The 92,394-nt window shown below is 37.8% G+C and carries 74 protein-coding genes and 8 tRNA genes (1 of these 82 only partly in view); 35 read left to right on the top strand and 47 right to left on the bottom strand.

Features of this window, described 5'->3' with window-relative positions; all coding sequences use genetic code 11:
- From CZ809_RS11470 to CZ809_RS11425, 10 genes are all read right to left on the bottom strand, one after another.
- The coding region (locus CZ809_RS11470; RefSeq protein ID WP_159447941.1) for an alcohol dehydrogenase catalytic domain-containing protein at positions 1 to 226 on the bottom strand (226 nt) is incomplete at its 3' end.
- Between the two features lie 372 nt (positions 227 to 598).
- Positions 599 to 1,168 (bottom strand): S-(hydroxymethyl)glutathione synthase, encoded by a 570-nt coding sequence (gene gfa, locus CZ809_RS11465; protein WP_080157758.1) that lies wholly within the window; start codon positions 1,166 to 1,168, stop codon positions 599 to 601.
- A gap of 284 nt (positions 1,169 to 1,452) precedes the next feature.
- Positions 1,453 to 2,067 carry an S-(hydroxymethyl)glutathione synthase gene (gene gfa, locus CZ809_RS11460; protein ID WP_080157757.1) on the bottom strand — a complete coding sequence of 205 codons (615 nt, stop codon included), beginning with the start codon at positions 2,065 to 2,067 and terminating at the stop codon, positions 1,453 to 1,455.
- Positions 2,068 to 2,271: 204 nt separating this feature from the next.
- Positions 2,272 to 3,501, bottom strand: a complete 1,230-nt coding sequence (locus CZ809_RS11455) for an NAD(P)/FAD-dependent oxidoreductase (RefSeq protein WP_080157756.1) — start codon at positions 3,499 to 3,501, stop codon at positions 2,272 to 2,274.
- Positions 3,502 to 4,043: 542 nt separating this feature from the next.
- The gene (locus tag CZ809_RS11450) at positions 4,044 to 4,937 is read right to left on the bottom strand and encodes a LysR family transcriptional regulator (RefSeq protein ID WP_080157755.1); all 894 of its coding nucleotides are present in this window, start codon (positions 4,935 to 4,937) and stop codon (positions 4,044 to 4,046) included.
- 251 nt (positions 4,938 to 5,188) lie between these two features.
- The gene (locus CZ809_RS11445) at positions 5,189 to 6,415 is read right to left on the bottom strand and encodes an NRAMP family divalent metal transporter (protein WP_080157754.1); all 1,227 of its coding nucleotides are present in this window, start codon (positions 6,413 to 6,415) and stop codon (positions 5,189 to 5,191) included.
- 237 nt (positions 6,416 to 6,652) lie between these two features.
- Entirely contained in the window at positions 6,653 to 7,372 is a 720-nt protein-coding gene (gene budA / locus CZ809_RS11440) for an acetolactate decarboxylase (protein WP_045038424.1), read from the bottom strand.
- Positions 7,373 to 7,384: 12 nt separating this feature from the next.
- Positions 7,385 to 9,049 carry an acetolactate synthase AlsS gene (gene alsS / locus CZ809_RS11435; protein WP_080157753.1) on the bottom strand — a complete coding sequence of 555 codons (1,665 nt, stop codon included), beginning with the start codon at positions 9,047 to 9,049 and terminating at the stop codon, positions 7,385 to 7,387.
- 273 nt (positions 9,050 to 9,322) lie between these two features.
- On the bottom strand, positions 9,323 to 10,513 hold the full coding sequence (locus tag CZ809_RS11430; protein ID WP_080157752.1) for a NupC/NupG family nucleoside CNT transporter: 1,191 nt from the start codon (positions 10,511 to 10,513) through the stop codon (positions 9,323 to 9,325).
- A gap of 623 nt (positions 10,514 to 11,136) precedes the next feature.
- The gene (locus CZ809_RS11425; RefSeq protein WP_080157751.1) at positions 11,137 to 12,606 is read right to left on the bottom strand and encodes an MltF family protein; all 1,470 of its coding nucleotides are present in this window, start codon (positions 12,604 to 12,606) and stop codon (positions 11,137 to 11,139) included.
- 182 nt (positions 12,607 to 12,788) lie between these two features.
- On the opposite strand from CZ809_RS11425, the gene CZ809_RS11420 reads away from it, so the two are divergent.
- The 3 genes from CZ809_RS11420 to CZ809_RS11410 all read left to right on the top strand — a co-directional run bounded on the left by CZ809_RS11420 (position 12,789) and on the right by CZ809_RS11410 (position 15,570).
- Positions 12,789 to 13,694, top strand: a complete 906-nt coding sequence (locus tag CZ809_RS11420; protein WP_080157750.1) for a hypothetical protein — start codon at positions 12,789 to 12,791, stop codon at positions 13,692 to 13,694.
- Positions 13,695 to 13,771: 77 nt separating this feature from the next.
- Complete coding sequence (locus CZ809_RS11415; RefSeq protein WP_080157749.1) at positions 13,772 to 14,263, top strand: YehS family protein; 492 nt, start codon at positions 13,772 to 13,774, stop codon at positions 14,261 to 14,263.
- 224 nt (positions 14,264 to 14,487) lie between these two features.
- Positions 14,488 to 15,570, top strand: coding sequence for an aspartate/glutamate racemase family protein (locus tag CZ809_RS11410; RefSeq protein ID WP_080157748.1), 1,083 nt, complete (start codon positions 14,488 to 14,490; stop codon positions 15,568 to 15,570).
- 64 nt (positions 15,571 to 15,634) lie between these two features.
- Here the strand turns inward: CZ809_RS11410 and copI are convergent, their stop codons facing one another.
- The 5 genes from copI to CZ809_RS11385 form a co-directional block, all read right to left on the bottom strand.
- Positions 15,635 to 16,165, bottom strand: a complete 531-nt coding sequence (copI, locus tag CZ809_RS11405; protein ID WP_080157747.1) for a copper-resistant cuproprotein CopI — start codon at positions 16,163 to 16,165, stop codon at positions 15,635 to 15,637.
- A 3-nt stretch (positions 16,166 to 16,168) separates the two neighbouring features.
- On the bottom strand, positions 16,169 to 19,333 hold the full coding sequence (locus CZ809_RS11400) for an efflux RND transporter permease subunit (protein ID WP_080157746.1): 3,165 nt from the start codon (positions 19,331 to 19,333) through the stop codon (positions 16,169 to 16,171).
- Positions 19,333 to 21,051, bottom strand: coding sequence for an efflux RND transporter periplasmic adaptor subunit (locus CZ809_RS11395; RefSeq protein ID WP_080157745.1), 1,719 nt, complete (start codon positions 21,049 to 21,051; stop codon positions 19,333 to 19,335). Before CZ809_RS11395 ends, CZ809_RS11400 begins: the two co-directional genes overlap by 1 nt.
- A gap of 12 nt (positions 21,052 to 21,063) precedes the next feature.
- Positions 21,064 to 22,446: a TolC family protein gene (locus CZ809_RS11390; RefSeq protein ID WP_080157744.1), complete on the bottom strand. Its 1,383-nt coding sequence runs from the start codon at positions 22,444 to 22,446 to the stop codon at positions 21,064 to 21,066.
- Positions 22,447 to 22,669: 223 nt separating this feature from the next.
- Positions 22,670 to 23,062, bottom strand: a complete 393-nt coding sequence (locus CZ809_RS11385; RefSeq protein ID WP_080157743.1) for a hypothetical protein — start codon at positions 23,060 to 23,062, stop codon at positions 22,670 to 22,672.
- 296 nt (positions 23,063 to 23,358) lie between these two features.
- On the opposite strand from CZ809_RS11385, the gene lgt reads away from it, so the two are divergent.
- A complete protein-coding gene (gene lgt / locus CZ809_RS11380) occupies positions 23,359 to 24,159 on the top strand; it encodes a prolipoprotein diacylglyceryl transferase (protein WP_080157742.1) in 801 nt (266 codons plus the stop codon).
- A gap of 56 nt (positions 24,160 to 24,215) precedes the next feature.
- Here lgt and CZ809_RS11375 read toward each other — a convergent pair whose 3' ends face one another.
- The 5 genes from CZ809_RS11375 to CZ809_RS11355 all read right to left on the bottom strand — a co-directional run bounded on the left by CZ809_RS11375 (position 24,216) and on the right by CZ809_RS11355 (position 31,374).
- Entirely contained in the window at positions 24,216 to 26,819 is a 2,604-nt protein-coding gene (locus CZ809_RS11375; protein WP_199190739.1) for a TRAP transporter permease, read from the bottom strand.
- A 127-nt stretch (positions 26,820 to 26,946) separates the two neighbouring features.
- Positions 26,947 to 27,906, bottom strand: a complete 960-nt coding sequence (locus CZ809_RS11370) for a TAXI family TRAP transporter solute-binding subunit (protein ID WP_080157741.1) — start codon at positions 27,904 to 27,906, stop codon at positions 26,947 to 26,949.
- A 374-nt stretch (positions 27,907 to 28,280) separates the two neighbouring features.
- Entirely contained in the window at positions 28,281 to 29,123 is an 843-nt protein-coding gene (locus tag CZ809_RS11365; RefSeq protein ID WP_080157740.1) for an energy-coupling factor transporter transmembrane component T family protein, read from the bottom strand.
- Between the two features lie 2 nt (positions 29,124 to 29,125).
- Entirely contained in the window at positions 29,126 to 30,820 is a 1,695-nt protein-coding gene (locus CZ809_RS11360) for an ABC transporter ATP-binding protein (RefSeq protein WP_080157739.1), read from the bottom strand.
- 2 nt (positions 30,821 to 30,822) lie between these two features.
- Entirely contained in the window at positions 30,823 to 31,374 is a 552-nt protein-coding gene (locus CZ809_RS11355) for an ECF-type riboflavin transporter substrate-binding protein (RefSeq protein ID WP_080157738.1), read from the bottom strand.
- A 655-nt stretch (positions 31,375 to 32,029) separates the two neighbouring features.
- On the opposite strand from CZ809_RS11355, the gene uvrY reads away from it, so the two are divergent.
- The 3 genes from uvrY (at position 32,030) to pgsA (ending at position 35,214) form a co-directional block, all read left to right on the top strand.
- The gene (gene uvrY, locus CZ809_RS11350; protein WP_080157737.1) at positions 32,030 to 32,674 is read left to right on the top strand and encodes a UvrY/SirA/GacA family response regulator transcription factor; all 645 of its coding nucleotides are present in this window, start codon (positions 32,030 to 32,032) and stop codon (positions 32,672 to 32,674) included.
- Positions 32,674 to 34,524 carry an excinuclease ABC subunit UvrC gene (gene uvrC / locus CZ809_RS11345; RefSeq protein WP_080157736.1) on the top strand — a complete coding sequence of 617 codons (1,851 nt, stop codon included), beginning with the start codon at positions 32,674 to 32,676 and terminating at the stop codon, positions 34,522 to 34,524. The genes uvrY and uvrC overlap by 1 nt, the downstream gene beginning before the upstream one ends.
- A gap of 132 nt (positions 34,525 to 34,656) precedes the next feature.
- Positions 34,657 to 35,214, top strand: a complete 558-nt coding sequence (gene pgsA, locus CZ809_RS11340; RefSeq protein ID WP_080157780.1) for a CDP-diacylglycerol--glycerol-3-phosphate 3-phosphatidyltransferase — start codon at positions 34,657 to 34,659, stop codon at positions 35,212 to 35,214.
- A gap of 85 nt (positions 35,215 to 35,299) precedes the next feature.
- On the opposite strand, the gene cobA is transcribed toward pgsA, so the two are convergent.
- The 4 genes from cobA to nirB all read right to left on the bottom strand — a co-directional run bounded on the left by cobA (position 35,300) and on the right by nirB (position 39,983).
- A complete protein-coding gene (cobA, locus tag CZ809_RS11335) occupies positions 35,300 to 36,124 on the bottom strand; it encodes a uroporphyrinogen-III C-methyltransferase (RefSeq protein ID WP_080157735.1) in 825 nt (274 codons plus the stop codon).
- Between the two features lie 38 nt (positions 36,125 to 36,162).
- Positions 36,163 to 36,978, bottom strand: coding sequence for a nitrite transporter NirC (nirC, locus tag CZ809_RS11330; protein WP_080157734.1), 816 nt, complete (start codon positions 36,976 to 36,978; stop codon positions 36,163 to 36,165).
- A gap of 114 nt (positions 36,979 to 37,092) precedes the next feature.
- Positions 37,093 to 37,419 (bottom strand): nitrite reductase small subunit NirD, encoded by a 327-nt coding sequence (gene nirD, locus CZ809_RS11325; protein ID WP_080157733.1) that lies wholly within the window; start codon positions 37,417 to 37,419, stop codon positions 37,093 to 37,095.
- The gene (gene nirB / locus CZ809_RS11320) at positions 37,416 to 39,983 is read right to left on the bottom strand and encodes a nitrite reductase large subunit NirB (RefSeq protein WP_080157732.1); all 2,568 of its coding nucleotides are present in this window, start codon (positions 39,981 to 39,983) and stop codon (positions 37,416 to 37,418) included. Before nirB ends, nirD begins: the two co-directional genes overlap by 4 nt.
- Before the next feature lie 489 nt (positions 39,984 to 40,472).
- Here nirB and CZ809_RS11315 point away from each other — a divergent pair.
- The 8 genes from CZ809_RS11315 (at position 40,473) to CZ809_RS11280 (ending at position 41,608) form a co-directional block, all read left to right on the top strand.
- Positions 40,473 to 40,546 (top strand) — tRNA-Cys (locus CZ809_RS11315).
- A gap of 16 nt (positions 40,547 to 40,562) precedes the next feature.
- A tRNA-Gly gene (locus CZ809_RS11310) sits at positions 40,563 to 40,638 on the top strand.
- A 170-nt stretch (positions 40,639 to 40,808) separates the two neighbouring features.
- Positions 40,809 to 40,895 (top strand) — tRNA-Leu (locus CZ809_RS11305).
- A 54-nt stretch (positions 40,896 to 40,949) separates the two neighbouring features.
- Positions 40,950 to 41,023, top strand: a tRNA-Cys gene (locus tag CZ809_RS11300).
- Between the two features lie 16 nt (positions 41,024 to 41,039).
- Positions 41,040 to 41,115: transfer RNA gene (locus CZ809_RS11295), tRNA-Gly, on the top strand.
- Positions 41,116 to 41,289: 174 nt separating this feature from the next.
- Positions 41,290 to 41,376 (top strand) — tRNA-Leu (locus CZ809_RS11290).
- Between the two features lie 54 nt (positions 41,377 to 41,430).
- Positions 41,431 to 41,504: transfer RNA gene (locus CZ809_RS11285), tRNA-Cys, on the top strand.
- Positions 41,505 to 41,523: 19 nt separating this feature from the next.
- Positions 41,524 to 41,608: transfer RNA gene (locus CZ809_RS11280), tRNA-Leu, on the top strand.
- A gap of 119 nt (positions 41,609 to 41,727) precedes the next feature.
- On the opposite strand, the gene CZ809_RS11275 is transcribed toward CZ809_RS11280, so the two are convergent.
- Positions 41,728 to 42,630 carry a LysR family transcriptional regulator gene (locus CZ809_RS11275; protein WP_080157731.1) on the bottom strand — a complete coding sequence of 301 codons (903 nt, stop codon included), beginning with the start codon at positions 42,628 to 42,630 and terminating at the stop codon, positions 41,728 to 41,730.
- Positions 42,631 to 42,765: 135 nt separating this feature from the next.
- Between CZ809_RS11275 and CZ809_RS11270 the strand changes: the two genes are divergently transcribed.
- The 6 genes from CZ809_RS11270 (at position 42,766) to CZ809_RS11245 (ending at position 48,574) form a co-directional block, all read left to right on the top strand.
- Positions 42,766 to 44,394: an MFS transporter gene (locus CZ809_RS11270; RefSeq protein WP_080157730.1), complete on the top strand. Its 1,629-nt coding sequence runs from the start codon at positions 42,766 to 42,768 to the stop codon at positions 44,392 to 44,394.
- Positions 44,395 to 44,408: 14 nt separating this feature from the next.
- Positions 44,409 to 45,530 carry a linear amide C-N hydrolase gene (locus CZ809_RS11265; protein WP_080157729.1) on the top strand — a complete coding sequence of 374 codons (1,122 nt, stop codon included), beginning with the start codon at positions 44,409 to 44,411 and terminating at the stop codon, positions 45,528 to 45,530.
- 143 nt (positions 45,531 to 45,673) lie between these two features.
- Positions 45,674 to 46,015 carry an ArsR/SmtB family transcription factor gene (locus CZ809_RS11260; protein ID WP_107276969.1) on the top strand — a complete coding sequence of 114 codons (342 nt, stop codon included), beginning with the start codon at positions 45,674 to 45,676 and terminating at the stop codon, positions 46,013 to 46,015.
- 108 nt (positions 46,016 to 46,123) lie between these two features.
- Entirely contained in the window at positions 46,124 to 47,179 is a 1,056-nt protein-coding gene (gene arsB / locus CZ809_RS11255; RefSeq protein ID WP_080157727.1) for an ACR3 family arsenite efflux transporter, read from the top strand.
- A 160-nt stretch (positions 47,180 to 47,339) separates the two neighbouring features.
- Positions 47,340 to 47,837 carry a hypothetical protein gene (locus CZ809_RS11250; RefSeq protein WP_080157726.1) on the top strand — a complete coding sequence of 166 codons (498 nt, stop codon included), beginning with the start codon at positions 47,340 to 47,342 and terminating at the stop codon, positions 47,835 to 47,837.
- Positions 47,838 to 48,061: 224 nt separating this feature from the next.
- A complete protein-coding gene (locus CZ809_RS11245; RefSeq protein ID WP_080157725.1) occupies positions 48,062 to 48,574 on the top strand; it encodes an RNA methyltransferase in 513 nt (170 codons plus the stop codon).
- 74 nt (positions 48,575 to 48,648) lie between these two features.
- Here the strand turns inward: CZ809_RS11245 and CZ809_RS11240 are convergent, their stop codons facing one another.
- Positions 48,649 to 49,506, bottom strand: a complete 858-nt coding sequence (locus CZ809_RS11240; protein WP_080157724.1) for a DMT family transporter — start codon at positions 49,504 to 49,506, stop codon at positions 48,649 to 48,651.
- Between the two features lie 262 nt (positions 49,507 to 49,768).
- On the opposite strand from CZ809_RS11240, the gene CZ809_RS11235 reads away from it, so the two are divergent.
- The 9 genes from CZ809_RS11235 to ald all read left to right on the top strand — a co-directional run bounded on the left by CZ809_RS11235 (position 49,769) and on the right by ald (position 59,789).
- Complete coding sequence (locus CZ809_RS11235) at positions 49,769 to 50,377, top strand: 2OG-Fe(II) oxygenase (protein WP_080157723.1); 609 nt, start codon at positions 49,769 to 49,771, stop codon at positions 50,375 to 50,377.
- 114 nt (positions 50,378 to 50,491) lie between these two features.
- The gene (locus tag CZ809_RS11230; protein WP_080157722.1) at positions 50,492 to 51,277 is read left to right on the top strand and encodes a metalloregulator ArsR/SmtB family transcription factor; all 786 of its coding nucleotides are present in this window, start codon (positions 50,492 to 50,494) and stop codon (positions 51,275 to 51,277) included.
- A gap of 13 nt (positions 51,278 to 51,290) precedes the next feature.
- Positions 51,291 to 51,812 carry a phosphatase domain-containing putative toxin gene (locus CZ809_RS11225; protein WP_080157721.1) on the top strand — a complete coding sequence of 174 codons (522 nt, stop codon included), beginning with the start codon at positions 51,291 to 51,293 and terminating at the stop codon, positions 51,810 to 51,812.
- Positions 51,813 to 51,988: 176 nt separating this feature from the next.
- Positions 51,989 to 52,987, top strand: coding sequence for an ArsJ-associated glyceraldehyde-3-phosphate dehydrogenase (locus CZ809_RS11220; protein ID WP_080157720.1), 999 nt, complete (start codon positions 51,989 to 51,991; stop codon positions 52,985 to 52,987).
- 40 nt (positions 52,988 to 53,027) lie between these two features.
- Positions 53,028 to 54,260, top strand: coding sequence for an organoarsenical effux MFS transporter ArsJ (arsJ, locus tag CZ809_RS11215; RefSeq protein WP_080157719.1), 1,233 nt, complete (start codon positions 53,028 to 53,030; stop codon positions 54,258 to 54,260).
- A gap of 184 nt (positions 54,261 to 54,444) precedes the next feature.
- The gene (locus CZ809_RS11210) at positions 54,445 to 57,375 is read left to right on the top strand and encodes a bifunctional diguanylate cyclase/phosphodiesterase (protein WP_080157718.1); all 2,931 of its coding nucleotides are present in this window, start codon (positions 54,445 to 54,447) and stop codon (positions 57,373 to 57,375) included.
- 97 nt (positions 57,376 to 57,472) lie between these two features.
- Positions 57,473 to 58,141 carry an HAD family hydrolase gene (locus CZ809_RS11205; protein ID WP_080157717.1) on the top strand — a complete coding sequence of 223 codons (669 nt, stop codon included), beginning with the start codon at positions 57,473 to 57,475 and terminating at the stop codon, positions 58,139 to 58,141.
- A gap of 75 nt (positions 58,142 to 58,216) precedes the next feature.
- Complete coding sequence (locus CZ809_RS11200) at positions 58,217 to 58,483, top strand: hypothetical protein (protein WP_080157716.1); 267 nt, start codon at positions 58,217 to 58,219, stop codon at positions 58,481 to 58,483.
- A gap of 196 nt (positions 58,484 to 58,679) precedes the next feature.
- Positions 58,680 to 59,789 (top strand): alanine dehydrogenase, encoded by a 1,110-nt coding sequence (gene ald / locus CZ809_RS11195; protein WP_080157715.1) that lies wholly within the window; start codon positions 58,680 to 58,682, stop codon positions 59,787 to 59,789.
- On the opposite strand, the gene CZ809_RS11190 is transcribed toward ald, so the two are convergent.
- The 5 genes from CZ809_RS11190 to CZ809_RS11170 all read right to left on the bottom strand — a co-directional run bounded on the left by CZ809_RS11190 (position 59,765) and on the right by CZ809_RS11170 (position 67,189).
- Positions 59,765 to 60,334 carry a cysteine hydrolase family protein gene (locus CZ809_RS11190; RefSeq protein ID WP_080157714.1) on the bottom strand — a complete coding sequence of 190 codons (570 nt, stop codon included), beginning with the start codon at positions 60,332 to 60,334 and terminating at the stop codon, positions 59,765 to 59,767. The genes ald and CZ809_RS11190 overlap by 25 nt on opposite strands.
- Positions 60,335 to 60,479: 145 nt before the next feature.
- Complete coding sequence (locus CZ809_RS11185) at positions 60,480 to 61,118, bottom strand: murein L,D-transpeptidase catalytic domain family protein (protein ID WP_080157713.1); 639 nt, start codon at positions 61,116 to 61,118, stop codon at positions 60,480 to 60,482.
- 501 nt (positions 61,119 to 61,619) lie between these two features.
- On the bottom strand, positions 61,620 to 64,775 hold the full coding sequence (locus tag CZ809_RS11180; RefSeq protein ID WP_080157712.1) for a chitinase C-terminal domain-containing protein: 3,156 nt from the start codon (positions 64,773 to 64,775) through the stop codon (positions 61,620 to 61,622).
- Positions 64,776 to 65,189: 414 nt separating this feature from the next.
- Positions 65,190 to 65,819: a YccT family protein gene (locus CZ809_RS11175; protein ID WP_080157711.1), complete on the bottom strand. Its 630-nt coding sequence runs from the start codon at positions 65,817 to 65,819 to the stop codon at positions 65,190 to 65,192.
- A 179-nt stretch (positions 65,820 to 65,998) separates the two neighbouring features.
- Positions 65,999 to 67,189 (bottom strand): class I SAM-dependent methyltransferase, encoded by a 1,191-nt coding sequence (locus tag CZ809_RS11170; protein ID WP_080157710.1) that lies wholly within the window; start codon positions 67,187 to 67,189, stop codon positions 65,999 to 66,001.
- A 211-nt stretch (positions 67,190 to 67,400) separates the two neighbouring features.
- Here CZ809_RS11170 and yccX point away from each other — a divergent pair, with 211 nt between their 5' ends.
- Entirely contained in the window at positions 67,401 to 67,673 is a 273-nt protein-coding gene (gene yccX / locus CZ809_RS11165) for an acylphosphatase (protein WP_080157709.1), read from the top strand.
- A gap of 80 nt (positions 67,674 to 67,753) precedes the next feature.
- Here the strand turns inward: yccX and tusE are convergent, their stop codons facing one another.
- The 14 genes from tusE to ebgR form a co-directional block, all read right to left on the bottom strand.
- Positions 67,754 to 68,083: a sulfurtransferase TusE gene (tusE, locus tag CZ809_RS11160; RefSeq protein WP_080157708.1), complete on the bottom strand. Its 330-nt coding sequence runs from the start codon at positions 68,081 to 68,083 to the stop codon at positions 67,754 to 67,756.
- Between the two features lie 147 nt (positions 68,084 to 68,230).
- Positions 68,231 to 68,899: a Bax inhibitor-1/YccA family protein gene (locus CZ809_RS11155; protein ID WP_080157707.1), complete on the bottom strand. Its 669-nt coding sequence runs from the start codon at positions 68,897 to 68,899 to the stop codon at positions 68,231 to 68,233.
- A 227-nt stretch (positions 68,900 to 69,126) separates the two neighbouring features.
- The gene (locus tag CZ809_RS11150; RefSeq protein WP_080157706.1) at positions 69,127 to 69,900 is read right to left on the bottom strand and encodes an amino acid ABC transporter ATP-binding protein; all 774 of its coding nucleotides are present in this window, start codon (positions 69,898 to 69,900) and stop codon (positions 69,127 to 69,129) included.
- 13 nt (positions 69,901 to 69,913) lie between these two features.
- Complete coding sequence (locus CZ809_RS11145; RefSeq protein WP_080157705.1) at positions 69,914 to 71,011, bottom strand: amino acid ABC transporter permease; 1,098 nt, start codon at positions 71,009 to 71,011, stop codon at positions 69,914 to 69,916.
- A 2-nt stretch (positions 71,012 to 71,013) separates the two neighbouring features.
- Positions 71,014 to 72,213 carry an amino acid ABC transporter permease gene (locus CZ809_RS11140; RefSeq protein ID WP_080157704.1) on the bottom strand — a complete coding sequence of 400 codons (1,200 nt, stop codon included), beginning with the start codon at positions 72,211 to 72,213 and terminating at the stop codon, positions 71,014 to 71,016.
- Between the two features lie 83 nt (positions 72,214 to 72,296).
- Entirely contained in the window at positions 72,297 to 73,328 is a 1,032-nt protein-coding gene (locus CZ809_RS11135; RefSeq protein WP_080157703.1) for an amino acid ABC transporter substrate-binding protein, read from the bottom strand.
- A gap of 203 nt (positions 73,329 to 73,531) precedes the next feature.
- Entirely contained in the window at positions 73,532 to 74,755 is a 1,224-nt protein-coding gene (locus CZ809_RS11130; RefSeq protein ID WP_080157702.1) for an L-lactate MFS transporter, read from the bottom strand.
- Between the two features lie 274 nt (positions 74,756 to 75,029).
- Positions 75,030 to 76,256, bottom strand: coding sequence for a sodium/glutamate symporter (gene gltS, locus CZ809_RS11125; RefSeq protein ID WP_080157701.1), 1,227 nt, complete (start codon positions 76,254 to 76,256; stop codon positions 75,030 to 75,032).
- Between the two features lie 845 nt (positions 76,257 to 77,101).
- Positions 77,102 to 77,443: a hypothetical protein gene (locus CZ809_RS11120; RefSeq protein ID WP_080157700.1), complete on the bottom strand. Its 342-nt coding sequence runs from the start codon at positions 77,441 to 77,443 to the stop codon at positions 77,102 to 77,104.
- Between the two features lie 102 nt (positions 77,444 to 77,545).
- Entirely contained in the window at positions 77,546 to 80,629 is a 3,084-nt protein-coding gene (locus tag CZ809_RS11115; protein WP_159447949.1) for an EAL domain-containing protein, read from the bottom strand.
- A gap of 196 nt (positions 80,630 to 80,825) precedes the next feature.
- Positions 80,826 to 82,256: an amino acid permease gene (locus tag CZ809_RS11110; protein ID WP_080157698.1), complete on the bottom strand. Its 1,431-nt coding sequence runs from the start codon at positions 82,254 to 82,256 to the stop codon at positions 80,826 to 80,828.
- A 149-nt stretch (positions 82,257 to 82,405) separates the two neighbouring features.
- Positions 82,406 to 82,858 carry a beta-galactosidase subunit beta gene (locus CZ809_RS11105; RefSeq protein ID WP_080157697.1) on the bottom strand — a complete coding sequence of 151 codons (453 nt, stop codon included), beginning with the start codon at positions 82,856 to 82,858 and terminating at the stop codon, positions 82,406 to 82,408.
- The gene (gene ebgA, locus CZ809_RS11100) at positions 82,858 to 85,935 is read right to left on the bottom strand and encodes a beta-galactosidase subunit alpha (RefSeq protein WP_080157696.1); all 3,078 of its coding nucleotides are present in this window, start codon (positions 85,933 to 85,935) and stop codon (positions 82,858 to 82,860) included. Before ebgA ends, CZ809_RS11105 begins: the two co-directional genes overlap by 1 nt.
- 250 nt (positions 85,936 to 86,185) lie before the next feature.
- The gene (gene ebgR, locus CZ809_RS11095; protein WP_080157695.1) at positions 86,186 to 87,163 is read right to left on the bottom strand and encodes a transcriptional regulator EbgR; all 978 of its coding nucleotides are present in this window, start codon (positions 87,161 to 87,163) and stop codon (positions 86,186 to 86,188) included.
- 345 nt (positions 87,164 to 87,508) lie between these two features.
- Between ebgR and CZ809_RS11090 the strand changes: the two genes are divergently transcribed.
- The 3 genes from CZ809_RS11090 (at position 87,509) to galM (ending at position 90,929) form a co-directional block, all read left to right on the top strand.
- Positions 87,509 to 88,570 carry a UDP-glucose--hexose-1-phosphate uridylyltransferase gene (locus CZ809_RS11090; protein WP_080157694.1) on the top strand — a complete coding sequence of 354 codons (1,062 nt, stop codon included), beginning with the start codon at positions 87,509 to 87,511 and terminating at the stop codon, positions 88,568 to 88,570.
- A gap of 63 nt (positions 88,571 to 88,633) precedes the next feature.
- Positions 88,634 to 89,824 carry a galactokinase gene (gene galK / locus CZ809_RS11085; RefSeq protein ID WP_080157693.1) on the top strand — a complete coding sequence of 397 codons (1,191 nt, stop codon included), beginning with the start codon at positions 88,634 to 88,636 and terminating at the stop codon, positions 89,822 to 89,824.
- Positions 89,825 to 89,840: 16 nt separating this feature from the next.
- Positions 89,841 to 90,929, top strand: coding sequence for a galactose-1-epimerase (gene galM / locus CZ809_RS11080; protein WP_080157692.1), 1,089 nt, complete (start codon positions 89,841 to 89,843; stop codon positions 90,927 to 90,929).
- Between the two features lie 76 nt (positions 90,930 to 91,005).
- Here the strand turns inward: galM and CZ809_RS11075 are convergent, their stop codons facing one another.
- Positions 91,006 to 91,524: a shikimate kinase gene (locus CZ809_RS11075; RefSeq protein WP_080157691.1), complete on the bottom strand. Its 519-nt coding sequence runs from the start codon at positions 91,522 to 91,524 to the stop codon at positions 91,006 to 91,008.
- A gap of 234 nt (positions 91,525 to 91,758) precedes the next feature.
- Between CZ809_RS11075 and CZ809_RS11070 the strand changes: the two genes are divergently transcribed.
- Positions 91,759 to 92,115, top strand: coding sequence for a DsrE/DsrF/TusD sulfur relay family protein (locus CZ809_RS11070; RefSeq protein WP_080157690.1), 357 nt, complete (start codon positions 91,759 to 91,761; stop codon positions 92,113 to 92,115).
- A gap of 88 nt (positions 92,116 to 92,203) precedes the next feature.
- On the opposite strand, the gene CZ809_RS11065 is transcribed toward CZ809_RS11070, so the two are convergent.
- On the bottom strand, positions 92,204 to 92,394 hold the end of the coding sequence (locus CZ809_RS11065) for a substrate-binding domain-containing protein (protein WP_080157689.1). It continues 838 nt past the right edge of the window; only the last 191 of its 1,029 coding nucleotides appear in the window; the start codon falls outside the window, past its right edge — the gene reads right to left on this strand; it ends in the stop codon at positions 92,204 to 92,206.

Here is a 92,394-nt window from a genome sequence, read left to right as displayed (position 1 = left end):
TCATTTCAACGATACCGCCACCTTCGTGACCAAGGATCGCAGGGAAGATACCTTCTGGATCGTCGCCAGATAATGTGAATGCATCAGTGTGACATACGCCAGTTGCAACGATGCGAACTAATACTTCACCAGCACGGGGTAACATTACATCAATTTCTTCAACAGAAAGAGGCTGTTTAGGACCCCATGCGATAGCCGCTTTTGATTTGATAAATTTGTCAGTCATCGTTCACTCTCTTAAAATATAGGTGACCCATGTTCAAGCATGGTGTTCGTTGTTAATTATAGTCACTGATCTAATGTCATCATGGTGACTTGATGCAGCTATTATATTTGTTTCTTAAATATTGATAATCCCTAAATATGGAAAATCATTATTACCAAGGTGTAATAATGTGACTGTTTTTAAGTATAATTATCATTTAGAACGTTAATTAAAAGCGTTATCTAGAATAGTCTATTCTTGATACGCATGGGGAGATTGTTATCTAAGTGTGATATCACTCATATTTGTTTACTTAGGGATACAAATCTGACAAAAAAAAGCAATATCTCAGAAAGATATTGCTTCTTATTTTGTCAGGTGTTGCTATGTATATTACGCTTGTGGGTGATTTTGAGCGTAAACGTGTGCTGCAATTGCATCCATTAGTGCAGGAGAAAGGCAATCGTAGGTATTAAGACCAAGTTCGTTAAGACGAGCACGGATAGCTGTCATATCTTTAGGATCAGTGCCTGTTTCAATGATAGATGAAACAAATGCAGCAAACTCAGGAGCAGACCAACCTTTGTCAGTTGATAGTTCTGTGTGAACAAAATCTAAACCGAAGAATGGGTGATTAGCATTCTCGATACGACCGTACATGTGAACGCCACATTCTTTACAAGCATGACGTTGAATTGCTGCAGATTCATCGATAATAACTAGCTTTTCTGCGTTAGCAATGACTTCAACATTGTCACGAGAAATAACCGCGATTTGTGAAAAAACGGCACCTTCAGGTTTCCAACACTTAGAACAACCACAAGCATGGTTGTGTGCAGTTTGGCCTGATAGTTTTACGCGAACTGTATTTGATTCACAGTTACAGTTTAATACGCCACCTTGGAAGTTTTCTTTAGTTGCAGCAAAACCGTTATCAATTGCAGGGTGTAGAGATATAGACATAATGTTTCTCTTTTAATTGTTATAGAATAATAATTATAAATTCGAGGTGCTGAATTAAATAAAACTATTATTGTTTATTTAATAAGGAATAATAATTTTATATTTAATTTAGATAATCAACAGTGGGTGAGTTGATAAAACATATTCTATGCTTAATTAATTATTACACAATGTTGAATATAGTAATTGATTATTACTGAATGGAAACAATAAAAATGGACAAAAAAAAGCCCTATTAAAGCGAAATGCTTAATAGGGCTTATTGCTACTAGTATATAGCAATATTAATGGCTATGTTTACTGATGTGGATTGCAATAGCATCCATTAAGTCAGGTGATAAGCAATCATAAGTTTCTAAACCTAATGATTCAAAACGTTCACGAATTGCTGGCATTGATTTAGGATCAGTACCTGTTTCAATAATGGATGAAACAAATGCAGCAAACGCAGGAGCAGACCAGCCTTGCTCGCTTGATAGTTCAGTGTGAACGAAGTCTAAGCCGTAAAATGGGTGGTTGGTGTCTTCAATCCGACCATACATATGAACACCACAATCTTTACAAGCATGACGTTGAATGGTTGCTGTTTTATCAACGATGATTAATTTTTTAGCATTTGCTATTACTTCAACATTATTTTTTGGAATAACGGCAACTTGTGAAAATAATGCGCCTTTAGGTTTCCAGCATTTAGAACAGCCACAAGCATGGTTATGAGCCGTTTGACCATTTAATTTAACAGTGACTTTATTTCTTCGGCATTGACAGCTAATTAAGCCACCTTTAAATGTATTTTTAGTTGGTTTAATTCCATTATCTATTGCTGGGTGTAATTTAATAAAAGGTGTCGTTGAACCTTCGGTATTATTACCGAATAACTTAGCAAAGAATTTTTTCATTATATTAATCTTAATATGTAGAGTAGGGTAAAGTATTAAAGGTATTATGATAAAAAGAATTTTACCGATAAAATATTAGGTATTAGGTATTAGGTATTAGGTATTAGGTATTAGGTATTAGGTATTAGGTATTAGGTATTAGGTATTAGGTATTAGGTATTATATTCGGCTAATAATGATTAGCCGAATATTTATTATGCTGGTTTATAGCATACCACTAGGCTGGAACAATGCCTTTAAGCGTTTGGTAATGATTAAACGTGATACAGTAAATAAGCCTTCAACAGTACGTTGGTGAAGACGGAAAATCGTATCGTAAAGACGACGAATAATACGACCTTTAAAGACTAATTTATTTGCCATTTTTGATTGTGGGGCAAATGAGCCAACAGCAAAGTGGTGACCAACCGCGACAACCATACCGCCATCTTTGAATTCAAAATCAGTTAGTTCTTTACCACGTAATAAATTGGTTAAGCTTTTCGTTAAGTGAACTGCTGCGCGGTTTGCTGCTTGAGCTTTAGGTGGTACAAAACTACCATCAGCTTGTGGAATTGATGCACAATCGCCTAAAGAGAAGATACTGCTATCAATCGTGGTGGTTAGGTTCGGGTTAACCAAAATCTGGTTCATGCGATTATATTCTAAACCACCAAGACCGTTTAACCAATCTGGTGCTTTCACACCAGCAGCCCAAAATTGAATATCAGCGTCTAATGCTTGATTGTCAGCCGTAACCATACCGTGATCAGAAACTTCACTGATACGAGTATTAAGTAGTACATTAATATTAGTACGTTTAAGTTCTTTTAATACTTTTTCTGACATCTTTAGTGGGCTATTTGGTAGCACACGATCTGCTGCTTCAATTAAGTTAATTGTCAGTTTGGCAGCATTATAACGTTGTAGCTTATGACTTACTCGCGCAAGCTCTGCTGCAAGTTCAACACCTGTTGCACCAGCGCCTACAATATTGACAGTACGATCATTACCTTCGCGTAATAATTGACTGATTTTGTGCCATGCATGACGTGCTTGGCTAGCTGAATCAAGGAAAATACAGTTATCGCGAGCGCCTGTTGTATTAAAATCATTACTTACTGCGCCAACAGCAACAACTAGGTAATCGTATTTAACCATTGCTTCTGTACCATCATTACGGCGAACAGCTAGCATTTTATTTTCACGATCTATATCAGTCATCGCTGCTTGATAATGTTGGTAGCCATTGATTGCACCATGAGTGAAATAACACACAGCATCTAGTTCACGATCAAAAGTACCCGCTGCAATTTCATGCAGACGTGGCTTCCAATAGTGATCTGTTTCTGGTTCAACCAAAATGATTTCATGTTCTTTACGATTAGCTTTGGCTAACAATGTAGATAGTTCTATACCGGCAGCACCGCCACCTACAATAACGATTCGTGACATAACGAATACCTCAAAAAGTGAACCCTAGATATCATTCTCAGGGGATGGTCTTTCCATCATTAAAGCTATGAGCTGATCCGTTGCTACAAAATGACTTTTTATTAGCCACAACACGCAGGGCGGCTACCTGATATCTTATATGTGATGAATTTCTTTGATATAAGACAATTAAATCAGTCAAAATTCAAGTTCTGTGAACTAAACACGGGTATTTTTTTTAAAATATCTCTGTTGAGCCAATAGTGACTATTATATTACTAGTTTATTTAATAACAATGCCAATAAAAACAAATAACCTTTACTGTATGGTAATAATTAACTGTGATAATAGATCATGGTAAAGAATGGTGGCGTTAAATTACTCATATAATAAAGCTATTTATGTCTGCAATTTATATGCATAACTATACAATTTGTAGAGTAGAGAAGAGGGGGGGAAGAGATTTAATTAATGGTGATGATTCTTATGGTGTGAGAATTCAAGAAGAGCAATTTATAAAAAAATAGCATGAGCGAAGAAGCTCATGCTAAATGGTAATAATTTAAAATGATTCAATCTCAGTAAATTGCCCCTGAAGCCAGTGGATAGCTGGGCTTAATTGAGAGCCAATAGGATAAATTAGAGATGCTGACCATACATTGCTGGTGATTTTACTAAATGAAAGGTTAAGTTTCTTCACTAGTTCATTCTTAAGATCATGTTGTAATACAAAATCCGGTAAACAACAAATACCAATATCTTCACGGCATAGTGATAAAATTGTATGGATATCTTCAACATGCCACAATTGTAATGCTGCTTTAGCTTCTTCAAATGGTAATGAATCTAAAGATGCTGGAATTAACAGACGCTGCTGACAGAAGTCTTGGTAACTTAATGTTGTTGCTCCGTCATTAAATTTATCAAGGTAAGATTGAGTTGCGACCCAGCTTACATTGATATTAAATGCTTGCGTATACTCTAGGTTAATTTTATTTTCATGGTCAAAGATACCTAGTGCAATATCGAGATTTTTAGCTTTGATCTCTTCTGCTAAACGCTTACTATTTTGTTGCATAATAAACAATTCAATATTAGGTAGATCAGATGATAATCTTTTGATTATTGATAGAATTTTGTCATTGCAAACCAGTGGGTCGATACCGACCTTTATTTTTACATCATTCATATGATATATAGATAAAGAACGCTCAAGAAATGTTTGATATTGCGCCATCATTATTTTTGCATTCTTGAGTACATGCTCTCCTTTTTCAGTAAGGCGAGGGCATTTACTTGAACGGTCAAATACTTGAAATCCTAAGTCAATTTCAAAATTTTGGATAGTGAGGCTAACTGCAGCTTGAGTTTTATTTAGCTGTCGTGCAGCAGCACTAAACGAACCATATTCGGCAGCAGCAATAAATGAGCTAAGAGTTTCAATCTTTATATTCATTATTTAACGATTCATCTTAATTTATTATTATGGATATAAGCCATATCTTATCTATCTCCATAAGAATGACTGCAATGGTGTACCTCTAATATAACTAAAACCTATACCTAATGACAACCATTAGTGCGTTTTATATTGATATTTATTATATTTATAATAGATCTATCACTAGATTAGTGCGTAATATTGTGAATACCAACCATTAATTAATTGATAAACTTAGATACCCATAAGAGCGTGTGTGGCACATGTTACCCTATGAATTTATTAATAAAACCACTGATATTGGATAAGCTAGCTAAGCCCATGACAATTACAATAGTGATACCAATTGCGGTCAGATAAAGTGGGTGTTTGTAATCGCCAACAATTTTTTTCTGTCGTGTTGCTGCCAGCATGGTGGCGAGTACGATTGGTAGAATAACGCTGTTAACAAGACCAGCTAACATCAGTAACAAAATTGGCATATTCATCAATACAGTTCCTACCGTTGTCAGGATAATAAATCCAACACACCATGTTTTTTCATTACGAGCAACAATAGGAAAAAGAGTTTTTATAAGGGATATTGCCATGTATGAATTACCAACGACCGAGGTAATTGATGCAACAAATAACACGAGTCCAAAGATAAAGTAACCAATATCACCTGCTCCGTGGCGGAATGCATCTGCTGCAGGGTTGGCTGGATCTAATGTGACACCCGTTGTGATGATACCTAACACCGCACAAAATAATAAAATACGAATAATTACGGCAATTGATATCCCTGCCCATGCAGCTTTAGTAACGATTTTCGTATTTTCTATACCTTGTAACTTAACATCAATTAAACGTTGAGCACCGGTGTAATAACCGCCAACAGCACCGCCAACGATGGTTAATGTTGGTAACAGTAAATTAGAAAAATCAGATGGAGCGACTGCCGCTAAGACTGTTGGCGCGAGAGGGGGTAAATTAGTCAGGGCGACATAGGCAATGAGTACAATCATTAATAGCCCTAAGTAACGCGCCATTTGATCCATTCGTTTTGATGCATTATGGACAATAAATAGCAGGCTACCGATAACACCAGTGAAAATAGCGCCCCACGTGGTGTCTAGTCCCATTAGAACATTCATGCCTAGTGCTGAGCCACTTACATTACCAAAGTTGAATGCAACGGCTCCAAGCGCCAATAAAATACCAATGACGTATCCCATGCCTGGTGCAACTTTATTGGCAATATCTTGAATACGTAAACCTGAAACACCAACGATACGCCATAGGTTCATTACTATACCAAAGGTAATAAACATAGAAGCAAAAACAGGGAAAGCCATATCTATATTATAAATATTGGTAAATACCGCGGTTTGCGTTAAGAAGCCAGGCCCTACAGAGGTTGTTGCCATTAAAAAAGCAACGCTTAAAATGGCTTTATTTTGCCAATCAGTGTGGCGAGGGGAGGTGTTGGTTGTTTGTGTGTTCGTGTGCATAATCAATCCCAAAATCAAAGTCTCTCATATTTATAAAAATAGAAAGACAACTGATGGGGATCAGCTGTACGATTGTGGTGTATTTTTTGGCAAAAAAGCAATCTAATGTAATCGTTTGCTTTAGTTGGCGCGGATGATAGAGAGTGTCTTAGGTATTGTCAATCATGTTTTTAAAATGGATAAAAAAAAGCCCCATTATTTTAAATAATAAGGCTTAAGGGAATATTAACTTAGAAATTATTTTTCTGTGGTATGAATAGCCGCTTTTAGATCATCAGGATTTAAATCTGCACGATCAAATTCTTGAGATGCAGGCATACGTAAATGGAAATCTTTGAAGATTTCAACTTCAGCTGTACCTTCTGTCAAAATGAAGTCACTCACATGACCACCTTGAGTACGGTCATCGCTAATGAAATGGAAGTGGAATCCTGGAACATTAATACCGATCATGTATTCAGGAATCTTAAAGCCGATCATTACACCAGAGACATGGGTCATTTCTGCAATAGGTTGATGTTTTACGACTTCTACCATTGGCGGATAAGGGCGATGTTGTGCTGGTACGGTACGTGTTTTAACGTATGAAAATTTACCCGTTAAGCGAATCGCATTAATAGCATTATTGGCAACAAAATCATTTTCTAAGCACGTTTCAAACTCAGCTTTAGTTTGTTCAATAAGACTTACTTTTTCAGTTGGTTCAAAATTAACCACTGAAGCAAAGGGCGTAGTAATATCATGATTAACTAGATGTACTTCACCAGTACTGGTTAGTTGATATACTTCATCACCTAAAACAATCATTTCACCGTCAAGGTCATTAAAGGTACCAATGCCAAAGTTACCATGGTCAAGTAGTTGACCAATTGTAAAATCGCCTTGGTATAAACCTGCAATTAAAGCACTCATCATTGAGGTTTGGTAAAATGTCTTTTCGTTAGGTTGCTGACTCATGATGTTGTCCTATTAATCTTGTTGGCAAGGGTGAAGTTGATCAAGTAGACGGCTATTATCACGGTAGTCAATATTAACGTTAACTAATACAGGACCGCTTAATGCCATTGCTTTTCGTAGTACTGGTTCAATATCATCAGCAGTATTAATCGCTAAACCATAAGCACCAAAACTTTCGGCATACTTAACAATATCTGGGCCCATAAAGCTCACTGCACTTTCACGACCATATTTTTTAAGCTGCTGAATTTTAACCATGTCATAGCTGTGATCTGTCCAAACAAAGTGAACAATATTACATTTATGACGAACTGCGGTTGCCAATTCCATCGATGAAAATAAGAAGCCCCCATCACCAGACATTGAAATAACTTTTTCATTTGGTGTCAGTAGTGATGCAGCGATAGCCCAAGGTAAAGCAACACCTAATGTTTGTTGACCGTTGCTGAACAACAAGCGGCGTGGTTCAAAAGAGTGGAAGTAACGTGCCATCCAAATATAGATAGAGCCCACATCACAGCATACTGTGGTATCGTCACTTACAAACTGGCGTAAGTCATGAACAAAACGTAATGGATGGACACCCATTGATGATGTTTTATTAACACCCATGCGCATAATCTGTTGTAGGTCTTGACGTAAATCTTGAAATTTCTGATTATTTTCAAGTGATTCACGTTGATCTAATTCAGCAGCAATAGAAGCAACAGAGACCGCAAGATCACCAACGACTTCCGAAATTGGGTTATAGCTAGCTTCTAAATCAGCTTGTTGATAACCCACATGGATAATAGGTGTTTTACCGTCTTTATTCCATAAGATTGGATCGTATTCAATTGGGCTATAACCAATAGTAATAATTAAATCAGCATTGTTTAATGCAATATCACCTGGTTGGTTTTTAAATAAACCCACACGACCAAGAAAACAATCATATAAATTATGTGAAATGACACCTGCAGCAGCAAAAGTATTTACCACGGCAATTTTAGTTTGTTCAAGTAATTGACGAATAGCACCTGTAACAAAAGGCTGACTCGCATCCATACCTAATAATAATACTGGATTTTTAGCTGCGTTAATAAGATCAGCCGCTTGACGGATAGCTTGTGGGTGCGCACCACCAAATAAAATTGGTTTTGGTTGTTGTACTGGAATAAAAGGGATTTGGTTGGTTAGTACATCCTGAGGAAGGCTAACAAAACTTGCACCTTGAGTTGGTTGTTCTGAAATACGAAATGCTTTATGCACGACATCAGGTACAGAAGCACTGTCCATTACTTCAGCGGAAAACTTAGTAATAGGGTTAAACAGAGAACGAGTATCCATTGATTGGTGCGTATTATGGGAATACATCGAAAGGGGAACCGCACCAGCAAGTGCAACAACAGGATCACCTTCACTATTTGCCGTAGCAACACCAGTCACGAGATTTGATGCGCCAGGACCTGAGGTTGCAAGACAAACACCAGCTTTGCCTGTTAAACGACCTGTTGCGGCTGCCATGAAAGCTGCGTTTTGTTCGTGGTGACAAATAATGATTTCAGGACCGTTATCACATACGGCATCAAACACAGCATCGATTTTAGCACCAGGAATACCAAAAATGTGGGGAACGTCATGTGCCTTTAGGGTTTCAACGACAAGTTCTGCACCTGAAATGGTTTTATTTGACATATAAGCCTCATGGTTATAATTGTTGATCGGCTCAGGACATGTTTTCGCTAAATCGAATTTAATGTGATGAGTAGCATAAAATCTAAATTATTTATCATACAAATGAAAGGGGCTAAAATTGGAAGTTAATATTACTTATTTAATTAAGTGCAGTGGAATAAATCGCATATTAGTGAAAAATAGAGGTTGTAGGCTGGGATGAAAAATTGAAGATGTTGATTCTTATATAATTAAATGGCAGGGCTTAATAAACCCTGCCATTGATTGATACTGCTATAGCATAATGTTGGCAATTAATGCAGATAAAATACTAACTAAGGTTGAACCATAAAGTAGGCGTAAGCCAAAGCGAGCAACCATATTACCTTTCTCTTCGTTCACACCTTTAACCGCACCAGCAATAATACCGATAGAACTGAAGTTTGCGAATGACACAAGGAAGATAGAAACCGTACCAACAGTGTGCGCAGACAAAGTACCTACTTGTTTTTGAAGGTCCATCATTGCAACAAATTCATTAGTTACAAGTTTGGTTGCCATAATACTACCAGCTTGTAATGCCTCATGAGCAGGAACGCCCATTAACCATGCAACAGGGTAGAATAAGTAGCCAATTAAGTTTTGGAAGCTGATGCCAAATGCTGCATCAAAGCCTGCATTGATCATTGAAATGAGTGCAATGAAACCGATAAGCATCGCCGCAACAATAACAGCAACCTTAAAGCCCATTAAAATATATTCACCCAGCATCTCAAAGAAAGTCAGTGTTTCACCACTTTCTGCTGCCATCATTTCATCAATATCCATCTCAGCTTCGTGATCGTAAGGATTGATAATAGACAGAATGATGAAGGTACTGAACATGTTTAAAAACAATGCAGCAACAACATATTTTGGGTCGATAAGCTTCATGTATGAGCCAACGATAGACATAGAAACCGTTGACATTGCCGTCGCTGCAAGGGTGTACATACGACGCTCTGACATTCCGCCTAAAATGTTTTTATACGTGATAAAGTTTTCAGACTGACCAACCATTAATGCACTGATTGCATTGAATGATTCTAGTTTGCCCATGCCATTGACTTTAGATAACAAGAAACCTAACGCTTTAATGATGTAAGGTAATACTTTGATATGTTGCAGAATACCAATTAATGCGGAAATGAAAACAATCGGCATTAATACACTTAGGAAGAAGTTAAAATCATTGTTATTCGATAAATTACCGAACACAAAATTAGTACCATCACCTGCAAATGAGAGTAAACCATTAAATGCATCTGCAAACTCTTTTACAATACCTGTACCTGCTGATGAGTTGAGTAGGAAGTAAGCAAGTGCTAACTCTATTATAAGTAGCTGAATAATATAGCGATATTTGATGTTCTTTCGGTTGTTGCTGGCAAGTAAAGCTAATACTGCAATAACGACTAACCCGAGTATAAAGTGTAAATAGACCATATTGGATTGTGCTCAGTGTGATTATTATCTGTTTATGTGTGTATGCTGAATGATTTCATTCTTCGATAAAGTGATATATATCGCATTTTTAATCCAGTAGTTTTTTTTGCAATTGACAAAAACTAATTTTTCACGTTTGCGCAATCGCTTGCTATTTGTTTGAATATGGTGATAAAAATAAGAATAATAATGAAGACACTGAATGTAACTCCATTATGTTTTGTGATTTGTTTCATGTTATATGATTGAAATATTTAAGTTAATTAGGTTGTTATGGCTTATTATGAGGCAAAGTTTTTTAAATTAAGTATTTTCTATCTGGAAGGGTAAAGAGTAATGCTAATATTGTGAGTGAATTTATCGTACTAATATTAAAATGTAATATTGGAAATATGAGTTATGATTGCGACTGGTATTAATTTACATTATCAATAGATAATAGAATGATATTTACTCTATTAGTCTTGTTACAGGTGCTGTAATGAAAAAATCATCCAAAAACCGTAAATTATGGTATTTCCATAAACATGATCGCCGAACTAAACATTTATCACTACCTAATTTAAAATCATAATCACTATTGTGCATATTGCTAATGGTGATTATGACTGATTTTTGATGTGCTATTTAAATAACACTGGAGCATCAAATCTATAGGGTGGAATAAAAGGGCGAATACCAGAGTCACGGAAACGTTGTAGTTTCATTATTTGTTTGTAAACAATGAAATAACGATTGATGTTATTCACATAGACAATCGGTTGTGATCCAATATGTTTACGGGTAATAAGTTCAACATTATTAAACCAAACGTTAGGGTTATAACCTTGTTCTTTGGCATAACGCCGCATTTTATTGATATTGCCAGGGCCTGCATTGTAAGCAGCGAGTGAGAGATACATTTTATTATCATAATCAATTTCATCACTGCTAAAATATTGGTCTTGTAAATAACGCATATATTTTACACCAGCATGAATATTGTTTTTTGATGTATATATATTAGGAATATCCACACTAGGGTCACGAGCAGTGCTGGGTAGTACCTGCATGATACCGACGGCACCTTTGTTTGATACTTTATGTTGATTTAGCCCTGATTCTTGAAAACCTTGCGCCATTAACATTAAATAATCAAAGTCGTATTGTTTTGAATAGCGAAAGAAAATATGCGATAAACTTTCCATTTTATCGATATTATTAGGATCAAGTAGTGTATTAAGCCAACGATGGTTTTCAATATATTTACTGTAAATAATATTACCTATTAATGTCCCTTCTTTTACTGTATCAATATAGCGATTAACCAGTGCCATTAGGTTGGGGCTATCTTTACGTATCGCCCAAGCTATTTGACCGTCATTACGTAAAACAAAATGATCATTAACACGGATATTTTTTAATATGGGTTGCCAGATTTTTATTTTGTGGTTATCTATCACTGTTGCATTGAGTAGTTCTAAATTTATAAGTTCTAATAATTCATAATCTTGTAGTGTTTCATCAATAAACAATATTGATGCGGGTGGTAAGTTTTGCATGCGCAATTTATTATTAATTTTGAGTAAACTTTGATAGTAACTCGAACTTTTTCTCACCCAGATTGTTTTACCACTTAAATCGGTTACTTTGTTAAAGGGGGGCTGTTTAATATTGTTAATAAGTACTTCTGATATATTGGTAAGTACAGGTTGACTAAAATCAACTTGTTTTTTACGTTCAGTTGTTATTGTAATATTGGCAATGGCTAAGTCGCCTAAGCCTTTAACTATATAAGGTAACAATTTATCTCGATGGACAGGAATAATTTGTAAGTGCATTTTTGGGTGTGTTTTATGAATGTCTTTCTCAAAATGCTGCAATAAATCGGCAATAATACCTTTAGTTATACCATCTTCTATATAGTAAAAACCGAGATCTGCTGCAACCAATACTCGCAATACCCGCTTTTTTTCTAATTCAGCTAAATCACCCACATATTCAGAGCCACTAAGTGGTGCTAATTGAACAGCATGAGTCTGGAAACTTACTAATAGTAAACACAATGCGGCGAGCCCGTATTTATATTTAATGAGGTGTGGAATATTAATCATTATTTAGCTGCCATACCGAAGTGAACGGAATTTATATGTTTAAGATTAATTATGGTTGGTAATGGTGAAATTTGCTTATTTATATCAGGTTTTTGTATGTTTTTTTCCTGTTTTTCATACGCGCAATATAATGATAGTATACAAGGATATTAATTTTTAAAGATATAATTCATACGGGTAATATGCTGATAATAAAAAGAATTGTTGTTGGATTGTCAGTAGTGTTATTACTGCTGTTATGTAGTCTTGGTGCCACTTATTTTGTACGTAATGTTCTTTATGTGGATATTTTGGCATATATGCCTAAAAAGATAAGCGAAACCTCTGGTTTGGCTATTATTAATGGTGATATTTGGACGCATAACGATACGTATGGTGATAATAAACTTTATCGTTTAAATCATGATATGACGGGTATTGCACAAATCGTAAAAGTAAATAATAGTCGTAATTATGATTGGGAAGATTTAGCGCAAGATCAGCAATTTTTATATGTTGGCGATATTGGTAATAACCTTACTATACGCAATGGTGGTGTTATTTATAAAATAGAGCAAAAAGGCCTCAATCAACAACAAGCAGTAACACCAGCGGCAAAAATACAATTTCAATATAATGATTTTACTAAAGGTTGGTTTAACAAACATAACTATGACAGTGAAGCCATTACGGTTGTTGGTGACCAGATATGGTTATTTTCAAAAAACTGGAAAGATGAGAAAACTCGACTTTATCAAATAGATAAAGGCGAAGTAAATAAAGTCCAGCATTTAAATCCGGTCGCTGAATACCCTAGTAAAGGGTTAATTACAGGGGTTGATTATAATCCTGAAACAGCAACATTGGCGTTTATTGGTTATCGCCGAAATATATATCTAGGTTATTCATTTATTTGGCTTGTAAAAGTGAAGGATGATAAACCAGATTGGTCAACGGGTATTTATAAGCGATTAGGTAATTATTCACAATGGGAAGGAATTCATTGGTATGGTGCTGGAAAGTTACTAATCACAACAGAGAAAACGCCACTCAATAAAGCATTAATTGCTACGCTTGATGTACAAAAGCTGCTTGATTCGAGTGAATAGCGATGAATTATCTGTTATTCTGCGCTGATAATTTCGCTGTGATTATTACAACCACAGCATACTAAATTGGATAAATTGTGACTAATAACGATGTTTTGCGCCGTGTTCGCTATACTTTTGATTTAAATGATAGCGAAATGATCGCTATTTTTGCTGCTGCTGATTGTGAAGTAACGCGTGAGCAAGTTTGCAGTTGGTTAAAAGCTGATGATGCAGAAGGTTATAAGAGCTGTTCTGATGAACAAGTTGCTACTTTCTTAAATGGCTTTATTAATCAAAAGCGTGGCAAGAAAGAAGGTGAACAGCCTGCGCCAGAGCAAAAAATCACAAATAATATTATTTTTAGAAAATTACAAATTGCACTAAACCTGAAAGCAGATGACGTACTTGATTTGTTTAAATTGGTTGATTTTCGTTTAAGTAAGCATGAATTAAGTGCTTTTTTCCGTAAAGTTGATCATAAACATTACCGTGACTGTAAAGATCAGGTGCTACGTAATTTTTTACAAGCATTACAGATCAACCACCGTGGCGTTGAGCCATCAGAAGAAACAATTGACGATAAGTAATTGTTTTAGTTGATACTTACGACAAAAAAGCAGCTTTTATTAAAGCTGCTTTTTTATTGGCTGTCATTTGATCAATATAGGTGTTATTAAAGGGTTTATATTTTTGAAATATTTACTAACATATTAATCAATATATTTGCATTCTTCATTATACTTATCAAAGTAAAAACGCCCGTTATTCTATAAGTTGTCGACTTCGATTATAAATATGAGTCATTGAGCTTATGAAAATTAAGGATAATTTTAAACAATCACGTATTGGTATCATTGGTGGAATGGGCAATGAAGCGATGGTTGATTTAATGGCTAAAATTTCTTCATTGCCTGAGCATAAAGAATGTCAATTTGTTGCCTTCGGTAATGCACGTTTAGCTTATAAGCCTCAAGAAATACTGCAACAATGGCTACCAACAGATATACCTGAATTACGTAAATTTGACACCGCAGTATATACATTACGCTTAATGCAATATTTAGCGGTTGATCATCTTGGTCTTGCTTGCAATAGCGCCCATGAATTATTTCGACGGATATTGCCTGATATACCAGTAACTTTTGTTGATATGATTAAACAAACAGCAACGTCGTTACAAGGTTACCAAGATACTGTATTAGTCATGGGCGTTAATAGTCTGATAGAGTCAGGGTTATATCAAACAGCTTTAACCGAGCAAGGAATTAAAGCGACACAGCCTGCTGTTGAGAACCAAGTGAAGATAATGGAAGCTATTTACAATCCTGATTTTGGTATTAAAACGGCTAAAATTACTCAGCAAGCAGAAACACTACTATATGAAGTGATATGTGATGAGATTGCTAAACAAGGTTGTACTAAAGTGATATTGGGCTGTACTGAATTACCATTAGCTTTAACAGCCTCCAGTTGTCAGCGATTTAAAGCACAAGGGATGTTGCCGTTAAATGTTGAAGTTATTGATGCATCAATGGCATTAGCACAAGCATTAGTGTCTACTCAAGGACAAAGTAAAGCATTAATTCAACCTTTGGTAACCTACCAAGGGCAGCACTTAGATTGGGCAACACCGCTGGCTTTTAATGTTAGCTCATTAGATCAAGCGATTATGATTCAGCAGCGTATTTTTGATTATACGGTACATTATTTAACTGAGCGTAATCAGAGTCTTGCTGGAAGTTATTTTCATTTACCGACATTATTCTTTTCAGAGTCGGCAACGGATATTAAGCAAAAGTTAGTTGCTTTAAATATTGATGTTTATAGTGATATTAATATCTTAGATAAGATTATAACGAACAAGTTAGCTAATTATTATTCTGACTTTGAATAATAAATAGTAAAATAAAACGAGATAGAGAATAGTATCTACCTCGTTTTTTATTTTTAATAACGGCTTATAACGTGATGGTTTGGGTCATACCTGCGGTGGCATGTCCTTCCATATTACAAGCAAATTCTATCTTGTTACTGCCATGGAAGTGCCATAATACTTGTTTGGCTTTTCCTGGTGCGACCATTACTGCATTGCCATTCTCTGTATGGTGACCTTTCCCCATTTGTCGAGATTGTGCTTGTTCTTGTGGTGAGCCAATTGAAAATTCATGTGTCATTTTTCCTGTATTCATCACCACAAATTGCACCACATCATTAGGTTGAATATCAGTGGCTTTTTTAAGGGTGATCGTCATATCATCACTAAGGGTGACATAAACTACTTTATTCGGTTTTGAACCTAGGGCTGGCATGCCGACATCAGACATACTTTTCATGTTCATCATTTGATGGTCCATTTTAGTGGTATCCATTTGTGAATGATCCATACCACTATGATCCATTGCTGCGTGATCCATGGTTGAGTGGTCCATTGCAGCCATCGCTGTTGTGGTTGTTAAGGCTAGTATTAAAGTAAGCAGTGTTTTTTTCATGACTCATTCCTTTGTAATTGATGATGAATTTAATGATGTTGTGGTCTTGGTATTAAGCTCACGACTTTTCCAAAGTTTGAAGGTGGCTGGTAATACTAATAACGTCAGTAACAGTGCAGATGCCATTCCGCCAATCATAGGTGCGGCAATGCGTTGCATGACTTCAGAACCCGTACCTGAGCCATACATTATTGGAATCAAACCAATGATAACGGTTAAGACTGTCATCATTACTGGGCGTACACGTAATCCAGCCCCTTCACTGATCGCTTGTTGTAAATCAGCAGCGGTTAATGCACGTTGTTGCTCTTGTGCATCCTGTTTTTTAAATGCCCATGACTGATTTAAGTACACCAACATAATCACGCCAATTTCAACCGCGACACCAGAGAGCGCGATAAAGCCAACGCCAACAGCAATTGAGAAATTAAATCCAAGCATGAACATCAGCCATAAACCACCCACCATCGCTAATGGTAGGGTAGCCATAATAATGAAGACTTCTTGCACGCGGCGGAAACTGAAATAAAGTAGCAGCATAATAATGGCAAGAGTAATTGGGGTAACAATACTCAAACGGGCTTTTGCGCGTTCCATATATTCATATTGACCAGACCATGCTAATGAATAACCTGCGGGCAGTTTTAATTGTTTCGTAACTACTTGTTGTGCTTCGGCAACGTAAGAACCTAAATCTCGTTGATCAATATCGACAAAAACCCATCCATTTGGACGTGCATTTTCAGTTTTGATCATTGGTGGTCCATCTTCGTAACGAATATCCGCAACATCAGCCAATGCGATACGGGCACCATTGGGGGTAATTAACGGTAGATTTTGCAATTTAACCGCTGAATCACGGTAAGATTGTGGGTAACGTACATTAATAGGATAACGTTCTAAGCCTTCAATGGTTTCACCCACGTTCATTCCACCAACAGCGGTCGAAACTATCTGTTGAATATCTTTAATAGCTAATCCATACCGTGCTGCTTGGCGGCGATTAATATCAACCGTGATATAACGGCCTCCTGCAACACGCTCGGCATAAACCGAGGTAGTACCTTTGATATTATTTAAAATAGGCTCAAGTTCTGCACCGATCTTTTCGATAACTTTTAGATCTGGGCCTGCGATTTTGATCCCAATAGGTGTTTTGATACCTGTGGCTAACATATCAATACGGGTTTTGATCGGCATTACCCATGCGTTAGTTAAACCAGGAAATTGGATCAATTGATCTAATTGTTTGCGTAAAGACTCAGTGGTGACACCTTTTCGCCATTGATCTCGTGGCTTGAATTGGATCACGGTTTCTATCATGGTTAATGGTGCAGGATCGGTTGCTGTATCTGCTCGACCTACTTTGCCCCAAACCGTAGCGACTTCTGGGACTGTTTTAATCAGTTTATTGGTTTGTTGTAATAACTGACGAGCCTTACCGATAGAGATCCCCGGATAGGTGGTTGGCATATACATCAAATCACCTTCGTCTAACGGTGGAATAAATTCACTGCCAAGTTTCGTTAATGGGTAGTACGAAGAAGCCATTAAACACAGCGCAATAACGATGATTGTTTTTGGAAACTTAAGACTTACATTCAATAATGGACGGTAAAGTGCAATGACAGCACGGTTCACGGGGTTTTTATGTTCAGGTAAAATTTTACCGCGAACAAAATAGCCCATTAATACGGGAACTAGAGTAATCGCTAAACCAGCCGCTGCCGCCATAGCGTAGGTTTTAGTTGATGCTAATGGCGAGAACATCTTACCTTCTTGTCCTTCGAGCGCGAACACGGGAACAAAACTTAAGGTAATGATCAGTAATGAGAAGAACAAGGGTGTACCGACTTCTTCTGCCGCTTTACCTATCACTTGCCAACGGTTTTCATCGGTAAGTGGGGTACGTTCAATGTGTTTATGCACGTTTTCTATCATTACAATCGCACCGTCAACCATTGCACCGATTGCAATAGCGATACCGCCTAGTGACATGATATTGGCATTTATACCTTGCCAATGCATGATAATAAAAGCAGATAAAATACCAATCGGTAAGCTAATCGCTATTACTAATGAAGAACGAATGTGGAATAGAAATAGTGCACAGACGATGGCAACCACAAGGAATTCTTCTGCGAGTTTTTGCCACAGATTCTTCACCGCATGGTCAATTAATGTTGAGCGATCATAAGTGGCTACAATCTCAACACCTGCTGGTAAGCCTTGTTGTAACTGTGCTAGTTTAGTTTTGATGTTGGCGATGACTTGACTGGCATTTTCACCAAAGCGCATCACAATAACACCACCGACAGCTTCACCTTCACCATTAAATTCAGAAATGCCTCGGCGCATTTGCGGACCAAGGTTAATATCTGCAATATCTCCGAGTAACAGTGGCGTACCATTTTCGGTCACTTTTAATGGCAGTGATTTTATGTCCTCGATATTGGTCAAATAACCTGTAGTACGTACCATATGTTCGGCTTCAGCCATTTCAATAACGGAAGCACCGGTTTCTTGGTTACCGTTTTGAATCGCCATATTTACTTGCTGTAACGTGAGGTTATAGGCCCGTAGTTTGGACGGATCGATTTGAACTTGGTATTGTTTGACCATGCCACCAACGGTTGCAACTTCAGAAACACCTGCAACAGTTTGAAGTTCATACTTTAGAAACCAATCTTGTAAACTACGTAATTCGGCTAAATCATGCTTACCTGTTTTATCTTGTAATACATAACTATAAATCCAGCCAACCCCAGTCGCATCTGGTCCTAAGGTTGGTTTTGCATTGGCGGGTAACTTAGGTGCAACTTGGCTTAAATATTCAAGTACACGAGAGCGAGCCCAATACATGTCAGTCTTATCATTAAAGATAATATAGACATAGGAATCGCCAAAGAAAGAATAGCCACGGACCGTTTCAGCGCCCGGTACGGCTAACATGGCTGTTGTTAATGGGTAAGTGACTTGATCTTCGACCACTTGTGGTGCTTGACCTGGGTAACTGGTCTTAATGATGACTTGAACATCAGACAGATCCGGCAGGGCATCGACGGGGGTATTTTTAACGCTGTATAAGCCAGCAATGGTTAAAAATAAGGCCGCAATTAATACCAATAAACGGTTATTGATTGACCAACGAATAATAGCAGGGATCATTATTTATTCTCCATTGGTTTAATATCTTGCAGAGTGTAATCACTGCCATTTTTAATCAGCTTAAACCGAATCGATTGCCCCTGTTTAAGATCGGTTAATGCAATACTATCGTCGACAGTAAAATTCATTTCACCCGCAGGCCATTTCCATTCAGGTACTGCTTGGTGGTTAACCGTGATCATATTAAATGCAGGCATTAACATTGAGATATCACCGTTTACCCATACTTCATTAGCTATATTGTGCTTCTGTTTTTTATAATCAATGATGTTATATTGATTATCTGCTGTTTTTTGTAGCTCAAATTTAATCTGTTGACCTACTACTAAGTCTTTAATTTTTATATTTTTATCAATATTAAAATCCATCGTCATCGCAGGCCAATTCCAAGCACTGACTGGCTGGTGGTTGATGGTTAATATTGTTTGATCAGCATTGATCGCAGTGATCTCTCCTTGAGCCCAAGTGACGGCGGTTGCTTTATCGACACTGTCGACACCATTAATACGTGAGAGATCAGCCGTTTTATTTGATTCTGAATCAAGCATAAATTGTGCTGACGTGACAATACGATCAGCCGTGGTTAATCCTGCGATAACTTCCACGAGATTATCAGCTTCACGACCAATACGGATCTTTACTGATCGGTATTTTCCATTACCTTCAGCGAGTACAACGCGGGTCATATTGCCTGATCGAATCACGGCTTGAGTCGGAATAGTGAGAACAGCAGTTTCTGTTTTTGGGGTGAGGGTAATATTGGCGAACATATTGGGTTTTAATTGCTCATTATGATTAGCAAACTTTAACCGCATCCGTAATGTACGCGTTTTTGGATCTAAAATAGGGTAAACATAATCAACTTTGCCTTGCCATTGTTGGCCAGGAATAGCGTCTAGTGTCATATTTGCTTTGCTACCTGTGGTTATCCAATGTGCTTGGCGCTCAAATATTTCAGCATTGACCCAGACTTCATTAAGAGGCCCAGCGCTAATAGCGGCTTGTGCGGGTGATAAATAGCCCCCTTCACGAATATTTAAGCTTGCAATAACACCATCAGCGATAGCTTTGACTTCAATGGTCTTCGTTGCTTTCCCCGTTTTGATAATGTGTTTAATTTGTTGTTTGTCGACGCCAAGAGCGGCTAAACGATCACGGGCACCTTGCATTAAACCACTACGGCCTGTGCGATAAGCATTAAGTAATTCTTGCTGAGATTTGACTAATTCAGGCGAATAAAGAGTAAATAACACATCGCCTTTATGTACCTGTTCACCAACAGCATTGACGTATAATTTTTGAACCCAACCACTGACTCGAATATTGGTTTGCCAGAGCTGACTTTCATCAAAATCAACGTAACCAATAGTGTCGATCTTAGGTGTTAGTTTTTGCTTAATAACAGCAGCAGTTTTTACGCCTAAGTTATTTTCAACCGCAGCATCAATAATAACCGTACCGGCAACATTTTCTTTTGCAGCATCTTTTTCTGCATAAACAGGAATGAGATCCATCCCCATTGGTGATTTACCCGGTTTATCACGTTGGTAATTGGGATCCATTGGAGCAACCCAATACAAGGGTTCACTGTTTGAAGTGGTCGCTTTTGAGTCCATCGATACAGAATGATGTGACATATAATATGTAGCACTAACTCCAATAGCTGTACCAATAAGTAAGGCAACAGCCGCAATTTTAACGGTATTTTGTGACGTCATGATATTACCTACTTATTGATTGTTATTATTGATGGTTGTTGAGTGCTGAAGCTGTAACGAGTGTGGTTGAACATCAAAACCATTGACTAATGAGGCTAAGTTGCTGTTAGTAATGTTTAAGTCGGTAATAACCCGTGCTTGTTCAATGACTAAAGCGAGTTCATCAGTGGCTGCGGTGATTACATTATTAAATTGCGCCGTATTATTTTGATAACCACGCTCAACAGCTTGCGTACGTGCTTTTGCTTGAGTAAGTAGGGTGGTTGTATAACGCGATAAGCGCTGGCTTAAATTATCACGTTCAACCAGTAAGGCATTTACCTTGGCGTTCATTTGATTGAGCAATAGATCACGTTGTGATTTTGCCGCTCCTACTTGATATTGCGCCGCCGCATAATGGTGATCTTGACGGTTATCAGTAAATAGCGGTAAATCCATGGTGAGATAGGCACTCACTAGATCAGAGGCTGGTTTGCCTGACATACCATTGGCTTGGCGAGAGGCATACATAACTTCAATACCAAATTGAGGTTTATAGGCTTGTTGACTAATGGCGACTTGGGTTTCATTAGCTGAAATAGCACTATTGGCAATAAGCACCATTGGATGTTGTTTCAGTAATGAATAATGTTGGTTAGTGGCGGTTAAACGCGGCATTAATTGGTTAAGACGTTGCCAAGATAACTGGTTTGATGCTTGGACTATTGTTTGCGTTGTAAGCCAATCAGTGCCCAGCCATTCAGACAGTTGTGCCATGATACGGTGCTGTGTTTGTAGATTTGTTTGTAATTTGTCTTCTATCTTAACGACTTGCAGTTTAACTTGGAGTAAGTCTTGAGCTTCACCACTACCGATAGCGTAATTAGTCTTGGTGAAATTAGCTAATTCAGTTACAAGACGGTGGTTACGTTGTAAGGTACGATAAACAGATTGTTGATAGCCTAATTCTAACCATAATTGGGTCATTTTATTGGTAATATCAAGTTCACGAACCGCTTGTTGTGTACCAATAGCTTGCGCTTGAATCTCGCCTTTTTGTTGCTGTAAATCAAGGGTGTTACCACGGTCAAATTGCTGCATTAAACCAATTGATAATGTGGTCATTGGATCAGTGTTTAGAGAAAAACTATCCGTAGGTAAACCACCGATACCCAGTTTTAACTTGGGATCAGGTAAGCTATTGGTACCTAAGCTGGTTTCCTGCATTGCATGTTGCTGAGCACTAATTTGCGCCATATTGGCATCGTTTTTAATCGCTTTAGTGATCAGTTGTGTCAATTGTTGCGATTGCTGTGTTTTTGTCGCTGCAGTTGTTGATGGTGACGCAAACAGTGTTACCGGTGTTATCGAGCTAGCACTGATAGCCAGAACGAGCATAGAAGTTGTAACGTTCATAACGTAATCCAGTCTTCCATAAGCGAATATAAAACAATATAAGTGATGATCTAATTATTATTACGCAGTTAACTAAGTAATAACGGTCTAGAACAGTCATTGAATTAAATAAGGCTTATGGTGATCTTAGATCTGCTGCAAAATAATTAAATACAGATCATAAGATACAATTAATCTATCACGGACAATAATGATGTCGTGAGTAAAAATAGATTAAACGGATTTATGCTATTGGAGGGCGATATAACGTTGGCGTGGTAGTATTTAATTGGTGTGTTTTTTCTATAGCGATGAGCGTCAGATTTGATGGCTGAAATAAGTTTTCAAATTGGCTCGGGAGAAAAGCAATATTACTTAAACATGCGATAGAGCAACAATTATCAACGCCACCCATTTTATCGCAATGTGCTGCCGATTGTTGTGCTTGGTGGTGTTGATGATCGAGCATTGATTCATCATCACAGCAATCCATCGTTGATGACATTACCATCATTGAATTATTCATGCTGAGCATTTTTATCGACATTAAAGGCGCACTGGAAGCAACACTTGATAGCAATAATGCTATAAGCGTAAAGCTTGTAATCCAAATTGTGCGAAGACGTTTAATATACATCTTAAGCCTTTAAGTAAAGTTAGACGTTATTATATGCAATTATTACTATTTGACGTCAAGCATTAATTATAATGTGGTGTGTTATTAAGGCATAAAATGCCAAATATAATGCATCAAAATGTTAGTTATATTGTTTAATGATTTTTATTTGCTGAATTATTAATCGTATTTATCATAAATAGTTTGAGAAATTAAGCTGCGGTTTATTCACCCCACTGGTTTTTCTTGCTAATCTGTAATCATTCTCGATAGCATCTATTGTTTTTGGCTATTGTTCACTCAGAAGGTAATCTTGTTTGAATCATTTTGTTTGGGATGTTAATCCAATACTAGTGTCATTCTTTGGTTTAAAGATACATTGGTATGGCGTGCTATTTGCGCTCGCTATTACGTTTGGCTTCCAAGTTATGAAGTCAATTTATCAACGTGAAAATAAGCCAATTGAAAGCTTAGATTCATTACTTATGTATGCCGTTGTCGGTATCATTGTTGGCGCTCGATTATTTCATGTAGTGTTCTATGATCCAGATTACTACTGGGCACATCCAGCGAAAATTTTTGCTGTGTGGGAAGGTGGACTTGCTAGTCATGGTGGCGGCTTAGGTTTAATTATTGCGGTTTACTATTACAGTAAAAAGTATGCTATTGACCGTATGTGGCTTCTTGACCGATTAGCAATAGCAACTGCATTATTTGGTTTCTTTGTCCGTTTTGGTAATTTCTTTAACTCGGAAATCTTAGGCACCCCAAGTAATTTGCCATGGGCGGTTGTGTTTGAACGTGTTGATTTAATACCACGTCATCCAGTTATGCTTTATGAAGGCTTTTCTTACTTAGCAATATTCTTCTTATTATTTGCTTTATATAGAAAAACCGATATCGGTAAGTATAAAGGATTGCTGTTGGGTTGGTTCTTAGTCTTGGTGATGACAGTACGATTCTTACTCGAATTTATTAAAGTACACCAAGCGGATTACTCAACCGATATGGTGATTAATACCGGTCAGTTATTAAGTATTCCATTTATTTTAGTGGGTATCTATTTGGTGATTAAAGGCCAAAGAGAACGTCGTTTACAACACGCTAAAAATAGCTAATCTAATACTTTAAAAAGAGACAATAGAAAGCCGATCAGATGATCGGCTTTTTTTGTTTATACGGTAGCGGATTTTTGTGGTGTTTTTGCTATTGGTACTGATATTAAACGTCGACGCTGATTTTGAATAATAACCCCAAATAATAATATCGCTGGCAACCACAACCATTCTTTACGCCAGCGTTCAACCGGAACTCTAATATCGAGAATTTGTTGATCAAATTGTAATTGCTCTTTAGCGGCAGGGCTGCCAAAAGTTACCATGTCAATCAATGTCTTGCCTTGGCTTTGATAGGTTTCAATGCCAATGTTTGCTAGTTTTTGTTGGCCAGTATCCCCCTTAGGAACGGTAAATAACACGCTAAACTCTCGGTGTTTACCAATCGCATCTTCACCTGCAATTCGCATTCGAATAACATCACCTGTAGGTAGAGTATCAAGAGTTTTTATTAAGTGTGTTGGCGCAATATTTTGAAAAGGATCCACTATTAAGTCTTGCCAAAAACCGGGACGAAATAGAGTAAAGGAGATCAATAATAATGCGATATTTTCATACCAACGATTACGCGTAATAAACCAACCTTGGGTTGCCATCGCAAAAATAAGCATCGCAATAGTCGCAATAATGAAGATAATAATGCCATGACTCACAGTGACATCGATCAATAATAAATCAGTATTAAAGATAAACAAAAACGGTAATGCAGCAGTACGTAAGCTGTAATAAAACGCTGTGATCCCGGTTTTTATTGGATCGCCTTTTGATACGGCGGCAGCGGCAAATGAGGCTAACCCAACTGGAGGAGTTACATCGGCCATAATGCCAAAGTAGAACACAAATAAATGTACAGCGATTAACGGTACAATTAAGCCATTTTGCTGACCAAGTGTCACTATCACTGGTGCTAATAAGCTTGAAACAACAATATAGTTAGCCGTAGTGGGTAGCCCCATTCCAAGAATAAGGCTTAATAGTGCTGATAAAATTAGCATCAGCATTAAATTACCCATTGATAGCATCTCAACCAAATCAGCTAAAATTAATCCGACTCCGGTTTGAGAAACCGCACCCACAATAATACCCGCGGTAGCAGTGGCGATACCTATTCCTATCATATTGCGTGAGCCTGCAATTAAAGCTTCAATCAGATCATTTTTACCATCATTGAAATCACCATAATGATAGCCGTCTTTACGTAATAAGCTCAGTAGCGGACGTTGAGTGATGATAATACCAACCAGCATCACCGAGCCCCAAAAAGCGGATAACCCTGGAGATAAACGCTCGACCATTAAACACCACACTAAGACCACAACCGGTAAGATAAAATGTAACCCTGCTAATAAGACACTGCGTGTTTCTGGTAATTCATCTAATGGCGCATCAGGATCATCTGTGGGTAATGGTGGATGAGTGGCTGCCACTTTTAATAAACAGAGATAAACCGTAATTAGTAAACCGCCAATGGCATAAGCTGCATAATTACCTAATAATGGTTTGATCCATCCTAAGCCATAATAGATTGCTAACGAAAATCCACTGATTAACAAACAACCAAAGCTAAAGCTGGTTAAGCGTACTAGCCATGGCTTATGTTGTTTAGGATTAATTGCGGTCATTCCCAGTTTTAGGGCTTCTAAGTGAACAATATAAAGCAAAGTAATGTATGAAATAGCCGCAGGCAAAAAGGCATGCTTAATAATATCGATATAAGGAATGCCGACATATTCCACCATTAAGAAAGCTGCTGCGCCCATAACTGGCGGCATAATCTGCCCATTTACTGATGAAGCTACTTCTATTGCGCCCGCTTTTTCCTTGCTAAACCCGACTTTGCGCATCATTGGAATAGTAAATGTGCCCGTTGTGACAACATTAGCTATTGATGATCCAGATATTAATCCAGTTAGCCCTGATGCAACTACTGCGGCTTTTGCTGGCCCACCACGAAGGTGCCCTAATAAACTAAAGGCTAATTGAATAAAATAATGTCCAGCACCTGCACGCTCAAGTAAAGCGCCAAATAGCACAAACAAAAAAACAAAGCTGGTGGATACCCCTAGTGCGATTCCAAATACACCTTCGGTAGTGATCCATTGATGGTTCGCAAGAGAAGCAAATTGCACTCCGCGATGAGCAAGTAGCCCTGGCATCCAAGGACCTGCAAAACTATACCCAATAAAGCCTAGTGCAATAAGAGGCAATGCAGGACCTAACACTCGTCGAGCGGCTTCTAATAATAATGGTAAACCAATACAAGCCACTACAAGATCAAGTTGGGTTAAGCTGCCAGGGCGTTGGGCTAATTCATGGTACATGACAAACAAATACAATGAAGTGGCTGCCGCAATCATCCCTAAAGCGATATCACTGTAGGGAACTCGATCGGTTGCGGAAGACTGACGTGCTGGAAAAACTAAAAAAGCGAGAATAAGCGCAAAGGCTAAATGAATGGCACGGGTTTCGGTGTCATTAAAAACCCCAATACCAATAATAAAAGGCAGCGGGGATGCGATCCACAATTGAAATAGTGACCATGAAATTGCGAGCAAAGTAATTACTTTTGCCATAATGCCAGTCGGTAAACGTGCACCGACATCTTTCGCAATCAGATCTTCTGTCGAAAGTGGATTATCGGATATTAGATTATGTTGAGCCATATGTATTCACTTACAAGTTGGTACTAATGAAAACAGGGAGCACAATTAAAACGATAATTTGCTGTCTATTTTCATTAATAAAAGAAGGGTAAGCGAGATAGAAGAATTATCTCGCTTGGTGGTGAAGTTACATCCAGCCACGTTCTTTGTAGTAGCGAATAGCGCCATCGTGCAGTGGAGCGGTTAAGCCTGCTTTTATCATGTCAGTTTCTTTGAGATCCGCAAAAGCAGGATGCAGGCGTTTGAAGCGATCGATATTAGTAAAGACTGACTTCACCAATTGGTACACCATTTCAGGATCAGTGTCAGCGTTGGTTGATAACACCGCTTTACCTCCAATTGAAACAGTATCATTAGGATTACCACGGTACATGCCACCAGGAATAATCGCTTTTGTGAAATAGCTCTTTTCTTTTAATAGTGCATCAATTTCAGGGCCTGTAACCGCAATTAAACGAGTATCTGTTGTGGTAGAAGCTTCTTGAATCGCGCCATTTGGGTGACCAACAAAGTAGCTCATTGCATCTATTTTATTATCACTCATTGCAGGTGCTTGTTCGGCTGGTTTGAGATCAGAAACCAAACTGAAAATATCACTATTCCAATTTTTAACCGTTAAAATCTGCTCAAATGTATCACGCTGCCCTGAACCGGGATTGCCTAAGTTTACGCGTTTATTTTTTAAATCATCAAAGGTTTTAATCCCTGAATCTTCACGAGCAAGAATGGTAAATACTTCACTTTGTAGAGAGAAAACCGCACGAATATCGGTCATTTTGCCATGATCTTGAAAAGGAGATAAGCCATTAAGTGCTTTAAATTGATGATCAGACTGCATGATACCAAAGTTATATTCATGGCTACGTAAACCATTTACATTAGCCACACCACCACCACTGGTGGGTGCATTACATTTGATATGGTGAGTATCTGTAGTGCGGTTCACAAATCGACAAATAGATTGTCCAGCAATGTAATAAACACCTGTTTGACCCCCTGTGCCGATCGAGATAAAGCTATCGGCTGCGGTTGCAAAACTTGAGCAAAGTATTCCGCCGAAGGCACTAATAATAGCGAGTAGTTTCATTTTAAAATCCTTTTAATGATTATTACAGAGTGATAATTGTTGTTTTCTTTATCACCATGGCATTTATGCTGTTTTTGTATTTATGAGTATGTTTGTTGTGTTTTTTAATGATTTTTAGTTATAAAAACGCGACTGGTTGTTTGACTAGTAAGCGTTAAGTTTGTTTTTTGTTAATTTAAAGTACGGTTTAATTAATGGACTGACAATAAGTAAAAAACTACTTTTCTTATGATTTGAGAAATTGGGTAATATTGCTAAGAAGAGATGAAATGAAAATAGTGATGGGAATAATCAAATGAAGTTAATAGTTACAGGGGGTTAAACGAAAAAACCGCCAATAAATGACGGTTTTTCATTATGCTTTAGAAGCCGTCTTAATGAAAAGGATACCAAAATAACGTTGCAGATTGATAACGATGCAGAATGCCAAATCCAAGTACAAGGGCAATAATTATTAACGCAATAGCATCATTTTTTGTCATTGGTTTTAAGCTATACCAAGTACGCTTTTTATTGCGTCCAAAACCACGCAGTGTCATTGCATTGGAGATCACATCCGCGCGATCTAAACTTGAAAAAATCAGTGGCCCAAGAATTTTGGCAACATTACGAATACGAGTCATGACTGGCGCTTTTTTTGAAATATCCACGCCACGTGCTTGTTGAGCATGCATTATATTGGTGAAATCTTTCATTACTTCAGGTAAATAACGCAAAGTGAGGCTGACGGCGTAAGCAATACGATAAGGTACACCTAGTTTATTTAAACTGGCAGAAAACTCTGTTGGATGGGTCGTAAAAACAAATACCAACGCAATGGGAAACATACTGAAATATTTAAGCGTAACCGTTAGTAAATAGAACACAGTTTCAAGAGTAATATTGTAGTGTCCAAAAAGGTGTACTAGGACGGTTGTTGAATGCATGTAGTCAGTGCCTTGTTGAGGGGCAATCAAAAACATAAACAATGCATTCATTAATAACACCACAGCAGTACCAACTAACAATGGTTTATAGACAGCAAATGGAATTTTAGTGGCTTTAAGTAGCAATAAACCCACGATAATTAATCCGCAAATAACGCGTAGATCAAAGGTGATTAGCACCATTGTTACCCATGCCATAAATAACACAAACTTGGTAATACCGTTTAGGGCATGTAACCAAGAGTGGGTGTTGACATAACTAATGCCAAATTTTAAATGTTTGCTTTTCATGGTTATTTATTTTTTAGTTCGTGGGCGATAAAACAGCGAATAAATTGATCAATATTTTTAATACCAATAGCTTGAGCCAATGAGTATAAGCTCGTAACCGTTAAGTTTGCTTGATCTAATAATGTTGGTTGGCTAAAAATATGATTAACTTTATCGTCAGCTAATAAGCGATTGTCGGCAATAACAACTGCGCGTTGAGTATATTCAAGGACTAAGTGCATATCATGCGAAATAATCACAATGGTGAGCCCTAGTGTTTGATTAAGTTCTTGAATAAATGTCATCATAGCCGCGTAGTGATGATAATCTTGTCCCGCAGTTGGCTCATCTAAGATCAACAAGTCTGGTTCAAGGACTAACATTGTCGCAATAGTAACGCGTTTTTTTTGGCCAAAGCTTAATGCATCAATAGGCCAGTGATGATAGCGACCAAGACCACATAATTTGAGGGTTGCTTCTACTTTGATTTTAATCTGCGCTTCATCCATGCCACGGTTACGTAGGCCTGATGCGACTTCATCAAAAATCATATGGTGTGAGATCATATGATTAGGGTTTTGCATCACCACACCAATGTGCTGGCTACGCTCAAAAATAGATTGATTAGCTAAATCGTTACCATTGAGAGAAATAGTACCGCAATCTGCTTCTAATACACCCATGATTAAACGAGTGATAGTCGATTTACCAGAGCCATTTTTTCCCATAATGGCAACAAACTCGCCTTTATGGATATCAAAGCTAACATCATCTAGCGTATTGCGAACACCATCATAAGAGTAACTGAGGTTTTTAATGCTCAATAGAACATCTTTTTCTGGCTCTATTGGGGCGAGCTTAACTTGATGAAACCACGACTCAATTTGAGGCTTAAATTTATCAAGTTTAATGGTTGAAAAATAAGCGGGTTTATCTTCAGCTGTGATTGTACAGCCAGCCGCTTTTATTGCAGAGATATAGAGTGGCTCACGAATACCATGTTGTTGCAGTAATGGGCTAGCCAATAGCTCATCGGGTGTCATATCAGCAATAATTTCACCACGCTCCATCATAATAATACGATCAATTGGGCGATGTAATACATCTTCCAAACGGTGTTCAATGATGATTACCGTTTTGTTTGAATCTTTATGGAGGTTATCAATGATTTCAATCGCAGCTTTGCCTGTTTTAGGATCAAGGCTTGCTAAAGGTTCATCAAATAACAAAATATCAACGTCATCAACCATCACGCCAGCAAGTGAAACCCGCTGTTTTTGGCCGCCACTTAAATCAAAAGGAGAGTGGTATAAAATGCTGTTTAAGTCGACCATGTCAGCCGTTGCTTGTACAATTTCGCGCATTTGTTGCTGTGGAATCATTTGGTTTTCAAGTGCAAAGGCAATATCTTCCCCCACACTTAATCCTACAAATTGACCATCGGTATCTTGTAATACAGTACCGACCATACTGGTGCAGTGATCCAGATCTAGCTGACGAGTATTTTTACCATTAATGTAAAGCTCACCACTACAGTCACCTTTGATCGCATGAGGAATAAGCCCATTAAGGCATTGGCCTAATGTTGATTTTCCACAACCACTTGGACCAATAATGGCAATCTTTTCGCCTTTATTAATTGTTAGGTTAATATTTTTTAGAGTCGGGTTTTCAAGTGCCCAATATTTAAACGAAAAGTTGTTAAAGACGATACTCATTATTAGTAAGCCTCTTTTAAGTTGAAGCTTTGCTGCTTACGTTTAGCCACTGACGTTAGGATTAAATGACCAACAACGGCGATAATAACGGTATTGCTAAGCGCAATAATAACTAATTGCACTAATACCTTAGTAAAGGGTTCGGCATAGAGGATGGCATCAAGAAAGGCGGAGCAGCCATAACCTACAACATTGGCAACAAAGGCTAGAGCGACAAAGAGACTAAAATCTAGATTAGAAAAACGTCCCATCTCTAAACGGCCACGGGTGAGCATAGGGTAAAGACCAATAATTAAGCCAACAATGCCTGAGCCCAGTTCCCATGTAAACCATACACCCCAGCCAGCAAAAAGGTCTGTCACCCAGTGACCTATAATACCGACAAGAAAGCCAACTAAAGGCCCAAAGAGAACGGCGAATAAGGCTAAGACTGCCATCGCAGGTTTAAGCGTGGTGTTAGCAAAGATAGGAATACCAAACATAGGTAAACCACCAATACCATATAGGGCTGCACCAATTGCAATAACAACAACTGTTTTAGCAGAAAGACTCATAACTTAACCTTGTTAACTCAGTCATCGAGACACGCTGTCATCGATGCAATGCAATAATTGGATAATAGATACTAATGGTTATAATCATCGTATTACAGATTAGATAGACCAAGCCAATCAGCAGAGTACCGTGATAGTAATCACTATCATTGGTGGTAACTCCGCATTAATAATCCATTATTAAGCAAGAGCGGTGTAAGTCTTTTTAATGTGAAAACGTCGTATATATAGAATGTGAAACCAAAAGCGGCGCTATGATAACGTAATCTTTCTCGGAAAGGAACGCTTTACATCTAGACGGCTAAGGATTAATCAGCATTAATTAACCTTATCAAAATAAGGTTAATAGATTGTTATATCTTACTGATTTGGTTATTTTTTATCATTGTATTGTCCACATCTAGACATAGGTATTTTTTGGGGCTTTATTTTTATTATAAAATAGACAATAATCGAACAACGGTCATTATTTTACAGCGCGTAAAAAATAGGTAACCGTAAACTGTCAAGCCTTAACTTTATGTGAAACTTTGCGCTGATACACAGAATCAGTATGAGGTTCATGGTTAAGTTGAGGTAGAATTATAAGTATTAGTGAGTTAGCTGTCCCGCCATAGTGGCAGGGTGCAGAGCCAAATCATATTGGAGATACAGCTTGATTAATGTATTCCTTGTAGATGATCACGAACTGGTTCGCACAGGGATCCGACGTCTTCTTGAAGATGTCCGTGGTATTAAAGTGGTAGGGGAAGCCGTCAGTGGTGAGGATGCCGTAAAATGGTGTCGAAGTAATCATGCCGACATTATTCTTATGGATATGAATATGCCAGGTATTGGTGGTCTTGAAGCTACTCGTAAAATATTACGCTTCAATCCCGAGATTAAAATTATTGTATTAACCGTACATACTGAAAATCCATTCCCAACAAAAGTTATGCAAGCCGGTGCCTCGGGTTATTTAACCAAGGGAGCAGGGCCTGATGAAATGGTGAATGCTATTCGTATGGTTAATAGTGGTCAGCGATATATTTCTTCTGAAATTGCCCAACAAATGGCTTTAAGTCAGTTCGCGCCAGATTCAGAAAACCCATTTAAAGAGCTGTCTGAGCGTGAATTACAGATCATGATGATGATCACTAAAGGACAAAAAGTTACTGATATATCTGAGCAATTAAGTTTAAGTCCTAAAACTGTAAATAGTTACCGTTATCGTTTATTTAATAAGTTAAATATTAGTGGTGATGTTGAGTTAACACATCTAGCGATTCGTCACGGCATGCTTGATACTGAGACGCTATAGTGTCTAATCATGTCGATGATACCGTTTTTGATGCGCAAAGTTTTCTCAAAACGGTAACTCACCAACCTGGCGTCTACCGTATGTATGACGCCAGCGGTGAAGTGATCTATGTTGGTAAGGCGAAAGATCTCAAAAAACGCTTATCAAGTTATTTTCGAACCAATGTTGCGGGCGAAAAAACACGCGCGTTAGTTAAAAATATTTGTAAAGTCGATGTAACAGTGACTCACACTGAAACTGAAGCATTGATCCTTGAACACAATTATATCAAACAGTATTTACCTAAATATAATGTCTTGTTACGTGATGATAAGTCTTATCCTTATATTTTGTTAAGTGCCAGTAAACATCCTCGTTTATCTATTCATCGTGGTGTTAAACGTCGCAAAGGTGAATATTTCGGTCCTTATCCTGATGTTTCTGCCGTGCGTGACAGTTTGCACTTGATGCAGAAAATATTTCCAATTCGTCAATGTGAAGATTCTGTTTACGCTAATCGTAGTCGTCCTTGTTTAATGTATCAAATCGGTCGTTGCTCTGGCCCTTGTGTCGCTGGATTAATCTCTGATGATGATTATCAACAGCAAGTGCAGTGGGTACGTTTATTTCTTCAAGGTAAAGATCGACAAGTGATCAATACCATGGTGGAAAAAATGGAGCAGGCGAGTATGGCGCTTGATTTTGAACGGGCAGCTATATATCGCGATCAGATTCAAGCTCTACGTCGAATTCAAGAGCAACAATTTGTTAGTCAAGATAATGAAGATGATTTAGACGTTATTGGTATTGCACATCAAAACGGTATGGCGTGTATTCATGGTTTGTATATTCGTCAGGGGAAGATTTTAGGTAGTCGTAGTTATTTTCCTAAAATGCCCGTTGATGCATCGTTAACCGAAGTGCTATCAAGTTTTGTCACCCAGTTTTATTTTAATCAAGCTGAAGGTCGTGTCATACCGAGCCTTATTTTATTAAGTGAAGAACTTGGGGATGATAGTGAGGCTATTTTAACTGCTTTGTCTGAACTTGCTGGTCGTAAAATTACGATTAAATATCATCCGCGAGGAACACGAGCAAAATATCTACAATTAGCACAAACGAATGCAGAAACCGCGTTAACCAGTAAATTAAATCATCGAATGACAATTCAAGAGCGTTTCTTTGCGTTGCAACAAGCATTAAACTTAAAACCTATCTCTCGAATGGAATGTTTTGATATTAGTCATACCATGGGTGAAAAAACCGTGGCATCTTGTGTTGTCTTTAATCATGAAGGCCCGTTAAAGCAAGAATATCGCCGTTATAATATTACCGGTATAACGGGGGGTGATGATTACGCAGCTATGGCGCAAGTATTAGAGCGTAGGTATAGTAAAAACATGGAATTAGATAAAATTCCAGACATAATTTTCATTGATGGGGGTAGAGGTCAACTCTCAAGAGCGTATGATGTTGTAAAACCTTATATCGCTGATTGGCCAAAACGACCAATGTTAGTGGGTGTTGCAAAGGGAACGACGCGAAAACCTGGGTTAGAGACGTTAATTTTCGTCACCGGTGAAGAATTTTCTATGCCAAGCGATTCTCCCGCGTTACATTTAATACAACACATTCGTGATGAAAGTCATGATCATGCAATCAGTGGTCACCGTGCCCAGAGAGCAAAAGTAAGAAAACGTAGTACTCTCGAAGATGTCGAGGGAGTTGGACCTAAACGGCGTCAGGCTTTATTAAAATATATGGGTGGAATGCAAGAACTGAAAAAAGCGAGTAAAGAAGAAATTGCTAAAGTACCTGGTATCAGCTTGGCTTTAGCGGAAAAAATAGTCGATGCATTGCAACATGGTTAGTCTGTCGCTTTGAAGGTCATCATTGCTACAGTACTTTATTGGTTAAATTTACAGAAAAGGCACACTCTTTTACTTTTTTAGAGTAGTCTAGATTGTATGTTAGGCCCAGATCTTGAACATAAGAATAAAATTATGCGTTTATCAATCCCAAATATTTTAAGTTTTATCCGGCTCATTCTTATTCCATTTTTCGTTATTGCCTTTTATTTACCTTATGAATGGTCGGCGTTTGCTACTGCGTTAATCTTTTGGGTAGCAGGTGTAACAGATTGGTTTGATGGTTATCTTGCGCGTAAGCTTAATCAAACGACACGTTTTGGTGCGTTTATTGACCCCGTCGCTGATAAATTAATGGTCGTAACCGCAATGGTGCTGGTGGTTGAGCATTATCATACTTTATGGGTAACTGTTCCTGCTATTACTATGATTGGCCGTGAAATTATTATTTCAGCATTACGAGAGTGGATGGCTGAACTAGGTAAACGTGCAAGTGTTGCCGTTTCATGGGTTGGTAAAGTAAAAACAGCATCACAAATGTTTGCCTTATTACTATTACTATGGCATCCGCATCAATACGTTGTATGGCTAGGTTATGCATCACTATATATTGCAATGGTGTTAACTTACTGGTCAATGGTACAGTATCTTAAAGCGGCAAAAGGTGATTTGTTAAACGCAGACAATCACTAAATAGATTTTAATTATTTGTTAATAAATAAAAAAGCGAGCTAATGGCTCGCTTTTTTGTGTTTATAACTTAGTAAGTCAGCCGAACTTAACCATAACGTTGCATCTCTTGTTCTATATTGGTTAGTGTATCTGGTTGTTGATTAAACCAATTTAGTTGTTGGGATAACTGAGTAACGCTACCGATAATAATTAAAGCAGGGCTAGCAGCTTGTTGAGCAAGCGTTTCTATTTGAGCGAGTTCTCCTGTTAATACGCGTTGGTGGATCGTTGTACCACGCTCAATAATGGCTATAGGTGTTGTTAGCGACATACCATAAGCACTTAATTTATGACGAATAACACTGCTTTGATTTAATCCCATATAAAACACTAACGTATGCTTAGCGCGCGCCAGTGATAACCAATCTATTTGATCTTGATCTTGTTTTAAATGCCCAGTAATAAATTGCACACTTTGGGCGTGATCGCGATGGGTTAATGGAATGCCTGCATATGCTGCACATCCTGATGCTGCAGTGATCCCCGGTACGACTTCAAAAGGAATATTAAATGGCAGTAAAGCTTCTAATTCTTCCCCCCCGCGGCCAAAAATAAACGGATCGCCACCTTTTAAACGTACGACTTGTTTACCAGCTAATGCATGTTCAACTAACAGATGATTAATTTGCTGTTGAGGCACACAATGATTACCGGCTTCTTTCCCTACAAAAATGGCTTGGCAGCGAGGAGGAAAGAGATCAACGATCTCTTGTGAGACTAAGCGATCATAAATAATGACATCAGCCTGTTGAATCAAGCGTAGTGCTTTGACTGTAAGTAAATCAGGATCACCTGGGCCTGCACCAACAAGAATCACTTTACCGATTTCAGTTGGGGTAGATAACGCATATAAAGTGTCTGATGGGTGCATAAGTTTACTCCAAAACTGTGTCATTATGGTCGGCATAATTATATTGATTGCTGTACTTGAGTATCAGCTGTTGCTGATTTAATCATTGGACGTTGTGATTTTGGTGTTGTAAACCAATAGCCTAAGCCCATAAATACTACGCCAGAAAGCGTATTACCGATTGTTACCCACAATAAGTTATGTCCAATACCAACGAGGGTAAATGCGTCTTTGTGATCGCCAAACCAAGATAGAGCAAAAATAGTCATATTAGCGATTGAGTGCTCAAATCCTGAAGCAATAAAGGCCAATAAACACCACCAAATGGCAATGAATTTTGCTGAACCTTCAACGCGTTGGCACATCCAAATAGCTAAACAAACAAGCCAGTTACATAGCATGCCTTTAAACAGTAATACCGACGCTGGAGCTGCAGTTTTTGCCATAGCAACATTATTTAATAGGCTGTTACCATCGTTTAAAAGTTTGCCACCACCGGCATAAAAGAAAAGTAGGGCAACACCAACCGAACCTAATAGATTTCCCATCCATGTTTGGGGTAATACACGTAATGTGTCAGCAACGGTGATTTGACCTGTTTTCACACCAAAAGTTAAAAACATAGTGTGCCCAGTGTAAAGTTCAGATCCAGCAATAATCACTAAGGTTAAAGCGATGCCAAATGTCGATCCCATTACAAGGGGTCTAATACTTGGGTCGACCATATTGCCAAGTGTGAAAATTAAAATAATGCCCAAACCAACGTAAGCGCCAGCCATAGCAGAGCTTAGCCAAAATCCGAGTTTCTCTTTTTGTGCAAATTCAACAATACGTGCCGCATTAGCGGAGCATTTTTTGATGGTATCAGCGTACATACATTTTCCCTGTAGAAATTAAAACTGTTTGTCATAAGCTAATAGACAAGTTGCCGTATTAACTTATGGCAAAGAAGAGTTTGGCACTCTCGGCCAAACTCATTACTGCTCTAATTACAAGCGAACCTGTACTTGACCCTGATGAACTTGAATCTGATAACAAGCAATTTTGATATCAGGTTGTTCTAAACAATGGCCATCAACTAATGAAAAGCGTTGTTTCTTTAATGGACTCGCGATCCATAGTTGATTCTGATGCTGGCAAATAATCCCACGAGAGAGGACATTTGATTCTGCAAAGGGGTCTTTATTATTGAGGGCAAACAATTGCTCACTATTGTCTGGACGGAAAATAGCTACTTGTTGATCGCCAACTAGGGCACAAACGCCTGTGCCGGGGATCAAATCATCAAGATTACATACAGAGATCCACTGACTCATGCTTTTTCCTCCAATGAAATAATAAAGGTTGTATCTTGTTCATTATTGATTGTTTTTTCACTAATAGCTGCAGGGCGATGTTGTTCTCGTTCGGGTACAAAAACAACATTGCTATCACGTTCTGTGCTATTAATAAAATGAGAAAAACGTTTTAATTGCTGCTCATTGCTTAGTGTGGCTTGCCACTCACAGTGATAACTCGCAATCAACCGTTCTGCATCAGCTTCAAGTTGTTGGTTAAGGCCTAATTTATCATTGATGATGACATCTTTTAGATAGTCTACACCGCCGTCTAAGCTAGTTAGCCATGTTGAAGTACGCTGTAATTTGTCGGCAGTACGCACATAAAACATCAAGTAGCGGTCGATATATTTAATTAATGTTGCAGTATCAAGATCTGCGGCTAATAAATCAGCATGGCGGGGCTTCATTCCACCATTACCTCCGACATACATATTCCAACCCGCATCTGTTGCAATAATACCTAAATCTTTACCTTGAGCTTCGGCACACTCTCGAGTACAACCAGAAACACCAAACTTCATTTTATGAGGAGTACGAATACCTTTGTAACGGTTTTCTAGTTGGACGCCTAAACCGACACTGTCTTGCACACCAAAACGACACCAAGTGCTACCAACACATGTTTTTGCCATGCGTAATGCTTTGGCATAGGCTTGACCTGTTTCAAATCCGGCATCAATCAGACGTTGCCAAATTTGTGGTAAATCGTCTTTATGAGCACCAAAAAGGCCTATACGTTGAGCGCCAGTTACCTTGGTATAAAGTTTATAATCACTTGCAATTTGAGCTAATGCTAATAATCCCGCAGGTGTTACTTCACCACCCGCCATCCGTGGGATAACAGAGTAGGTACCATCTTTTTGCATGTTGCCAAGAAAAATATCATTGGTATCCTGTAACGGTGTATTTTTAGGGCTAAGAGCGTATTCATTCCAGCATGACGCCAGAATAGAGCCAATAGCAGGTTTACACACCTCACAACCGTAACCTTTACCGTATTTAGTAAGTAAAGCATCAAAAGAGGTGATTTCTTCAACGCGAATAAGGTGGAAGAGTTCTTGACGAGAGTATTCAAAATGCTCACAAAGGTGATTCTTAACTTCAACGCCAGCCTTTGCAAGTTCACTATTAAGGACTTGAGTGATTAATGGAACACAACCACCACAGCCTGTGCCTGCTTTTGTTAACGCTTTTATATCACCAAGTGTTGTATAACCTTCAGCAACGGCGGCTGCTATTTTACCTTTAGTGACGTCAAAACATGAACAAATGACCGCACTGTCAGGTAATGAATCTGCGCCCATTGCAGGTTTTTCTGCACCAGCATGAGCAGGTAGAATCAAACTGTCAGGGTTTTCAGGTAATTCAATATTGTTTAATTTAAGTTGTAATAAATTACCATAATCAGCGGTGTCGCCGACTAATACTGCACCTAATAGTTGTTTACCATCTTCAGAAACAATAATACGTTTATACACATCTTGCTGTTCGTTAAGGTAAACATAACTTTTACAGTTAGGAGTACGGCCATTCGCGTCACCAATACTGCCAACTTTTACGCCTAGTAATTTCAATTTGGCGCTCATATCAGCACCGTCAAAAGTATGAGACTCGCCCAGTAAGTGACCGACAGCAATTTGTGCCATTTTATAACCAGGGGCAACGAGACCAAAGAACATATTGTTCCAAGATGCACACTCACCAATGGCATAAATATCATCATCAGATGTTTGACAGAAATTATTGATTGCAATACCACCACGGTTACCTAGCTCTAAATCACAATGGTGAGCGAGTTTATCTTGTGGACGAATACCAGTAGAGAATACGATGAAGTCAACTTCGAGTGAAGTGCCATCAGCAAAGGTAAGGGTATTACGAGCGTGTTGGCCATTTGCGATGATTTCTTGGGTATTTTTACCTGTATGAACAATAACACCAAGTTGTTCGATTTTTTTACGAAGTTGCGCGCCGCCATGAGGGTCTAGTTGTTCAGCCATTAATACTGGCGCAAATTCAATAACATGAGTATCAACACCTAATGCTTTTAAAGCACCAGCTGCTTCTAGTCCTAATAATCCGCCACCAACGACAACACCACTTTTACTGTGTTTAGCCGTTGCTTCGATCGCTTTTAGATCTTCAATTGTACGATAGACAAAACAATCTTTTGAATCATTACCTTTAATTGATGGCACCCAAGGATACGATCCTGTTGCCATAATTAATTTATCGTAATGAACTTCACGACCACTACTAGAATAAATGAGTTTTTGATCTCGGTTAATCGTGATGGCACGTTCACCTAAGAAAACGTTAATACCATGTTTTTGATAAAAACCTTGTTTAACGAGAGATAATTCTTCTGCAGTGTGATGAGAGAAATAAGATGAGAGGTGAACTCTATCATAAGCAACTCGTGGTTCTTCACAAAAGACAGTAACATCATAGTTACTCATGTCAGCTTTATCGACTAGCTCTTCGATATAGCGATGACCAACCATACCGTTACCAATAATTGCTATTTTGACTTTGTTCATAGATCCTCTTAACAATATCGTGAATTACGATAAGCTTATTGAGTGTTAACTAGAATAAATATGACACAAATCAAGTCAAACTTTAAATAACCCTAAAGAGGTATGCTTAAAAATCAAATGATTAGATGTAAAAATTAACTTCATTAATAAGTGCTATAAAAAGAAAGAGAATAAAGATAGGTAATAGTGTTATTAAGGACGAATAACATACCTGTAATTAAGCCATAGTAATGAATATGAATACTTGCGATATATAAACAAATGACAGTTTAAAGGGTTGATAATATTTCAATTTAATTCTTTGAATTCTAAGTGGGTGGATTTTGATCAACAATGGGCTGATTTTTAGGTGGATGTAACGGAAAATAACCACTTAAATAAAAAGTCATAATTTTTCGTTGACTCAGCCCGTAAAATCAGTAAATTACACCACATACCGCAGCGGGGTGACTTGCTAAGGTGAGTGAAGATTAGGTTCTTTACAAAAATGGCGCGTTGGCAGAGTGGCTATGCAGCGGATTGCAAATCCGTGTACCTCGGTTCGACTCCGGGACGCGCCTCCATTCTCTTTGAGAATATGCGACACTAGCTCAGCTGGTAGAGCGCAACCTTGCCAAGGTTGAGGTCACGAGTTCGAACCTCGTGTGTCGCTCCAATTTAAGAATATTGATGTTATCAGTGTTCAGCAATACAAGAGGTGACTCAACAATGTTGAGGTCACGCCTGAGTTTACAAGATCGGGAACCTCGTGTGTCGCTCCAAATTAAAAAATACAGCTTAGGCGGTATTTACAGATGGTGTCTTACCCATCGCAAGAAATTGCGTGCCCTGGTGGTGGAATTGGTAGACACAAGGGATTTAAAATCCCTCGGCGTTCGCGCTGTGCCGGTTCAAGTCCGGCCCGGGGCACCATCTATATACGTTGTTAAGCCAATTAACAACAGGCTAGGGAAACCTAGTAACGTTGGCGCGTTGGCAGAGTGGCTATGCAGCGGATTGCAAATCCGTGTACCTCGGTTCGACTCCGGGACGCGCCTCCATTCTCTTTGAGAATATGCGACACTAGCTCAGCTGGTAGAGCGCAACCTTGCCAAGGTTGAGGTCACGAGTTCGAACCTCGTGTGTCGCTCCAAATTAAAGAATATTGATGCTATCAGTGTTCAGCAATACAAGAGGTGACTCAACAATGTTGAGGTCACGCCTGAGTTTACAAGATCGGGAACCTCGTGTGTCGCTCCAAATAAAAAGATATTGCTGAAATGGCAGTATTTACAGATGGTGTCTTACCCATCGCAAGAAATTGCGTGCCCTGGTGGTGGAATTGGTAGACACAAGGGATTTAAAATCCCTCGGCGTTCGCGCTGTGCCGGTTCAAGTCCGGCCCGGGGCACCATCTATATACGTTGTTAAGCCAATTAACAACAGGCTAGGGAAACCTAGTAACGTTGGCGCGTTGGCAGAGTGGCTATGCAGCGGATTGCAAATCCGTGTACCTCGGTTCGACTCCGGGACGCGCCTCCATTCTCTTTATGAGAATAAAGCCCGAGTGGTGAAATTGGTATACACGACGGATTCAAAATCCGTTTCCTTCGGGAGTGACGGTTCAAGTCCGTCCTCGGGCACCAATTAAAATAACAAAGCCTCAGCTTACGCTGGGGCTTTGTTGTATCTAGCCTAATCAAAAATTTATCCCTACCTTTTTCTGGTCAACGTCTATTCTATATCTTTAATCTTATTATCGACGTCATAAATCAAATCCTCGCATCTTCTCTATAATCAACGCATAAGCCCGCTGAAAGACAGGTCCCTTAATTCCTTTCTGATTGGTTAACATTACACAAGGCCATAAAACTTCTTGTGCTGAAAACCCACTGTCTTTTAATTTCACTACCTTATCACCAGTAAAAGGTTTGGCTAGGTGATCGGGAATGATAGCCCAAGCATGAGGTGTTTCATTCAAGCATTTGACCATCAAATCAACCTCAGTAAAAAGACGATAGAAAGGGCTTAAGATAGTGAGTTTGTCTAATTCTGCGGCAATAAAACTTTCTAGAATAAATTGAGGTTTTACTTGAAGGTAAGAGCGTGTATAGGACAAATTATTATCCATGGTTTTTTTATTAACATAAAGTGAGCAAGCGACTTGGCCTAAAGTCAGTGCTTCAAGTCCATCTTGTGGTTTAGCTCGATGAGATAAAGCCTGTAAAGTAATATCAATGGTTTGATTATCTAATGCATTAATAGCTGTTGTTTTGTTTTGGCATAACCAGTGAATTTGTGATGATGGGAATTCTGATGAGAGCTGAGTGCTGATATCAACAATAACCTGGTGGGGGATTACTACGTCATAACTGATGGTGAGACTATTTTCTATGCCATGAAAAAGATTATCAGCCAGACTTTGAATTTCTTTGTGTTGTTCCAACAGTAATTTACTGTAGTTATAAATATTTTTAGCTTCAGGTCTTAATCTCGGAAGTTTCTTTTCACGGTTAAATAGTTCAATACCTAATTCTATTTCTAAATAACTTACTAGTTGATGAATTGATGATTTATCTTTTCGTAACAGACGAGCCGCCGCGCTAAATGAACCAGCCTCAACAACCGCAACAAATGCATCCACCTGCTCAAAAGTAAATTTTCTCATGTCTGACTCGGTGTTTATGTTTGGATAATCCCAACATAACAGAGATTACTTGAGAGGAAAAGTGGGCAACAATACTTTCAAATCGAAGAAAATAACAATATGAAGAGTAATGCAAAATGTGAAGGATAAGTAGCAATGGAGAATACATCAAAATTAGCTCCTATAGATAAAGCAAAAACGGGAATGGCAAAATGGTTTAGCTTAGTTATTTTGCTTATGGCACAGATGGGCACTATGGGGGATAACTCTGGGCTTTCTGTTTCAACGGCATCTTTAATTAACGAACTTGGCGCATCGGTTTCTGATATTGCTTTTGCCAATGCCATGTATCCGTTGATTGCTGGTGCATGTATGATTGCAGGGGGAATGTTAGGGCTGATCTGGGGCTGGAAACGTCTTTTCCAAGTTGGAGCTTTATTGCTATGTTTAGCCGAAATTATTGCCGCTTATACCGATAATATTCAAATATTTATTTTTGTAGCTCGAAGCTTATCCGGTTTTGGTGCCAGCTTTTTAATTCCGGCAGTGTTAGGTTTAATTGTTGGTATTTATACGGATACCAAAGATCGCGCTATTGCTTTTGGTGCAGTTGCCGCAGCCGTTGGTGTTGCAAATACAGCAGCACCTTTAGTCTTTGGCTTTCTCATTGATAAGTTTGACTATCGTGTTGCCTTTGAAGCTCTTGCTATTTACTTTGGTATGATATTTATATTAGGTTTTGCATTAGAGAAAATTGAAAAGCCAACAGTAAAAATTAAGTTTGATTTTATTGGCACTATATTAGTTTCGATTGGATTACTCTCAGTAATTGTTGGCTTACTTAAAATATCAGAATGGGGTCTTATTACGCCATTATCACCAAGCTTCCATATTCTAGGTATTAGTCCAACTTTACCATTGGTTTTATTTGGTATTGCTATTCTTATTGTTTTTATTAAATGGGAGCATCAGTTTGAATTAAAAAATGGTGCATGCTTAATGCCACACATATATAAAACACCTCAACTACGAGATGGTTTATATATGTGTGGCATGGTCTTTTTTGTCTTAGGTGCTTATATCTTAATTGGTATTACTTATTGTCAATTGGTTGCAGGATACAGTGCAACAGATACAGCTGTATTATTAATGGTTTTCTCTATGGGGATGCTAATAACATCACTGGCGACGCCAACTAAATTTGCTCATGTATCTTGTCGAAAGTTATGCATGGTTGGTATTGGATTCTGTGTTCTAGCTTCTTTATCTGGTGCTTTGGGAACTGAAATTGATTCAATTAACAAAGCCTTCTTTGCTTCAGCACTTTTTACTGGTCTTGGTTGTGGAATTATTGCTTCACAAGCATCATTAATCGTAACTGCTGCAGTTAATCAACGTGATGCAACTCAATCTGGTGGCGTTCAAGCAACATCAAGAAATATCGGTCAAACTATAGGTATTGCAGTATTGGGTAGTGTTTTGATGTTCTCTTTGACAAATATGGTCAAATCAGATGCGGCAAATAGTGACTTAATTAGTACTCAAACCAAGCAACAAGTTGAACAAATATCATCAATTCCATTTTTAAGTGATAAAGATTTCACTCAACTCGTTGAAAATAATATTACAGAGAAAAAAGACTATCCAGTACTTGTCGATATTAATCGTGAAGCTCGTAAATCATCAGCACAATTATCGTGGTTAGTATTAGCTGCAATGTGTTTTATGAGTATATTTACTTTAACGAAGAATATTCCAAATTATTCACTTATCAATAAATCGTAATAGAGGTATTTATTATGTGTACTCAAATTTCAATTAAAACATTACAAAATGATATTATTACCGGTCGTACTAATGAGTTTGGCCAGTATTACCGTAATAATGTAAGTTTCTTTCCTCGTCAATATGATGTGCCAAATTTTGCAATAGGTAAAAGCACGCATTTAAGAAAAGCGAAGTATGCAGTTATTGGTTGTAATATTGGTGAATTATTTGGTGATGCAGCATCTAGTCTTGAATTTTTAAGTGATGGCTTTAATGAAGAAGGGTTATCTATGGGTGTGTTGTACTACCCAAAGATGGCAACCTATGAGGTAGCAATAAAAGCAACAGATGAGATGATTGATGTTTTAGCAACGCCTTACTTGGTCTTATCTCAATGTAAAACTGTTGCGGAAGCGCGTGAATATATTGAAGCGCATCAAGGCAAATTTGTTGTATTAGCCGGAGCAGAACAGCCAGGGCATTTCTTGTTTATTGATAGAACGGGTGATGCAGCAGTATTTGAACCGGATCAAAAAGGTCGCATTGAAATTAAGCCATCAAATGGCATTATGACTAATAGCCCTCAGTATGAATGGCACCTAAAGAATCTAGGTGTGTACTCAAATATCCAACAGTTTGATACCGCAGATTCTGTTCTTCGCAACCTTGATGGTAGTTCGGCGCATTCTCATGGTACATGCGGTGCATTTGGATTGCCTGGCGATACATCACCAACATCTCGTTTTGTAAAAGCAAATTATTTAGCAAATGCGAGTACAAAATCAAATGTCGTTACTGCACAAGATGGCGTATTACGTCTACTTCGTATCTTTAATAATTTCGATATTATTCCGGGTATGGCGCTAAAACGTATTCCTGCAATGGCAAGTGATGAAACTGCAGTAAGTGGGGAAGTACCAACGACGATGGTTGATAATGCTGTTGAGACAGACTTTGAGAATACGGTAGCTGCTCATACTGACCATACGATTGTAAAGGATCTAACAAATCTTAAGTTCTACTATAAAGATTGGACTAATCAGTCAATTCGTTATGTTGCTTTTGAAGATTATGATCTTAATGGAAGTGATGTCGTGACTGTGAAGATGGTAGAGGATAATGCGCTTAAAGCTCAGCGAATTGTTATGAAATAGACGTTGAATAAAGAGGTTTAACGTCATTCAATTCTAATGTGGCATGTAGAGGTGCCACATTAGAAGTAAAATTTATTGTTATATTGTATTCTTGTTCGATACGGAGTATCGTTAATCGACGATTAGCGAAGTGGGGTGGTAAAATAATGACCAAATGTCCTGATTCTTGCCAAATATCTTTTACGGCAACAGATCAACAACTAAAGACAGAACAAACATTAGCAGCGCAAGCTAAAGCATTATCACATCCTGCGCGTTTGCGTATTCTTCACATTCTTCACACCTTAGATGCGATGGATAGCTGTTTAAACAGTGATCTAGTGTCTGAGTTAGGATTAGCGCAATCAACAGTTTCTGAGCATCTACGGATACTAAAACAAGCTAATTTTATTAAAGCTGAACCAAACCCACCTAAAGTGTGTTACCGCATTAACCGTGAAGCACTAAATACATTTAATGCTAAATTTTCAGATTTCTTGTCTTAATATTTTATTAAGTGCTTTATAGACAAGATTGGATTTCTTCATAACAACCAATCGTTATTCGACGATTAACGATTGGTTGTTGTAAATAATAAAAATTGGAAGGTTACTATGACAACAAAGGTTTTAAATAGCCCAAATAATAAAATGCAGTTTCTTGATCGTTACTTAACGGTATGGATTTTTGCTGCAATGATCATTGGGGTGGGGATCGGCGCTATTTTTCCTCAGGTGTCTCAGTGGAACCAGGCTATGTCGGTTGGAACGACCAATGTTCCGTTAGCGATTGGTTTGATTTTAATGATGTATCCACCACTTGCAAAAGTAAATTATGGCTTAATGGGAAAAGTAACCAAAGATAAACAAGCCCTTACGTTATCTTTGGTTATGAATTGGATCGTTGGTCCTATTTTAATGTTTGTTTTAGCATTAACCTTCCTCGGTGATCACCCTGGATATATGGTGGGGATTATTCTTATCGGCTTGGCTCGTTGTATTGCGATGGTATTAGTCTGGAATGATATTGGAGGCGGTAATAAAGAGTATGGCGCTACATTGGTTGCATTAAACAGCGCATTTCAAATTCTGACTTATAGTGTTATGGCATGGTTGTTTATTACTGTATTACCACCATTATTTGGTTATCAGGGTTTTGCTATTGATATATCTATTTTTGATATTGCGGAAAGTGTGTTGATTTATCTTGGTATTCCTTTTCTTGCAGGTTTTATTAGTCGTAAATGGTTGGTCGCTAAAAAAGGAGAGCAATGGTACAACGAGGTGTTTATTCCTCGTATTTCGCCTATTACGTTAATTGCATTACTCGCTACGATTGTGCTTATGTTTAGTCTTAAAGGCGATATGATTTTAGCTTTACCAATGGATGTTTTTCGTGTTGCAGTGCCGCTTGTTATTTACTTTGTTTTAATGTTTTTTATTAGCTTTTTTGTTGGTAAGAAAATGGGTATTCCTTATGACAAGAATGCTTCTATTGCTTTTACAGCCACAGGCAACAATTTTGAATTAGCGATTGCAGTGTCTATCTCAGTATTTGGATTGAGTTCAGACCAAGCATTTGCGGGAGTAATTGGTCCTTTAGTTGAAGTTCCAGTATTAATTGCCTTGGTTAATGTTGCGCTTAGAATGAAACAAAAATACTATCCGTAATTCTATTAAATCAAGGTGTATATTAAAACAATGAATAGAGAAGAATTAGAGTGTTTATTATTGGGGTCTATAATTTGTGTTGCGGATAAAATGTAATCCCGTATAACCCTATCTTCTCTCTTAATTTATTTATATTACACTAAACATTAGGATTACAAGCATGCTGAATCATGTCGTAACAACCTACACCCGATCTATATTTGATGATGATATTGAAGAGGGATCTATTGATGATTTTTCAGATGAGTCAGCATTAGTCATCAATGTATCTTCTGATCGAGCAGACATGTTATCGATGTTGATTGAAAAAGGAATAGCGCTGGCTGATGGATGCTATCATTTGATCGATGATGAAAATCGAATAGGGTATCGTGTGACCATTGATTCGAAAGATACCAATATTATACGTTTTAATTTAGTGCACATTACAGATCAAGACTCACGTTATTTAAATGCCTATGATATTGAAGTGATCGCTATTGCTGATGATAAGAAAGTGTATATTTCAACAATGCCTTATATGCCATTTTTTACTACTATTCTTGATATGTATAATGGTGATGAAGCACAAAAGATAGATGTATCGATACAGCAAGCTATTGAAGATTTATCATTAAGTTGGTTGTGCTATCATTTAGTGGATAATGACGTAAATTAATTATTATCGATTATAGTGATTATCGAGGTTGAGTTAATTTCTTTCGTATAGAAATTCAATAGCAAAATTTTTAAAAAAGCTTCATTCAAAGAGTGAGGCTTTTTTGCTTATGGGTCGAATGGTAGCGCTAACGTTGGTTACTTCTTTCTGGAAAGTTACTATTTTAGTATAATGGCATCTTTATTTATATTTGTTGTTAATCTAAACAATAAGGTATTCCTGACATGAAAGATGCATCAGTAATCATTGGATTAAGTAATCCTAAAAGTCCAACCAATATCGGTGCTGTACTCAGAGCAGCAGGTTGCTATAAAGCAGATGCTGTTATTTATACGGGAACCCGTTACGATAAAGCCGCAAAATTTCAGACAGATACTAAGAAAATGGCACAGACAATTCCATTATCTGGTGTTGAATCTATGCTTGATAACTTGCCGAAAGACATGAAGATTGTTTGTGTTGATTTTGCTGAGGGAGCAACATTATTGCCTCATTTTCAGCATCCAGACAAAGCGATTTATATCTTTGGCCCAGAAGATGGTTCTATTTCACAAGATGTAGCAGACAGAGCCGACCATGTTGTTTATGTACCCACGGTTGGTTGTATGAATTTAGCAGCATCCGTTAATGTTGTTTTATATGATCGTCTTGCTAAACAAGAAAATATTATCCAGAGTGATGACCATATTCGCCAAAATCGTGATAATAAAAATAACTTACGTGTAAGTGCTAAATAAATTTTTAATAAAATATCGCTAGATTATCGCCGTTGTGAATACGAACGGCGATAAATTCCATGTGTTATATGATATTATGCCGACTGTTTAACATCCCAAATTGTATAAAGTCCTAATGTGATTAATATTATTGCGCCTCCTAATATATCATTCAGAGATGGTTGTTCGCCAATAACTAAAAAGACATACAGTGGGCCTAATAAAATTTCCATTAATAAAATTAGACTTGTTTGCGCGGCAGGAATATAAGCTGCTGATTTTGAAATACACAAATAAGAGCCTGGTACAACAATACCACCTAATATTAATAAATATAGCATTTGAATATGTGATAATGAAAAAGGTTGTGCCCCTTTAATATAAGCAAATACGGCAATCATAAAGCCAGCGATAATAAGAATATTGGCGGCTTGTTCCCCTTTCGTTTTGCGCATAGCAACGAGATAAATAGCAGTGGCTAATGCAGTGATTAATGCCAGTACATTACCTATCCATTGGCCGCCCGCAGGGGCAAAAGCAAAGATGATCCAAATGCCACTGGTTGCAACACCAATAGCCAACAGTGTCGGCCACTTCAATTTTTCTTTTAATATTAGAAAACCTAAAATTGCAGTAAAGAAAGGGGCGGTATTGATGATAACGAGCGTGCTTGCAACTTGGGTATAATGTAACGATTCAATAAAGCAAACGGTCGAGGCGGCAAAAATAGCGCCTAGTCCGAGTAATGATAATGATGGACGAGATATTTCAGTTGTAAATTGCTTTCGATTATAAAGTAATTGAAAAATAACTAACGCAATGCACTGAAATGCACCACGCCAAAAAAGGACATTCCATGCAGTAGAATTAGATAGTTTAACGAATAAACTATCAAAGCTTAATATCATTATGCCAATAAAAGCCAATAATAATCCGCGATTTTTATCGCTCATAATAATAGTTTCCTATAAATCTAGTTCAGTGAATTAATCTTTTTACCAATATTAGATGCTGAATACGTGATAAGTATCTAATAAATATTATACCTATAATGTATTAGTTACTATCTTTTAGGATTAATCAATCACTGAATCTAATATTACCTATGATTAGGGGCTATTTAAGCAGAAAATTTCATAGTTATGATGATTTTTGCGATTTGTCGTAAAGTATGTCTGCCTTTATAACGTTTTTTTCTTTTAGATTGGAACGATTATGAATAGCGATAAACTGATTGATGCTTTATTTACCCAAGGGTGGTTTGTCTGGGATAATTTTTTGACGTCACATGAAGTCTGTGAATTGAAAGCATGTATTCCAACAGATTGGAGCCAAGCTGGCATTGGCCGTAATGATGAATATATGACTAAAAAAGCAATTCGAAGCGATAAAATTCAGTGGCTACAATCTGATATGGGGCCGCCAGTGAGCGATTTTCTACAGCGAATGAACGACGTTCGCCTTGAAGTAAATCGCCATTTATTCTTAGGCTTATTTGAGTATGAAGCACATTTCGCTAAATATGAACAAGGTGATTTCTATCAAAAGCATGTAGATTGTTTTCGTGGTCAAGAAAATCGCAAATTGACGACCGTTTTTTATTTAAATGAGGATTGGCAACCTGAGCATGGTGGTCGTCTGAAGATGTATGATCTTGATGATAATGAATTGGCAACGTTGGATCCCAAAGCAGGTCGGCTAGTCGTATTTTTATCTGAACTGTTTCCTCATGAAGTACTTCCTGTAACACAACAACGATTTAGTATTGCTGGCTGGTTTCGTACCAATGGTGTTAGTGGAAATCAACTCGATATTGCTCGCTAATAGATAATAATAACTATCGTAGCTATATAAGCTTTATTTTTAATTATTTGAGCTTGTTATATATGCTTTATCGTATATTCTAATGTTTTTAATGATAGTTATAAGGTTTTTACTGTGAAACGTATTTTGTTTCTTTGTACGGGAAATTCTGCACGGTCGCAAATTGCAGAAGCATTAATGCGCCATATGTGTAGAGACAGTGAAACTACCATCGATCAATTTGAAATTATGAGTGCGGGGATGGCACCTGAAACTGTTGATCCCCGTGTATATAAAGTTCTTAATTATCACAATATTAATTCCGATAATTTAACCAGTGTATTAGCGTCGAGCTTACAAAATCAACATTTTGATGTTGTGATAACCTTATGTGATAAAGCCAGTAAAGAATGTGCGCTTTTCCCTGATTCAGATGCACTAATACATTGGGATTTTAAAGATCCTAAACCGCAAGCTGGCTCTCAAGGATTTTACGATGTTTTTGATGGTCTAAAAGCAAAGATAGCATTATTTTTGATGCTTAATGGTGATAATCAATCAGATACGATTGGTGCCGTTGAATTATTTAAAATCATGAGTGATCCATTACGATTACGTATTTTAATGCTGATTCATGATGAAGTTGCTTTATCTGTCGGGGATTTAACTAAAGCATTGCAGGTTAGTCAGCCTAAAGTTTCTCGTCATTTAGCATTGTTACGAGACAGTGGTGTATTACAAGACCAGCGTGAAGGTGTATGGATCTTTTATCATTTTCCTTGTGATTTACCACAATGGATTCGACACACCTTTGATACTGTGCGGAATGGTCAACCGGCGTTGATTAATCAAGAAAAAATACGTTTAAGTGCAATAAAAAATAGAAAAAAACCACAATTAACTAATATTATAACAAAGTAGGAGTTGTTACTTTATGGACAATTTACATCCTGTTTGGTCACTACCACTAAATGATACTACACCTTTAAAAGGTGGCTTATTATTAACGCCATGCCCAGGAACGAAAGGGGTTAACGCGATCACAAGTTTACGTCAGTTAAAAGCGGCGGGAGCAACTGTGGTTTTAACTGCATTAGAAGAAAATGAACTTTCGAACCAAGGCGTTCAATTATTAGCAGAAGCGTGTAAGTTATTAGGTATGCAATGGTTTCATGTACCTATCGAGGATGATTGTGCACCAACTGCTGATTTTGAAAAAAAATGGCAACGTGCGAATGATGCAGCACAAATAGCATTGAATAATGGTGAATTTGTTGTCGCTCATTGTAAAGGTGGTTCTGGTCGTACTGGAATACTAGCCGCACGTCTTCTACTTGCTCGTGGTATGCCTTTTAATGCAACACTTGCTTCTATTCAAGCACAAAGACCCGGTGCTTTTGCTCGCCAATCACATATTGATTATATTAAGCAATGGAATAACGATGCTAAGCATTAATTTCGCTTCATAAATACTGACTATTAAACCTCGCTGATGCGGGGTTTTTTGTTTTTGGTGGCTGTTAAAAATATTTCGTACAAAAAAGGTTTATTTTATTTTTCACGGCTGATATATTTGATTTTTCATATATATGGTTATTCATATATTTACTGTTGGCAAGCTGAGGAAGGATCATGACAATTAAAGTAGGGATCAATGGATTTGGACGTATTGGCCGTTTAGCATTACGCGCAGCATTTGATTGGCCTGAGGTTGAGTTTGTATTAATTAACGATGTTGCAGGTGATGTTAATGCTTTGTCCCACTTACTTGAATTTGACTCGATTCAAGGGCGTTGGGAACATGCAGTGACTGTTGATAGCGGTCAAATGATGATCAATGGTCAAGCAATTCGTTATTGTCAGCAGCAACATATTGCTGATGTTGATTGGTCTGGTTGTGATGTCGTGCTAGAAGCAACAGGCGTTCACCGTGACACTCAATATCTTAATCAATATTTAGAGCAAGGCGTTAGGCGCGTTGTGGTTTCTGCGCCCGTAAAAGAAGAGGGTGTATTAAATATCGTGGTTGGTGTTAACGATCATTTATTTGATCCAGAAAAACATCGCATAGTGACCGCGGCATCTTGCACTACCAACTGTATCGCCCCTGTTGTAAAAGTGATCCACGAACACCTTGGTATAAAGCAAGCATCATTTACCACTATTCACAATTTAACCAATACACAAACTATCTTAGATGCCCCACATAAAGATCTACGTCGAGCTCGAGCATGTGGTATGAGCTTAATTCCAACGACAACGGGTTCAGCTAAAGCGATTGTGGAAATATTTCCAGAGTTAGCCGGAAAAATTGATGGTCATGCAGTGCGTGTACCACTCGCAAATGCCTCACTGACTGATATTATTTTTGATGTTGAGCGTGATACCTCTATTGATGAGGTTAATCAATTATTAAAAACAGCATCAGAAACAGATCTAAACGGTATTTTAGGCTTTGAAGCGCGGCCTTTAGTATCGATTGATTATCGCGGCGATCAACGTTCAACCATTATTGATGCATTATCTACAATGGTTGTTAATAAACGAATGGTTAAAATATATGCTTGGTATGACAATGAAATGGGTTATGCAACACGGACTGCAGAATTAATACGTAAAGTCGGATGTTAGTTATTAAGTCTTAATTGTATTGAAATGTAGTGAGTATTTTATGTTAGCAAAGCTGAGCCAGTTACCCAATGATGTACGCCAATATATGTTGGTGACATTTAATTATTGGAATTTTACTCTCACTGATGGTGCATTACGAATGTTGGTGGTTTTACACTTCCATCAGCTTGGTTATAGCCCGTTAGAGATAGCCTCATTATTTCTATTTTATGAGTTTTTTGGCGTGGTCACGAATTTAGTTGGTGGCTGGCTTGGCGCGCGATTAGGTTTAAATCGAACCATGAATATTGGTTTGTTTATGCAGGTTGTTGCGTTGTTAATGCTTGCTGTACCTTCAGTAAACCTTACTGTTATATGGGTAATGTTCGCTCAAGCACTGTCAGGTATTGCTAAAGATCTGAATAAAATGAGCGCAAAAAGTGCGATTAAAACGTTGGTGCCTAATGAAAAACAAGGTGCGCTGTATAAATGGATTGCACTACTAACTGGATCAAAAAATGCACTAAAAGGTGTTGGCTTTTTCCTAGGGGGAGCATTACTGGCATTGATTGGTTTTCAAGGCGCGGTCGTTGCTATGGCTGGTGTACTTGCGGTTGTCTTTATATGTAGCCTGTTGTGGCTTGATAAAGATCTTGGTAAAGCAAAGAGCAAGGTGAAATTTAGTCAGATTTTCTCAAAAAGTAGAAGTATAAATATACTCTCAGCTGCGAGAATGTTCCTTTTTGGCGCACGTGATGTTTGGTTTGTTATTGCGTTACCACTATATTTGGGACAAGTTTTTGGTTGGGACCATTTACTGGTAGGTGGCTTTTTGGCTCTGTGGGTCATTGGTTATGGTTTTGTTCAAAGTATCGCGCCAAGAATTACAGGAAAAACAGAGGGTATCGTACCTGATGGGCGAGTTGCATTTGGATGGGCAATGGTACTGGCGGTGGTTACAGGAGTGATAGCCATTGCATTACAATTTAATTGGTACCCACAGTTAATTATTATTATTGGTCTAATGATCTTTGGTGCAGTTTTTGCTGTTAACTCCTCATTACATTCTTATTTAATAGTAAGTTATGCCAAAGGTGATGGTGTAAGTTTGGATGTTGGTTTTTATTATATGGCTAACGCAATGGGACGTTTAATCGGAACATTACTTTCAGGTATGGTATATCAATTATATGGCTTGGCTATGTGTTTATGGATAGCGTTTATTTTTATAATGATAACAACAATTATATCATTATGGTTACCACGTCGTAGTACAACTGCGGTGTCTATTTAGCCTAATTGCGTTATTGTTTTTAGCTATAAAGTGATATTTATCGGAAAGATTTTAAATAAAGTTTATTATCAATACTGACCTTCTTTAATTATGCTATGACATACGGTATATTAGGAGGTCATTATTTATATAGTATTAAAGATAGTTATTTTTCCAGATATATTGCTTAGGCTACTGATTACTTATGGTTACAACATTAAAAGCATTAAAACGAAACAGTTATGGTGGTGAGTTCATACAAGAAGCATTGCATACTGTTTATGAAACGTTAAAGCCTACACATTGTTATATTGCTTATTTTGATAAAAATCATCATAAAGCGACATCCTTAGCTTATTCTATTGACGATCACTTTTCGAATACCGTATTCACTTATTTAATTAATCATTCTCTTTGTGAGCGGATGATATCCTCTGGAAAACCTTACTATTTTTCTAATAATATTCCACAGATATACCCATTCAATCAGATAATCTCTTCTCATTCATTACAACATTATCTTGGTATACCAATATTTTCTAGGCGTAGTGAAATTGTGGGTGTTATTGGATGTTTGTTTGAACATCCTTATTTTTTCTCTGAAGAACAGCATGGTGAGTGGTGTCAAGTTCTTGGCGATATACTTGGCTCTGATGTCCAATATTTAGCGTTGTTGTCAGAACAGAAAAAACTCCTTTGTGAAATGGAAGAATGCCAGCAAGAAGCTCAACTTGGCAATTTTCATGTAGATATAGCAACAGGTAGCGTTTATTGGAGTAAGGAAATTTACCGAATATTCCAATGCGATACTGAGAGTTTTACGCCTAACGAAACAACGACGAATCAATATATTCACCCGGATGACCGTGAACGTGTTATTGAACTAAGGCGTGATATGCTTGATAGTAATAGCGTGAGTTATAACGTTATCTATCGCATTGTTTTAGCAGAAGGTAAAAATAAATACTTACGTGAGCATTGTCATATACTGCGTGATATTAATGGTATTGCTACATTAATTAAAGGTATTGTACAAGACATTACCGAATTTTATTACCTTTCAAATAAATTAGATCAAGCATCAGATAAATTAAGCGTAACCTATAATGCCGTTACTGAAGGTATATGGGAATATAGTTTAGAAACGCAAGTATTATTAACATCACCTAAGTTTTGGGATATTTTAGATATCAATGAAACTCATGTTAACAATATATATGATTGGGTCATGATGATTCATAAAGATGATCGTTTAGCTGTTGTTAAATGTTTTTCAAGTTTACGTAATGGTGATACAACCTCAATTGATGTTGATTTTAGATTACAATCAGGAAACAATGAAAAAAACTGTCGCTGGTTTAATTGTAAAGGTAATATTATTGAATCAAATAGTATTAACTATTTTAATCGTATTGTCGGTATATTAATTGATATAACAGATGCTGTTGTAGCAGAACAACAAGTAACGCTAGCTAAAACAGTTTTCGATAATACGTCTGAGTGTATTGTTATAACCGATAAAGATAATAATATAATTTCAGTAAATAAAGCCTTTGAAAAAGTAACTGGCTATAGCCATGCTGAAATTATTGGTGAGAACCCACGTGTATTAGCATCGGGTTATCATAATGCCGCTTTTTATAAACAAATGTGGCATAGTCTTGAGACAACAGGAACATGGCAGGGGCAATTAAATAATCGCCGCAGTGATGGTGTTGTTTATCCTGAAGAAATGACGATTAATAAAATTGAAGATGATCATAATGTTATTAATTATGTCGGTGTTTTTCATGATATTAGTTCTCGAAAGCAAACAGAAAAGAAATTAAAGCTATTAGCAAATAATGACACGCTTACGGGGTTAATGAATCGTCGCCGTTTTATTGAAAAAGTAGAAAAACACATCGGTCAAATTAATGACGTAGCAATGGATAATTCACCGCCGTCAGTGTGCTCACTTTTATTTATTGATCTTGATGACTTTAAGATTTTCAACGATCTTTATGGGCATGATTTCGGTGATAAAGTGTTACAAAAAGTAGCTAATATTCTTAGAATGACGGTATGTGAGCATAGTGTGATTTGTCGTTATGGCGGTGATGAATATGCAGTTTTAATTAAAGAGCAAGACGTTAATTATGCTCAACGTATTGCTAATCAATTAGTGAAAATTATTTCACAACCGCTTAAATGTGATGATATTGATATAAATTTAACTGTCAGTATCGGTATATCATCGTATCCTGAAAGTGGTACCACGCACCAAGCTTTACTTAAGAATGCTGATTATGCTATGTATGAGCAGAAGTGGTTAGGGCGTAATGGTGTCTGTGTTTATGATCAACAATTACAACATGAATATATCCGCAAATTAAAATTACGCGATAAATTAAAGCATGCCATCAGTGCTCAAAAAATAATTGTCCATTATCAGCCTATTGTTGATAATAAAACAGGTCACGTATGTAAATTTGAAGCATTAGCGCGTTGGTATGATGATCAAGAGGGCTTCATCTCTCCTGGGGTCTTTATTCCTATTGCTGAACGTTACGGATTAATTGGCATGTTAGGTCAATTAGTTTTTGAAAAAGCGTGTGCTGATTTAGATCGTATTCACCGTAGTGGTTTTACCGATGTTGTTTTTTCAATTAACCACTCAGTAAAAGAATTTTCACAGCATAATCAAGAGTATATTTTTGAAACAATCAATAACTATAACTTACCTTATAGCGCAATAATGATTGAAATTACTGAATCAACAGCCCTTGATGACGGTAAGAACATTATTGATATTCTTGCGGCATTTAGAGCTCGTGGTATTGCGATTTCATTGGATGATTTTGGTACGGGTTATTCGTCGTTAGCTGCCATTATTGATATAAAACCCGATATTATTAAGATTGATCGAAGCTTTATTGTTGATATTGAACACAGTAAAGAGAGTCAAATGTTGGTGTCATTGGTTATCGATCTTAGCCGTAAATTGAAGGTTGAAGTTGTTGCTGAAGGTGTTGAAACGCAAGCGCAATTAGATATTTTATCTGAGATGGCATGTCATTATATTCAAGGCTTTTATTATAGCCCCGCAGTAGCGATTGATGATGCGATTACAATTCTTCAAGTACGTAATAAATAATGAAGTTGTTGTGTAATGAACGGTGTGCTGTTATTTGTAAAATTAGGGTGTTATAAAAGCAGTTCTTTTATTCATAGAAATTATCGTTTGGTAAATAATGCAAACTCTTTTTTTTGATTTTGATGGCACATTAGTTGATTCGGAAACGTTTCACGCTAACAATTGGAGTGCCTATTTAGCGACATACGGTGTTACGTTAACGGCAGAGGATTTTATTGAATATTATGCAGGGGTAACGTGGCCAAAGATAGCGAAGCATTTTATTGATAGTTATCAACTTAATGTAGATATCATTACTATTACGACTGAAATGGAAGCATTGACTGATACTAAAATTCGTCAGCAAGGGATCCCCGCGTTACCTGGCGTTGATGCTGTGCTTCACGCTTTTTCAGGTAAAGTACCTATGGCGGTTGTGACGGGAGCTCCACGAGATTACGTTGAAGGTGTCTTAAAACTACATGGTTGGTTAGATTTATTTGATCAGGTATTTAGCGGCTATGAAGTTGAAAATAATAAACCGTCTCCTGATGTTTACTTACATGCTTGTCAAGCAATGAAGGTTCAACCTTACCAAGTGGTTGCGATAGAAGATAGCCGTACTGGTTTACAATCTGCAAAAAATGCCGATATTTGTTGCCTATTGATTAACGGTCATCCTTCATTAACAACAACTGACGCTGACCATTTATTTGTTTCAATGGTTGAGGCAAAACCATTACTAGATTCATTATTTAGAGATAAATTATCATCAGCAGCTGCGTGAAGTAAGCAATTATCTTGTACTAAGAATACGCTATGTTAAATTATGCACGATTAAAATAACTAAGATAGGTTTATGATGGAAAACGAAGAAATCATGACGGGTGACATGCTGGTTGAAACTGTTGAAAACCAGCTAACTGACGGTAATCCATTAGTTGTAAAAGAAACATTGATGCGTTTAATGATGACAGGTACAGCACGTGATGAAGCGGTGCAGATGATTGCTTGTGCATTATCTATTGAAGTTTTTGATGTAATGAAAAATGATGGTAAGTTTGATTTAAAACGTTACCGTGAAAACTTAACGGCTTTACCTGATATGCCTTGGGAAGATGATATCTAATTTAAGCCTGTTATGATTAAAAAAACCGTGATATTTTATCGCGGTTTTTTTATACCTGTTTTTACGGATTATTATTTTATATATCTATCAATAACTAGTGATAGTCATTGATTTTTAATTAAAAAATAGTGGGAAATATCTATTATTGTTAACTATTGTATATATATGACTAGTAAAAATAGATAAGGATACACTGATGAAAATTGGTATTCCTAAAGAGATCAAAATACATGAGTATCGTGTTGGTATGGTGCCAGCCTCGGTAAAAGAAGCGATATTACATGGTCATACTGTTTATGTTGAAACGCTTGCTGGGACGGGGATAGGATGCAGTGATGAAGATTATATTGCGGTAGGTGCACAAATTGTAAATTCAGCACAAGCAGTGTTTGAGTTAGCCGACATGATCGTTAAGGTCAAAGAACCACAGCCATCAGAGCGGATGTTGTTACGTAAAGGGCAAATATTATTTACGTATCTTCATTTGGCACCAGATAAAGAACAGACACAAGACTTAATCAATAGTGGAGCAATATGCATTGCCTATGAAACAGTAACTGATGATAATGGTCAATTACCGTTATTAGCTCCTATGTCAGAAGTGGCAGGCAGAATGTCATTACAAGCAGGTGCCTTTGCGCTTGAAAAATCACGAGGTGGTCGAGGTATTTTATTAGCTGGCGTACCTGGTGTTGCTCCTGCAAATGTAGTGATTCTTGGGGGCGGTGTTGTTGGAATGAATGCCGCACAGATGGCTGTTGGTTGCCGTGCTAATGTGGTTATTATTGATCGAAATATCGAAGTATTACGTCAGCTTGATCGTCTTTTTTCTGGCGCTGTAACTTGTCTTTATTCAACCAATGATACTATTGAAAAACATGTTCTTGCCGCAGATCTTGTGATTGGGTGTGTGCTTGTTGCGGGAGCACAAGCACCAAAATTAGTTACAAAAGATATGATACGCCGCATGAAAGCTGGATCTGCAATTGTTGATGTTGCGATAGATCAAGGCGGATGTATTGAAACATCTTATCCAACCACCCATGATAATCCTACTTATATTGTTGATGATGTTGTGCATTATTGTGTTGCTAATATGCCTGGTGCTGTAGCAAGAACATCAACATTTGCCCTTAATAATGCGACCTTACCTTATATTTTACAATTGGCTGATTTGGGTTATAAAACAGCACTGACAACAAATAAACATTTACTCAATGGCCTAAATATTTATCAGGGGCAAGTAACTAACTATAGTGTAGCTCAAGCGCTAGGTTATCCTTACATATCAAGTGTTTTTGCTTGATGTAAGGTTGCGATTCTTGACAACATAGCCAAAGAGCGTTGATGTTCTTGTTCTGTCGCTGACGTACATGCATCGCTAATAATATGGGCACAATAATCACGATCATGGGCATCTCTGACGGCAGATTGAATTGCCCAACAAGTACTAACACCACAAAAGTAAATATCAGTGATCGCATTAGCACGCAAGACGCTATCAAGAGCCGTGTTATAGAAAGGGTTGACTCTTGATTTTGTGATCACCATATCATGCTCAGTTACCAGAAGATCTGGGTGAAACTCTGTTCCCCATTGCCCCAATTCTAATGCACGGTATTGTTGGGCTTTACCAAACATCGGAGATTGATGGGGTAATTCAAGGTAGCTAGATTGAAATCCGACTTTGACAAAGATACAAGGGAGATTATTTTTTCTTGCCCATTGAATGGCAACATTTGCATTATGAATGACATGATTGGCACTAACTTGTGCAGCACAGCTGGGAATTTTACCATTCTTATCAACGATGTCATTAATGAAGTCAATGATAACTAATGCTTTGTTCATATTGGTTCCTTTGGCGAAACATTTTATAGGGTCGTGTGAATAAGGATACGATTAAATGCCAAAATTAAATGTGGTGAAATCTTAGATATAAAAAAAGCTTTTAGTCTTGCAACTAAAAGCTTTTTATTTAAATAGAGGCATTAAATTATTTCGCGTATGCAAAAATTACACTACCACCTTTAATGGTATCAATAATTTTCTTGGTTAAATATGTTGGTATAGCAGGGCAGCCCCAACTACGACCAAGATAACCATTACGTTTTATGAATGACTCAGACACATACTTAGCACCGTGAATAACAATAAAGCGTTTTAATGCGTTATCATTTTCACCACGGGTTAAGCCATTCAGTTTTAAGGAGTAACCATTTCCGCCATGGTAGGTACCTTCTGTTAGAAAGGTTCCTAGCGATGTTTTATGTGAATTAACACGGTTAGAGAAATCATCAGCTATTAAGCGACCACTGTTTTCACCATGTGATACATAAGTACGGTAAAGCAATTTATTCGATTTTAAATCAATCACATAAAACCTTTTTTCTGTAGAAGGCATGCTGTAATCAATAATGGTTAATAGAGATTTCTTTTTTCCACGGGTTTTATTGTAAGCAATAAACGCTTTTTTGAACACGCTGTAATCAATCTTGCCTTTTAAATCAGCTTTTTGGTAGACATAATCAGCGACAATATCTGCATTCTTACGTTCAGTATGACGAACATGCGCAGACGCATTTAATGGTAAAAGACATACCATTAATAGAAATAGGTAAATAAATTTTTTCATTTAATACGTTCTATTCTTAAACAAGTTGCAAAGTTGGTTAGCAATTAAGCGAGGGTGTACTTTATCATAAATAAGAATTAAAAAAGAAGATTTAAATGGAGTCGTAATGGGAATTTTAGCGTTTTAAAATATGATAGTTGCTAAATGAAGGATTAATTTAATTATGGATAACAATAGCTTATTAATATGAACATCATTTAATTAAGTAAAGGAAGTTAGATTAATCTAAAGCTAAAAAAAGCTTGTCTATAGGAAATGGTGTTTTTTTAAATAATTGATTTTATTGATTATTTTTGTTTTGTTTTTTTAAGTATAAATATTTAAAATATATTGTAAATAATAATGTTAGCGACGTATTAATCAACATTGTTTGGTAAATAAATAAAATAGAAACAAATAAACATGAACATAAGATGAAGAAAAATAAATAATAGCTATTCATATTGCCAAATATAAAGAACAGCACCGATATTATTAATAACATCGGTGCTGTTTTATAGATTAAATATTACAAACTTTACTCCAACTACCATCACTTCCAGGTATTGATGAGGTATACCAGTTCGCTTTATAGATCACGTTGTTGTAAATGATTTGATCGCCTGAACCTGCGTGGCTAGGATTGCCTTGCCAGTCAGTTTGCGGCCAATTAGGGTAGGTATTGATACCATTAGTCGAACAATCACCACCTTCTCCACCGCCACCACCCGTATTTAAATCACCAAGAGGTAGGTTAGGTTGCTCAAATTTAAAGGCATATTCTTTGCTATTAATAATGACAGCATAGTTAGCTGGACCTGTAATTGGTAGATAGTACATCATGTCTAGTTCATACTCACCACCAGAAGGAAGTGCTTTCCATGCAGGTAGTGAGAAGGCGACGCGGTGCATAACACCATCTAAACCACCGATATTATCACTACGGCTATGGCCTGATGAAATGACTTTTAAGCCGCCACCGGATTGATCTTTTGCATTGTCAGGTGCAGATACTGGTATATCAAACTGGAATTCAGTGCCTCCGGGAATATCAATGCCAGTATTGTTAGTGAATGTGATTTTCGGATTAATGGGGTAATTTTGATCACCAACCTTAAAACCAGAAATTGCTACGCTGATATCAACGGCTTCTGTTGGAATTGCCGCGACAGCAATAGTATTACCGTAAGGTGTTGCTGATTTAAATTTATCATAAATGGCTTTGGTCATGGTGTTACCCATGTGGTATTCACCGTTACCTGTTTGACAGGACTGTTCTGATACATCGATACCGGCGCGATTACCATTAGCATCAAATTGATAGCAGTTATAATCTCCTGCTAATTCCCAGAACATGATGCCGCCAATTTCTTTATCTATAATGTAGTCGGCTTTAATATTGATAGATTCTTTATCTTCAGTAGATAAGAAGACTTTTTTATCCGCATTCCATAACCAAGGTGAAACTGCGATGTCATCAAAGTGACGCTGATAGCTTCCCACAAATTTATCTTGTGGGTCATTAATCGGATCAAGACCATATGCCGCAGTATATGAGCCATAGATACCATTGGCTAAGTTCATCGCATGCCACATTGGGTTTGAGCCCGCGCCCATCTCTTGACCTAATGCGTTTTTATCATGCCACATGTTATCGATACCGACAGCACCGTTACCACAGTTGTTTTTCTCTCCTTCGCCAGTACCCGCAGCACATTCAGATTGGTCAGGCAGGGCCGCTTTACCCCATAAACCATTTTCACCTCCGGTTACCCCTTGCCAACCACGCGTATAATAAGGCACACCAATATTAATACGTCCTGCTGGCATTGAACCACGGAAGTAATGGTAAGCCCAATCGGTGTTAAGATACCCTATGCCGCCATAAGCTTCTGTACCATATACATTCCATGCTGCAAGTTCTGAATCTTTACCTGTGTCATACAGTGCTGCGTTATGCCCAACATGATCATTCCATGCACCATGTAGGTCATAAGACATTATATTGACATAATCGAGGTATTGAGTAATTGCCATCGTTTCCATACCACGTAATAGATATGCAGATGATGGTGCTGCGATGGTTAACATATAATGCACGCCATCAGCAGCACTTGCCGCATCGACTTTAGCGCGCAATACACGCATCAATTCATGATAAGAACGCATGAGGTATGGGCGACGTGATTCAGAAAAGACTTTATCGTCTGGATTACCGGCACCGGCCATTGAGGTTGGGTATTCATAGTCAATATCAAGTCCATCAAACTTGTATTTCTTCATCATTTCGACAGCTGAATTTGCAAATTTTTCAATTGCTGAATGATTGATACTGCCATCTGCATTGGTGGTCATAGTATAGAAACCACCATCAGCGACACGATTACCTTCAGTATCGAAGTGACCACCCGTTTCAGCCCAACCACCAATGGAAATTAATGTTTTAACATCATATTTTTCTTTAGCTGTTGCAAGTGCACCAAAATGGCCTTTGAAACCTAAGGCTGGATCAACCTCTACATCTGGCCATTGCTGACCTACTGCTGGGTTATTTGGGTCGTTAACATCACCAATATTGACTTTTCCATCAGCACCAATACTGACAAAAGCGTAGTTAATATGCGTTAATTGTTCCCATGGAATATCATTGACGAGATAGCTACTTTGCGGATCATCACCTGCACGCCAACTTGTAAAGTAGCCAATAACACGACGTGGGTGATCGATGCCCATTTTTTCACGGCCATCTTGATCATAAATTGTGCAGTACGGGACAGTAATGCCTTCAGTTTGGTAGAGCCCGTCAGGACGACAGTTTTTCGCCGTATCATCACCGTTAACCGTAATAGTTGTGGCAGTAGAATCTGTTGTTTTACCTAAATCATCAGTTGCACGAGCATAAAGGTGAGTGGTACCAGTTTGGGTTGTGGTATATACCAAACTGTAAGGGGCGGTAGCTGTGGTGCCAACTAATGTACCATTAGCAAAGAAATCTACTTTATCAACTTGACCATCGCTGTCCATGGCATCGGCAGTGATTGTAATAACATCACCAAGCTCAACGATGGTGGCTGATGTTGTGATACTGATTGTCGGAGCTTGGTTTTCAGGAGCACTATCGTTAACGGTGATAATAACCAGAGCCTTATTACTAATAGCATCGTCATTATCATAAGCAATGGCGGTTAATACATGCTCGCCTGCGGTAGCTGGCCAAGTTAAACTATAAGGCGCTTGGGTGTCAGTACCAATGATTTTACCATCAACACTGAATTCAACTTTGGTTATTGTGCCGTCATTATCATCGGCATTAACACTGATAGTAATCTCATCACCTGTTGTAATTTCTGTGGCTGCAGTTGGTGAGGTAATGTCAGCGGTTGGGGCAATATTATCGATTGGAGGTGGAGTACCAAGGCAGGTATCAAGCGTTAACCAATTACTGTATTGGCCGCTGTGAGTTGCAGGGCTGTTATTTTGTGTCCAATAATTAGCCTTATAAGCGGTTTTATTTTGCTGTACTTTATCCCCTCCGTTATAAACTTTACTGTTTTCCCATTCCGCTATATTCGTACAATCAATGGCTGCTTGGGCATTAAATGCGAATAAGCAGGACAAGCTAAGGGTACTTAGTGTAAAAAGTCCTTTTCTTGCTATTCCATGTTTCCCACGGTTCATATGTAATCCTTTTGTTTAATTATTGAAATAACACCAGTAATAAATCTGTGTTTATTTACTTTTTACGTGTCATAAAAAAACTATAAGTGCAGTCTGGTTATTTGCATCAATAAATGTCGGTATCTTCATACGAAGTCGCGAAAAAATGTTATCATTATGTAAAAGTTTATTTATTTGTTGAATTAAGCGCACTTTATTGAGCAGTACATTAATGCTAATAAGGCTATGTTGATGTACTGAGCATTAAATGAAAGGGAGTAGAGGTGGAAAATAAAATGAGGGATGTATCTTAATAAGAAACCTTTATATTCACTTCCCTTATTTTTGACCATAGAGATGAAAAAGAAGGGAAGGAAAAGATAAATAATTAATCTTTACTGAGTAAGAAAAGATTAATTATTAAGTAGCAAAATATTACTTATTAATGCTTGTTTTGAAACTTTGTTTAGTTGTGGTGTCTGCTTTATTATACCAGTAATTCAACATCTTAGTGACATATTCTTGATCGATCTTAGCGTCTTTTGTTGCTGGGGCGACAGGTTGCATACGCTGTATTTCAGTTGCGGTAACAACCGATGCTAATGCTGCCGGACCTTTACTTAAATTATATTTTGCAATTTCTTGTGGGAAGTCGCGGCTAATTTGAAAGCCATTTTTAATTAACACATCGTGTTTAAATGGAATGTCGCTTCCATCAGCAGAAAGCAAAGACATTGTTGGTTGATTATTGAATTTCTGTGCTTGGTAAGCACTTGAAATATTGGGTAGTTGCAATGTATATGTTGCGTCATTACCAGAGAATGTCATTACCACGACTTCTGAACGAAATAAGTGGGTATCGCCGTTTTCACGGTAATTTTTATCATAGCGAAAAGCGATTTGATTACTACCATTATTTAATGTTTGAGGTGCATTACCTTCCGCATTAACACCATTAACGAGAACCAGCTGAGCCGATTGAGGTAGGTTAAGTGTAACATCTGCAAATGATGAAAAGCTGATGCTACACGCAGCTAAAGAGAGGAGGGCTGTACGCAGTTTCATGTCGATTCCTTTTGAGTACGAATAATGAATAATATGAATTAGGTAAAGTGCGGTTATTGTATTCTGATCTTTACGATGTTGACAAATAACTGCCGAAATAAATATTTAATAATGATTTTGTTGGTATAAAAAAACCCAGTGTCGACTGGGTTTATGGTATCTCTATGCTAAATTGTGCATTATTTCACGTAACACGCAAAACCTTTAAGGTAGAAACCTTCAGGGTAGGCACTGTCTAGAGGATGATCGGCCGCTTGGCTGAAACGTTCAATAAACTGTACGTCACGATGCGCATCAAGTGCTGCATCTGCAATGATTTTTTGGAATAAACCATTATCCATTAAACCAGAGCAAGAGTAAGTTAATAGCATACCGCCAGGTTTTAGGATTTGCATTGCTAACATATTGATGTCTTTGTAACCACGACAAGCACCAACTAGCTGAGATTTAGACTCGGCAAATTTAGGTGGGTCCATAATAACAACATCAAACAGCTCGCCACGTTCACGGTACTCACGTAGTAATTTAAATACATCAGCATTTACAAACTGTGCATTTTCAACGGGGTAACCGTTAACTTCTGCATTAAGTAGCGCAGTATCAAGTGCTGGTTGAGAAACATCAACGTTAACTACTTCACTTGCGCCGCCTTTTAGTGCGTACAAGCCAAAACCGCCAGTATAGCAGAAACAGTTTAATACGCGCTTACCGTTAACGTATTTAACAGATGCTTCGCGACTATCACGTTGATCAAGGTAGAAGCCTGTTTTGTGGCCACCAACGATATCAACGTTAATTTTAACGCCATTTTCTTCGATAGTAACAAATTTAGGTGGCTCTTCACCATGCAGAACGCCAGTGCGTTGCTTTAAGCCTTCTTTTTTACGAACAGAAACATCTGAACGTTCGTAAATATTACAACTTGGGTAACATTGTTTTAATGCTTCAAGAAGTACTTCACGTTGTGCTTCTGCACCTGCACTCAATAGTTGGCACACTAAGTAATCTTGGTAGCGGTCGATAGTGATACCAGGAAGGCCATCAGATTCAGCGGCAATTAAACGGTAGCCTGTAAGGCCATCGCGAGCGGCTAAGACATCACGTAGACTTTGTGCTGCATTTAGGCGGTTAACAAAGAAGTTAACGTCAATGGCTTCATTTTTGTTGAATGTCCATACGCGAACGCGAATTTGTGACTGCGGAGAATACGCACCACGTGCTAGCCATTCGCCTTTATTATCGTAAACATCAACGGTTTCGCCTAATTCTGGTTTTCCTTCAATGCGATCAATACCGCGAGAAAAAACCCAAGGGTGGCGACGGCGTAGTGATTTTTCACGGCCTTTTACCAAATAAATAGAAGCAGTCATGACATGCCCAGTATGGAATTCGAGTGGGGGCATATTATGTTGTGCTGGCTAAGTAAAATCAAATGAAAAAGCCTAAGTTGGTATATAAACCTGCGATTGCATACTAAATAAACCTTGTAACATCATTGTTTTTTGCCTAGCAACTATCAAAATCTTGTAATAATGCCGCTAAAATAGAACCAAGGTCAGCATAAAAAGAAGAGTAAATATTATGGCTCGATGTTGTATAAAAACGCAGGTAATAGGGCATGTACAAGGGGTTGGTTTTCGATTTCATACCGCCCATCAAGGTTTGATGCTTGATTTAACTGGGTATGCGAGGAACTTAGCCGATGGCAGTGTTGAGGTCTTTGCCTGTGGTGAACAAGAGAATATTGATAAGCTTATTGAATGGCTACAGCATGGTCCTAAAACAGCAACGGTTGAGTGGCTTACAACAGAGACTTTAGTGTGGCAGCACTTAGATGGATTTAAGATGAATTAGAGACGGTTATTATAATAACCAAACCAAACCAAACATATAGGAAAATATCGCCAGTTATGTTTGGTTTGCTGTATTGTTATTTAGATACACTTAACAGGTTTAGGTAACCCTGCTAATTTTGTTGCTTGCTTTGCTGGTCCTTTAGGAAATAAGCGATAGAGGTAACGCGAGCTACCCTTTTCTTCACCATATTGTTTAGACATGGCTTTTACCAGCATACGAACAGCGGGTGAGGTATTAAATTCAAGGTAAAACTCACGAACAAAGCGAATCACTTCCCAATGGGCTTCTGATAATTCAATATCTTCTTCTGCGGCAAGTTGTGCGACAAGATCTTCCGACCAATCATCCACATTTTTTAGATAACCTTGGGCATCGGTATCGATTTGTACACCATTAAATTCAAGCATAGTAGACCTCTCTATTTCTAACGCAGCAAGAATAGTGATTCACTTGTCTGCCTGCAAGTAAAAAACAAAAAGCCCGCATTAAATGCAGGCTTTTTTTAGTTCGTTATTCGTTACGATAAGTACATTATCGTAAGTTCATCACTGTGATTAATTATCGCTGCTATTTACTACACCTAGAATCTGAAGCAAGCTTAAGAATAGGTTGTAGATAGAAACGTATAATGTAACCGTTGCTGAGATATAGTTTGTTTCGCCACCACGCACGATTGACTGTGTAGTCAATAGAATTGCCGCTGATGAGAACAATACAAACATACCGCTAATTGCGAGTGATAGCATTGGCATCTTTAAGAAGATGTTTGCTACAACAGCAACGATAATCGCAATGAAACCCGCCATTAGCATACCGTTAAGGAATGATAAATCACGTTTCGTTGTTAATGCGTAAGCTGAACAAGCAAAGAATGTTAGTGCGGTACCACCGAGCGCTGTCATAACAACATGCCCCATGCCTGCACCCACATACATATTTAAGATTGGGCCAAGGGTATAGCCCATAAAACCTGTCAATGCGAATACAAATACTAGACCAAGGCTGCTATCACGGTTACGTTCAGTTAAGAAAATTAAGCCGTAGAAACCAACAAGAAGAATGATCCAATGTACAGGTGGAACATTCATAACCATTGCTATGCCAGCTACAACAGCAGAGAACAATAACGTCAGCGATAGTAAGAAATAAGTGTTACGTAAAACCTTATTGGTTGACAGCACGCCTTCGTAACCATTGTCACGATTGACCATACGTTCGTTCATAAGTGTTCCCCTTAGGGTAGTTATGTTAATTCTATTAAAGCTATATATGAGGCTAAACAATACGAATTGCAAGCGTAAACTCAAGCTTTATATTGATTTGTCTGCCATCAAGCATATTATAAGTGATTGAACATTAAAATACTTTGTTCATTAATTTTCATGTATCGTTAAGTTGTAACTAAGTGTTACCTCAATAAGGCTTACTTTAATGGTGGCAGTTTCAGCCATTAGTGCAATATTTGCTGCAAAAAAAGTTGAGTTCGATCGGATTTTGGATTATCAAAAAAGTCATGAGGATTGTTTTCTTCAATGATTTCACCTTGATCCATAAAGATAACCCGATCAGCGACTTGGCGCGCAAACCCCATTTCATGAGTAACGCATAACATTGTCATGCCTTCATTCGCCAGTTCAACCATAACATCCAATACTTCCCGTACCATTTCTGGATCAAGTGCAGACGTTGGTTCATCAAATAACATGACTTGTGGATTCATACATAACGAACGGGCGATAGCAACGCGTTGTTGTTGTCCTCCTGATAGTTGACCGGGATATTTATGTGCTTGATCTGGAATTTTAACTCGCTCTAAATATTGCATAGCCAATGCATTAGCTTCTTTCTTTGGCATTTTTTTTACCCAAATAGGGGCTAAGGTGCAGTTTTCTAATACGGTTAGATGTGGGAATAAATTAAAATGCTGAAAACACATGCCGACTTCTTTACGAATTAACTCAATATTTTTCAAATCTCCAGTAATGTCTTGTCCTGCAACAGAAATTTTACCTTGCTGATGTTCTTCTAAATAATTAATGCATCGGATCATGGTTGATTTCCCTGATCCTGAAGGACCACAAATAACGATCTTTTCTCCTTTACGGACTTTTAAATTAATATTTTTAAGTACATGAAATTGACCATACCATTTATTTACATCCGTAAGTTCGATAACCCACTGCGTATTATCTGGTGTGATTGAAGTGTTATTGGTCTTTGTCATTATGCAATCCTTGCTAATGTTGATGCCCAGTATGTAATTTATTTTCTAGATAGATACTGTATCTAGACATACTAAAACAAAAAATCCAGAAGACGAAAGCGACAAAAACGTAGCTTTCAGTAGCAAAACCTAACCATTCAGGATCGCTGGTGGCGGCTTGTCCTATCCCTAATACATCAAACATACCAATAATAAGTACCAAACTGGTGTCTTTAAATAAGCCAATAAAGGTATTTACAATTGATGGGATAGTGATTTTTAAAGCTTGGGGTAACACAATAAGAGAGGTTTTTCGCCAGTAACTTAACCCTAAAGCATCAGCGGCTTCATATTGGCCTTTGGGTATTGCTTGTAAACCGCCACGGATCACTTCTGCCATATAAGCCGCACTGAACATGACGACACCTATTAAGGCTCTGATTAATTTATTTGTTTCTAATTCTGAACTTAAAAACAGCGGCAACATTACTGATGCCATAAATAAGACGGTAATTAACGGCACACCTCGCCAAATCTCAATATAGACAGTACAAATACTACGAATGATCGGCATTTCTGAGCGTCGCCCGAGCGCTAATACAATGCCGATGGGTAACGATACCACAATGCCAACAATGGCAATGATCAAGGTAATGAGTAATCCGCCCCATAAGTGCGTTTCAATGATGGGTAGCCCCGCAACTCCACCATATAAAAGAAAACCGACAATAAAGGGATATATATTAACGAAGAAAAGCCAAATCCAACCGCGATAGGGGGTCTTTTCATAGGCTAATAAGGTAATGAAAACAGCCAATGTGACATAAAATAATTTAGGTCGCCATAATTCAGTACTGGGATAGAAACCAAACATGAATTGATCAAATCGTACTTTAATAAAAGTCCAACATGCGCCGGTAAGGGTACAAGCATCACGTGAGTCGCCTTGCCAATTGGCATTAATTAATGCCCAATCAATGATCCCCCATAAACCAATAATGGCAAAATAGCCTAAAAGTAAAGTGATTATTGTATTGAAGGCAGAAGAGAATAGATGTTGCCGTAACCATCCAATAATACCCACTGTATTTGTTGGTGGGGGTAAATTGGGTAGAAATTGATGTTTATTCATACTTACCTCTCAACCAAAGCCATTTTCTTGTTATAGATATTCATTAGCAGTGATGTAATTAAACTCAAGCTTAAATAAACCGCCATTGTCATTGCGATGATTTCAATCGCTTGTCCTGTTTGATTTAAGGTGGTACCAGCAAAGACCGAGACCAGATCGGGATAACCAATTGCCATCGCCAGCGAGGAGTTTTTAGTTAGGTTTAAATATTGACTAGTAAGGGGCGGAATAATAATCCGCATCGCTTGTGGAATCACAATTAAACGCAGGGTTCTATTACGGGTTAAACCTAAGGCTTCAGCAGCTTCTGTTTGGCCATGGTTAACCGCATTAATCCCTGATCGTACAATTTCAGCAATGAAAGCAGCGGTATAAATACTCAGTGCCAGTAAAAGTGCGGCAAGTTCGGGTAACACGGTAATTCCGCCACTGAAATTAAATCCTTTGAGAGCGGGATAATCGATACTAATCGGTTTACCACTTATAAAGAACGTTAATAATGGCAATAAAATAATAACCGTGAAATTAACGAGAAGTACGGGGGATTGTTTACCTGTATTTTGTTGTTTTTTCTTAGCGTAATAGTGATAACTCATCGCGATGAGTAGAGCAATAAAGAAAACGATAAAAATAATACCAGAGCCTTGTTCGAAAATAGGGCTAGGGACAGATAACCCACGTACATTAAGGAAAATACTCTCGCCAAATTGTAGACTTTGTCTTGGGGATGGCAGTACTTGTAAAACAGCAAAGTACCAAAAGAAGATTTGTAGTAATAATGGAATATTACGAAAAATTTCGATATAAAAAGCTGCAAAATGACTGACTAACCAATTAGGTGATAAGCGTGCGATGCCTATGATAAATCCTAATATCGTGGCTAATATAATCCCGAGAACCGCAATTAATGCGGTGTTGAGTAGACCGACAAAAAAAGTACGACCATAACTGAAGGTTTCATCATAATCGATAAGAGTCAGCCCAATTCCAAATCCTGCTTCTTGATCAAGAAAATCAAAGCCAGTGGCAATTCCTCGAGTTTCAAGGTTGGTTAAGGCGTTATTGACGACACTATAAAAGAAAAAAATCAGTGCAATGATAGCGATGACTTGAAAGATAATGGCGCGAAAAGTCGGGTTATAAATTAAATTTTTAGTGCGAGATTTCGTTTGCGACTTATTAGTATGCGTTAGAAATGCCATACAACATCCTCATATCCATTGAGATGGATAGAGGGAGCCATAACGACTCCCTTTTTCATATACGAACTTAAAAGAGACGGTTATTAACGGATAGGCGGTGCATATTGGATACCACCATTGCTCCATAATGCATTTAATCCACGTTTAATTTTAAGTGGTGATCCTAAACCGACAGTACGTTGGAAGCTTTCATCATAGTTGCCTACTTGTTTAATGATTTGGAAACCCCAATCATCATTTAACCCCAAACCTTTACCTTTCGGGCCATCAAGACCAATTAGACGACGAATGTTCGGATCTTTTGAGTCTTTTTTCAGTTGGTCAACGTTGGCAGAAGTAACATCAAATTCTTCAGCATTAATCATAGTAAATAATGTCCAACGCACAATATTGAACCATTGGTCATCACCTTGACGAACAACTGGGCCAAGGGGCTCTTTTGAAATTATTTCAGGTAGAATGATGGCTGATGTTGGATCTTTAAGGTTTAAGCGTAGGGCATATAAGCCAGATTGGTCGGTGGTAAGTACATCACAACGTCCAGAGTCAAAACCTTTTGATGTTTGAGGGGCGGTATCAAAGACGACGGGTTTATATTTCATACCATTAACACGAAAATAATCAGCTAAATTAAGTTCGGTTGTCGTGCCTGATTGTACACAAACAGCTGCACCATCAAGCTCTTTTGCACTTTTTATACCCATGTCTTTTTTGACCATGAAACCTTGGCCATCGTAGTAGTTGACGCCAGTAAAGTTAAGCCCAAGTGAGGTATCACGGTGCAGTGTCCAGGTTGTATTACGCGATAAAATATCAATTTCACCAGATTGAAGGGCGGTGAAGCGTTCTTTTGCAGTGAGAGGGATATATTTAACTTTGGTTTTATCGCCTAATGTTGCTGCGGCAACAGCTTGACAGAACTCAACATCAAGACCTTCCCATTGACCTTTAGCATTTGGGTTTGAAAATCCGGGTAAGCCAGCACTAACACCACATTGGACATAACCTTGTTTTTTTACTTTATCGAGTGTGTTGTCAGCTGCATTGACGTTTATTGTAAATAGCGTAGCTGATGCAGCAAGTGCCGCCAATACGCCGGTTATTTTATTAGCCATGAGTAAGTACCTTCCTTGTCTGATCAATAGTTAAAGCAACATGTTGTAAGTAACTTAATTATCGATAAGTTATTAACAAAACACTAACAATTACAAGTATAGGAAAATATGTACAAAGGGCTAGTTTTGCGGGTAATTGGTTGGAAATAAAAACGACAAAGCCCAGCATAAGGCTGGGCTTTATTGCTAATTCATGTGGTTGATTATGCAGAGGCCAGTTTTTTCTCTAGCGCTTCGGCATCGACTTTTTTAGTAATAACTGACAATACAATGGCGACAGCAATCATGGCTGAACACACAGTGTAAGCCAATGTATAAGTCCCTGTGGTATCGACAGCAAATGCTGCAACAACAGGACCGATAAAGCCACTCACACCCCATGCAGTGTAAAGTACACCATAGTTAGCACCGTAGTTTTTCAGGCCATAGAAATCAGCAATAATAGATGGGAATACAGCCAGTAATGTGCCGTAGCCAACACCAGCGATTGCTGCACCAATGATCAGTGTAAACTCAGAGTCAAATGTAGCGAACATCACCATATTGATACCCTGCATAACAAAAGCGATCATCAGTGTTTTTACACCACCAATTTTGTCTGACAGTATGCCTGCCACAACACGTCCGCCTGAGTTAAAGATAGCAAGGATCACAACTAGGTAAGCGGCATCCGTGATGTTTGCTTGTGTAGCGGCAATAGATGTAATGTTACCAATAATCATTAAACCCGCCGCAGAAGCAAAAGCATACATTACCCATAGTGAGTAAAATTGTGGTGTTTTCAACATGCCTCGCCAATTAATATCAACAGGCTTCGCTGATTTCGCTTTATAACCTGCAGGCACTTCTGGTACATAATTGGCTGGTGGATTATTGATGGTAAACGCGAGTGGTACTGCGATAACTAATACCGCGATACCTAAGACAAGGAAGCTAGTGTTGATACCATACTTTGCAATAAGTGTAGATGTTAGTGGGGCTAGATAAACTGCAGCCAGACCAAAACCTGCTGCAATAAGGCCATTAACTAAGCCCTTTTTCGATGGATGGAACCATTTCATTGCTGATGGGCTTAAGCAAGCATAACCAAATCCGATACCACTACCTGTCATTACACCAAATGTAAGTACTAGCATCATTGGGGTCGTTGCAAAACTTGAGATGATCATGCCTAAGCCGACCATTATTGTACCTAGAATCAACACTCGGCGAGGGCCCATGCGATCTTGAAGGATACCAGCAACTAACAACGATAAAGCAAAAGTAATAATAGCAATGGTGTAAGGGAGTGATGCATCTGCATTCGACCAACCTAAATTAACTACGAGTGCTTTTTTAAAAACACTCCAAGCATAAAGGATACCCATACATAAGTTGATACAAAAACCTGCTACCAAGATTTGTATAGCACGATCAAATTTTTTCATAGAGAACTCAATTAATTTACGCTTAACATTGGTGTTAAATCGGAATCTACACAATGATAAACGGGTGATTTAATATGGTGACTAAAGTCAAACTTTAGAAAGAGCGCGGAGTGTAACAACATAAAGAAAATATGATATTGCTCAGACATTCCTTGTTACAAAACAGCAATGTGACCATGACAAAATTGATGGGGTAAGCAGGGACGTAGATTTAAAACAAAAAAAGAGAAGATATGCTATATCTTCTCTTTTTTTTAACAATGGGTAATGCTATTTAGTGGCCAAGGAAACTGATGTAACCTTGAAGAACAATAAGGTTAGTGATATCGATAAAGAAAGCACCAACAATCGGCACAACCATAAAGGCTTGTGGCGATGGCCCATTACGAGATACTAACGAACCCATATTCATTACAGCAGTAGGGGTTGCACCCATACCGAAGCCACAGTGACCGCCTGCAATAACCGCAGCATCATAGTTACTGCCCATTACACGGAAAGTAACAAAATAGGTAAATAAGCCGAGTACTACCGTTTGGACTGCCAGAATAATCAACATTGGCATTGCCAGATCCATCAGCTCCCACAAGTGCAAGCTCATCAGTGCCATTGCTAAGAACAGTGACAATGATATGGTACCAAGAGCATCCACTGTTTCTTTATTGATTTTATAGCATTTAGTCCCTTCACAGATATTGGTAATAAAAACACCAATAAATAGAGCATAAACAAATTCAGGAATACGTAATGCACTGATTCCGAAACTATCTACAAAATCTTTAAAGTGTGAAGCACCAGCAACACAAACCAATAAAATGAATAGCACTTCAATGGTATTTTTTGAGGTAATACGGTCTTCTTCACGATCGCTATACGTGATCAGATCTGGGTGTTCAATGTGATGGTTACCACTTTCACCGAAATCGGATTTTAGCTTATGCTTATTGATCAAGCGTTGCGCAATTGGACCACCAATAATACCCCCCATGATCAAACCAAACGTTGCTGCCGCCATCGATAATTCTAGCGTGTTTAAACCATAATCAGTTGCAAAAGTCTGAGACCAAGCAGCACCAGTACCATGACCACCTGAAAGAGTGATAGAACCAACGATAAGACCAAGTAATGGATCTAAACCTAAAGCTTTACTCATACCTACGCCAACAGCATCTTGAATGATGATAAATACTGTTGCGATACCTAAGAATAGGAATACGCGTGAGCCACCCTTCATTAGCAGTTTATAGCTAGCAGCAAGGCCTACGGTTGCAAAGAACATTTGCATTAATGTGTCTTGCATACTTAATTTGAAACTAATGTCATAACCTTGAAAGTGGAAAAAGGTAATAATAAAGGCAATGACAAGTCCACCGACGATAGGCTCTGGAATATTATATTGTCTTAAAATCTTGACTTTCGTATTGATAAAGTAGCCAAGAAAAAGCACGATTATTGCAATAAGCAAAGATTCGAGCTCATTAACATGAATTGATGTTGTCATTTAAAATCTTCTTTTTTACTTCTTTGATGCTAATTTTAACTCCAAAAAGACATTCTTACCATATTGCTATTGTTGTTGCTCTATGCTAGATGGTGCCTATTTTGAGTACTTGGGTATTTATATATTATTGAGTAGTCGTTTTTTTATATGGTTTATTGTTAAAATTTTGCACTTTGTTGTTAATTGTTAGTTTGCATTGTGTTTTGTTATTTATTGTCTATTTAAATACGCTTTAGTCGGCGTTTTTTTGCTTTATTAATATGGTTAATTTTTCAGAATCAACGCGTTATATTTTAGTGGGGTGACTTTTAAACTATAGGGTATAGCGTTCTTTTTATTTAATGGCTGTAATACAAAGGTTAAATTGAAAATTTAGTTGTTGGTAATGTGATTAAAAAAAAAGGGTTAATTCTCATAACCTGAGAAATACACCTAGTTAGCTAAAACAGTATTATTTGGTCTTTGAAAAAAAAGTATAAAAACTAGAAAAAAACTTATGAAACATCGTTCAAAATACTAAAAAGAGGCTATTTTTGCCTTTATGGGCTATTAAATGCGACTAATTACATTTTTATTAATGACTATTTCCCTTATTTATAGATAACGAATGAAATAAATTATGCGTTAGCTAACCTATTGCTTATAAAGTCTTATCTCATAGTGTGAGAATAATATTAATATCTTATTTTTATGCGTAATCTTGCGGCAGGAAGAAGAAAAACAAAGCAGCTTATGATAATGAAGGAAATAGGGTATTAATGGTAACGATGAGAATGTATCGCTACCACTAAGTTACAATGATGAGAGATGAAAAATATACATTTGGGTTGGCTTCTAGCAAAAAGCTACTCAGCGCTGTATTTTTTTAACTTTAGATCTTTTTTCAGTTGTTGAATGTACGCAATGCGATCAGGGTCAGCTGGGCGAGCATCGTTTTGACGCTCTTGTTGAGCTTGAGCTTCACTTGGGAGCACACAACGTCCACGAATACGTTGGTGATATTGTTTCGTTTCTTGTTCTGCACGTAATGTGGCTTGTTCTTGCTCTTTTGCCATCGCTTCACGTGCTTTACTCTGATCGGTAGCATCAACCACAATATAAGCATTGCGCTTTTGCATTCTATTTGGCTGCTGACCAAATTGTTCCCGTTGCTTAATAAAGTTATCTAAGTGATCACTAAAACTCATTGTGACGTCCTACGAAGTAATCAAAAAAGAATCCACTTATGATTAACAATAAAATGGCGTATATCTATAATGATAAGCTACAACGTTGAATAAGAGAACCTCTTATATAATGTTCTCTGATATTTGCCGTTGTTGATGTAAATATTGGCGATTAAAATTATCACGAGTAAGGGGTTTGTTGAAATAGAATCCTTGAAATTCTTCAACACCAAGCGCTTCAAGTGCAATGACTTGTTCTCTATTTTCTACTCCTTCTGCGACAATGGTTAGGTCAAGGTTGTGAGCAAGATTGATAATTGCTTCAATGATAGTAATGCTGTCTTTGTTATAAGGTAAGGCTTTAACAAACTCTCGGTCTATTTTTAGTATATTAATGGGAAATCGACTCAGATAGGCGAGAGAAGAATACCCCGTACCAAAATCATCAATAGCAATTTTAACGCCAAGTGTTTTGAGCGCGATCAGTTTTTGATAGGCTAATTCAATATCTGTCATTAAAACACTCTCTGTGATCTCAAGCTCGAGGTAGGCAGGATCACAATCGGCTTTTTTTATCGCTTGTTTTAAAATGGCGGTTAAATTGGATTCAAGTAATTGCTGGGCTGAGATATTAATTGCCATACTGATATTGAGTCCTTGCTGTTGCCATTGTTTAAGCTGATAGCAGGCTTTTTCAATAAGGAATATACCTGCTTCTAGAATTAAACCGGATGACTCAAGTAATGGAATAATATCGACAGGAGCTTGATAATCTCCATGTCGATCACGCCATCGTAGTAGGGCTTCTACGCCAGTTAATGAGTGTGAGTGGGCTAATACTTTTGGTTGATAGTAGAACTCATAACGATCTGTGTTGATAGATTTTCGTAATTCAGATTCGAGTTCTAGCTTGTGTGTCGTTTCTGTTTCCATTGTAGGATTAAAATAGCAATATTGATTTTTAGATTTATCTTTAGAGTAACTGAGAGCTATATTTGCATTTTTAATTATTTTTTCAGCTGTTATCGAAGTGTTTTTTTGCAATGAAATACCAATACTGGCTGAAATTGAAATCAATTTACCATCATAGCTGATGGGGGCATGAATATTGTTGAGTAATCGGTTTGCTAAATGATCAATATTTTTACGATGCTGAACAGATTGGATAACGACACCAAATTGGTTGTTATTCAATCGCGATAAAAGATTAACAGCTCTGAGATTTGATCGAATACGTTTTGATATAATAACGATTATTTTTTCTTTCTTCTCATTATCTAAAGAATCATGTAATTGTTTGAATAGATCAATCTCAATAACTAAAACAGATATTTTAGAATTATTGATTTTTGAATATACTAATGATTCATTTATTTTCTTAATAAACATATTTCGATTAGGAAGTGATGTTAACTGATCATAATGTGCTAGATGATCTAACTGATGTTCATAGTTTATACGTTCTGTAATATCTTTACTGGTTGATATGTAATTACTGATTCGTCCATTATCGTCACGAATAGGGGAAATAGTATTATCAAGATATTGAATACTATTATCTTTGTTTTTTTGAGAAATAATACGCTGAATCGTTTTCCCTTGATTAAGTTTTGATTGAATATCGTCTATTTTATCTTTGTCATTAGTATAGCGTTTGAAGATAGTCTTACTATCTAATCCAATGATATTCTTATAATTATCCCCTACGCTTTTCTTATATGAGCTATTCACATATTGAATAAATCCGAATTTATCAGTAATGATCACCGCTTCTTCGCTTTGTTCTACAGCTCTAGATAGTCCCTTAAGTTTTTGTTCTCGTTTAATCCATGATGTTACGTCAATAATATGCAACATTATGTTATCGTGACCATTGTTATTAACTTTAGTAGCAATAATTTCGATGTGTTTTTTATGGATTTTTAGTTGTGTTTTTTGCTGTATATTGTATTGCATATTATTGATTTTTTTTAATAATGCAACCATGTCACTTTTTGTATCAATTGATGGTATATACGAAATTAAGTTTTTATTAGTAATATCATTTTTTAAATCTAAAATAGAAAGTGCAGCTGCATTAATGGCTGTTATTTTTTTATACTCATCTATTATCACTATACCTGAATCTGTGTTTTCAATTAGTGAGTGATAACGACGGCTATCTGTTTTTCTGCTCTTATTTATTTTCTGTATTTCATTTTTTTGGTTGTTAATATAATAAATAACAAAAATGCCACCAATGAAGGTTAATATAATAATTACATAGTTAATATAAATATTATAAGATGGTTTTTTACTGAGAAATTGATAGCTATCCGTTAATGTAACTTTTGATATTAATATCCAAGGTGATAAGTTTCCATATTTAAAATCAAGCATCGATTTTAATGATACAGGGGTGAAAATAGGGGAGTAGGTATAGATAGTATTATCTTTTAATATTTGTTGATGATTATAATTTTTTATTTCTTTCCATAATACATAATTTGATTTTTTGAAGTTTTTTGTTTTATTAACAAATGACTGTCTATTTTCGGTAATATGATTTTGTTCAATATTAACTAATGTTTGGCCTTGGTTATTAACAATCCAGGATTGCAGAGGTAATGAGTGATTTGTTTTTGATGTGATAAGAAGATCGGATAGATTTTGTTGTTCTATTTTTACAACCCATGAAATATTTTGCACCGTCATATGTTGATAATACGCGATAGTGTTGATTGGCTCAGAGGCGGTATTAATATAAGTTTTATTGAATGGTAGTGCAAAAGCATGATCAATATTGCTCAATTCAGTAGCATCGGTGATAGGTTGATTATTTGTGACTATTATTTTTCCTTCTGCAGTAGTAAATATTTGTAAATAAGCGCTATTTTTATAATCAATAAGACTAATACTCTGTAATGTAGTATTGCTTGCGAGTACTTTATTGCTGAAAGTAATAAAATCATCACGCTGTGAGTGTGTCAGTGCCTGTTGCCAGGATTGTTGTTTTAAATAATCGCTGAGTTGCTCAAAGTGAGAGACAGTATGTGTAATCTGTTGTGTGATAAGTTGTTGTTGGTGGTATTGTTGCTGACGTTGTATTGTTTTTATACTATTGATTGTTTCATCATTATTTTGATTGTTGTCAGTGGCTACGTTTATTACTGTTAAGGTGAGTAATAAAAGAGAGAAAACTAAACTGACTCCTAGTGCTTGTCGCATAATATCCTTATAACATACCGTTAGATTTAACATCTAATGCACCAACTATATGCCATTGAACACATAAAGTTAAGATTATAAATATAATTTTGTGACGTATATGTAATCGTATGATTGCTATTTGTAATTATTTAAATGTAAAAAAGCCTTGAGAGGAAACTCAAGGCTATAAAATTATAGCGGTTAAATTTAATTACTAATTTGTCGTGGTTGTAGTTTCCAATGTGATTTTTTGCTCTGCTGCCAACTGGCTTTCATAGCGGTTATATTTCCACCATGCATAGCCAAGGAAGATAACAATACCACCGACGTTATAGAAGATAATCGTCATGATGTCGGCACCTGTTGGGAAAGTAGAAGCCAAGAAACCGATACTGAAGATACCAATTAGAATCGATACCATCACGATGCCTGTTGTACGTGAACCCATCTTAAAGTCACGTGGTAAGTGATCCAATTTTAGACGTAAGTTTAAGTAAGCAATCATAATAAACAATGGTGGTAGCATAGAAGCTGCCGCAGTCATGTTAATTACAGTGCTCATTAGTTCTTGTACTGAATCAGAACCTAACATTGGTACGATAAGTAGAGGTATTACAATGAAAAATTGCGCCCATGCTGCACGTGCCGGAACACCATTTTTGTTTAATTTAACGGTTTTCTCACCAAAAATACCTGCAGGGATCTCAGAGAAGAAAATTTTAACTGGTGTGGCTGTCCACATCAGTAATGAACCTAACATTGCCGTGAATGAAACAACACCAACGAAACGATTCATTACAATTTCAGGTAATCCATAATGGCGCGCTAAACCTTCAAATACTTGTACTGAACCACCAGTGAATTTCAGTGCTTCACGCTCAACAAATACGTTGATTAGTACAGATGAAACACAGTACAGACCACCGATAAAGATACCTGCAAAAATAATTACTTTTACAAACGCTTTGTGACCACCTTTAATATCATTAACATAAACCGACACAGACTCTGCTCCGCCAGCCGCCATAAAGATCCATGCTGTTACGCCAAAGAAGGCCCAGTTAATTTGCGGTGTTAATGCTTCTACTGTAATCGGATCTGCCGGTTGAATACCGCCCATTACCGCCGCACCTGCCAATATAATGTATGACAATGTTAGCACTAGCATAAATGACGAGGTGACAGAAGTGATTGGCCCCAACATCTTTGCGCCATTGGTTGATACATACGTAGCAAGGGCAAATAGCGCAATACTTAATAGTGTGGTCGTGGTTGGGGTAAATATATATTCATAGCCAAGGAACGCATAGGATGCATAAGCAATAACGCGCGGCAGTAATGAGGTAAAAAAGAATAGATTAACAAACCAATAGGTATAAGCGGCGAGGAATGCCCAACGTCCACCAAGAGAACTTTTAACCCACGCATAAACACCGGCTTCTGAGTCTTTATTCAGTGAAACAAATTCAGCAATGATTAAACAAAATGGGATGAAATAAAGTAAGGTAGCAATAAAGAACATAGGGGTAGAGGATAAGCCAATTTCGATATTGTTATTAATGACATTATTGAAACTGTATACCGCAGCAAAGGTCATCGATAGTAGACCAAATTTCCCTATGGTATTACGTTTTGATTCAGACATGAGAATCTCCGATGGATCACGTTTAGTATTGTAGGATGTCTATGTATTTAGCGACTAAACCAAATCATAGGTTATTGTTTTTATTCTTTATATTTGTTTCTTTTTTATTGCATAACCGCCAGCGATGATTAGCTGGCGGTTATGTTTAGTTATTTATTAAGGAAGTAACCGTCCTCAATGGTGACACGTAAAACGACTTTCTCAAGGTTGTCAGCGGCACTGAAACGGTGAGCTTGATGGTTTTCAAAAATTACCATTTGGCCTGCTTCTATGCGGTGGGTTTGGCCGGTACCAGCTAAGTATTCACGATCGGTTTCATCGCTGTATGGATGAACTTGCGTTAGTGTGTCTTTATCTGCACATTCAATGGTTTCACTGCCTGCAAGGTAGTAATGCACATCAAAATAACGACGATGACCGACAAAGTGCTCATTTGCGGTTGAAGGGCCATGTTGAAGTCGATAAGCCAGTGAATCACCCACAGAGTGGAAGACATTTGGCTGAATATTCGGGATATTTTCAATAGCCTCTACACAACGATTCCATTTACGACCATCGCGATATAGACTTTTGAACTGATCCAGTGATGCTAAAGTAATCATTATTTATCTCCACCGATACGTGTTGTGGTAAATGTTTGACTTGCTAAGTAACGACTATCGCAATCTGCTTTACTAAATGGCACTAAGCTTAGTTGGTAACTAAAGTCATTAAAGTAAACACGATATGAGTCAAGTACTTCTGAACCCCATGAGTTAGAGCCCAAGCCCATAACTTGATGATCAAGATTGACCGTAATGTAACCACTTGGCTCTAGCTCATTAATGTGTTGTGCTTGATGGATATGTTGATTGGTGTAATGCCATGCGCTGAAATTAATTTCTTGCTCAGGTTTAACCAATAAACCTACGCCATGGCGGTTCGTTAAACTTGCCCAACGCACATGTTGACGGTTGCCATTATTTTGTGGGAACGGGTAGTTCTCAAACATATTGCTAACGGTAGTACTGTAGATATCAATAATGTTACTTTGACGGCTATCTTGGTAACTTTCTTCAGGACCACGACCGTAATATTCAACCTGATCAAATTGATTATGGATCCCTAAATCCAGACCAATAACAGGAATGACATGTGGGTAATCACCGTACTTATTGCCACTTAACGTCATGTTAACTTGACCTTGAGGACAAATTTCAAAACGGTATTGGCAACGCATACCAAAATCTAATACTGGTGGTGCAACAATACTGTTAGTGGTAACAATCACCTTACCTGCAACGTGTTCTACATTAATGCTGCGGAAATGCTCTTGCATAATTTGCAGATGAGCAGGGTGCCATAAACCTTCATATTCTTGCTTATGGTTATCAATCATCGGCTTGAAGAAGCTCATTGCAGGTGATGATGCAATCAGTTCATTATTTTGGCGTAGCCATGATGTAAGCTTGCCGTCGACTTTAGAAAAGCGCAGGGTAAAGTCATAACCACTAATTTCCCAATCAAGGCGGTTTTCAGTGACTGACAGTGGTATAGCATTGTTATTTTCAAATATTTCAGGATGTGCAGTATTGGGTTTGGCTTGGTATTGGAAAATACCAAGTTCATGGTTTGCTTCACTGTATGTTGTGCGAGATTTTTTACGTATCGACACGTTTACAAACGTTTCACGCTGATCCATCACTGGCAGTGCTAATTCAATATCGCGTGATTCACCTGCCGCCAAACCTGTAACGGTAATTTGATTAAAGGTTAGCGTGTCGCCTTCAGTACGTACTGCGATATCAAATACCACGTCATCTAAGGTAGAGAACCAATATTTGTTAGTAACCGTAATGATACCTTTAGTGTGATCTTTAACGTTGATTTTTACCGGACAAATAACTTGTTTGTATTCACGTAAACCAGGGCCTGGAGTTTGATCTGGGTAGACTAAGCCATCCATGCAGAAGTTATAGTTATTTGGATAATCGCTGTAATCACCGCCATATTTGTATACATCACGGCCATTTTCATCTTGTTCGTAAATGCCGTGATCACACCATTCCCATACAAAGTGACCTTGAATATGATCATGTTTATAGAACACATTTTGATATTCAGTCAGTCCACCAGGACCATTACCCATAGCATGAGCATACTCACAAATAATTCGTGGCTTAGCATGTGGGAATTCACCAAACTCATTCATCATTTGGGCGCGAGAGTACATAGTACTAATAATATCAACCACTTCAGCATCACGATCTTCTTCGTAATGGACTAGACGGGTATCATCAATCGCTTTGGTTGCTGCATACATTGAACGAATATTACAGCCGTAACCTGATTCGTTACCCAGTGACCACATAATGATTGAAGGGTGATTTTTTTGGGCGTGAATATGACGCTCAATACGCTCAACGAATACTTGTTTCCATGCAGGATCATCTGTGATCATGCTTAAGTTGCCAACATTCGCAAAGCCGTGAGTTTCAACGTCCGTTTCAGCCATCACAAATAAACCGTACTGATCACACAGTTCGTAAAAACGCGGATCATTAGGGTAGTGTGCTGTGCGTACTGCGTTAATGTTGTGTTGTTTCATCAATACGATGTCTTTCTCGACACGATCCATTCCAACAGCGCGGCTGTTAAGGTGGTCGTTATCGTGACGGTTAACCCCGTGGAGCATTACGTATTGACCGTTTATTTCAAACAGACCATTACGCACTTTAATATCGCGGAAGCCAACTCGTTGTGGAATCACTTCAATTATGATGCCATCAGCATCTCTTAGTGTTAGAAATAAGTGGTATAAATGCGGGTTTTCAGCCGTCCAGTGGATTGGATTTACCATTTTGATTGCAAAATCGGTATGTGTCATACTGGCAATTGTTAGATTGGAAACGTTTCCATTGGCAACCTGATGTTGACCATCGTAAAGGGCATAATCAAGGCTATAGCCATTAACAATATCACCGCTGAGGTTTTCTAAATCAATTTTACAGCCCAAGGTTGCTGCTTGGTAATTATCATCAAAATCAGTACGTACAGTGAAATCACGTACGTGAACAGGCTCTTTACCGACTAAGTAAACATCACGGAAAATGCCCGCCATCCACCACATATCTTGATCTTCGATATAGGTTGAATCAGCCCATTGCATCACGCGTACAGAAAGTAAGTTCTTGCCTGTATTAACAAAAGCAGAAATATCAAATTCAGCAGTTAAACGGCTGCCTTTACTAAAGCCAACATATTGGCCATTAACATAAACTTCAAAATAGGTTTCAACGCCGTCAAACTTAATAATAGTTTGTTTTTCATTCCAATTATCACCCAGGAAGAAGGTGCGCTGATATGCGCCAGTTGGGTTATTTGAGGGTACAAAAGGTACATCAATCGGGAAGGGGAAGCCTTCGTCTGTGTATTGTAAGTTACCGTGGCCTTCCATTTGCCACATGTTTGGCACTTGAATGCTTGTCCAGTCACTCATTTCTTGATGATAGAATTCTTCAGGAACAAGCAATGGGTTAGTGAAGAAATTGAATGTCCACTGGCCACTTAGCAACATGAAATGCTGACTTAAATCACGCTGAAAGCGTTGTGCTTTATTTAATGCGTTGTAAGAGAAAAAGTATGCACGAGGTGCCAGTCTATTTTCGCTAAGTAAGTTAATGTTTTCCCAGTTATTCACGATGCCTCCAAGACATGTTTTAATTATCTGGAGTTATTATTAAGTAAAATTTTACTAAAAAATATAGGTAAAACTTTGTTGTATTAACTCGATCACATTCTGTTTTGAGCTTTGTGAGGTCGACAACAAAAAAACTATTACAGATGATTATTTGAGTGATCTTGCTCTTGTTTTAAACAGTCTATGAATTAAAAGATAAAAAAAAACGACAAGTAAATTGTCGTTTTTTATTTGTTATCAATTGGTTATATTATTTTTTGGTTGTCTCGCGTAAAATGAGTTGGCTTGGAACAAAGACTCGTAAGGGAATGGTCCGACCGTCACGACTGCGCTCTAATAATAGATTAACGCCTTGAGAGCCCATCAGTTCTGAGTGAATTCTAAAGGTTGATAATGGTGGATAAGTAAACTTCGCGGTTGGAATGTCATTGACACTGATTACGCTAATATCATTAGGAATATTGAGTCCGCTTTCATGTATCGCACGTAATACACCAATAGCGATTGAGTCTGATGCGACAAACAAAGCACTTGGGTGATTATTGGCAAGCATCTGTTTAGCTAATGAATACCCAGATTGACTACTAAAATCACCGCGATAAATATCATTATCAGATACAACGCCTTTAAATTTGCCATATTCAGTAAAAATTAATTCACGAATATCATATTTATCAGGGTTATCTTGACCACCAATAAATCCAATTCGCTGATAACCTTGCTGAGTAAAGTGGTTAATGACTTCTTTACTGATCCGCTCTAAATCAATATCAATACAATCAATATCAAGTTGGTGATCGGTGTAATCAATATAAACCGTGTTACTCGAAAGGGTACGAGCTGCGGCAAGGTTGTCTTCGCTTACTTGTCCTATTAGCAATATGCCATCCACGGTTTTAGGCGCAGCGGCAATATTACATTCATAAATATTAGTTAGTTTAATACCGAGTTTATCGCATTGGGTATCAATGCCATGTCGAATAGCGAGGTAGTAGGGATCATCAACTTCAATATCTTGTTTGTAGTTATACAAGGCAAGGAAATGTAAGGTGTTTTTTTTGGCTGTTTTTCGAGATTGACTGGTAGTGTATTCAAGCTGTTCAGCAATTTCAAAGATTTTGCGCTTAGTCTCATCTTTTACGCTTAGGGTTGGATCATCATTTAATACTCGAGAGACCGTCGCTAACGAGACACCAGCTTTGGTTGCTATTTGTTTTAATGTTGCCATTTGTCCTCCGGCAATCCCTGCAACCTAAATCATGTTTGCTGTGCGTTTAAGGGACATGTGATTATATTTTATAGAATTATACTATTTATTTTTAGTAAAAAACGCGAATAATTTAGTATCTATTATTGAATATTTTATCACCGAGATCGGAATTGGTGGATAGAGAAGTTTAAAGTATTGAGTGATTTGATGCAGATAAGCAATAACGATAATCTTATCCTGTGATGATTCGCACGTATTATTCTTTTAATGGAAACGTTTACACAATGTGTCATTGATCACGGAAGTTAGCCTGAAATCACTTTAGACTTTTTAGCATTAAATAATCACAAGAGCTGAATTATTATGTCTGAATGTTTTGATCCGATTGACCATCCTCATCGTCGTTATAATCCGTTAACAGGGCAATGGGTGCTAGTTTCACCACACCGCGCTAAGCGTCCGTGGCAAGGTGCTGATGAGCAGCCACAACCGGAATCGAATCTTGTTTATGACGGTTCTTGTTTTTTATGTCCAACCAATACCCGTGTGTCAGGTGATAAAAACCCCGATTACACTGGCACTTATGTTTTTAGTAATGATCATGCTGCATTAACTGCCGATACGCCAAGTGCTCCTGAAAACAGTAATCCATTATTTCGTTGCCAAAGTGCCCGTGGTTTAAGCCGTGTTATTTGTTTTTCACCTAATCACAGTAAAACGCTGCCGCAATTATCAGTTGGTGCAATTCGTAAAGTGGTTGATACGTGGAATGAGCAAATTGAAGAGCTAGGTAAAGATTACGTTTGGGTACAAGCGTTTGAAAATAAAGGCTCAGTAATGGGATGTTCACAACCACATCCCCATGGTCAAATTTGGGCAAATAGCTTTTTACCGAATGAAATTAGCCGTAAAGATACTTTATTACGTGAATATTATGCACAACATGGCACTAACTTATTAGTTGATTACGTTAATAGTGAGCTAGAAGACGGCTCTCGTACTGTGGTTGAAACTGAGCATTGGTTAGCAGTGGTGCCTTATTGGGCGGCATGGCCATTTGAAACCATGTTATTACCTAAAACCCATATTCGTCGAATGGATGAGTTAACTCAAGCCCAGCGTGATGATTTGGCGCTAGCGATTAAAAAATTAACCAGCCGTTACGATAATCTTTTTAAATGTTCATTCCCTTATTCAATGGGATGGCATTACGCTCCTTTCTTTGAATCTGATGCTAATTTTAGTGATACCTCAACCGATCATTGGCAGCTACATGCGCTGTTTTATCCACCATTGTTGCGTTCTGCAACAGTGAAAAAATTTATGGTGGGTTATGAAATGTTGGCTGAAAGTCAACGTGATTTAACCGCAGAACAAGCGGCTGAAAAATTACGCGCCGTAAGTGATGTGCACTATTTAGATTAAGTGCTGAATAGCACGAATAAAAATATGTTTCTTGATAATCTTTGGTAATAGTAGGTAAAAATAATGACAACGAATCGTACTCAACACCTTATTGATAATGTATCAGCTGTTTTCTCATCAGTATTAGGCTATGTCGCCAGCCATATTATTCAAGCGCCTGGGCGTGTAAATCTTATTGGTGAGCATACCGATTATAACGATGGTTTTGTGCTTCCTTGTGCGATTGATTATCAAGCCATCGTGGCTGCTGCACGTCGTGACGATAATATCGTGCGTGTGGTGGCGGTTGATTACAATAATGAAATGAACGAGTTTGATATTAGTCAACCGTTAGAATTTGACCAGCAATGCATGTGGGTAAACTATGTTCGTGGTGTGATTAAATGTCTGCTTGAGCGAGGCTATGTTCTTGGTGGCGCCGATATTGTTATCAGTGGTAATGTTCCACAAGGTGCAGGTTTAAGTTCATCAGCAGCGCTTGAAGTCGTCATTGGTCAAACATTTAAAGCATTATTTGGTCTTACTATTAGTCAGCAAGAAATTGCACTCAATGGCCAGCAAGCAGAAAATCAGTTTGTTGGTTGTAATTGCGGCATTATGGATCAATTAATTTCAGCTGAAGGTGAGCAAAACCACGCACTATTAATTGATTGTCGTTCGCTAGAGACAACTGCTGTTGCGATGCCTGAAGATATGGCGGTGGTAATCATTAACTCAAATAAGAAACGTGGTTTAGTCGATAGTGAATACAACACGCGTCGTGCACAGTGTGAACAAGCTGCTGCCTTCTTTGGTGTACCAGCCTTGCGTGATGTGACATTAGCGACGTTTATCGCGCGTGAAACAGAGCTTGATCCTATGGTTGCTAAACGTGCTCGTCATGTGATCACTGAAAACATGCGAACGGAACAAGCCGCTATTGCGTTAAGTAATGGCAATATGGTGTTATTGGCTGAGCTAATGGCAGAGTCACATGCATCAATGCGGGATGATTTTGAGATTACTGTGTCTGAGATTGATACGCTGGTTGATATGGTGAAAGGTGTTATTGGCGATCAAGGTGGCGTACGTATGACCGGCGGTGGTTTTGGCGGTTGTATTGTGGCACTGGTACCGCCAACATTTGTTGATGCTATTACCGCTGAAGTGAATGCGAAATATCAGGCTGCAACAGGCTTACAAGCAACTATTTATGTGTGTAAAGCTATGGCGGGCGCTGGTGTTATCAGTGAACAAAACTTAGCAATAGCGTAATTTAAGGCGATTGAATATGTTAACTCATTTACCTCAACACGCTATTACCTTACATCAATCCATGACTGTTGATATGGCAACTGATGGGTTACCTGCAAAACTGATCACCCTTGTTAATCAACGCGGTATGTCAGTTACGTTAATGGATATTGGTGCTACATGGCTTAGTTGTTGTGTACCTGTCATCGTGGATCACCAAACCCAATATCGAGAAGTGTTGTTAGGGGTAAGTACCTTGAATGACTTTTATCAGCAGCAAGCCTATTTAGGCGTAACCGTTGGGCGTTATGCTAACCGTATTGCTGCAGGTAAATTTAACTTAGACGGTGAAGATTACCAACTATCAATTAATCAAAATGGTAATTGTTTGCATGGCGGCGAAAGTGGTTTTAGTCATCGTCGCTGGCAGATGCAGCAAGTGAATGCCACCGAAGTGCAATTTAGTTTGTTATCTGCGGATGGTGATATGGGTTTCCCGGGGAATTTACAGGTCATTGTTACTTATACTCTGACTGAAAATAACGAATTAAATATTCGATACAGTGCTGAAACGGATAAGCCCACCGTGGTTAACCTTACCAATCATGGCTATTTTAATTTGCTCGGGGCTGATAATGGCAAAGATTGCTTATCACATCAGTTAATGATCAATGCCGATCATTATTTACCGACGGATTCAAGCGGGATCCCGCAGGATGAATTTAAGAGGGTTGAAGCAACAAGTTTTGATTTTCGCGAGCCAAAATTGATAAATCAAGATTGGTTAGTGGATAATGATCAACGGCAAGCCAAAGGGTATGATCATGCGTTTATATTACGCTCTGATGTGCATCGTGCCATCACTGCTTGTGCAACGGTCATTGCTGCTGATCATTCATTAACGATGGATGTATTAACCACTAAACCGGCAATGCAATTATACACAGGCAATTTTTTAGCTGGGTGCCCTAATCGAGTTGGGGGAGAGTATGCTGATTACAGTGGTTTTGCGTTAGAAACCCAATTTTTGCCAGATTCACCAAATCACCCACAATGGCCGAATAATAATTCGATACTACGCCCAAATGCGCAGTATCGTCATCTAACTTGTTATCGGTTTCGATAGTCATTAAGTCATTATCAATAACGCTCACAGTGTGAAAACTATATTTAGTTAATACTGTGGGCGTTTTTATTGGTGGTTACTTATTATAAAACGCATTAAGTTGCTGAATAATTTCATCTTTACCATCGATATTGTGTAATTTCTTAACACTATCATCGGGAATTTCAAAAATATGTTTAATCGCCTCAGCACTAGCATTAGAAATACCATTAGTTCGGTATTCTAAGCGTTGGTGAATTAACTTATCTGATGTGGTTACATAAATCAGATCAATATTATCAACATACTGGCGAATGTAATCGCGGTGTTTTTTCTTATATGCCCCTTGAGTGATCACCAGACGTGGATAAATAGCACGATAGTAGTGAATTTTATCAACAATACGGCTAAAAAATTGGTCACGCATTTCTTCTGTAAACGGCTGCTTCTCGGCAATAACCTGACGCATTTCATCAGTAAGATCATCATCTGCATGGTAAACAAACCATTCATGATGAGCGCCAATAACGTCACCGACAAATGATTTTCCTGCACCTGATAAGCCAAACAAAAACAACACTGATGGGGCAGAAGTTAGTTGGAGGCGATGGCTCATTAAATGCTCACTGTAGATGACAATTAGGTTATGGCAATTGCATTTAACATACAATTACACGTTAAGGGCGTTAATGTGCCAAATTATTGCTGCAGTTAAAAGTTTAAAATTACAAAAAATACCGCTAGAGAATAAAAAATAGACATTAGGTGCGGTTTACATTCATAAATGACTACTGACGATGGATTTCATGGTAAAACAGAAGTCGAAAAATCAGATAGGGATAGGAAAACAATGCAAACCATATTGATAATAATTAATGATGCTCCTTATGGAGCTGAGCGTCCGTTTAATGCACTGCGATTGGCCATAAAACTAAATGAACAAGACGCTGAGCCTGTTGCTGTGAAAGTTTTTTTAATGTCTGATGCTGTCACCTGTGCACTAGCAAAACAAGCCCCAACAGAAGGGTATGATATTCAACAAATGGTTGAGATTGTTCTAGCCCAAGGTGGTGAAGTTAAATTGTGTAAAACATGCTGCGCCGCACGCGGATTAACAGCATTACCATTAATTGAAGATGTTGTAATTGCAACATTGGATGATTTAGCAGAGTGGACACTTGCAGCTGATAAAGTGTTTACGTTCTAAAGTAGTGCTGCTAGATAATAGCCGCATCAGTGACAGTGTCACTGATGCGGTTATATAGTGGGCATATAGAAATTCAGTCAAACGAAAATTATTGAGGACTCATTACTGATAAACGTTTGACTAAGGTTGGCACAAACATATGCGTAATACTTGAATCAGATTTTGTGGTATTCGATGTTGATTGTTTTGCCGCCGCCGCTAATTGAAAAGCCAATTGCGTTGCTTGTTCTGCCATGATCTGAATGGGATAGCGGACAGTTGTTAGTTTAGGATGCAGAT

Source organism: Photobacterium piscicola, from assembly GCF_900166965.1.
Lineage (GTDB): Bacteria > Pseudomonadota > Gammaproteobacteria > Enterobacterales > Vibrionaceae > Photobacterium > Photobacterium piscicola.
Note: the sequence above shows the minus strand (reverse complement) of the source record. Positions and strands in the feature narration are given on the sequence as shown.

Excerpts from the sequence above, each read along its gene's own strand:
- CZ809_RS11150 (WP_080157706.1), bottom strand. The coding sequence starts at position 69,900 with ATGACAAAGACCAATAACACTTCAATCACACCAGATAATACGCAGTGG.
- tusE (WP_080157708.1), bottom strand. The coding sequence starts at position 68,083 with ATGCTTGAATTTAATGGTGTACAAATCGATACCGATGCCCAAGGTTAT.
- CZ809_RS11455 (WP_080157756.1), bottom strand. The coding sequence starts at position 3,501 with ATGTCACGAATCGTTATTGTAGGTGGCGGTGCTGCCGGTATAGAACTA.
- CZ809_RS11390 (WP_080157744.1), bottom strand. The coding sequence starts at position 22,446 with ATGAACGTTACAACTTCTATGCTCGTTCTGGCTATCAGTGCTAGCTCG.
- CZ809_RS11185 (WP_080157713.1), bottom strand. The coding sequence starts at position 61,118 with ATGAAAAAATTTATTTACCTATTTCTATTAATGGTATGTCTTTTACCA.
- pgsA (WP_080157780.1), top strand. The coding sequence starts at position 34,657 with ATGCGTTTATCAATCCCAAATATTTTAAGTTTTATCCGGCTCATTCTT.
- CZ809_RS11265 (WP_080157729.1), top strand. The coding sequence starts at position 44,409 with ATGTGTACTCAAATTTCAATTAAAACATTACAAAATGATATTATTACC.
- CZ809_RS11375 (WP_199190739.1), bottom strand. The coding sequence starts at position 26,819 with ATGGCTCAACATAATCTAATATCCGATAATCCACTTTCGACAGAAGAT.
- CZ809_RS11205 (WP_080157717.1), top strand. The coding sequence starts at position 57,473 with ATGCAAACTCTTTTTTTTGATTTTGATGGCACATTAGTTGATTCGGAA.
- CZ809_RS11270 (WP_080157730.1), top strand. The coding sequence starts at position 42,766 with ATGGAGAATACATCAAAATTAGCTCCTATAGATAAAGCAAAAACGGGA.
- CZ809_RS11250 (WP_080157726.1), top strand. The coding sequence starts at position 47,340 with ATGCTGAATCATGTCGTAACAACCTACACCCGATCTATATTTGATGAT.
- CZ809_RS11425 (WP_080157751.1), bottom strand. The coding sequence starts at position 12,606 with ATGATTAATATTCCACACCTCATTAAATATAAATACGGGCTCGCCGCA.
- CZ809_RS11175 (WP_080157711.1), bottom strand. The coding sequence starts at position 65,819 with ATGAAACTGCGTACAGCCCTCCTCTCTTTAGCTGCGTGTAGCATCAGC.
- CZ809_RS11135 (WP_080157703.1), bottom strand. The coding sequence starts at position 73,328 with ATGGCTAATAAAATAACCGGCGTATTGGCGGCACTTGCTGCATCAGCT.
- CZ809_RS11200 (WP_080157716.1), top strand. The coding sequence starts at position 58,217 with ATGGAAAACGAAGAAATCATGACGGGTGACATGCTGGTTGAAACTGTT.
- CZ809_RS11145 (WP_080157705.1), bottom strand. The coding sequence starts at position 71,011 with ATGAATAAACATCAATTTCTACCCAATTTACCCCCACCAACAAATACA.
- CZ809_RS11090 (WP_080157694.1), top strand. The coding sequence starts at position 87,509 with ATGTCTGAATGTTTTGATCCGATTGACCATCCTCATCGTCGTTATAAT.
- CZ809_RS11400 (WP_080157746.1), bottom strand. The coding sequence starts at position 19,333 with ATGATCCCTGCTATTATTCGTTGGTCAATCAATAACCGTTTATTGGTA.
- CZ809_RS11225 (WP_080157721.1), top strand. The coding sequence starts at position 51,291 with ATGGACAATTTACATCCTGTTTGGTCACTACCACTAAATGATACTACA.
- CZ809_RS11115 (WP_159447949.1), bottom strand. The coding sequence starts at position 80,629 with ATGCGACAAGCACTAGGAGTCAGTTTAGTTTTCTCTCTTTTATTACTC.
- CZ809_RS11365 (WP_080157740.1), bottom strand. The coding sequence starts at position 29,123 with ATGAAAAGCAAACATTTAAAATTTGGCATTAGTTATGTCAACACCCAC.
- CZ809_RS11370 (WP_080157741.1), bottom strand. The coding sequence starts at position 27,906 with ATGAAACTACTCGCTATTATTAGTGCCTTCGGCGGAATACTTTGCTCA.
- gfa (WP_080157758.1), bottom strand. The coding sequence starts at position 1,168 with ATGTCTATATCTCTACACCCTGCAATTGATAACGGTTTTGCTGCAACT.
- CZ809_RS11210 (WP_080157718.1), top strand. The coding sequence starts at position 54,445 with ATGGTTACAACATTAAAAGCATTAAAACGAAACAGTTATGGTGGTGAG.
- CZ809_RS11070 (WP_080157690.1), top strand. The coding sequence starts at position 91,759 with ATGCAAACCATATTGATAATAATTAATGATGCTCCTTATGGAGCTGAG.
- CZ809_RS11170 (WP_080157710.1), bottom strand. The coding sequence starts at position 67,189 with ATGACTGCTTCTATTTATTTGGTAAAAGGCCGTGAAAAATCACTACGC.
- CZ809_RS11420 (WP_080157750.1), top strand. The coding sequence starts at position 12,789 with ATGCTGATAATAAAAAGAATTGTTGTTGGATTGTCAGTAGTGTTATTA.
- budA (WP_045038424.1), bottom strand. The coding sequence starts at position 7,372 with ATGAGTCAGCAACCTAACGAAAAGACATTTTACCAAACCTCAATGATG.
- CZ809_RS11130 (WP_080157702.1), bottom strand. The coding sequence starts at position 74,755 with ATGAAAAAATTTGATCGTGCTATACAAATCTTGGTAGCAGGTTTTTGT.
- yccX (WP_080157709.1), top strand. The coding sequence starts at position 67,401 with ATGGCTCGATGTTGTATAAAAACGCAGGTAATAGGGCATGTACAAGGG.
- CZ809_RS11120 (WP_080157700.1), bottom strand. The coding sequence starts at position 77,443 with ATGAGTTTTAGTGATCACTTAGATAACTTTATTAAGCAACGGGAACAA.
- CZ809_RS11275 (WP_080157731.1), bottom strand. The coding sequence starts at position 42,630 with ATGAGAAAATTTACTTTTGAGCAGGTGGATGCATTTGTTGCGGTTGTT.
- nirB (WP_080157732.1), bottom strand. The coding sequence starts at position 39,983 with ATGAACAAAGTCAAAATAGCAATTATTGGTAACGGTATGGTTGGTCAT.
- CZ809_RS11190 (WP_080157714.1), bottom strand. The coding sequence starts at position 60,334 with ATGAACAAAGCATTAGTTATCATTGACTTCATTAATGACATCGTTGAT.
- CZ809_RS11450 (WP_080157755.1), bottom strand. The coding sequence starts at position 4,937 with ATGAATATAAAGATTGAAACTCTTAGCTCATTTATTGCTGCTGCCGAA.
- CZ809_RS11355 (WP_080157738.1), bottom strand. The coding sequence starts at position 31,374 with ATGAGTCTTTCTGCTAAAACAGTTGTTGTTATTGCAATTGGTGCAGCC.
- CZ809_RS11110 (WP_080157698.1), bottom strand. The coding sequence starts at position 82,256 with ATGTCTGAATCAAAACGTAATACCATAGGGAAATTTGGTCTACTATCG.
- nirC (WP_080157734.1), bottom strand. The coding sequence starts at position 36,978 with ATGTACGCTGATACCATCAAAAAATGCTCCGCTAATGCGGCACGTATT.
- arsB (WP_080157727.1), top strand. The coding sequence starts at position 46,124 with ATGACAACAAAGGTTTTAAATAGCCCAAATAATAAAATGCAGTTTCTT.
- CZ809_RS11105 (WP_080157697.1), bottom strand. The coding sequence starts at position 82,858 with ATGATTACTTTAGCATCACTGGATCAGTTCAAAAGTCTATATCGCGAT.
- copI (WP_080157747.1), bottom strand. The coding sequence starts at position 16,165 with ATGAAAAAAACACTGCTTACTTTAATACTAGCCTTAACAACCACAACA.
- CZ809_RS11180 (WP_080157712.1), bottom strand. The coding sequence starts at position 64,775 with ATGAACCGTGGGAAACATGGAATAGCAAGAAAAGGACTTTTTACACTA.
- CZ809_RS11235 (WP_080157723.1), top strand. The coding sequence starts at position 49,769 with ATGAATAGCGATAAACTGATTGATGCTTTATTTACCCAAGGGTGGTTT.
- CZ809_RS11430 (WP_080157752.1), bottom strand. The coding sequence starts at position 10,513 with ATGGTCTATTTACACTTTATACTCGGGTTAGTCGTTATTGCAGTATTA.
- ebgR (WP_080157695.1), bottom strand. The coding sequence starts at position 87,163 with ATGGCAACATTAAAACAAATAGCAACCAAAGCTGGTGTCTCGTTAGCG.
- CZ809_RS11385 (WP_080157743.1), bottom strand. The coding sequence starts at position 23,062 with ATGTATATTAAACGTCTTCGCACAATTTGGATTACAAGCTTTACGCTT.
- alsS (WP_080157753.1), bottom strand. The coding sequence starts at position 9,049 with ATGTCAAATAAAACCATTTCAGGTGCAGAACTTGTCGTTGAAACCCTA.
- nirD (WP_080157733.1), bottom strand. The coding sequence starts at position 37,419 with ATGAGTCAGTGGATCTCTGTATGTAATCTTGATGATTTGATCCCCGGC.
- cobA (WP_080157735.1), bottom strand. The coding sequence starts at position 36,124 with ATGCACCCATCAGACACTTTATATGCGTTATCTACCCCAACTGAAATC.
- CZ809_RS11445 (WP_080157754.1), bottom strand. The coding sequence starts at position 6,415 with ATGCACACGAACACACAAACAACCAACACCTCCCCTCGCCACACTGAT.
- CZ809_RS11395 (WP_080157745.1), bottom strand. The coding sequence starts at position 21,051 with ATGACGTCACAAAATACCGTTAAAATTGCGGCTGTTGCCTTACTTATT.
- gltS (WP_080157701.1), bottom strand. The coding sequence starts at position 76,256 with ATGACAACATCAATTCATGTTAATGAGCTCGAATCTTTGCTTATTGCA.
- CZ809_RS11360 (WP_080157739.1), bottom strand. The coding sequence starts at position 30,820 with ATGAGTATCGTCTTTAACAACTTTTCGTTTAAATATTGGGCACTTGAA.
- CZ809_RS11140 (WP_080157704.1), bottom strand. The coding sequence starts at position 72,213 with ATGGCATTTCTAACGCATACTAATAAGTCGCAAACGAAATCTCGCACT.
- arsJ (WP_080157719.1), top strand. The coding sequence starts at position 53,028 with ATGTTAGCAAAGCTGAGCCAGTTACCCAATGATGTACGCCAATATATG.
- galK (WP_080157693.1), top strand. The coding sequence starts at position 88,634 with ATGACAACGAATCGTACTCAACACCTTATTGATAATGTATCAGCTGTT.
- CZ809_RS11410 (WP_080157748.1), top strand. The coding sequence starts at position 14,488 with ATGAAAATTAAGGATAATTTTAAACAATCACGTATTGGTATCATTGGT.
- CZ809_RS11075 (WP_080157691.1), bottom strand. The coding sequence starts at position 91,524 with ATGAGCCATCGCCTCCAACTAACTTCTGCCCCATCAGTGTTGTTTTTG.
- CZ809_RS11245 (WP_080157725.1), top strand. The coding sequence starts at position 48,062 with ATGAAAGATGCATCAGTAATCATTGGATTAAGTAATCCTAAAAGTCCA.
- galM (WP_080157692.1), top strand. The coding sequence starts at position 89,841 with ATGTTAACTCATTTACCTCAACACGCTATTACCTTACATCAATCCATG.
- gfa (WP_080157757.1), bottom strand. The coding sequence starts at position 2,067 with ATGAAAAAATTCTTTGCTAAGTTATTCGGTAATAATACCGAAGGTTCA.
- CZ809_RS11240 (WP_080157724.1), bottom strand. The coding sequence starts at position 49,506 with ATGAGCGATAAAAATCGCGGATTATTATTGGCTTTTATTGGCATAATG.
- CZ809_RS11155 (WP_080157707.1), bottom strand. The coding sequence starts at position 68,899 with ATGAACGAACGTATGGTCAATCGTGACAATGGTTACGAAGGCGTGCTG.
- ald (WP_080157715.1), top strand. The coding sequence starts at position 58,680 with ATGAAAATTGGTATTCCTAAAGAGATCAAAATACATGAGTATCGTGTT.
- CZ809_RS11220 (WP_080157720.1), top strand. The coding sequence starts at position 51,989 with ATGACAATTAAAGTAGGGATCAATGGATTTGGACGTATTGGCCGTTTA.